This window comes from Amycolatopsis australiensis (genome assembly GCF_900119165.1).
GTDB lineage: Bacteria > Actinomycetota > Actinomycetes > Mycobacteriales > Pseudonocardiaceae > Amycolatopsis > Amycolatopsis australiensis.
In genome coordinates, this window is the sequence record NZ_FPJG01000006.1 from 4,392,237 (window position 1) to 4,506,287 (window position 114,051).

Sequence of the window (114,051 nt, forward strand, 5' to 3'; positions counted from 1 at the left end):
GCCGAAGCCGTCACCTGGCAATGGCGGGCCGAAGCGGAGCTGCGCTCGCAGCACCGGCCGCGGCCGATCGCGCTGCGCTGGTCCGCCGTCCCGCGCCCGGGACAGCCGCCGCTGCGGGGCGACCTCGGCGACGTCGCCGGGACGTTCGCCGCCTTGCCCGTGCCGCAGCTGGTCGTGCTCGGTGATCCCGGGTCCGGCAAGTCCGTGCTCGCCCTGATGCTGACGCTGCAGCTGCTGCGCACCCGCGCCCCGGACGGCCCGGTGCCGGTCCTGCTGTCCCTGGCCTCCTGGGACCCGCGGCGGGAACACCTCGACCGGTGGCCGGCCGGCCGGCTCGCCGACGACCACCCGGCCCTGCGCAACGCCCGCGAGTACGGCCGCGACGCCCCCACCCGGCTCGTCCTCGGCGGCCACGTCCTCCCGGTCCTCGACGGTCTCGACGAGATGCCCGCCGACCTGCGCGCCGCGGCGCTCGACGCACTGGACCAGACGATGGCGGTGGGCCGGTCGCTGGTGCTGACCTGCCGGTCCGCCGAGTACGAGCAGGTGACGCGCGAATCCGGGCCGGTGCTCGGCGCCGCCACGGTGGTGCGGCTCGAGCCCGTCACGCGGCAGGAAGCGCTCACCTACCTGTCCGCGCGCGAGGGCGCCGGACGCAACCGCTGGCTACCGGTGGCCGAGCGGCTGCGCCGGGAGCCGGACGCGCCGCTGGCCCGGGTGCTGCGGACGCCGCTGATGGTCGACCTCGCGCGAAGCGCTTACCGCCGTCCGGGTACGGACCCCGCGGAGCTGCTGGGGTCCGAAGACGCGGGCGCGATCGAAGGGCGGCTGCTCGACTCGTTCGTGCCCCACGCCTGCGCGCGTGTCCCGGAGCCGCCGGGGCGGAACCCGAAGACCAACCAGCCCGTCGGGGCGGTACACCGCGGCGCAGGCCGTCCGCTGGCTGGGTTTCCTGGCCCGGCACCTGGAGCGGGCGCGCAGCCGCGACCCGGCCTGGTGGCAGCTGTACCGCGCGGTGCCCGTCCGTACCCGGGCCGGGCTGGTGGGCCCTGCTGGTCGCGGCGTTCTTCGTCGCCACCGGCTGGGTCGACGACGGGCCGGCGCCGGCCGCGATCTACGGCTTGTCGTTCGGCGGCGCCGCCTTCCTGACGCACCGCTTCGGGCGCCCGCCCGAGCCGCTGCGCACGGAAGTCCGCTTCGCCGGGGCCGCGCGGAAGTTCGCCGGCCGGTTCGCCGCCGGCGCCGCCGCCGGCGTCCTGCTCGGGCTGGGCTGGTCGCTGGCCGCGGGCCTGGTCGTCCTGCTGGCGCTGGTGTTCGGGCTGGTGTTCGCGGTGCACGTGTGGCTGGCGAAGCCGGTCGCCGCCAGCCGCGTGTCCAGCCCGGGGACGATCCTGCGCAACGAGCGGACCGGCGCGGTCGCGCTGGCCGTGTCGTTCATGGTGTTGCTGGGCCTGTTCGACGGGATGGCGTTCGCGTTCACCGCCCAGACGCGGTTCCTGCCGGTGCTGGGCGGCCGCTACGACCTGGCGCTGGCCGTCGCGGCCGGGCCGGCGGGCGCGCTGTTCGGGTTCTTCATGGCCCGCGGCGTCGCCGCGGTGTGCTACGGGCTGGCGGGCGCGATCGCCGGCGGCCAGGTGTTCCCGCCGGCGACGGACCCGGTGCTGCCGTTCGTGGTGGGCGTGTGCTTCGGCGGCGGCATCGGGCTGGCGGTGCTGGTGACGCGCGCCCGGGGCAGCTACTTCGTCCACCACGCGTGGCTCGCCGTGACGGGCCGCCTGCCGTGGCGTCTGATGCACTTCCTGGACGACGCCCACCGCCGCGGCGTCCTGCGGCAGGCCGGTGGCGTGTACCAGTTCCGCCACGCCAGCGTGCAGGAGCGGCTGGCGGAGGTCACGTCCGGGTCGTGACGGCGTGCACCGCTGCCGCGACCACGCGGAGCGTGGCCATCGGGTCGTCGCCGAGCGGGTAGACGCCGACGTGGTCCGCGCCGGCGTCCCGGTGGGCCAGCAGCCGCGCCGCGACGGTTTCCGGGTCGCCGTGGGCCACCAGTGCGTCGATGAGCCGGTCGCTGCCCGTGCCGGCGAGGTCGGCTTCGGTGAAGCCGAGCCGGCGGAGATTGCCCGCGTAGTTGGCCACGCCCAGCGCCGTCCCGGGCGGGGCGGACCGGGCCACCGCGCGGGCCCGCCCGGCGTCCGGCTCGACGAGCGCGAAGTGGCCGGGCAGCACGAGCTTGCCCGCGCCGAGGATCGCGCGCGCCCGGCGGGTGTGCTCCGGGGTCACCAGGCACGGGACGGTGCCGGCGGTCCGGTCGCGGGCCAGCCGCAGCATCCGCGGCCCGAGCGCGGCCACCACCACCCGCTCGGCCGGCACGCCCGCGCGGGTCAACTGGTCCACATAGGACAGCAGCGTGTCGTGGGGCGAGGCGTATTCGGCGTGGACCTCGCGGTGCCCGATGCCGACGCCCAGCAGGAACCGGCCGGGATGCCGGGCCTCGATGCGGTGGTAGGACGCGGCGACGGTGTCCGCGGCGGCGGTCCACACGTTCACCACGCTCGTCCCGACGGCCGGCCGGGTGGTGGCGTCGAGCACCCGCTCCGCGAGGCCGAGGTCGGCCGGCGGCGAGGCGTCCAGCCAGAGGGTGCCGTAGCCGGCCCGTTCCAGTTCCGCCGCGCGGCCGGGGGTGACTTCGTGCTCGCGCAGGTGGGCGCCGAGCAGGCCGAGATCGATCGTCATGCCCCGACTCCAGCACCGCGCCCGCCCGCGAACCAGCGTCAACGCCGACGCGCAGCGATACCCTGACGGCATCGTCACAGGGGAGGGCCGGTGGAACTACGGACGTTGCGGTACTTCGTCATGGTCGCCGACGAGCTGCACTTCGGCCGCGCCGCCGAGCGGCTGCACATCGCACAGCCCGCGGTGAGCAGGCAGATCGCGCGGCTCGAGCGCGAGCTGGGGGTCCGGCTGTTCGACCGCACGCCCCGACGGGTCGGGCTGACCGCGGCCGGGCACCGGGTGCTCGACGCCGCGCGGGAGGCGCTCGCGGCCGCCGACCGGGTCCGGGTCGTGGCGCGCGAACAGGCGGGCGTGCTGCGCATCGGCACGGGAACCGGGCAGTTCACCGCCCGCCTGGAACGCGGGATCGACGCGTTGCGCGAGCAGGCACCGGCGTTCGACGTCGTGCTCGTCGACCTGCCGCCGGCCGCGCGCCTGAACGCCCTGCGGCAGGGCGAACTCGATCTGGCGCTGGTGCGGGGCGTGCGGGCGGCACCGGGGGTGCGGGTGCTGCCGAGCTGGACCGAGCCGCTGTTCGCCGTCGTGTCCGCGCGGCACGCCGCCGCCGGGCGGGCCGCGGTCGGGGTCGCCGAGCTGGCCGGCGGGCCCCTGCGGGCCGCTCCGGACCCCGCGGTGGTCACGGCGCTGCAGGAGGCCGGCGTCGCGGTGGTGCCGGCACGCGGGGCCGCGACGGTCCAGGACACGATCGTCGAGGTCGGCTCCGACCCGCGCAGCTGGACGGTGCTGGCCGCCGACCAGGTGGCCGAGATCCGGTCCACCCGGGTGCGCGCGATCCCGCTGGACCCGCGGACGACGGTCACCGGCAGCGTGGCCGTCCCGGACGACCTGCCGCGTCCCTGCGCGGCGGCCCACCGGGCGGCGTTCGGCGACTGAGGTCACGGTCCGCGGTGGTTAGCCCGTGCGGGTTACCTCATCCGGCGGTCTGCCCGTCTTCCGGCGTCACGGCCGGCGACGAGCGAGGTCGCACCCCCGAGACGAGGACCGCGACGAGGAGCCGGGGAGGCGCAGTGGGCGATCGGAACCACGTCGACCGCGCCGTGAAGCGGCTTCGCAGCCGTTGGCGGATCGCGAGCATCACCAGCGGCTGGCGGTTCCCGAGTGACTGGGCGGTGCCCGAAGTGGACACCGTGTGCGGCTGCGCGCTCTTCGACGGCGACCTGACCGGCGCGCTGACCATCCTCGGCCGTTCGCGGGCCCGGACCGGCGCCGGGCTGGACGAGACCCTGTACGACGTCGCCGCGCTGCACGCGGTCCTGGAAAGTGGCTCGGACGCCGACGGGCTCGTGTCGGCCGATCCCCAGGCGACCCCGTCCGCGATGCTCCGCGCCACCGCGGTGGGCTGGGCGGACGTCGCGACCGCGGTTTCGGACGTCGCTACGACCGAGGCGCTCACCGGCCTGGCCACGGAGGCGTACCTGCGGACCCGGCTCGGTGAGGTGTACCGGCGCGCGGCACGCGGCGAGCGCGCCGGGGCGCCGGCACCGGTGCTGCTCGCGATCGGGGTCGACCTGTCCGGGGTGACGTGCTGGTACCGGCCGATGGCGATGGTCCTGGTCGCCGACGTCCTGCGCCGGGTCTTCGACGGCGGCGAGACCGCCGCGGCGCTCAGCCGGTCGACCGCGGTGATCCTCGCCGACCGCGACCCGGGCGTGGGGCACCGCATCCGGCACGCCCGCCGCCGGATCGCCGACCGGCTCGCCGCGGATCCGCAGCTGACCGCGGCGGCCCGGCCGCGGGTCCGGGTGCACCGGCTGCCGGACACGCTCGCCGCGGCGTACGACCTCCTGCACCACCTCGCCGGGCGAGAGGGCCGGGCGGACCACCGCTGAGTCCACCGTGGACAGTCCGAGGACGCCACGGAAAGTTAGCGCTAACATTCGACGGTCCGCGCTCTTTGGGCAGTACGGACGGGCGGCCCGGGAAAGAACCGCCGCCGGGAATGTGCGAGTGTTCAACGAGGAACATTCCGGCAGAGCAGTTTTGCGTGCCACGCCTGGTTTCCGTTGGCGCGGGAGTGCGTCCCGGCAAATCGGTCCGCGACCATTGCGCTCGCCGGAACGGCGAGCTATGTTAGCGCTCACATTTTCCCGGTTCGTCGTCCGGTGCGCGGTGGCCGAAGGAGGAGGTGGCATCGCCGTCCGTCGCACCCCTTGATCGAAGGCTTCGCGAGACACGCCGTGGTGCTCGCACCGGCCGCCCGCGGGCGCCGGGGCCGGACGGCGCGTCGGTGAGGCCTGCCAGGCGAAAGTTCGGCAGTGGCCCCAACGCAACGGGAGATCACCATGGCACGACAGTCGAGATATCCACGGTTACGCACCCCCGTCCTGAAGTTCGCGGCGGCCGGCGCCCTCGTCGCCGGGCTGCTGGCCACCGGCGGCACGTCGGAAGCGGCCACGCAGGGACCGTGCGACATCTACGCCGCCGGCGGCACGCCGTGCGTGGCCGCGCACAGCACCACGCGGGCGTTGTACGGCTCCTACACCGGCCCGCTGTACCAGGTCAGGCGGGCGTCGGACAACACGACCCGTGATATCGCGCCGCTGAGCGCGGGCGGGGTGGCGAACGCGGCGGCGCAGGACTCGTTCTGCGCCGGGACAACCTGCGTGATCACGGTCATCTACGATCAGTCCGGCCGGAACAACCGCCTCACGCAGGCCCCGCCCGGCGGCTTCAACGGTCCGGCGGCCGGCGGCTACGACAACCTCGCCAACGCCACCGCGGCGCCGATCACGGTCGGCGGCCACAAGGCCTACGGCGTCTACGTCGCTCCCGGAACCGGTTACCGCAACAACAACACCAACGGCATCGCCACCGGTGACCAGCCGGAGGGCATGTACGCGATCTTCGACGGCACGCACTACAACGGCGGCTGCTGCTTCGACTACGGCAACGCCGAGCGCAACAGCCACGACAACGGCAACGGCACGATGGAAGCCATCTACTTCGGCAACATCAAGGTCTGGGGCTACGGCACCGGCAACGGCCCGTGGATCATGGCCGACCTGGAGAACGGCCTGTTCTCCGGCGTCAACCCGGGCTACAACGCCAACGACCCGAGCATCAGCCACCGGTTCCTGACCGCCATCGTCAAGGGTGGTCCCAACCACTGGGCCATCCGTGGTGGCAACGCGCAGTCCGGTGGCGTGTCGACCTTCTACGACGGTGTGCGCCCCAACGCGTCGGGCTACAACCCGATGAAGAAGGAGGGCGCGATCATCCTGGGCATCGGCGGGGACAACAGCGTCGGCGCCCGCGGTACCTTCTACGAAGGCGTGATGACCTCCGGCTACCCGTCGGACGCCACCGAGAACGCGGTGCAGGCGAACATCACGGCGGCCGGGTACGCCACCAGTTCCGCCGGCACCGGCTTGACGCCCGGCTCGGCCGTCTCGCTGCGGGCCACCACGGCGTGCTGCACCGACCGCTACATCCACCACAGCGGGTCCACTGTGGACACGGCGGTGATCACCAGCAGCAGCTCCGCCACCGAAAAGGGCAACGCGTCCTGGACCGTCCGGACCGGGCTGGGCAACAGCTCCTGCGTGTCGTTCGAGTCCCGCAACACCGCCGGGCAGTACCTCCGGCACCAGAACTACCAGCTGCACCTGCAGGCCGACGACGGGTCCGCGTTGTTCGCCCAGGACGCGACGTTCTGCCCGGAGGCCGGGCGAAACGGGCAGGGCGCCTCGCTGAGATCGCTCAACTACTCCGACCGGTACGTGCGCCACTACAACAACATCGTCTACATCGCCGCCGACGGCGGTCCGAACACCTTCGACAGCACCAACGCCTACAACGACGACGTGAGCTGGCTCGTCAGCTCGCCGTGGGGCTGATCCCGGAACGAAGCGCACCCGCCACGCCCGCCGGGCGTGGCGGGTGCTGCCGTACGGCCCGTGACCGCGAACAACGCCATAACCTGAGAATTGTTCATGTTGCGCGAGCGTGCGAAAAGGGCCCGATGCGCAAGGGGCTGACCGGGTTCGTGGCCGTCGCCGTCGCCGGATTTCCGGCCCCGGCCGCGGGGGCCGAGCCGGATTCCGGAACGTTGTCCGTGCTGACCTACAACGTCGCCGGGCTGCCGGACGGCATCTCGGGCGCGCCTTCGCCGCGTGCCCCGAGCACGACGGCGATCGGCGCGCGGGCCGGCGCCTGCGCCCTGGTCCACGTGCAGGAAGACTTCGATTACCACGCGAACCTCTACGCGGCCGACCGGCATCCGTACCGCACGCCCACCAGCGGCGGCGCGGGGATCGGCAGCGGCCTCAACGCGATGGCCTCGCTGCCGTACGACGCCGACGACTTCGAACGCGTCAGCTGGACGTCGTGCCAGCTCGACTCGGAGGACTGCCTGACCCCGAAGGGCTTCACGTCCATGCGGCTGCGGCTCGCCGGAGGCGTCTTCCTGGACGTCTACAACCTTCACACGAACGCGGGAACGAACCCGGGCGACCTCGCCTCGCGCGCGGCCGACCTCGACCGGCTGTCGGCGTTCATCGGGAGCCATTCGGCGGGCAACGCCGTGCTCGTCATGGGCGACACCAACACCCGCTACACGCGCGCCGGCGACACGATCGGGCCATTCGCCGCGGCGAACGGCCTGACCGACGCGTGGGTGCGGCTCGAACGCGGCGGCGTGGCGCCGGCACCGGGCAGCCCCGTCCTGCCGTGCGACGAAAACGCGATCACCGACACCTGCGAAGTCGTGGACAAGGTCCTCTACCGCGGCAGCAAGCTCGTCGGGCTGGCCGCGACGTCGTACCACGACGAGCACGCGGCCTTCCTCGACGAGCAGGGCCGGACGCTGTCCGACCACGACCCGATCGCGGTCGGCCTCGCCTGGACCCGCGCCGCGGACTTCCGGGCGAGCGACCGGTCCGGCGGTCCGCACCGGGACTACTTCACCGACCTCGACCGCGTCCCGGCGGGCGCGGTCCCGGCCGCGATCACCGTCCGCGGCGGCGCGCGCGTCGACCGGATCGGCCTGACCCTGGCCGACGGCACCACCCTGGCCCACGGTGGCGGTGGTGGCACCGAGACCCGGCTGCCGCTCGCGGCGGGGGAGTACCCGGAGTGGGTGTTCCTCTGCCGCGGCAGCCACGCGCGGGGCACACGAGGATCTTTTTCGTCCGGTTCACGACGAGCCGCGGGGCGACGGTCGCGGCGGGGACCGCGACCGACGACTGCACGACCTACACCGCGCCGCCCGGCTGGCAGATCGCGGGGTTCCACGGCCGTTCCGGCGACGAGGTCGACAAGCTGGGTGTCCTCTACACGCGTCGCTGACGCCGGTTTGGCCCCCGGCACTTGCGGCGGGGCCCGGATGGGTGCTAAATCGGAATTGGCACTCTCCGCCTTCGAGTGCCAATCGCCGGGGCGGGGACATCGCCGCCGGAGACAGTCCACAGTGGAGCACGACGCCGCTGCGAACGGAGGACGACCATGGGACTGGAGAAGGTCTGGATCAAGACGTTGAGCGACGGACTGCTGCGCGCGGACCAGATCGTGGGGCTGACCGCGCACGCCACCCCGTCCCTGCCGGGCAAGTCGCCGAGGTGGCTGCTGGACGCGACGGTCGCGGTGCCGGCGGGCAGCGGGACGGGCGGCAACGGCTGGGACATCGGAATCCTGCACCGCACGCTGATCCAGACCCGCGCGGAGCCGGCCGGGGCACCGGAGGCACTGGCGCGCTTGCTGGCCCGCCTGGACCGCCCGGACACGGCGGGCATCATCACCCCGCTGGTGGCGGACCCACCGCACGCGACGCCGGTGACGAGCACGGTCCGCTTCGCATTCGCGAGCTTCACGGACGACACGAGCGCGGCGACAACGAGCACGGACGCGGCGACGAGCCCGGATTCGGTCCAGGAGGGCGCGGGAGTCGGCTGACGGTGGTGGCGTGTTCGGGTTCCCGGCGCTGCCTCCGGGAATGCCGATGTCCTCCCGAGGATGCCGGGAGGGGTCAACCGGCCATCCCCGATGGCTTGCGGCCCGCCGGGGATGGCCGGCGCCACTCGGATGCCGCCGCGCGGTGCCGGTCGCTGCTCGACTGCCGCGCGGGTCAGGCCGCGCTGATCGCGATGCGCCGCTTCCTCGCCCACACGCTCTTCGGCACCCGGACCGTCAGCATCCCCTTGACCAGCGAGGCCGTCACGCGGTCGGCGTCCACCTCGTCCGGCAGCGTGACCCGGTACGTGAACTCCCCGGTGCGGCGCCGGAACAACCCACGCCGCCGCGTGCAGCCGCCCCTGACCGTCAGCTCCCGCCCGGCCAGCTCGGCCGTGACCTCTCGCCGCTTCACCCCGGGCGTCTCGATCTCCACCACATAGGCCTCATCGGTTTCCCGCACCACGGGCAGGGTCATCACTTCCACCTCCCGAAATCCGATGCACACGGTGCTCTCATCCGTCAAGACGAACCAAGGCGCACGTGTGTTCCCATGACTTGAGTCCTGTCCACTCAATCCGTGAACTGCGCTTTCGTCTTCCAATACTCCATTCGTGTGACTTGAGCAGGCGTCGGGAACCGTGACGCGGCAAAGCCGGTTTCCCGGATGTCAACACAAGTCACGAAGGGAAGGAGAAGACCCGATGCTCGTTCGCACGGATCCGTTCCAGGCGTTCGACCGGCTGGCCCAGCAGTTCTTCGGTGGCCTCACCGCGTCCGCGGCGATGCCGCTCGACGCCTACCGCGCGGGGGACCAGTTCCTGGTGCACCTCGACCTCCCCGGCGTGCGCCCGGAGTCCATCGAGGTCGACGTGGAGCACAACGTCCTGAGCGTGCGGGCGCAGCGGACGACGGTCCCCGGCGACGGAGCGCAGGTCGTCGTCCACGAGCGGCCCGCGGGCACGTTCACCCGGCGGCTGCACCTCGGTGACAACCTCGACACCGACCACGTCGAGGCGAGCTACGACGCCGGTGTGCTGACCCTCCGCATCCCGGTCGCCGAGCAGGCCAAGCCGCGCAAGATCGCCATCACCGCCGGGACATCCGAACGGCCGGCGCTCACCGCGTGACCCGAGCCGACTGCTTGACATAATCTGCAGTGCGCGCTATAGGAATGACGAGGTGATCGGGCCGCGCCCGGTTCGCCGGCCGGGCGCGGATCAGCGTGAAAGGAGATTGGAGGCGCGAGGCCATGTTGATGCGGACCGACCCGTTCCGTGAACTGGACCGGCTCGCCGGTCAGCTGTTCGGCGCCGACGGCACCGCCACCCGCCCGGCGGTGATGCCGATGGACGCCTACCGGTCCGGTGACGAGTACGTCGTGCAGTTCGACCTGCCCGGGGTGAGCCCGGACTCGATCGACCTCGACGTGGAGCGCAACGTGCTCACCGTCCGGGCCGAACGCGGCGCGGACTACGCCGAAGGCGCCGAAGTGCAGGTGTCCGAACGTCCCCGCGGCGTGTTCTCCCGGCAGCTGTTCCTGGGCGACACGCTGGACGCGGAGAACATCAAGGCCCACTACGACGCCGGCGTGCTGACGCTCCGGGTGCCGATCGTCGAGCACGCGAAGCCCCGCAAGATCGCCATCGCCGGTGGTGGCGGCGCCCAGCAGATCAAGGGCTGACCTTCCGGACCCCGGTCGCCCGGGGTCCGGCCATCACGCATCCCGGTGAGCCGATGAGTACTTCCCGACACCGTGCGCCCGCGGCGATCGACGCGACGCTGGCCGCCGCGGCCCGTGACATCCACGCCGCCGTCCGCCGCGCCGGTCCCGACGACCCGCCCGGCCTGGCGCGGCTGCGGGAGACCGGCTGGCAGCTGATCCAGCTGACCGGCGGGCTGAGCGACCTGACGGCGCTGGTCGCCGAGCACACGTCCCGCCACGCCGAACACCCCGGGCGGCTGCGGCAGGTCGAAGCCGGGCCGGCGGGCCCGCAGCTGGCACGTGCCGTCCGGGAGCTGGCCAGGCTGCGCCAGGCACTGGACGCGGCCAACGCGGCCGCCCGCGACTTCTACACGGCAACCAGCCACCTGGCCCCGGCCGGACCGACGCCATGACGCCCGACCCCCACGCGGTGCTGGGCATCGACCGCGACGCGACGCCCGCCGAGATCACGGCGGCCTACCGCCGAGCGGTCCGGGCCTGCCACCCGGACACGGCCCACCCGGACCGCGACCGCCTGGCCGCGGTCATCGCCGCGTACCGCAGGCTCCGCGAGAGCGCGCCGCCTCCACCGGCGGACGCCGGCGAGAGCCACCGGGTTCCGGTGCGGTTCCACACTTCCCCGCGGCCGCCGGATGTGCGGGTGGGCCCGGTGCGCCGGGAACCGCCCCGGCGATGAGGCCGCGAGCCGGGACCCATACCGGCGCGCCTGCCTCGAGCCGCGGGTGGCTTCTGGCGCCGGGCATTGCCGTGGGGGTGAGGCCGCCGAGCCACGGGTCCACTCGCGGCGGCCCGCTGTCCGAGCCGCGGGTGGGCTCGGGTGCCGCGCTTGGCCGCGGGGTGAGGCGCCGAGCCAGGAGTCCGCGCGGAAGCCAGGCCGTCGCGAAGCCGCGGCAGCCCGTCACGGGCAGCGGGCCTGCCCAGGACACGCGCGCATGAACCGCACCACCGGCGCCGCCGTCAGCGTTTCGCCCCTTCCGCCCGGCCACTGGATCGACACCGACACCGACGAGGAATTGTTGCGGTAGTCCTTCTCCACCAGCGTCCGGTCGTCGTTCACCGTGTTCACCAGCGTGTACGTGCCCGATGGCACTCCCGTGATGTCGAGCCACTGGAAGTCGACGTCGTACTTGTAGTCGTCGCCCGAGCCCACCGAAATGCCCTCCAGCACGTCCAGCGCGTCCGGTTCGTGGTGGCGGCACCGGTTGGCCGCCAGGCGTTCCGCGAGTTCCGCGTCCGCGCCCGACTCTCCGGGCACGTGGGACAGCCGGTCGACGTCCGACACCGGGTAGCGGTCGCCGAGGCAGAAGCCGTTCTTGCGGTCGGTCACCACCGTCTTGCCCTGTGCCGAAACCAGGCTGAAGTGCTCGAAGTTCATCAGGTGCCAATGCTGGTGCGCCATCGCCGGCTCGTAGTACGTGAACGCCCGCGTGGCCCGCTGCGCCGACGCGTAGTCCTGCGGGATCGAGCCGTTTGCGCCGTCGCTCAGCGCCTGGCGGACCGTCATCGTGTTCTGCCGGGTGCTGTCCCGGCGGCCGTACAGCAGCAGGGGCCCGTCGCCGACGTTTTCCTCCGAACTGGTGAACCGCAGCCGGACGGCTTTCGCCGTCGCGGCCGGCACGCAGCGGCCGTTGGGGGCGCCCGGGTCCACCACCGGGCACACGTCCCAGTCGTGGCAGGCGGTCACGTCGTCCGAAGCCCCGTCCGTGCACCCCGGCGGGACCTGGCGCAGATCCGGGAGCAGCAGCCCGGGTGCCGCGTCGGAGCGCAGGGCCGGTGCCGACCCGGTCGCGAAAACCGCCGCCGCCAAGAGTGCCACGTATTTCCTGAGCAAGAGCCACCGTCCTGTCCGATGTTCCGAGTGAGCCATTCACACAATCGACTGAGTCGCGCCGGGAACCGGGCGCGCGGTGAGTACCGTGCGGGGCCAACCGTCACCGTCGAAAAGGATCCCATGCCGATCACCGCCGATTTCCGGCCCGCCGTCGTCAGTTCTCCCGAGGTCGCGGTGGCCCCGGGGGCGACGCTGGTGTGCGGGACCCGCCCGGAGCTCATCAAGCTGGCCCCGCTGATGCGGCTGCTGGGCGAACGCTGCACCGTCGTCTACACAGGACAGCACTACGACGATTCCCTCTACACCCGCATCCGCGCGGACCTGGTGCCCGGCGGCCGGTTCCACGAGCTCGGCGTGGGCGGCGGACGGCGCGGCGGCCAGCTCGGCCGGGCGATCAGCGCCGTCGACGAAGTCCTCGCCTGCCACCCCGGCCGGGTGGTGCTCGTGCAGGGCGACACGACGTCCGCGCTCGCCGGCGCGCTCGCCGCCAACGCCCACGGCCTGCCGCTGGTGCACGTGGAAGCCGGGCTCCGCAGCCACGACCGGGCGATGCCGGAAGAGCACAACCGGGTGCTGATCGACCACCTCGCCGACCTCTGCTGCGCGCCCACCGAGCTGAACCGCCGGAACCTGCTGGCCGAAAACGTGCCGTCCGGACGCATCGCCGTCACCGGCAACACCGTCGTGGAAGCACTGGAAAGCGCGTTGCCGCCCGCAGACGAACGGCAGGCCCTCCTCACCACGCGGGGCCTGACGCGGGACGGCTACGTCCTGGCCACCCTCCACCGCCCGGAGAACGCCGACGACCCGGGCCGGCTGGCGCTCGCCCTCCGCGAGCTGGGCGCGCTGCCGGTGCCGGTCGTGTTCCCGCTGCACCCGCGCACCGCCCAGCGCGTCGAAGCCTTCGGCCTGAGCCGGCTGCTCGCCCCGCTCGTCGTGCTGGAACCGCTCGCCTACCCGGAATTCCTCGCGCTGGCCGCCGAAGCCGCGGTGCTCGTGTCGGACTCCGGTGGCATCCAAGAGGAAGCGAGTGTCCTCAAGCGACCGGTGGTCGTGGTGCGGCGCAGCACCGAACGGCCCGAGATCGCGGGGACGTTCGGCGTGCGGGTGCCGCCGGGGCCGCGGATCGGCGAGGAAACCGCGCGCTGGCTCGACGACGTCACCGGGCACCGCGAGCGCCTCCGGCACCTGCCCTCGCCGTACGGCGACGGGTCCGCCTCCGCCCGGATCGTCGCCGCGCTCGGTTCCGTGGCCGGTCACCTCGCGGGCTCCGCGGCGACCGGGTGAGCCGGCCCGGTCGCGATCCGGCTCGTCACTTCCTCCGCCAGCGCGACACTCGAATTCCAGCTCGTGACCTCCGGGTAGACGTGCGCGGTCGTGGCGAGCATCAGGTTCGTGCCGTCCACCGTGACGGCGGGCCGGCGCGCCAGGTACCCCAGCGGGTACACCGGCTCGACGAACGGCGCCTTGAACACCCGCACCTCGGCGACGTCGGCGGGGCTCAGCTCCGGGAACAGGCCCCGGAGCTGAGCCGTCCAGCGCGCGGCGATCGCGGCGTCGTCGTCGAGGTACAGCTGTGAGTCGCGGTCGGTGTAGCGCATGACGTAGACGAGGTCGTGGCCGCCGTAGGCCTCGGTGCCGGCCAGCGCCGACATCTCGACGACGCCGTCGAACTCGGTGCCCGAGTGCAGCACCGGCGTCCAGTAGTGCCCGGTCAGCGGACGGCGCAGGAAGAACGCGGCCGTGACGACGCCCTGGTAGGGCAGGTCGGTGCGGGGGAGGTGGTGGGCGAGCGCGTCGTCGGCGATGCGGCGCAGCAACGGCAGCGGAAGCGTGGAGATCACGTGGTCCGCGCCGACGACCTCGCCGCCGGTGAGGGTCAGGATCGCGCTGCCGTCCGCGCTGTGCAGCCGGCGGACCGGCGCCGAGGTGCGCACGGTCCCGCCCGCCTCTTCGATGGACGCCCGCAGCGCGTCGACGATCGTCTTGTACCCACCCTCCGGGTAGCCGCGGGTGGCGACGTTGCGCTCCCGGCCCAGCCGCTGCCACAGGTACAGCGCGGGGACGTCCCCGAAGGCGGGGCCGAACTTCGACCCGAACATCGGCGCGAACAGCCGGTGCCAGACGACGTCGCCGTAGAGCCCGCGCAGCCAGTCCTCGGTGCGGAGCGTGTCGAGGTCCCGGCCGCGGCCCAGCCGCCGCAGCAGCAGGGAAACGACGCCGAAGCGCACCCGGTCGGGCAGCCGCAGCGGCGAGAACCGCAGCAGGTCGGCCGCGGAGTTGAACGGGTACCGGCGGCCGTCCACGATCATGCCCATCGTGGTGTCCCGCCAGCGGACCGAATCCCGCAGGCCGAGCTCGCCGAGCAGGGCCAGCAGGCTCGCGTCGGTGGGCATGATGCAGTGGTAGAACCGCTCGACCCACCGATCGCCGTGCGGGAAGAACGTGCCGAGGCCGCCGAGCCGGTCGCTCGCCTCGAGGAGGGTGACCCGGGTGCCGCGGCGGGCGAGCCGGTGCGCGGCGCTGAGGCCGCAGATGCCGCCGCCGATCACCACGACGTGCGGGGGAGTGGTCGAACCGGGCACGGCGTCACAGCTTCCGGAACGGCGCCGGGCTGAGCCGGTCGCGGACGAGCAGTTTCAGGTACTGCGCGACGGTCCGCCGCAGCTTCAGCTTGCTCGGCCCGCGCTTGCGGTCGTAGCGCAGGGCCAGCGGGACCTCGGTGATCACCGGGCCGCAGTGGCGCAGCTTGAGCAGCAGCTCCACCATGCAGGCGAAACCCTGTTCCTCGATGAGCCGTTCACCCCAGTGCGCGGACGCGCGGGCGAGCAGGGAAGCCCGGTAGGCGCGGTAGCCGCTGGTGAAGTCGCGGACGCCGTCGACGTCGAGGGCGTGGTGGAACAGCTTCGCCGCGCCGCGCGAGAGCAGCCGCCGCCCCAGCGGCGCGGTCCGGTCGTCGCCGCCGGGCACGAACCGGGAGCAGATGGCGACGTCCGCCCCCGCGTCGATCTCCGCCTGCAGCGCCCGCAGCAGCGCGGGATCGTGCGTGTCGTCGGCGTCCATGACCACGACGGTGTCGTCGGGTCCCGCCTCCTCCAGTGCCGCTCGCAGCCCGGACAGCACCGCCCGGCCCAGTCCGAGGTTCACCGCGTGCCGGACCACCCGCACGTCCAGGTCGCCGGATCCGGCGCCGGCCACCGCGACGGTGCCGTCGGTGGAGCCGTCGTCGACGACCCAGACGGTGAGCCGTTCGGTGCGCGCGACGTCGGCGAGGCGCCGCAGCAGCGGCGGCAGCGACGCTTCCTCGTTGAACGCGGGCAACACGACGTGCGCCCGTCCGGCGGTCCGGCTCGCGGCGGGATCCGGTTCCGTCAGGGTGGCCAGGGTGGATTCTTCGTGCGCCACGGTACCCCTTGTCTCGGTTGTGCTGTCACCCGAACGGCGTCGGGATTCGTGCGATCGACAGCTCATATTCGGCTATGTTGTGGATTTTCTTTAGTGCCCGTGGAAGTCCCCCGAAAGGATGGACGTCATCAGAACTACAAGGTGTTTCCGGCGATCACCTGAATGGGTATCCGTCGCTGCCCGAACGGGTGGATTCCGCGGCTTCGAGGCCGAGATTCACCCGGGAGAACCGATTTTGCCCCGAATGGCTGAGTCCTGAAGAAAATGGAGAGAAAATTTCTCATGTCAGCGCGTTCCCGGAGAGGCCGAGACCGGTGACCGAACTGAGAGACGCGATCGTCGGCGCGACGCTGCCGCTGCCGCGTCGCGGCCGTCCCGCCGCCCGGCGCCGGAACCCGGCCCGTCCCCGGCCGCTGCTGGCCAGGGTGAACGCCGTGGCCGTGCTGCTCGCCGCCGTCGACGGCGGCGCGTGGCTGACCGCGGTGCTGCGGACCGGTCCCGGGCCGGTGTGCGCGGCGGTGACCGCCGTGGCGCTGGCGGGGGTCCGGGTGGGCGGCCGCGTGCACCGCCGCCGGCTGTGGCTGTCCTGGCTGCAGGACCTCCCGCGGTCGGTCACCACCGCGGCGCTGGCCTTCGCGCTCGTCACCGGCGCCGGTCTGGTGTCCGGAATGGACAGCGCGAGCACGGCCGCGATGCAGGAGGTGATCCTGCTGGCCGCGGTGCTGAGCGAAGGCGTCCGGCCGCTGGTCTTCGCCTTCGGCCGGTGGGCACGGCGGCGCCTGCGGCGCTGCGACCGCGCCGTCGTGGTCGGGTCCGGCCTGCTCGGCGGCGACCTCGTCCGCACGATGCTGGAACACCCCGAGTTCGGCCTGCTGCCGGTCGGGTTCGCGCCGTCCGGCGACGCCGCCGCGCCCGCCGGCCTGCCGGTCGAGCGGATCGACGGCGACCTCACCGAGGCCATCGCCCGGCTGGGCGCGGGCACCGTGGTCCTCGCCCCCGCCGGCGACCGCGACGCCGCGATCGTCGACGCCGCCATCGGCGCCCATCGCCTGGGCTGCGTCACGCTGGTGCTGCCGCACCTGTTCGAGCTCTGCCCGGACGGGCCCGGGGTCGACCGGCTCCGCAGCTACCCGCTGGTGTGGCTGGGCGGCGCGCCGACCCGCCGTCCCGCCTGGTGGGTCAAGCGCGCGGTCGAAACCACGCTCGCCGCGGCCGCGCTCCTGCTCCTGGCCCCGCTGATCGCCTGCTGCGCGGTGGCGGTGGCGCTGGAGAGCGGCTTCCCGGTGGTGTTCCGGCAGGTGCGGGTCGGGATGGACGGGCGCACGTTCCTGCTCTACAAGCTGCGCAGCGTCCGCCCGTCGGCCGTCGACGATTCGCAGACCCGCTGGTCGGTGGCCGGCGACAGCCGGGTCGGCCCGGTCGGCCGGTTCCTGCGGCGGTCTTCTTTGGACGAGCTGCCGCAGCTGTGGAACGTCGTGCGCGGCGACATGTGCCTGGTCGGTCCCCGCCCGGAACGGCCGGTGTTCGTCGAGGAGTTCTCCGCCGTCCACGACCTGTACTGGGCGCGGCACCGGGTGCCGACCGGGCTGACCGGCCTGGCGCAGGTGCACGGCCTGCGCGGCGACACGTCCATCGCGGACCGGGCGCGCTACGACAACTACTACATCGCGAACTGGTCGCTGTGGCTGGACGCGAAGATCATCATCCTCACGGTGGGAGAACTGCTGTGCCGAAGGCAACGCTGATGCGCGAACACCCGGTGGCCGCCCGCCTCCGGGCCGCGGCGGCCGTGCTCGTCGTCGTGGCCGGCTGCCTTTCGGGCTGCGTGACGAGCTCGGCGCAGGAGGTGGCGGCGCCGCCGCCGAAGCCGCTGGCGCCGTGCGCGTGGTGGTACGGGATCGGCCGGGCGCCGACGCCGGCGGAGATCGAGCAGGCGGCCCGGCGGTACCGGGTCGTCGTGCTCAACGCCGACCAGGGCGCGGCCATGCGCCGCCTGCACCAGCTCAACCCGCAGGTCAAGGTCCTGGTGTACAAGGACCTGTCGAGCACCCGCAACTACCCGGGCGCGGTCGACGGCGGCCAGGACGCCGCCTACCTGCCGAGCGGGATCGGGTACGTCGCCGCGCAGCGGGATCACCCGGAGTGGTTCGCCCTCGACGACCGCGGGCGGCGCATCGAGTGGCAGGGGTACCCGAAACACTGGCAGATGACGGTCTGGGACCCGGCCTACCAGCAGGCGTGGACGGACGCGGTCGTCGCGGAGGTGAACCGGGAAGGCTGGGACGGCGTCCTCGCCGACAACGACTTCAACTCGCTGAGCCACTACTCGTCCGCGGTGCTGGCGGGCACGGCGAACGTCGAGGAGACCGACCGCAAGCTGCGCGACGGGCTCGACGCGTTCCTGTCCCGCGCCGGCGACGCATTCACGGCGGCCGGGAAGCTGCTGGTGCCCAACGTGTCCGAGACGCACCTGGTGCCGGGCCGGTGGACCGCGCACTCGCGCTTCGGCGGCGCGATGGAGGAGAACTTCGGGTTCCGTGAAGACGGCGGCACCGGCGGCCTGCTGACCTTCCGCGGCAACGAGTTCCAGGAGCTGCGTGCCCAGGCCGCGCTCGGCGAGTCGCTGCTGCTGCTGGTCACGCGGACGAGGAACGCGCAGCAGGAGCGGGCGGGCTACGCGAGCGCGGCGCTGCTGGCCGGCCCCCGCACGTGCTGGACGCGGGCGACCACCGACGACTACCGCGGCCCGGAGTGGTCGGCGCTGCAGGACAGCGGGCTGGGCGAGGCGGTGGACGCGGCGGGCCGGCTGCCGAACGGCGTCTGGACCCGCACGTTCACTCACGGCTGGGTGGCGGTGAACACGACATCCGCCACCCAGACGGTGACACCGCCGGCGGGGCTCGTCGCACCCGGGTCCCGGCCGCCTGCCACGCAGACGTCTCCGGCGCCGGCGTCACCGGAGCCGGTCAGCCTCGAGGCCGCGGATGGCCTGGTGCTGGTGAAACCGTCGTAGCGAGGCCGGCCACCCGCGCGTACAACGCCAGGTGCCGCCGGGCGCAGGGCTCCGGGCGGTACCGGGCGTGGGCGCGCTCGGCGAGCCGCCGCCCGATCCGGCCGGGGTCGGGTTCGGCGAACAACGCCCGCAGCCGCCCGGCGAGCGCCGGGACGTCTCCGGGCGGCGCGAGCAGCGACGGGCCTCCGGGCAGTTCCACCATGTCGGGCACGCCGCCGGTGGCGGTCGCGACGACGGGCTTGCCCGCCGTCATGGCTTCGGCGACCACCAGCGGCTGTTGCTCCATAGTGGACGGCAGGACGAGCGCGTCCGCCGCCGCGACCAGGGCGGGTACGTCCGGCCGGAAGCCGAGGAACGTGACGCGGCCGGCCAGCGGGGGCGCCTGCGCGGCCCGCTCCGCCGCGGCGCGCTGCGGCCCGTCGCCTGCCACGGTCAGCCGCGCGTCCGGCGGCAGGACACCGGGCATCGCGAGCGCGGCCAGCAGGTCGAGGATTCCCTTGCGTTCCACCAGGAGTCCCGCGAAGAGCAGGTGGCGCACCGGGCCCCGCGGCGGGACGGGCACGGCCGGTCCGACGCAGTTGTCGATGTGCGCCAGCCGGGCCGGCGGCACCTTGAGGCGCCGGCGCAGGAAGCGCTCCATCGCCTCGGCGGGCACGATCGTGCGGTCGAGGACCCGGGCGACGACGGCGTCCGCGGCGAGCACCGTCCGCGTGTAGGCGGACGGCCCCCCGGCGCCCCGCGCCCCGCGGAACCACGGCTCGGCGACGTCGTCCGGCACGCCGTGGTAGGTCTGAACCAGTGCGGGACGGGGCCCGCGGCCGGCCCGCAGCCCCGCGACGACCAGCCCGGCCCGCCGGTCCTGCGCGTGCACCACGTCCGGCCGCCACGCGCGGATCGCGGCCCTGGCCCGCTTCGCCGCCGCGACGTCGTCCTTGCCGTCCACCCGCAGCTCGGTGTGCCTGCCGTCGAGCAGCTCGGCGCCGCGGGCCGGCGGGGGACCGAAGACCCGCACCTCGGCGCCTTCGCCCGCCAGGGTGGCGGCCAGCCGGACGGTGACGTCGACCGGGCCGCCCCGGTCCTGGGTGAGCAGGTACGCGATCCGGATCACGAGGTGGCCTCCGCGGGGGTGAGCTTGTCGACGAGCGCGGCGATCTGGTCGGTCATGCGGCCGCGGTCGAAGGAGAGTTCGGCGCGGCGGCGGCCGCGTTCGCCTTCCCGCGCGGCGAGTGCGGGGTCGGCGAGCCGGGTGGCGACGGCGGCGGCGAGGCGCGTGAGGTCACCCGGCGGCAGCACCGCGCCGGCGTCGGCGATGCTCTGGCGCATGCCGCCGACGTCGAACGCGACGACGGGACGGGCGCACGCCATCGCCTCCAGCGGAACGAGGGCCATGCCCTCGGCGCGGGAGGGCAGGACGACGACGTCCGCGGCGGTGTACCAGGCGGCCGGGTCGGCGGTGTGCCCCGCCCACACGACGGACGCGTGGCCCGCCACCGGGTGGCGCCGCCAGACAGGCCCCATCGGCCCGTCGCCGGCGAAGGCGAGCCGCGCGTCCGGCACGCGGCGCAGGACGTCCGGCCACGCCGACAGCAGCTGGTCCTGGCCCTTGAGCTCGGCGAGCCGGCCGACGCAGACGGCGAGCGGGGCGCCGGCGGGCAGCCCGAGCCGCCGTCGCGCCGCGGCCCGGTCGCCGGGGGTGAACCGGGAGGTGTCGACGCCGTTGCAGACGACGTGCGCCTCGGCGGTCACCCCGGCGGCGCGGCCCGCGGCGAGTTCGTCGTCGCTCACGCAGACGAGCAGGTCGGTCCAGCGGGAGGCGAAGCGTTCCCAGCGGGCGGAGGCGTGGCGCAGCGGGCCGCGGGCGGTGGCGAAGGACCACAGGTGCGGCTGGAAGACGGTGGGCAGGCCGCGGCGGACGGCCAGCCGCCCGGCCAGCCCGGCTTTCGAGCTGTGCAGGTGCACGACATCGGGGTCCACATCGGACAGAAGGCGGCGCAGCCGGAGCGTCTCACCGGCCGAGCGGAGGCCGGGCGAGCGGCGCGCGGCCCAGGCACGGACGTCGATGCGGGCCTCGCGGAGCCGGTCGGCGAGCCAGCCGGAGGGCGGGCAGGCGACGGTGACGTCCCAGCCCCAGTCCCGCTGGGCGAGAGCCAGCTCGAGCACGACGACGGCAACCCCGGCGGTCACGGGCTGGGAGACATGGACGATTTTCACTCGAGCCCGCCTCGGCAACGGGCGGCGAGGATGGCGCTCACCTGAGCCCACCCCGCCGCAGTTCGGCGATCGCGGCTCGCTGCAGCAGCAACGTCGCGCCGGCATATCCCGCGAGCAGAACCGCTGCCTCGGCGACCGCGCCCGGCAACGATTCCGCGGCCCCGAACCACCCGGCGCGCGCCAGCACCACCACCGGCACCCCCGCGGCGGCGCACGCGAGCAGCACCCGGGCGAACACCCCGGCCAGCTCCGCGACCGGCGGTGCGGCACCGGCGCGGGCCACTGCCGCCGCCGCGAGGGGGACCACCAGCCACGCCGCGCCCAGCTGGGCCGCCGCCACCGCCGTGATTCCCGCGCGCGTCAGCGTCGCCAGGCCGGCCGCCAGCAGCGCCAGGTGCGTGACCTCCAGCGCCAGGTACCGCCGGACGTGCCCCGCCGCCTTCACCGCCTGGTACCAGACCTGCAGCAGGCAGATCCCCACGCCGTAGCCCGACAGCAGCACCAGCGGGCCCGCCGCGTCCGCCCACCGGTCGCCCAGCAGCACCACCCGGTCGGCCAGCACCGCCAGCGCCAGGTACAGCCCGCCGGTCACCACGAGCACCGCGCGGGTGAACCGGACCACCGCCCCGGCCGACGGGCGTCCTTCGCGGCGCAGCCGCGTGAACACCGGGAACGCCACCGCGCCGAGCACGACCGCCACCATGATGTACGGCACCCACGCCAGCCGGTACGCCAGCGAGTACACGCCGACCGCGTCCGCGCCCAGCCCGTGTCCCACCGCGAAGTAGTCGAGGTTCACCAGCAGCGCGCCGACGACCGCCGCCGGGCCCACCACCGCCACCCAGCGCACCGCTTCCCGGGCCGCCGCGGTGTCCCAGCACGGCCGCACCCCGCCGCGCACCAGCATGCCCAGCAGCGGCTGCGCCACCGCCGTGACCAGCAGGCCCACCACCAGCGACGCCGGGCCGGCGCCGCACGCGGCCAGCGCGACCGTCAGCGCCGCGCCCAGCACCGCGCTGCCGCCGTCGGGCAGCAGACGGCGCCGGAAGTCCAGCTCCCGGTGCATCAGCCCCATCTGCACGCCGCCCGCCGCCGAGAACGGCAGGCCCAGCGCGGCCAGCCGCAGCAGCCCCGCCGCGCCTGGCGTGCCGAGCAGCGCCGTGAGCGGCCCGGCGGCGGCCACCAGCACGACGGCCAGCACCACGCCGGCACCGACGCTCAACGTCAGCACGGTCCCCGCCATCCGGCGCGGGTCCCGCTCGGTGCGCCCGATCACGTCGTAGACCCCGATCGACTGCACCACCTGGCCGAGGTTGACCAGCGCCACCGCCAGCGCCACGGCCCCCAGCTGCGCCTCGGTCAGCAGCGCCGCCAGCACCAGCGTGACGAGCATCTGGCTGCTCTTGCTGACCAGGTTGACCACGCCCAGCCACAGCGACCCCCGGACCGCGCGGGTCCCCAGCGCGGCCGTCATCCGGCCACCACGGGTTCGGCGGTCCGCGCGCGCGTCAGCCGGACCGCGGCGCACACCGCCAGGCACCACGCGACGACCACCGCGGCACCGTCCACAGTGACCGCCGCCCGCGACCCGAACGCCGAAACCAGCGCTTTGTCCACTGTGTACAGGTGTGCGAAGGGGACGGCCAAGGCGAGGACCGCCGTCCCGGCCGGGCCCCACCCCGGTTCGGCCAGGTGCCGCCACCACAGCGCCGCGACCGCCGCCATCGCCGGCACGGCGATCAGCACGTCCCCGGGCTGGTGCACCACGCACGCGACGACGGCCAGGCACGTGAGCAGGTCGGCGACCGGCGCCACGGCGGCCCGGTCGAGCCGCCGGACCAGCAGTACGCTCGTCGCCAGCACCCCGGCGAGCACCACCAGTTCGATGCCGCCGGGCACCCACCCGGTGGCGCGGAAGAGCACCGCGGCGACGTCGATCCGTTGCGCCGTCACCGAATCCACCGCGCCGTAGTCGGTGGCACGCGCGTGCGTGACGTTGGCGGCGACGACGTCGAGGAACGGCCCGATCCCGCCGGAACGCGCCGCCAGGACCGCCACCACCGGCAGGCTCGCGCAGGCCGCGATGGCGGTGCCCACCAGCGCCACCCGGCGCGAACCGCGGGCGAAGAGCAGCACCGCCAGCGGAAAGCCGTACTGCGGCTTGAGCCACGCCAGCGCGAGCGCCACCGCCGCCCAGCCCGGCCGGTCACGCCGGGCCAGCAGGGCGCCGGCCGCGCCGACCGCGACCAGCGGGTTCACCTGGCCGACGTAGAGCTGCGCCTTGCCGACCTGGCTGGTGACCAGCAGCGCCGCGACCACCGCCGTGGTGACCGCGGGCGGCGCCGGGACGTACCGGCGGACCGCGTGGGCGGTCAGCGCCGCGAGAAACACCAGCAGCAACAGCGAAACCACGGCGAACGCCACCGCGCCCGCCCGGTAGCCCGGCAGCGCGAACGGCGCGTGCAGCAGCAGGTGGTAGGGCTGGTAGAGGTTGAAGTCCTGGCGGACCGGCCAGTGCGCGAACATCGCGGCGGGGTCGTACGGGTTGCCGCCGCCGAGGAATTCGCGGACCGGGAAGTACAGGGCGTCGCGGAAGTCCTGCATCCGTTCCTCGGCCGCGTCGGCCGCGGTCGGCAACGGCACCTGCCACGACGGCTTGAGCGCGTGCCAGGCGCTCACGCCGCCCGCGAGGGCCGCGACGGCGAAAACGGCGCGCTGTCTCGGGGTCACGCCAGCACCACCGCCACGAGCACGGCGTCGGACGGCAGCACCGCGACGGCGGCCGTCAGCTCGCCGTGGTGCCGTCCGGCGGCCGCGACGGCCACGACCGAGGCGCCGTCGCCGCGCTCGTCGGGAAGGCCCGCGGCCAGCTTCGCCGCGGTCTCGGCGAGGTCGGGGCGCACCGGGACCACCCGGACGGGCCGCCCGGCCGCCCGGCACAGCACGGCCAGCCGGTCGGCGGCCGCGGGGTCGTCCTCGCGCAGGAGCGCCACCGGACGGCGGATGCCCGCCGCGGCCAGTGCCCGGCGCACCGGTCCCGTCCCGCCACGCGGGTTCAGCCGCCGCAGCGTCGCCGTCGCCAGCCCGGCCGCGACCGCGCCGACCACCGCGAGCCCGGTGACCAGCGCGGCGTCCGGAGCCACCGCGACGACGTCGGGCCGGGGGTCGAGCAGGCGCAGCTTGGCGGCCGGGGCGAGCAGATCGGTGCTGATCATCGCCTTGCCCAGCGCCGTCGCCGCCGCGCCGGCCCGCTCCGCCGACGGAGCTCGCACCGACAGCCGGGCCAGGCCGGACGCCGGGACCAGGTCGACGGCCACGTGCGCGGCGAGCTCGTCGGGGGTGTAGCCGGACGCCGGGGCCGCCGCCCGCAGCACCGACGGGCTGCGGGCCAGCTCGACCAGCGCGGGCAGCGTCAGCGAAACGACTTCGCCGTACTGCGGCCCGGCGCTGTCCCCGGGGACGGGACCGGCGAGAAGGCTGACCCGGCCCTGGTACTCGGTGCCGCGGCTGAGGCCGATGACGAGCACGAGCGCGCCGGCCAGCAGCGCCACCACGACGCTCAGCGCGGCCGTGCGCGGGATCTTCGCGACCAGGTCGTTCACCGGGCACCTCCGAGCGCGGTCCGCAGCAGCTCGTCGTAGGACTTCATCACCGTGTGCGGGTCGTACTCGCGCTCGACGGTGCGGAGGGCGTCGGCGGCCGCGGCCGCCCGCGCGGCCGGGTCGAACAGCAGCGTGTTCAGCGCGCCGGCCGTCGCCGCCGGATCACCCGGCGGCACCACGAGCCCGCCGCCGCCGGCCAGGACTTCACCGACCCCGCCGACGTCGGTGGCGACCACCGGCCGTCCCGCCGCCATCGACTCCAGCACCGCCAGCGGCAGGCCCTCCCAGTCGCTGGTGAGGACCGTGACGTCGGCGGCCGCGAGCAGGTCGGGCACGTCCGTGCGGGTGCCGAGGAACTCGATCCGCCGTCCCAGCTCCGCCGCGCGGCGCTCGAGGTCCGCGCGCAGGCTGCCGTCGCCGGCCAGCCACAGCACGGCGTCCCCGCCGACGGCGGCCCAGGCGTCCAGCAGCACGTCGTGGCGCTTCTGCGGTTCCAGCCGGGCGAGGCAGAGCGCGACCGGCGTCCGCTCCGGCACGCCGAGGGAGGCCCGCACCTCGGCCCGGCCGAACACCGGCGGCCGCGCGAACACGGCGTTGCGGACGACGACCAGCCGGTCCAGGCCCGCCGCGGCCAGCCGGTCGGCGGTGGCCGGGGAGACGGCGACGACCCGGTCGGAGACGCGGCGGAGGATCCGGGCGGCGGCCGGGACGTCGGCCGCCGCGACGCCGTGGAAGACGGTCAGCAGCGGCCGCCGCCTGCCGGCGAGGGCGAGCCGGGCGACCAGGCTCGCGCCGACGTTGTGGGCGAGGACGACGTCGGGCCGGAACCGCTTGATCGCGTGACGCACCGCCCATGCCGCTTTGAGCACGCCCGTCTTGCTGCGGCGGGCGAGCGGGACGGGGAACACGGGCGTGCCCGCGGCGGCCAGCGCGTCGGCGCGGAACCCGCCGGCGCTGGCGACCGCGGACACCCAGCCGTACTCCTCGCCGCGACCGGCCATGCCGGCGACGAGCGTTTCGGCCCCGCCCGCCCCCATTTCACTGATGACGTGCAGCACCCGCATGGGCGCTCCCCTCTCCCGGACCTTCTCGGCGAACTCGGATCTCGCCCGCGACGGCGAGTGCGGCCAGCGACCACAGCGGCAGGTAGTACTGCTCGGACAGGAAAGTGGAGGTCACGAGCACCGACAGCAGCGACGCCTGGATCGCGACGGCCTCGGTGCGCTGGGAGCCCCGCCCGAGCCGGACGGTCCGTTCACTGGCGACCGCGGCGACGGCGATCACGCCGGCGAAGAGCGCGAAGCCGGGCAGGCCCAGCTCGGCGGCGACCTCGAGGTACATGTCGTGCGCGACCGGGGTCTGCTCGTCGACCTCGGCGTTGTGCGACTCGGCGGCGTAGTGCTCCCGGAACCCACCGGGGCCGACACCGAGCACGGGATGGGCGGCGAGCATCCGCGCGGCGGCCTGCCAGCGCAGCTCCCGGGTGTCCACATTGGAAGCGGCGATGTAGCTCTTTTCCCCGAGAGCGCGTTCGAACTGCGGGCGGGCCACGAGAAAGGCCAGTGCCCCGAGCGCGACGACGGCGAGCCCGGCGGCGGCGAGAACCCGCCACGACAGCACCCGGCGGAGAAGCAGCCAGCCACCCGCGGCGGCCAGGCCGAGGGCACCACCACGGGAGAAGGTCGCGGCGGCCCCGGCGACCAGGACGATCCCGGCGGCGACGGCGGCGATGCCGGCGGCTTTCCGGCTGGGGAAGGGGTGAATTGCGGTGAGTGGGGGTGCCGGTGCGGTGCGGGTTGCGGGGCTGGCGTTCGGCTGCGGAGGTGTCGCGTCGCGCAGTGGTGCCGGGGCGGTGAGGGTTGCGGGATTTGGGCTCGGCTGGGAATCGTTGGCGCTGCGCAGCGGTGCCGGTGCGGGGCTCGCGTTCGGCTGCGGAGGTGTCGCGCCGCGCAGTGGTGCCGGGGCGGTGAGGGTTGCGGGATTTGGGCTCGGCTGGGAATCGTTGGCGCTGCGCAGCGGTGCCGGTGCGGGGCTCGCGTTCGGCTGCGGAGGTGTCGCGCCGCGCAGCGGCGCCGCCGCGGCCAGGGCGGTGGGGTTCGGGCTTGGCCGGTGATGTTCCGCGGCGCGCAGTGGTCCCGCTGCGACGAGAACCGTGGATTTCCGAGGCGAGTCCGCATTCCGCCGCGGCCGGAGCGCGGCGAGCAACGGCACCGCCGCCACCAGGAAGTACGCCAGGTCGTTCGGATCGCTCTGGGGCCCGCTGGCCCGCGCCGCCCCCTCGGCTATCAAGCTGTACAGCGCGCCGCCCGCTGCCGTCGTCGCTCCGGCTGCCGCCGCCAGCATCAGCCGGCGGATCGGGACCTCGCGGCTCGCCACGTCCGCGAGCACCGCCGTCACCACCAGGAACGGCAGCCAGCGAGCCGTGTACTCCGTCGTGAACGGGCCGCTCGAGTGCGCCGCCGCCGTCGCCGTCAGCACCACCGCCAGTCCCGCCAGCACCGCGTGCAGCGGGACCGGCCGGGGGAGACGGCGCTGCCGGAGCCGCGTCACCAGCCACGTCAGCGTCAGCAGCGCCGGCGCCACCTTGCCGAGCTGGCCGTGCACCGCCGTCAGGTAGCCCTCCACCGGCGCGAGCGCCACCGTCGCGCACGCGGAGATCCGCAGCACCGCGCTCATCGCCCGGATTCCAGCCGCGTCACCGCGCGGGTCCGCCGAACGCTCGACCGGCGGACGAACTCGCCCGTGCCCACGACGTCGAAGTGCTCGCGCAGCGCCGCGAGCACCCAGCCCAGCCACGCCACCTTCCGGGCGCCCGGTGCCGCCATGCCGGGGAAGAACTCCATCCCGGGCGCCTCCGCGCCGCCGAGGACATCCGTGGGGTGCAGCAGCAGGGACGGCGAGACGCCGCGGACCAGGCACAGCCGCAGCGCCGTCCGGAAGTACGCGCGGGCCAGCCGCGGCGACACCGCGTGCAGCTGCAGCAGGTACGAACCGTGGATCGGCGTGCGCAGCAACGGCATCGTCGTCACCGGCAGCTCGACGAGCCCGTCGCCTTCGTACGTCTGCCAGCGGTAGGCGTGCACCGGCGCCAGCACTCGCGAAAAGCCGCCGAACAGCTCGTCGCGGCCTTCGCCGTCCGTCGCCGGGGCCGTCCGGTTGTGGTAGGCGCGGGCGAGCGGGCCGACCCACGTCGGCAGCGTGCTGGCGTCGTAGGCGTACCCGCGTTCGGCGAGCAGCTCGACGAGATCACGCGTGACGCTGTAGCCGGGCCCGCGGAACCCGGACGGCCGCGGCGCTCCGGCGGCGGTGATCGCCTCTTCGGTCCGGCGCAGCTCGTCCGCCAGCCGGTCGCGGCAGTACCGGTGCAGCCAGGGTTCGTGGCCGAACGAGTGGTTGGCGACCTCGTGCCCCGCCGCGGTGATCCCGGCGACCGCCGCGGCGCCGTCTTCGCGCACGACGTCGGCGCCCACGACGAACACCGTGGTCGTGAGCCCGTGCTCGCCGAGGATCTCCAGCAGCCGCGGCACGGCGGACGGGAGGAAGCTGGGGAAGTCGCGCCAGGCCGGGTCGCCATGGGTTTTCAGGTAGGCCCACAGGTTGTCGAGGTCGACCGAGACGCTCGCGAGCGGCCGTGGCGTCATGCCGCCGCCGTCGCGCGGGACTGCGCGCCCAGCACCAGGACGCCGGACACGACGATCGCCAGGCCGAGCGCGACCCACTCGACGTGGCCGCCGAGGACCCGGTCGCCGAGCAGCGTGATGCCGGTGACCGAGGCCAGCACGATGGTCGTGGCGTCGGCCGAGGCGACGACCGCCGCCGCCGGGCCGCGCTGCAGGGCCACCGCCATCGCCGCCTGCCCGAGGACGGCGGCGGCGAGCATCAGCCACGTCAGCGGCTGTCCCGGCAGGGTGAGCAGGTCCAGGTGCGCCAGCGTCCGGCCGGCGACCGCCACGACGGCGAACGCCACCCCGGACAGGATCGCGGCGGGCAGGTACGAGCCGGCCCGGCCGGCGGGGATCATCGCCAGCCCGGTCCCGAGCACCACGACCGCCAGTGCCGCGACGCCGGCCGGGGGCAGCGCGGTGGCGACCGAGGTCGCCGACGACCCGGCCAGCACGACGAGCCCGGCGGCCAGCAGCACGAGCGTCACCGCCTCGGCGGCCCGGACGCGCCAGCCGAGAACCAGCACCCCGAACACCGTCGCCAGGCCGATCGCCGAGGACGACGCCGTCTGGACCAGGTACAGCGGCAGCGACGCGCGCGCGAAGAACGCGAACGCGAACCCGCCCGCCTGGCCGGCGAAACCGGCGAGGTAGAGGGGGTCGCCGGCCAGCCGCGCCAGCAGGCCCAGCCCGGCACCCGGCCGGGTCCGGGCGCGCCGGGCGGCGACGCTCTGCGCGACGATTCCCACCGCGTACAGCACCGCGGACGCGACGAGCGCCCCGTAATCCACCACGAACGACTCCTCTTGCCGTGCCCCGCGTACCGGTCAGTGGCCCAGGACGCAGCGTAGGAACAAGGAATCCGTGTCACTTTCGAAGGATGGAATCCACGGTTTTGTCACGCATCGGAACGGATCACGGCTCGAAGAACAACTCGAAAGCGTGATGTGTCGCAGTCGGGCTCCGTGGTGGCAACGATCCGTGATCACGAGGGGCCGCCGGGCCGGCGAAAACGGCGCCGAATGCCGCCGCGCCCTCGCCGGGAGGCGGAACGAGGCCCCGGAATCCACCCGGTCGGGTTAGGGGATCCCCGGTCAGAGCGTCGTGGATGCCACACGATCGGTGATTCGGGTGGAGCGGTTTCGCTGATATCAGTAGTTTTTGCGCATCGCGGCGGAACACACCTTTCTCCGCTGCCGCGGTAAACGATCGAAGGAGACTTGCATGCTGAAGAGGATCGGCCTCGTCGCCGCCGCCATGGCGGCCGGCGCGTTCGTCACCGGCGGGGTTGCCGCCGCCGGGACGCCGGGTGACGAGCACGGCCACCACCACCACGGCTACCACGGCTACGACTTCACCGGTCAGGTCGGCCTGGTCAACCTGAACAACACCGACGTGCTGCACAACGTCAACGGCACGCTCGGCGTGTGCGGCAACGACGTCAACGTGCTCGGCGTCCAGGTGCCGATCCACGACTCGGCCAACGGTATCGGCGTGCCGATCCTGTCGCCGGGCGAGCACGAGGCCAGCGGCGAGAACCCGTACAACTGCGCTTCGGGTGGCGTCTCCGACGGCGGAACGACCCAGGACAACTGATTTCCGCTTTCACGCCGCCACGCGAATTGCTCGCGTGGCGGCGTTTTTTTGTCTGCCTGCCGGTAGTTCGGATTGACTCGATCGGGCCACCGGCGGCGTGGTCAGCGGCATTCGGTGCGCACCCGATGGTGGCACACGAGGTGAACAAAGCCCGTTTTGTCGGTACGTTTGCCGCACACGGGAGAACACACCTCGCCGCCGTTTTACATCGCGATGTCGATTCAAGGAGTTTTTATGCTGAAGAAAGTCGGATTCGTCGTGGCGGCCACCGCCGCGGGCGCGTTCCTGGCGGGCGGCGTCGCCTCCGCCGGCACCCCCGGCGGTTACGAGCACCACCACGGTGGTCACCACTCGACGAGCCAGTTCGGTCTGCTCAACCTGAACAACACCGACGTGCTGCACAACGTCAACGGCACGCTCGGCGTGTGCGGCAACGACGTCAACGTGCTCGGCGTCCAGGTGCCGATCCACGACTCGCTCAACGGTATCGGCGTGCCGATCCTGTCGCCGGGCGGGCACGAGGCCAGCGGTGAGAACCCGTACAACTGCGCTTCGGGTGGCATCGCCGACGGCGGAACGAGCCAGGGCAACTGAATCTCCGCGCCGCGGCCGCCCGTTGTGTGTGCGGATGCCGGCACCGGCGCGGAAATCCGGCGCGACGCGTGACGTCGTAATGCGTGCCCGGAACAGGGAGCGAGCTGCACACTCCGGTTCCCTGTCCCGGGCACGCCGCGACGCCGTGGGATGCCGGCACGGGTGGGACCGGTCACGCGAGTGCCGGTCCCACCTTCGCGTCACGGACCGGGGCGTCGCGGAAGATCGGCGGCCCGGTCGCCCGGCGGGCGGCGGCGGAGAGCCGGAACCCGCAGCCCGGGCGGGACATAGGCCACGTCGACGGGTCCGACGTCGGTACCCGGCGGAACGATCTCGTCGACGCGGTCGAGCAGGTCGTCGTCGAGAACCGTGCCCGCGCCGGTGAGCAGGTCGGCCAGCTGCCGCTCGGTGCGCGGGCCGATGATCGCCGACGTCACCGCCGGATGCGCGGTGACGAACGCCAGCGCGAGGTGGGCCAGCGGCACCCCCGCCTCCGCGGCCAGCGGGACGAGCGCCTCCACGACGTCGAGCTTGCGTTCGTCGGTCATGTGCCGCCGGGCCCAGTGCAGGCGCCCGGCCGACGCCTGTTCACCGCCGCCCTTGCGCAGACGGCCCGCAAGCAGCCCCATCGCCAGCGGGCTCCACACCAGCACGCCCAGCCCGTAGCGTTCACAGACCGGCAGGACCTCCCGTTCCACGCCCCGGTTGAGGATCGAGTAGTGCGGCTGCTCGGTCCGGAACCGGGCCAGCCCACGGCGTTCCGCCACCCATTGGGCCTCGGCGATCTCCGACGGCGGCAAGTTGGAGTGGCCGATGGCCCGGACCTTGCCCGAGCGCAGCAGGTCGGTCAGCGCGCCGAGGGTTTCCTCGATGTCCGTGCCCGGTTCGGGGTGGTGGACCTGGTAGAGGTCGATGTGGTCGACGCCGAGGCGGCGCAGCGAGTCTTCGACGGCCCGCACGAGCCAGCGGCGGGAGTTGCCGCACCGGTTGGGGTCGGCGCCCATCGGGCCGTTGCCCTTGGTGGCCAGCACGACGTCGTCGCGGCGGCCGCGCAGGGCCTTGCCGACGATCCGCTCGGATTCGCCGTCGCCGCCGTAGACGTCGGCGGTGTCGACGAAGTTGATGCCGCCGTCGAGCGCCTGGTGGACGATGCGTACGCACTCGTCGTGGTCGGGGTTGCCGTGCGGCCCGAACATCATGGTGCCCAGCGCGTAGGCGCTGACCCGGATGCCGGTGCGGCCGAGGGGGCGGGTGTGCACGGGATGGCTCCAGCGGGGTGGGACGGGGGCGCGGCCGGGCCGCGCCCCCACGGCGGACGGGTTCAGGCCTGCGCGTACTCGGCCGCGACGTCGAGGATCCAGGTGACGCCGAAGCGGTCGGTGAGCATCCCGAACGCCGGTGCCCACTGGGCCGGGCCGAACGCCTCGATGACGGTCGCGCCGTCGGCGAGGCGGTCCCACACCGCGGCGACCTCGTCGACGGTTTCCCCGCGCACGGAAAGGAAGAACGGCTCCCGGGTGATGGTGGTGCCGTTCTCGCGGCGGGTGGTGGGCGTGTCCTGGGCGACGGGACGTTCTTCGCCCGGCACGTCGTAGGCCATGACCCGGAAGCCGTTGTCGGCGGCGACCTGGCCGAAGACGACCTTGGCGGCGTCGGGCGCTTCGGCGGGCATCCCGAAGTCACCGTAGGTGACGACGGTGGCCTGCCCGCCGAACACCGAGCGGTAGAAGTCCAGTGCCGCGCGGGCCTGGCCGTGGAAGTTCAGGTGGGCGACTGCGTTGAGCGACATGTGTGGCGGTTCCTTCACGATTGGTCCGCGCCGGGGACTTCCGGCGCCGGGGCCGACTTTCGCAGCGGTACCGGTCAGGGAGTGTCCGCTTCTCGCACCGAGGCCGGATTTCGCTGCCCACCGAGGGCGATCGCCGTCGGCCGCTCGCGCCAGTCGGCCCAGCCCTGCTCCGCGAGCTCCAGGAACAGTTCTTCGCATGACTCGAAGTACCGGCGCAGAGCTGGGCGTCGATGACGGTGCCGCCGATCAGCGAGCCGGGCCACCGATCACGGCGAAGCACGGCGCGACCAGCGCGGCAAGACCGCCCGGCGTGCGGGGCCTGACCGACTCCAACGGGTGGTCGGAGGTTCCGGGCGGGCCCGGAGTGGGTAGCCCACCGGTGTGAGGCTGAGCAGGCCCTGCCTGCGGACTAGTGAGAGGTGATCAGATGAGCCAGGGCGATGCTCCGGTCGGACGATCGGTGAAGACGGCGGCGGCCGGGGTCCGGGACCTCGCCGCGGAGGCGGCGCGGGTGGGAGCGGCCGCGGCCGCGCGGGCGGTCGAGATCACCGATCGGAAGCTGTCGGAAGGCGCGGAGGAACTCGCGAAGGTCGGCCGTTCGGCGACCAAGGACTTCGACAAGAGCACCCGGTCCTCCCGCCGGGACGTGCTGAAGCACTCGGTGGCCGCCCGCGACGAGGTGCTGGCCCGTGCGGTGAAGATGCGCGACCCGGGCCGCAAGGCGGCACAGGCGATCGCGACGGTGGCGGGTTCGGCGGGCGAGTCGAACCGCAAGCGCCGCAAGGCGGTCGCGGCGGCGAAGCGCGACCTGGCGGTGGCGCTGGAGGAAGCGAAGAACGTGGCCCGCGGGGAGCGCACGCGCCGGTCCCGCTGGCCATGGCTGCTGGCGTTCGCGGCAGCGGCCGCGGCGATCGCGGCCGTGGTGCAGGTCAAGCGGTCGAACCCCCTGGCGGAGGAGAAGCCGGCCGACAAGCCGGGCCCGGTCCCGGCACCGGAACCGCCGGTGGCCCCGGCCGAGCCGGTGGCGGGAACGGCCGAGCAGCCTGCGGCGCCCAAACCGGTCAACGGCACCAACGGGCACGTCGCGAACAAGGACAAGGCCGAGAACAAGTCGCGGTAGATCACGCGGACTGAGCCGGGGCGCCGCCCGAGCGGGCGGGCCCCGGTTTTGCGCGCGTTGCGGCTGGTGGTGGGCGTGGGCGGGGCGCCGCCCGAGCGGGCGGGCCCCGGTTTAGCGTGCGCCGCTGGTGGTGGTGGGCATGGGCGCCGAGCCCGGGCGTCGTCCAGACGGGCGGCCCCGCGGCTTTGTGCTCGACGCGGCCACGCCCAGGCTCATGGTGGCGGCCGAGCTGCCTGCACCGGGCCGGGGCAGCACCCGGCTCTGCCGTCTCCGTGAACCGGTGTGACGTGGGTCGGCTTGAGAGGATCGGCTCATCGCGCATAATGAGCACCTGACCGACCGCTTAGCATGTGCCCGGTACCGCATCGCGAAGGAGACACACTGCCGTGAACTCGTTCAAGGATCGCGTCGCGATCGTCACCGGGGCCAGCCGGGGCATCGGCCTCGGCATCGCCAAGACGCTCGTCGAGCGCGGGGCCAAGGTCTGCATCACCGCACGCAAGCCCGAGGCCCTCGAGGCGGCCGTCAACGAGCTCGGCGGGCCCGACGTCGCCCTGTTCGTCCCCGGCAAGGCCGACGACACCGACCACCAGGACGAGGCCGTCGCCAAGACGATCGAGACCTTCGGGCGGCTCGACTACCTCGTCAACAACACCGGCATCAACCCCGTCTACGGCCCCACCCTCGACATCGACCCCGCCGCCGCGGCCAAGATCCTCGGCGTGAACGTGCTCGCGCCGCTCGGCTGGACCAAGCGCGCCCGCGACGCGTGGATGGGGGAGCACGGTGGTGCCGTCGTCAACGTCGCTTCCGTCGCCGGCCTCGGCGCGTCGCCCGGCATCGGCATGTACGGCGTCAGCAAGGCCGCGCTCATCCGGCTGACCGTCGAACTCGGGGCCGAGCTGGGCCCGAAGATCCGGGTGAACGCCGTCGCCCCGGCCGTCGTGAAGACGAAGTTCGCCACCGCGCTCTACGAGGGCCGCGAGGAGGAGGTCGCTTCCGCCTACCCGATGAAACGCCTGGGCCTGCCGTCCGACATCGCCGGCGCCGTCGCCTTCCTGCTTTCCGACGACGCCGGCTGGATCACCGGCCAGACCGTGGTCCTCGACGGCGGCGTCACCCTCGGCGGTGGCCTGTGACCGGCGTTGTCGTCACCGGCGGTGGCGGCGGGATCGGCGCCGCGCTCGCCCGCCGCTTCGCCGCCGAGGGCGCCCAGGTCCTCGTCGCCGACCTCGACCGCGACAAGGCCGCCGAAGTCGCGAAGGAAGTGGGTGGCACGGCGTTCGCGGGTGACGTCGCCAGCCCCGAAGGCGTCGCGAAGCTGATCGAGAGCGCGCGAAGCACCCTCGGCGAGATAGACGTCTTCTGTGCCAACGCGGGTATCGCGCCCTTCGGTGGCGCGGAAAGCCCCGAAGACGTCTGGGCGCGTACCTGGGACGTGAACGTCATGGCGCACGTCCGCGCGGCCAACCTCCTGCTGCCGGCCTGGCTGGAGCGCGGGAAGGGCCACTTCATCGCGACGGTCTCGGCCGCCGGCCTGCTGACCAGCCTCGGCTCGGCGCCGTACTCGGTGACCAAGCACGCCGCGCTCGCGTTCGCCGAATGGCTCTCGGCGACCTACCGCCACCGCGGCATCACCGTGCAGGCGATCTGCCCGCAGGGCGTGCGCACCGCGATGCTGGAAAGCACCGGCACCGCCGGTCAGCTGCTGATGGGCGCATCGGCGATCGAGCCCGAGCAGGTGGCCGACGCGCTCTTCGCGGCCATCGAGGCGAAGCAGTTCCTCGTGCTGCCGCACCCCGAGGTCGCGGACTACTACGCGGCCCGCGCCACCCAGACCGACCGGTGGCTCGGCGGGATGAACAAGCTGCAGCGCAAGGTCGAAGCAGCCCTCGAGGCGGAATGACCTGGCAGCCGGAGATCGACGAGCTCGCCCGGCGGCGCGAGCTGGCCGAGCGCATGGGCGGACCGGAGAAGGTGGCCCGCCAGCACGCCGCCGGCCGCTCGACCATCCGCGAGCGGATCGCCGCCCTCGCCGATCCCGGCAGCTTCGACGAGATCGGCGCGCTCGCCGGCACCGCGTCCTATGTGGACGGCGAGCTGACCGAGTTCACCCCGGCCAACTTCGTCATCGGCACCGCGCGGCTCGACGGCCGGCGCGTGGCGCTCGGCGGAGACGACTTCACCGTCCGCGGTGGCGCCGCCGACGCCGCGATCATGGAGAAGCAGGTCTACGCCGAGCGGCTCGCCAACGAGCTGCGGCTGCCGCTGGTGCGCCTGATCGAGGGCACCGGCGGTGGTGGCAGCGTGAAGATGCTGGAGCAGCACGGCTTCACCTACGTCCCGGTCAACCCGGGCTGGGACCTCGTGGTGGACAACCTCTCGACGGTGCCGGTGGTCGCCCTCTGCCTCGGCCCGGTCGCCGGGCTCGGCGCCGCGCGGGCGGTCATGTCGCACCTGAACGTCCTCGTCGAAGGGGCCGGGCAGCTGTTCGTCGCCGGCCCGCCCGTGGTCAGGCACGCGACCGGAGAAGACCTGTCCAAAGAGGAGCTGGGCGGCGCGGCCGTCCACCGGCGCAGCGGTGCCGTGGACCGGATCGTGGCCTCCGAGGCCGAAGCCTTCGCCGTCACCAAGCAGTTCCTGTCCTACCTGCCGTCCTCGGTGGATTCACTGCCGCCGGTGACGTCCAGTGCAGACCCGGTGGACCGGGCCGACGAAGCGCTGCTGTCGCTGGTGCCGCGCAACCGCCGGCACCCGTACCGGCTGCGGCCGCTGCTCGACGGCGTCTTCGACGCGGGCTCGGTTTTCGACTACGCCGTGTCGGGCGGCTCGGCCTACGCCGGGCTGGCCCGCCTGAACGGCCACCCGGTCGGCGTCCTGGCCACCGACCCGTACCGCGGCGCGACGCTGACCCCCGAAGGCGCCGACGTGCTGACGCGGTTCGTCGACCTCTGCGAGACGTTCCACCTGCCGCTGGTGTCGCTGACCGACCAGGCCGGCATGGTGATCGGCGCGGCCGCCGAGCGTGCGGGCGCGATCCGGCACGGCGCCCGCGCGGTGACCGCGGTCTACCAGGCGCGGGTGCCGATGGCCGAGGTGATCGTCCGGCGCGTGTTCGGTGTCGGCGGCGCGGGCCAGGTGAACCGGCACCGGCTGGTCCGGCGCTGGGCATGGCCGTCGGGGGACTGGGGTTCCCTGCCGGTCGAGGGCGGCATCGAGGCGGCCTACCGAGCCGAGCTGGACGCCGCCGACGACCGGGCGGCCCGGATCGAGGAGATCCGCGCGCGCCTGGACGCGGTGCGCTCGCCGTTCCGGACGGCGGAGCGGTTTTCGGTCGAGGACGTCATCGATCCGCGCGAGACGCGGGCGCGGCTGTGCGATTGGGTGCCGGACGCCTACGCCGTGCTTCCGCGGCTGCTCGGCCGCCCGTCCTTCGGCATGCGGCCTTAGCGGAGGACGCGGTACCAGTTCGGCTGCACGCGTTCCAGCCCGACGGTCCGGCCGCCCGGGTGGTCGAACATCCGCACGCCGTCGCCGAGCAGCACCGGGACGGGCAGGGCCAGGATCTCGTCGAGCACGCCGGCTTCGAGGCACTGCCGGGCGACGTCCGCGCCGAGGACGTTGACGTACTTGCCGCCCGCGGCCGCCTTCGCCGCGTCGACCGCGCCGACAAGGTTGTCGACGAACGTGACACCGGGAACCGGCGCGGCCGGGCGGTGGGTGAGCACGAACTGCGGGCCCTCCCAGCCACCGCCGAACGCTTTCCCTTCGCCTTCGGTGCCGCGGTGCGGGTCGTCGCCGCCGAACGTCCGGCGCCCGACCAGCAGCGCGCCGATCTCCGGGACCAGCGCGTCGACCAGCGGGTCCGGACCGAGGTAGGGCGTCAGCCACGACATGTCCCCGCCGGGCCCGGCGATGAAGCCGTCGACCGAGCAGCTGAACGCGTAGAGCAGTTTCGCCATGATGTCTCCTTTGCGCCGGTTGGCGGACTTCCGTACTGACGGCGGCGGCCGGGAAAAGTCATCGGGTTCACCCGGCCGTGTCCGGAACGCGACAGGATCAGCACAGACCGTTGACAACGGTGTCAGCTCGCGAGGACCGTTCCGGAACGCATCGCATCGGCTGAACTTGTGCTCAATGGCGAAGGACAAGTGCAATGGTCTTGCGTATTCTCACGCGGCTGTCGGCCGCCACGGTCCTGGCCTCGGCCGGACTGATCCCCGTCCCCGCATCGGCGGCGTCCCTGGTCACCGACCCGGCGTCGCTGGTCAACCCGTTCATCGGCACCTCCAACGCCGCGGACGACTTCCCCGGCGCCGACGTCCCGTTCGGCATGCTCCAGTGGAGCCCGGACACGCCCAGCCGTCCCGACGGCGGCGGCTACGAGTACAAGGACTCCTCGATCACCGGCTTCAGCCTCACGCACCTGTCGGGACCGGGCTGCGGCGCCGACGGCGACGTCCCGATCCTCCCGACGGTCGGTGCCGTCGACACCGGCGCGAGCATTTCCTTCAGCCACAGCAACGAAAGCGCGAGCCCCGGCGCCTACTCGGTGGGCCTCGGCAACGGCGTCACGACGGAGCTGACCACCGCGCTGCGGTCCGGCATCGGCCGGTTCACCTTCCCGGCGACGTCGCAGGCGAACCTGCAGTTCAAGCTCAACGGCAGCCAGAACGGCACGACCGGCCAGACGTGGACGGTGGTCAGCCCGACCGAAGTGTCCGGTTCGGTCACCTCCGGGCACTTCTGCGGCGCCGGGTTCACCTACACGCTCTACTTCGACGTCGTCTTCGACCGGCCGTTCAGCACCAGCGGCACCGCCGCCGCGCCCGCGGTGACGCCGAAGGCGTCGCCCGGCAAGCTGCACGGCACCGCGACCACCGAAGCCGCCCCGGCCGCCGGGCCCGGCAGCGCGTACGTCCGGTTCGACACGACCACCGACCGCACGGTCCAGGCCAAGGTCGGCATCTCCTACGTCTCGGTGGCCAACGCGGTCGCGAACCGCGCGGCCGACATCCCGGCGTTCGACTTCGCCGCGACCAAGCAGGCCGCGCACGACAGCTGGAACGCGCTGCTCGGCCGCATCCAGGTCGCCGGCGGCACGGCCGCGCAGCAGCGCGTCTTCTACACCGCGCTGTACCACTCCCTGTTGCACCCCAACGTGTTCTCCGACCGCAACGGCCAGTACATCGGCTTCGACAACCAGGTGCACACCGTCGCGAGTGGACACTCGGCGCACTACGCCAACTTCTCCGGCTGGGACATCTACCGCACGCAGGCGCAGCTGTCCGCGCTGGTCGCGCCCGCGCAGACGAGCGACATCGCGCAGTCGATGATCGCCGACTACGCGCAGGGCGGCACGCTGCCGAAGTGGGCGCAGAACAACGGCGAGACGTACGTGATGGTCGGTGACCCCGGCACGGCGATCCTCGCGAGCTACTACGCCTTCGGAGCCCGCAACTTCGACACGGCGGCGGCGTTGCAGGCGATGCTGCGCGAAGCGAGCGCGCCCAACAACGTCCGGCCGGGACTCAACGCGACGAACGCGCCGGGCTACCTGCCCGCGAACGGCACCTACCAGTGCTGCAACTTCTACGGCCCGGTCTCGACGCAGCTGGAGTACGACACGGCGGACTTCGCGCTCTCGGCGTTCGCCGGCGCGCTGGGCGACACCGCGGACCAGGCGTTCTACGCCGGCCGCGCGCAGAACTGGAAGAACACGTTCAACGCGGCGAGCGGGTTCATGCAGCCGCGGCAGGCCGACGGGTCGTGGACCGGCGGCTTCGACCCGGCGAGCGGGTCGAACTTCGTCGAGGGCACGTCGTGGCAGTACACCGGCATGGTGCCGTTCAACGTCGCGGGCCTCGCCGCGGCGCGCGGCGGCAACGCGTCGCTGGCCGGCTACCTCGACAGCGTGCTGTCCGGGTTCCACGGCAGCGGCGGCACGCAGGCCGACCTCGGCAACGAGCCGAGCCTCGAGCTTCCGTGGGAGTACGACTACGCCGGGCAGCCGTACAAAACGCAAAAGGTCGTGCGGCAGGTGCAGGACCAGATCTGGACGGACGCGCCGGGCGGGCTGGCCGGCAACGACGACCTCGGCGCGATGAGCGCGTGGTATGTGTTCTCCGCGCTGGGCTTCTACCCGATGACGCCGGGGACGGCGGACCTGGCCCTGGGCAGCCCGCTGTTCACGCAGGCGGTGGTGACGCTGCCGAGTGGCAACACACTGACGGTCAACGCGCCGGCGGCGGCGGACAACGCCCCGTACGTCCAGAGCGCGACGTGGAACGGCTCTTCGTGGAACAACGCGTACGCGCCGGCGCCGGCGCTGACCGCGGGCGGGACGCTGGCGTTCGCGCTGGGCACGTCGGCGAACACGGCGTGGGCCGCGTCGAACCCGCCGCCGTCCTACGACGGGACGCTGCCGCACCTGGGCCCGCTGACCTCGGGGATCGCGGGCAAGTGCGCGGACGTGGCCCAGAGCGGCACGGCCAACGGGACGCACGTGCAGCTGTACACGTGCAACAACACCGGGGCCCAGAAGTGGTTCTCCGGGGCCGACGGTTCGCTGCAGGCCCAAGGCGGCTGCCTGGACGTGAGCAACAGCGGGACGGCGAACGGCACGAAGGTCCAGCTGTGGCAGTGCAACGGCTCCGGCGCCCAGAAGTGGCAGGCGGGCACGGCAGGCTCACTGGTCAACCCGCAGTCGGGCAAGTGCCTGGACGACCCGGGCAGCACGACGGCGGACGGCACCCAGCTGCAGATCTACGACTGCAACCAGAGCGCGGCCCAGCGCTGGACCCGCGGCTGACCGGGTCGTGAGTGAGAAACCGGGTCAGAACCGGTTTCTCACTCACGACCGGTGTGGGGCGGGAACTGTGGCGCACGGCGTTCGTTCCAGCTGGCCAAGCCCTCGGCCAGCTCGGGACGGCCGAACGACTCGATCATCAGCGCCGTCGCCTCGCGGGCCGCTTCCTCCAGCGGCAGCGAGGCTTCGCGCGTGAACTGCGCTTTCATCACCGCCATCGAACGCGGCGCGCTGTAGGTCGCCAGCTCCGTCGCGTATGCGCGGGCGCGCAGCAGCAGCTCCTCCGCGGGGACGACCTCCTGCACCAGCCCGTACTCGTGCGCCTGCTCCGCGGTGAACGTCCGGCCCGAAAGCAGCAGGTCACGGGCCCGGCCCTGGCCGACCAGCGCGGGCAGCAGCTGCGCGATCCCGTACTCCGCGATCAGCCCGCGCCGGGCGAACGCCGTCGTGAACTTCGCGCCCGCCGCGGCGAAGCGGACGTCCGCCGAGCACGCGATCACGAACCCCAGGCCCGCGCAGCCGCCGTTGACCGCCGCGACGACCGGGACGCCCACCGAGACCGCCGCCAGCACGTCGCGGAAGTTCTCGTGCCCGCCTCCCGGCGCCGGGGGCGCGGCCGCGATGGTTCCGCCCGTGCCCCCGCCGCCCTCGACGGAGGCGCGGAGCGCCGCTGTGTTTTCCAGCAAGCCGAGGTCGGCGCCCGGGCAGAACGCCTTGCCCGCGCCGGTGACGACGACCGCCCGGACGGCCGGATCGGCGTCGGCCTGGCGCAGCAGGGTGCCGTAGCGCGCCTGCATCGGCACGTCCATCGCGTTGCTGCGGTCCGGCTTGTCGAACGTCAGCGTCGCGACCGGGCCGTCCGCCGCGTACCGCACTCCGTCCACAGTGGACATGACTGCCTCCTCGGGTCAGTGACCATACTAAGCGGTCGCTTGGCGTTCGGCCAGTTCGAAATTGTCGAACCCATTGGAGACCCGGAAACCCTTGTGCCATAGTGCTTTTCGCCCGCGTCGCCGCCGGAAGGGACTCCTCCGATGCCGCACACTCCCAGCCGACGTCAGGTCCTCGGCGGACTCGGCGCCGCCGTCGCCACGTCCGCCCTCGCGCCGGTCGCCCGTGCCGCCGGGACGCTCGCCCGGCCGGACCTGGCCGTCACCGGCCGCGCCACCGACCTGGCCGCGGGCTGGCGGTTCGCTCTCGTGAACCCCGACGGCGTCACCGACCCGGACGGCCGTTTCGCCCGCGCCGCCGATCCGGCCTTCGACGACTCGGCGTGGCAGGTCGTCGACGTCCCGCACGACTGGAGCATCGAGCTGCCGCCGGTCGCCGACGGGCGCACGGCCGGTGCGTCCGGCTTCTTCCGCGGCGGCCTCGGCTGGTACCGCAAGTCCGTCACGCTGCCGCCTTCGCTCGCCGGAAAGCGCGTGTCGGTCGAGTTCGACGGCGTCTACTCCGACGCGCACGTGCACCTCAACGGCGAGCTGCTCGGCAACCACCCGTGCGCCTACACCGGGTTCGCGTTCGACCTCACCGGCCGCCTGCACACCGACGGCCGGACACCGAACGTCCTGGCGGTGCGCGCGGTGAACCCGATGCCCAGCAGCCGCTGGTACGCCGGCAGCGGCATCTACCGGCGCGTCCGGCTGGTCGTGACCGAGCCGGTGCACGTCGCCCGGCACGGCACCTTCGTCACCACCCCCGGCATCGCCGCGGGCCGCGGCACCGTCCGGGTGGCGACCGACGTCGTGAACGACTCCGCCGCGCCGGTGACGGCCGAGGTGCGCACCACGGTCACCGGCCCGGAGGGCCGCGTCGTCGCGGCGGGCTCGGCCACCGTGGCGGTGCCCGCCGGCGGGACGGCGACGGCGGTCACCACGCCGGACGTCGCCGGCCCGCGGCTGTGGTCGGTGGGCTCTCCGGTGCTCTACGGCCTCCGCACGGACGTCGCCGTGGCCGGGCGCGTGCTCGACACGACGTCCACCGCCTTCGGCTTCCGGTACCCCGAATTCCACCCGGACCACGGGTTCTCGCTCAACGGCGAGCCGATGAAGCTGCGCGGGGTCAACCTGCACTCGACGCAGGGCCCGCTGGGCGCGGTGGTCGACGCCGCCGCGCTGGAACGCCAGATGCGGCTGATGCTCGCGATGGGTGCCAACGCGCTGCGGACCGCGCACAACCCGCCGGACCCGCAGCTGGTGACGATCTGCGAGCAGCTCGGGATCCTCATGATGGTGGAGGCGTTCGACTGCTGGCGGACCGGGAAGGTCGAGTACGACTACCACCGCGACTTCGACGCGTGGAGCGCGCGCGACATCGGCGAAATGGTCCACGCGGCGAAGAACTCCCCGGCGGTGGTGCTGTGGTCGATCGGCAACGAGGTGCCCGACGCGTCGATGGCGGGCGGCCCCGGGATCGCGGCCGGCCTGATCGCCGCCGTCCGCGCGATCGACCCGACCCGGCCGGTCGTGATGGGCTCGGACCGCTACCGGAGCGTGCCGGCGCCGGGCTCGCCGCAGGACCTGATCCTGCGGCAGCTCGACGGCCTCGGCGTCAACTACAACACCGCGCAGTCGATCGACGGGCTGCACGCGAAGTACCCGGACAAGTTCTTCTTCGAGTCGGAGTCGTCGTCGGCGACCTCCACGCGCGGCGTCTACCAGGACCCGGACCTGCTCAACACGGGCGAGAACCACACGCCGGGCAAGCGGGCGACCTCCTCCTACGACAACAACCTGGCGTCGTGGACGTTCAGTGGCGAGTACTCGCTGAAGAAGGACCGCGACCGGAAGTTCTGCCAGGGCCAGTTCCTCTGGGCCGGGCAGGACTACCTGGGCGAGCCGACGCCCTACGACGTCTTCCCGGTCAAGACGTCGTTCTTCGGCGCGATCGACAGCGCCGGCCTGCCCAAGGACGCCTTCCACCTGTTCCGCAGCCAGTGGACCACCGCGCCGATGGTGCACCTGACGCCGATGGACTGGACCCGGCACCGGCCCGGCGAACCCGTCGCGGTGTGGGTGTATTCCACAGTGGACACAGTCGAGCTGGTCCTCAACGGACGGTCGCTCGGGGTGCAGCGGTTCGACCGCAAGACCACAGTGGACGGACGGCCGTACCTGGAGACCACCGAGGCCACCGGCGACGACAAGAACGATCCGTCGGGCAGCTACACGAGCCCGAACGGCAGCCGCGGCAAGCTGCACCTGACGTGGACCGTGCCGTTCGAGCCGGGCACGCTGACTGCGATCGCCACCTCCGGAGGTCGCGAGGTGGCGCGTGACCGGCTCGTCACGGCGGGGCCACCCCGGGCGCTGACGCTGACGGCGGAGCCGCGCGGGCAGGGCGCGATGACGTTCGTGACGGCGTCCGTCGTCGACGAGCACGGTGTCGTGGTGCCGGGCGCCGAGCCGGTGCTGCGGTTCACCGTCCGGGGGCCGGGACGCGTGGCGGGCGTCGACAACGGGCGGCAGGAGAACGCGCAGAGCTACCAGCAGCCGGCGATCCCGGCGTTCGGCGGGCAGGCGGTCGCGGTGATCGCGGCGACCGGCGGCCGCGGCCCGATCACGGTGACGGTGAGTTCGCCGGGCCTGGCACCGGGGAACGTCACCGTGCCGGGCACGAGCCTCGGGCAGCGCAACGGCCCGGGCGCGCGAGCGGTGGAGCGACCGGCGAGCCCGGGATTGGCGGCGGCCGACGCGAGCTACTCGGGCGCCCCGGACACCGTCCCGGCGGCCATGCTGGACGGCGACCCGGCGACAGGCTGGTCGAACTTCTACGTCAAACAGGCGACGGCGACGCTGAACGCGGTGAGCCGCCCGCGCGAGCAGGACCACGGCGTTCACCGGCGGCAGGGCGCGAGTGCGTCGAGCCCCTGCGGTTTGGCGGCGTTGCGCCCGACGGCCGTCGCGATGCGGTTGATCGCCGCGACGCGCTTGTCCTTCAACGGGCCCAGGATCGCGTTCGGCACGAAGTTCGGGCCGCCTTGGCCGGCGCTTGTCGCCAGGCGGTCGTTCGCCTCCGCGATCTGCGTGTCCAGCAGTTGCAGGTTGCGCCGCACCTCCGCCTGGGCCTGGGCCGGGATCGCGGGCAGCCGGCTCGCCACGTCCGGGCAGCTGATCTGCCCGCCCGCGTTGGTCCCGCCCGTCTGCACCGGTGCGGAGGCGGCCGGCGCCGGGGCGGCCTGGCCGCCCAGGGCGCATGTGGCCAGCCGGCCGAGACCCTGCGGTTTCACTCCCTGGCGGCCGATCGCGATGGCGATCCGGTCGATCGTCGACGTGCGCTTGTCCGCCAGCGGACCGAGGATCGCGTTCGGCACGAAGTTCGAGCCGCCCTGGCCGGCGCTTGTCGCCAGGCGGTCGTTCGCCTCCGCGATCTGCGTGTCCAGCAGTTGCAGGTTGCGCCGCACCTCCGCCTGGGCCGGGATCGCGGGCAGCCGGCTCGCGACGTCCGGGCACGTGATCCGGCTGCCGGACGCGGCGCTCGCCTGGCCGGGGTCGCCGACGGTCGTGGCGATCACCAGCGCGCCGCCCGCCATCGCCAGGCCCAGGGCCGCCGTCGCGAGCTTCGTCCGGCGGGAGAGGCGATGCCGTCCACCTTGAGCAGGCATGAATGACTCCATAGTTAGCGTGAACATATGGGTGCTCCGCCGCGTTCGGGGGATACGGCGGGGTTTTCCGGATGGGCGGCCGGAGGCGGCCGCGGACGCCCATGGTGGCCTCTCTACCTGCGGCTTGTCCAGCCTCCGTGTCACGGAAAACAAAATCCGAACCATTTCGAACCGGGGCACGTACTTCTCGGTGAAAGCCATTGTTCCGCGCCGGGGAAAGCCGTTCCGGCGCGCCGGGGTCTTGACGCGGCACCCCTCGGCCTCCTAGCGTCGGCATACCGACCGGTCGGTGTCCAAGGGAGGTCACTGGAGTGAGCTGGTACGACGAGAAGCCCTGGCTCGCGAGCTACGACGAACGAGTGCGGGCCGCGGGACCGGCGAAGCCGGCCACGCTGCCCGAGACGTTCCGCCGCGCCGCGGACCACGTGCCCGACCGGACGGCGATCGCGTACTTCGACGCGCGGCTGAGCTACCGCGAGGTCGACGAGCTTTCCGACGGCTTCGCGCGCTACCTCGCCCAGCACGGCTTCGCCCGCGGCGACCGGCTCGCCCTGGTGCTGCAGAACATCCCGCAGTTCGTCATCGCCCTGCTGGGCGCTTGGAAGGCCGGGGGGATCGTGGTGCCGGTCAACCCGATGTACCGCGAGCGCGAGCTCACCCACGTCCTCACCGACGCCGGCGTCAAGGCGATCGTCTGCTCGCAACGCGGCTGGAACGCCTACATCGCGCGAACCGTGAAAGACAGCCCGGTCGAGATCGCGCTCACCACCAGCGAACTAGAGTTCCAGACCCGCGACGACGAACGCGTCCTCGGCAAGGTCACCCGGGAAGAAACCCCGGGCGCGGTGGAGCTTCTCGAAGCCGCGGCCACCCCGGGTCCCAAGCCGCCGGAACCCGCTTTCGCGCTCGGCGACACCGCGCTGATCAGCTACACCTCCGGCACCAGCGGCACCCCGAAGGGCGCCACCAACACCCACGGCAACCTCGGCACCAACGCCGCCGGGCTCGGCGCCTTCAGCGGCCTGCCCGCGGGTTCGACGCTGTTCGGGCTCGCGCCGCTGTTCCACATCACCGGGATGGTCTGCGAAGTCGGCTCCGCGATCGACATCGAGGGCACGCTCGCCCTGGCCTACCGCTTCGAGCCCGGTGTCGTGCTCGACGCCTTCCTCGAGCACAAGCCGTCGTACACGGTCGGGCCGTCGACGGCCTACATGGCGCTGATGGCCCACCCGTCCTTCAGCCGCGAGCACTTCGCGTCGTTCCACCTGCTCTACTCCGGTGGCGCCGCGCTGCCGCCCGCGGTCGTCGAAGCCTTCCGCGCGAAGACCGGGCACTACATCCACAACGGCTACGGCCTCACCGAGACCACGGCCGGCTGCGTCGTCGTCCCCGGTCACCTCGAAGCGCCGATCGACCCGGAGTCCGGCACCATCTCGATCGGCCTGCCGGTACCGGACACGATCGTGCGGATCCTCGGCGAGAACGGCGAAGAGCTGCCGTTCGGGCAGGCGGGCGAGATCGCCGTCGAAGGCCCGATGGTCGTCTCCGGCTACTGGAACCGCCCCGACGCGACGGCCGAGGCGCTGCCCGGCGGGCGGCTGCTCACCGGCGACATCGGCTTCATGGACGAACGCGGCTGGGTCTACGTCGTCGACCGCAAGAAGGACATGATCAACGCCTCCGGGTTCAAGGTCTGGCCGCGCGAGGTCGAGGACGTCCTCTACACCCATCCGGCGGTCCGCGAGGCCGCCGTCGTCGGGATCCCCGACGAATACCGCGGCGAGACGGTCAAGGCCTACGTCAGCCCGGCGCCGGGTACCTCCGCGGACCCGCAGGAGCTGGTGGCCTGGTGCAAGGAACGGCTCGCCGCCTACAAGTACCCGCGCACCATCGAGATCCTCGACGAGCTGCCGAAGACCACCAGCGGCAAGATCCTGCGCCGCGAGCTGCGGGCGAGGGGGTAGCGCGGTGGTCGAGACCGTCCGCGGCGCGATCGCGCCGGAAGCGCTGGGCCGGGTGCTCATGCACGAGCACCTCTTCGTGCTCAGCCCCGAATTCGCCGAGAACTACCCGGAGCACGAGGGATTCCGGGAGGACGAGCACGTGCCCGAAGCGATCCGGCGGCTCAAGGAGCTCAAGGACGCCGGCATCGACACGATCGTCGACCCGACGGTGATCGGGCTCGGCCGCTACATCCCGCGCGTGCAGCGGGTGGCCGCCGAGGTCGACGTCAACATCGTCGTCGCCACCGGGCTCTACACCTACAACGACGTGCCGCACTACCTGCACTTCCGCGGGCCGGGCACGCTGCTGCAGGGCGAGGACCCGCTCGTCGCGATGTTCGTCGGCGACCTGCGCGAGGGCATCGCCGGCACCGGCGTCAAGGCCGGCCTGCTCAAGTGCGCCACCGACGAACCCGGTGTGACCCCCGGCGTCGAGCGCGTGCTGCGCGCGGTGGCCAAGGCCCACGTGGAGACCGGCGCGCCGATCATGACCCACACGCACGCCGGCACTCGCCGGGGGCTGGAGCAGCAGAACGTCTTCGAGTCCGAAGGCGTCGACCTCGGCAAGGTGCTGATCGGGCACTCCGGCGACTCCACCGACCTGGGCTACCTCATCGAGCTGGCCGACCGCGGGTCGCTGCTCGGCATGGACCGGTTCGGCCTGGACCTGCTGCTGCCGTTCGAGGAGCGGGTGAACACCGTCGCGGCGATGTGCGAGCGCGGCTACGCGGGCAGCATGGTGCTCTCGCACGACGCGTCCTGCTACATCGACTGGCTGCCCGCCGAGCAGCTGCCGGTGCTGACGCCCAACTGGCACTACCTGCACATCACCCGGGACGTGCTGCCGGCGCTGCGCGAGCGCGGGGTGTCCGAAACGGACATCACGACGATGCTGGTCGACAATCCCCGGCGGTTCCTGTCCTGGCGGGACTGAGCCGTTATCCTGTGCGTTCGCGGATTCGAACCAGTGGCGCGCAGCGTCTCCGCTGAGGGCGGTGGCGGGGGCATGGATGGAGAGAGAGGGGGTACTTGCGGTGACCCGAGCAAGCACCCGCAAGCCGGGCGAAGCCACCGGCGACGACCAGGCCGCCGTGCCCCGGCGGCTGCTGGAGCACGCCACGAAGCTGTTCGCCAAGAAGGGCTTCGACCGCACGTCGGTCCAGGAGATCGTCGAGGCGGCGGGCGTCACCAAGGGCGCGATGTACCACTACTTCGGCTCGAAGGACGACCTGCTCTACGAGATCTACGCCCGCGTCCTGCGCGAGCAGACCCGGCAGCTGGAAAGCGTGGCCTCCTCGGCCGCGCCGCTGCGCGAACGGCTCGCCGCGGCCGCGTCCGACGTCGTGGTGTCCAGCATCGACAACCTGGACGACAACACGATCTTCCTGCAGTCGATGCACCAGCTGTCCCCGGACAAGCAGAAGGCGGTGCGCGCCGAGCGCCGCAAGTACCACGAGCGCTTCCGCGGCCTGATCGAGGAAGGCCAGGCGAGCGGCGAGTTCCGCACGGACAAGCCGGCGGACGTGGTCGTCGACTTCTTCTTCGGCTCGGTCCACCACCTCGGCTCGTGGTACCGCCGCGGCGGCTCGCTGTCGGCCCGCCAGGTCGGCGACCACTACGCGGACCTGCTGCTCGACGCCCTGCGGCCGCCGGGCCGCTAGACGAGTAATGCCCGAGTCGAGGTGCTGCCCGGGGTGCGGTGAAGGGTGTCCAAGATCAGGTCGTGCCGACCGACCCGCCCACCCTTCTCGCCGCACTCTAGGTCAAGATCGACGATCATCTGGCGCGCAGGCACCGGGGCAGACCCGCCGAAGCTGACCGACGCCGAGCTGGTCACCCCGGCCGTGGCCCGGGCACTGCTGGGGGATTCACCTCCGAGGCCCGCCGGCTGCGGTTCCTGCCGCGGCGGATGCCCCGCGCGTTCCGGTACCCGCCCGGCCAGTCCGGCTGCAACCGCCGCCTACGCACCGCATCGCCACTGGTCAAGCAGGTGATCCGGGTACGCCGCGATGGGCACCGGCCTTTGGACCGACACCACTTGGATCGTCGACTCCACCCCGGTCGGATGCGGCCGATCACGGCCCGCGGTGAAACGCCCGGAGCCGGCCGCTGGGCCAAGTACGGCTACTGCCGCTCACACTCCCGCTTGTTCTGGGGACTGCGGCTGCACTTGACCTGCGCCCCAGCCGGGTCCCGATCGCCTGTGCCCTGGCCGATCTCAAGATCGACGAGCGGCGGCAGGCGCTCCTGGCCAGCTGCGACCACGAACCCCACCTGCTCACCGAACGCGGCGTCCGGCTGATCCGCCCCTCCTGCCGCAACCGCCAGCCCACCCCGGCGAACACCCGATCACTGACCGCCTACGAACCACCAACCGGGTGACGCATTACTCGTCTAAGGCGGGCCTGACTCGCGCGTCCGCCTGCTTCAGTGGCGGCGGAGGTGGTCGAGCAGAAGGGCGATCACCTCGTCCGGGGCTTCCATCGCCATCCACTGGCTCGCGCCCTCGACGATCTGGAAGCGGTAGTCCGCGTCGATGTGGTGGACCGTCAGCTCCGCCGCGCTCTGGCCGAGGTACGGGTCCTCGCTGCCCCACAGGTAGAGCGTCGGCACCGTGATGCGGCCCGCCGGAACGTCGAACGCGTCGTTCGTCGCGCCGCGGTACCAATTCAGCGTCGCCGTCAGCGCGCCCGGTTCGGAAAGGCGCTCGACGGTGCGCTCGACGATCTCGGCCGGAATCCGGCGATTGTAGACAGCGCGTAATTGCGCGGCTTCGTCGCGTAAGAGGAATTTCTCGGCCTTGCCGACGCCGCGGCGGAAGAAGCGGATGTACCCGAGGTCGTGGAACTGGCCGTCGTCGGTGGCGGCCGCGCGCTGCAGGGCCGACGGGTGCGGGGTCGAGAGCACCGTCAGCGACCGCAGCCGGTCCGGCCGCGCCGTCGCCAGGACCCAGGCCACCATGCCGCCCCAGTCGCGGGCGACCAGGTGGAACCGGTCGGCGCCCTGGCTGTCGGCGAAGGCCAGCGCGTCGCCGACCAGGTGCTCGATCCCGTAGTGCTCGACGCCGGCCGGGCGCGCGCCGCGGGCGTATCCGCGCTGGTCGACCGCGAGCGCGCGGTAGCCGGCCTCGCCGAGGGCGTGCAGCTGCTCGGTCCAGGCGTCGGCGAACTCGGGCCAGCCGTGCAGCAGCAGCACGAGCTCGCCGGACTCGGGCCCGGCCGCGAGCGCGCTGTGCCGGTGGCCGCCGACCGTGAGGGTCAATTCCTCCAGCGCGGCGGCTTCCGTCGGCGCGACGGCGAATTCCATGGCGCCAAGGCTAGAGCGGCCCGGTGGGGGAGAACCATGGGAACGGGGGCATTTTTCCCGGCCTTTTGCCCACCGGGTGGCGGCGCGCACAGAATTTTCGCTCAGACGAGCGAAAATTCCCAGGAAACCGAAAGGGATTCATGAAAAGCGGGCTTCCCGGCCGGCGCCGGCCGGGAAGCCCGCGGCTCAGTCGCCCGCCGGGGCGGCGGCCCGGTAGGCGACGGAGAAGGTGTAGTAGGCCGCCTCGGTGAGGCTGCCGTCGTCCTTACGGCCCTGCACCGTGACGGTGTAGCTGCCGCCCTGCTGCGGGGTCCAGCTCATCGACGCCTTTCCGCCCGCGTCCACCGGCACCGTCTGTTCGGGCTCGTCCGTGCCCCGGTAGTCGTCGTGCACGTGGTAGACGTACGCGGTGGTGCCGGGGGCGCCGGGAGCGAAGGTGAACGTCCCGGCGACGCCCGGTCCGCCCGCCTGTCCGCCCGGGTAGTCCGCCGACGACACGAGCGGCCGGTCGGTGACGGTGAACGAGTAGTAGTTCCATCCGGACGTCTTCCCGTCCGCGGCGCGGGCGCGCACGTACACCGTGTGGTAACCGGACGTGGACGGCGTGTACCCGACGTCCGCGGTGCCGTCCGGCCGGGCCGGCACGTCCGTGGTGGTGTAGCTGTCCACCGCGAACTCGAACGCCACCGTGCCCGCCAGCCGCGTGGTCAGCCGGAACGAGCCCGGCAGCATCGGCCCGTACGGCCAGCTGCGGAAGTCCGCCGACGTCACGACCGGGCTGTCGTAGACGACGAAGGACGTCGACCCTTCGGCCGACGGCACGCCCGAGGTGTTGCGGGCCTGCGCGGTGAACCACACGTTGCCCGCTTCCGTGGGGGTCCACGTGACCTCCGCGGTGCCGTCCGGCCGGGCCGGCGCGGTGAGCTTGTGCGTGGGGTCCGTCGACGGCCAGTAGACGAACTCGGCGGTGTTCTTCAGCGTCGACCGGAACGTGAACGTGCCGGGTTCGCCCGGGGCGTCCGCGCCGCCGGTCCGGGTGACCGACGGTGCGGCGCCGTCGACGTACAGGCTCGTGTAGCGCACCTCGGACTGCGTGCCCGCCGCGTCGGTGCTGCGCACGCGCAGGGCCACCGAGTCGGCCTTCGGTGGCGTCCAGCCGAAGGCGGCGGTGCCGTCGGCCCGGGCGGGCACGGTGATCGGATCGCCGATCGGTGCGTCCTGGTAGCCGGTGAACCACGCGGTGTACGACGTGGTCCCGGCCAGCCGCGGGGTCAGCCGGAAGGTGGTGGCCGAGCCGATCTGGAGGGACCCGTCCCAGGTGACGTTCGGCGCGGTGTCGACGTCGAACTTGTACTCCCGGTACAGCGACACCGTGCCGTCCGCGCCGGTGTTGCGCACGTACAGCACGTTCTGGCCGCCGTGCGCGGGGGCGAGCGTCACGTGGGCCTTGCCCTCCGCGTCGGCCGCGACGGTCTGCTCGGGCCCGTGCTCCAGGTGGTAGCCGTAGCTCACCGTGTCCGGCAGGCCCGGGCTGAGGTCGAACACGCCCGGCACGCCGACGTTGCCGTCCGGGTCGGCCGAGTACGGCGGGTACAGCGTCGACCAGACGTACGGCCGGATGTCCCGGACGGTGAAGCTCCGGTACCGCTCGTAGGAGTAGTTGTTCGCGCGGTCCACGCTGCGGACCGCGACGGAGAAGGACCCGGAGTCCCGCGGCGTGAACGTCACCGTCGCGGGGCCGCCGAGCGGCTCCGCGGGCACCGAGGTCCAGCCGCTCTGGTCACCGAAGCGGTACTCGTAGCGCACGACGTCCGCGGACCCGTGCGCGGTGAAGGTGAACTGCCCCGGCACGCCGATGCCGCCGCGCGGGTCCCACGGGCTGTCGGTGAGGTAGACCTCGGAGGTGACGTCGGGGACTTCGGGCGCGACGCTGTCGGGCGTCAGGTAGCACGTCGGCGACCAGGCCGAGGTGTCGAGGCCGTCGGTGACGCGCAGCCGCCACGCGTAGGTGCGGTCCGGCGGCAGACCCGGGTTGTCGAACTGGGCGTACGCCTTTCCGTCCGTCACCGGCCAGTCGAGGTCACGGCGCACCGACGGGTCGTCGACCGACCACATCTCCCAGTGCGCGACCAGCTCCTGGCCGGCGTCGGGATCGGCGACCTCGGCGTAGTGGCCGGTGACGGGGAAGTTCGAGACACGGGCGAAGACGCCGGGCGCGGTGGTCGCGCACGCCGCGTCGGGCGCCTCGGTGCGCAGGTTCGCGGGCACGCCCGGCGGCGTGTTGTAGGTGACCCGCAGGCTGACGTCGGCGGCGAACCAGCGGCCGTAGCGCGGATCCAGCTCGTGGGCCGCCGGCACCCGCAGCTCGAGGGTGAGCGTCTTTTCCCCGGCCTGGACGGCCTTGGCGAGCGCGGCGGTCAGGTCGAGGGCGGCGAGGTCGGCGGGGCAGCCGCTCTCGGGGGTCCCGGCGGTGGCCAGCCGGGTCAGCTCGGCGGGCGGTTTCGCCCACGACGACTTCGCGGTGACCGGCGCGGTGGACCACAGCTCCAGCGCGCGGTGCGCGCAGTCGGCGGCGCGTTTCTCCGGAACGGTCAGCGCGGCGGCGACGACGTGCTTGCCCAGCAGCGAAGACAGGTCGAGCGTGTAGTAGGAGCGCGAGACGTGCGGTCCCGTGGCGTCCAGGCGCGCGCCGACGGGCGCGTCCCCGGGCGCGTCGACCTTGACGTGGAAGGGATCGGCGGCGTCGGTGAAGGCCCACGACGACCGCGACAGCGTTTTCACGGGCAGGGGCGGCGGCTCGGCGCCCGACGCGGCTGGCGGCAGCACGGCCGCGGTTCCGGTGAGCAGGAGCGTGGTGGCGAGCAGCGCGACGGCGCGTGGCCGTCTTCGCCCGGGCAGCGTCGGCCGCCGGAAAAAGGCGCGGAACATCGGTGTCTCCCCCTTGCGAACACGGGGGCAACCCCTCGCCGCCCCCAGGCGTGTTCACCTCAGCACCCGGACAGCCGGGCCGTCAAGGGATCACCGGGACGGACGGGATCGCGCGGGACACAACCGGAATACCGGGTGTGTCACGGCGATGGCCCGTGCCGTCGTTCCGGCCCGCGCGGACCGCGGACCGCGGCCCGGCGCGTCAGGCGGGCAGGTTCACCAGGTCCGCCAGGCGGGCCCGGTGCCTGCCCGGCGTGCCGAGTGCCAGCTCGTCGGCCTTGGCGCGCTTGAGGTACAGGTGCGCGGGGTGCTCCCAGGTCATCCCGATGCCGCCGTGCAGCTGGATCGCCTCCTCCGCCGCCTTCACCGCGATCGGCGCCACCCGGGCCTGCGCGACCGCCACCGCGATCGGCACGTCGGTGCCCGTGGCCAGTGCGTCCGCCGCGTTGCGGGCCGCCGCGCGGGCGATCACCAGGTCCGTGTACAGGTTCGCCAGCCGGTGCTTGAGGGCCTGGAACCCGCCCACCGGGCGGCCGAACTGGTAGCGGCCCTTGAGGTAGGCCACCGTCTCGGTGAGCGCCCACTCGGCGACGCCCGTCTGCTCCGACGCCAGGATGCCCGCGCCGGTCAGCAGCGCCTCCTCCAGCGCCGCCGCCGCTTGCGGTCCCGAGGCCACCAGGACCCCCGGCGCGTCCGACAGCTCGACGTCGGCCACGCGCCGGGTCAGGTCGAACGAGACCAGCTCCGACACCGTCGCGGCGGATGCCTCGACCACGTACAGCGCGGGGCCGTCCGGGCCGGCGGCCGGGACGACGAGCAGGTCCGCCGCCGAGGCGTCGGCGACCGTGCCCACCCGGCCGGACAGCGTTCCCGCCGGCGAGGCCGTCACCGACGACGGGAAGCCCGCGCCGGGCGCCGTGGACAGCGTGACGGCCAGCGCGCCGGTCGCCTGGCCCGTCGCGAGGCGGCGGACGAAGTCGGCGGCGCCCGCGTGCACCAGCGCCGTCGTCGCCAGCACCACGCTGCCCAGGAACGGCACCGGCGCCACGCTGCGGCCCAGCTCCTCGGCCACGACGGCCACTTCGCGGGCCGAAGCGCCGTGCCCGCCCAGCTCCTCGGGCACCGCCAGCCCGGCGATGCCGACCTCCTCGGCCAGCGTGCGCCACAGCTTCAGGTCGTACCCCTCGGCCGTCTCGACGCGCGCCAGCAGCGCCTCCGCCGAAGCCTTGTCCTTCAACAGGTCCCGGACCGAGGCGCGCAGGTCTTCCTCGACGTCCGAATACAGCAGGTCGCTCATCGGGGCAGGTCCTTCCAGGCGACGTCCTTGTCGACACGCGGCTCCGAGGGCAGGCCCAGCACGCGCTCGGCGATGATGTTGCGCAGGATCTCCGAGGTGCCGCCCTCGATGGAGTTGCCCTTCGCGCGCAGGTAGCGGTAGCCGGCTTCGCGGCCGGTGAAGTCGACGATCGCCGGGCGCCGGAACGTCCAGTCGTCGTAGGCCAGACCTTCTTCGCCCAGCAGCTCGACCTCCAGGCCGGTGAGCGCCTGGTTCAGCTCGGAGAAGGCGACCTTCATGGCCGAGCCTTCCGGCCCGGGCGCCCCGGCCGCCAGCTGCTGGCGCAGCCGGGTGCCGGCCAGCCGCAGCGTCTCCGCCTCGACCCAGTGCTTCACCAGCCGGTCACGCAGCTCGGGCGTGCGCAGCTCGGGCCGCTCGCGCCAGGTCTTCGCGACGATCCCGATCAGCCCGCCCTCGCGGGGCAGGACGTGCCCGCCGATCGCGACGCGCTCGTTCATCAGCGTCGTCTGCGCGACCTTCCAGCCTTCACCGACCGCGCCGAGGCGCTGGGTGTCCGGAATCCGGACGTCGGTCAGGAACACCTCGTTGAACTCGGCCTCGCCGGTGATCTGGCGCAGCGGCCGGACCTCGACGCCGGGCGCGGTCATGTCGCACAGGAAGTACGTCATGCCCTGGTGCTTCGGCACGTCCGGGTCGGTGCGGGTGACCAGGATCGCCCACTGCGACTCGTGCGCCCCGGACGTCCACACCTTCTGGCCGGTGACGATCCAGTCGTCGCCGTCGCGCACCGCCCGCGTGCCGAGCGCGGCGAGGTCGGAGCCGGCGCCGGGCTCGGAGAACAGCTGGCACCACACCTCCTCGCCGGTCCACAGTGGACGCAGGTAGCGCTCGCGCTGCTCCGGCGTGCCGAAGGCGAGGATGGTCGGCGCGGCCATGCCGAGGCCGATGCCGATCCGGCGCGGGTTGTTGTCCGGCGCACCCGCTTCCGCGAACGCATTGTCCACAACGGACTGCAGGGCGCGCGGGGCGTTCTGGCCGCCGAGGCCGGCGGGGAAGTGGATCCACGCGAGACCGGCGTCGAACCGGGCCCGCAGGAACTCCAGCCGGTCGGTGGTCCCGGGGTCGTGCGCGGCCAGGAACTCGCGCACCTGGCGCGTCAGGTCTTCGGCGGTGACAGTCACTTGGCGCCCTCCGAGAGGTACTTCTTGAGTTCCCGCCGGGCCAGCGAGCGCTTGTGCACCTCGTCGGGCCCGTCGGCCAGGCGCAGCGTCCGGTTCCCGGCCCACATCGCGGCGAGCGGGAAGTCCTGGCTGACGCCGCCCGCGCCGTGCACCTGCACGGCCTTGTCGAGGATCCATTCGACGGCGCTCGGGGTGGAGATCTTGATCGCCTGGATCTCGGTGTGCGCGCCCTGGTTGCCGACGGTGTCCATCAGCCACGCGGTCTTGAGCACCAGCAGCCGCTGCTGCTCGATCCGCACGCGGGACTCGGCGATCCAGTCCTGCACCACGCCCTGCTGGGCGATCGGCTTGCCGAACGCCTCGCGCGAGATCGCCCGGCGGCACATGAGCTCCAGCGCGCGTTCGGCCATGCCGATGGCGCGCATGCAGTGGTGGATGCGGCCCGGCCCGAGCCGCGCCTGGGCGATGGCGAACCCGTCGCCCTCGCCGGCGATGAGGTTCTCGACCGGCACGCGGACGTCCTCGAACAGCACCTCGGCGTGGCCGCCGTGGTCGCTGTCGTCGTAGCCGAACACGTGCATGCCGCGCTTGACCGTGACGCCCGGCGTGTCGCGGGGAACCAGGATCATGCTCTGCTGCTTGTGCGGCGCGGCTTCGGGATCGGTCTTGCCCATCACGATGAAGATCTTGCACGCGGGGTTCATCGCGCCGGAGATGTACCACTTGCGGCCGTTGACGACGTATTCGTCGCCGTCGCGGCGGATCGCGGTCTCGATGTTGCGGGCGTCGGAGGAGGCGACGTCGGGCTCGGTCATCGCGAACGCGGAGCGGATTTCCCCGTTCAGCAACGGTTCCAGCCACTGCTTCTGCTGGTCGTCGTTGCCGAACATGGCCAGCACTTCCATGTTCCCGGTGTCCGGCGCGGCGCAGTTGAGCGCGGTCGGCGCCAGCCGGATGCTGCGGCCGGTGATCTCCGCCAGCGGCGCGTACTGGAGGTTCGTCAGGCCCGCACCGTGGTCGCCGGGGAGGAAGAAGTTCCACAGGCCGCGCTTGCGGGCCTCGGCCTTCAGCTCGTCCATGACCGGCGGGATGGCCCACGGGTCGTCGCGCTCGGCGAGCTGCTGTTCGAACACCGGCTCGGCGGGGTAGATGTGCGAGTCCATGAACTCGAGGAGCCGCCCGCGCAGCTCCTCGGTCTTCTCGTCGAACGCGAAGTCCATTTACTTCTCCTCTTTGAGAATCTCGTTGCCGTGCGCGATGAGCGGCGCGACCCCGGCGCCGACGCCTTCGAAGCCCGCCCCGACCGTCTGGCCCTTGCTGAAGCGGTAGTGGATGCCTTCCAGGATCACCGCCAGCTTGAAGAAGGCGAAGCTGACATACCAGTTCAGCTGCGAGACGTCCCGGCCCGAGAGTTCGGCGTAGCGCCGCACGACTTCGTCGGTCGTCGGGTAGCCCGGCGCCGAGCTGGCGTTGGAGACGAACTGCAGGGACACCTTGTCGCGCTCGGCGTAGGCCACCAGCAGCGCGAGGTCGGTGAGCGGGTCGCCGAGCGTCGACATCTCCCAGTCGAGCACGGCCGAGATCCGGTCGGTCCGGTCGACCAGGACGTTGTCCAGCCGGTAGTCGCCGTGGACGATCGACGGCTTCCCGGAGACGGGCACCGCGGCCGCGAGCCGGTCGTGCAGCTCTTCGATGCCGGGCAGATCCCGGCTGCGCGAGGCGTCCAGCTGCTTCTTCCACCGCCGCAGCTGCCGCTCGAGGAAGCCTTCCGGGCGGCCGAAGCCCGCCAGGCCAGCGGCGGCCGGGTCGACCGAGTGCAGGTCGACGAGCGTGTCGACCAGCGCTTCGGCGATCGCCCGGGTCCGCTGCTCGCCGAGTGCCGCCAGCTCGTCGGCGGTCCGGTACGGCGTGCCCTCCACGAAGCTCATGACGTAGAACTGCGCGCCGAGGACGCCGGGTTCCTCGCAGAGCAGGATCGCCTCGGGCACCGGCACGGCGGTGTCGCGCAGGCCGGAGATCACCCGGAACTCGCGGGTCATGTCGTGCGCCGTGGGCAGCACGTGCCCGAGCGGCGGGCGGCGTACGACCCAGCGCGAGCGGCCGTCGCCCACCACGTAGGTGAGGTTGGACCGGCCGCCCTCGACGACGTCCGCGGTCAGCTCCCCGGCGACCATCCCGGGCCGCTGCGCGTCCAGGTGGGCGCGCAGCCGGTCCAGGTCGAGCCCCGGCGGGTCGGTGCGGGTCATCCAGCCTCCTCGAAGTCCGTCCGGGCAAGCATACCGACTAGTCGGTATGACGTACAGAGGCGGGGCGAGCGGCACTTTCCGCCGAAAGCACCGCTCGCCGCGGCGTCACGCGAGGAACCGCGTCACCCATTCGGCGACGCAGGCCGGCTTCGCCTCGCCGTCGATCTCGACCGTCCACTTCGACACCGCCTGCTTGCCGCCCGGGATGTCGGTGACCTCCACCAGCTCGGCGCCGGCGCGCACCTTCGAGCCGACCTTCACCGGCTGCGGGAAGCGGACCTTGTTGAGTCCGTAGTTGATGCCCATCTTGATGCCGTTGACCTTGTAGATCTTCGGCCCGAACGCCGAGAGCAGCGACAGCGTCAGGAAGCCGTGCGCGATGGTGCCGCCGAACGGGCCCGCGGTCGCCATCGGCTCGTCGACGTGGATCCACTGGTGGTCGTCGGTGGCGTCGGCGAACTGGTTGACCCGGTCCTGGGTGACCTTCAGCCACTCGCTGTACCCGAGGTGCTCGCCGACGGCGGCGGCGAACGCGTCCAGGTTCTCGAACTCGCGCATCGCCCTCAGTCCTTCGGTCCGCCGGCGGCGTAGACGACCTGGCCCGAGATGAACCCGGCGCCCTCGCTCACCAGGAAGGAGGCGAGGTGCGCGATGTCGTCGGGCGTGCCGACGCGCTGCACCGGGATCTGCGACGCGGCCGCCGCCTTGAAGTCCTCGAAGCTCATGCCGATGCGCTCGGCGGTCGCGGCGGTCATGTCGGTGGCGATGAAGCCCGGCGCGATCGCGTTGGCCGTGACGTTGAACTTGCCCAGCTCGATGGCCAGCGTCTTGGTGAAGCCCTGCATGCCGGCCTTCGCGGCGGAGTAGTTGACCTGGCCGCGGTTGCCCAGCGCCGAGGTGCTGGAGAGGTTGACGATCCGGCCGTACTTCTGCTCGGTCATGTACTTCTGCACCGCGCGGGTCATCAGGAAGGAGCCCTTGAGGTGCACGTCGAGCACCGAGTCCCAGTCCTGCTCGGTCATCTTGAACAGCAGGTTGTCGCGCGTGATGCCGGCGTTGTTGACGAGCACGACCGGCGGGCCCAGCTCTTCGGCGACGCGGGTGACGGCCGCCTCGACCTGCTCGGCGTCCCGCACGTCCAGCGCGACGCCGACGGCCTTGCCGCCCTTCGCGACGATCGCCTCGGCGCCCTGCTTGACACCGGCCTCGTCCAGGTCCAGCAGCCCGACGGCGAAGCCGTCATCGGCGAGCCGGGCGGCGATGGCGGCACCGATGCCGCGGCCGGCACCGGTGACCACGGCGACACGGGAAGGGGAATCGGTCACGGGGACCTCCTCGTCGTTGAGAAGCGGGTTCGTGCCCGCGAGCATACTAAGCAGTTGCTTTCCGTACAGTGCGCGCAGTCACACCCGGAGTGGTGTCGCCTCGCGCAGGATCATAGCCGCGGCCGGGGGCACGCAGCCGGTCGCTCCGCTCGGGGGCACCGTTTCGGGTGGTCCGTGGGACGAGCGCCGCGGGCCGCGCTGTCGGCGCGGCCCGGGGCAGCAGCTCCCGCGCTCGGGTGGCCGTTCCCGTCGCGGCGCCGAAGCCACGCTGCCGCGCACGCCGAGTCCGGCAGGCGGTTTGCGCGCGAGCTGCGTGGTGAGGAGTCGACGCGCTGCTCCGTTTCGGTGATGGGGTGGCAGAAAGCGGCCACGGGAACCACCGGCGGCCGTTACCGTGCTTGCCTTCCGCCGTGACCGAAAAGCTCGCCAGGTGCCGGACGCCGGGCGCGATCGGCTCCGGTGCCCGACGTCCCGGTTCCGGAGCGGCCGGCGAACCTGAACCGGGCGTTCGTGCTGTGGCTGGTGATCGGCGGGCTGACGGAGATTGACATGGTGCGGACCGTGCGCGTGTGGTGGCCCTTCCTCGTCCCCGTCCTGCTGCTCGCGGGCTGCGCCGGTGATCCGCCGCCGTCGCCGCCACCGGCGCCGCCCGCGTTGACCTTGGACCAGCAGGCCGCCTGGGCGTTCGCCTCGGCCGATCCGTGCGCGTTCGTGGCCGGGGAAGCCGAGCCGAAGACCACCCGCTACTGCGTCGTCCGCCTGCCGGGCGGCTCGGCGGCGAAGGTCGCGCTGGGTGGCTTCGGGCACGCCGGCCGCAAGGCGGCCAAGGCGGTGACCATCGGGGAGCTGCTCGCCTACCAACGGGCGGCGGACGGGGCTTGCGAGACCGCCTTTCCGCTGTCCTTCACGAAGGCGGTCATGGTGACGACGCCCGGCGCGTGCGCCCCGGGCGAGCCGAACCTGGTGGCGGCCGCGCGCAAGCTGCGCGGGGACCTCGACGCGCTGGCCCGTCCGGCGCCGGTGAACCCGGTGACCCGCTGGGACCTCTGCGAGCTGCTGACCACCGCGTTGCGGCTCGAGCCCGACCCGTCCGGCCCGCCGTCGCCGGACAGCGAACAGGGGTGCTCGAACCAGTTCGGCGTGGCCGGGCCGAGCCTGCGGGTGACCGTGCGGCCGGGCGCGAGCGTGGCCCCGGCGGGGCCGCCCGGCCCGGACGAGGTCTCCCTGGGCGACGTCAACGCGCGCGTCAGCGAGGAGGTCTCGCCGCCGGGTGTGGACCTCCCGCCCACCTGCGGCCTGCGCTGGGACGAAGGCGCGGTCGGCGGGCCGGCCGCGGGCGTGTACGAACTGAGCCTCGCCACGGAAACGCGCTGCGCGGAAGCGGTGAACCAGGCCAAGGCGGTGCGCTCGACGCTGCGGAACGCCCCCGGACCGCCCCGGCCGAAGACGCTCGGGATCACCCCGGACCAGCCGGACGAGGCCTCGCCGGCGGCATGCCGCATCGTCGACGAGCCGGCGCCGGGCTGCCGCGCCGCCGTGCCGGCCGAAGTACCTCGCGGGGCCGACGCGATCATGACCGCCGGATCGGAGAACGCGGACATCCTGTGCACCATGCTGGCGGCCGGGATCCGGCAGGCGGCCGTCGGCGAACCACGAGTGGCGAACAACGTCACCGGCTGCGTCGGCACCTACGGGGACGCGTCGATGACCGTCGAGCTGAAACTCGCCGGCTATTCGCCGTCGGCCACGCCGGAACCGGTCACCCTCGGCGGCCTGCCGGGCTTCGCCGAGAACTACGGAACCGCGCGCTTCGTGGACCTCTCGCCGTACCGGGACCTCGCGCGACCCGCGAGCGTACGGCTGTCGGTCAACGCCTCGATCCCCGACCCGCCGGCGGAATCCTTGGCGGTGGCCGACCGGATCGCCACCGCGATCGGCGCGGCCTACTTCGGCTGAGCCCGGGGCCGGCTTCAGGCGTCGATGACGTAGCCGACCTTCGGCACGGTCCGCACCGGCTGTGGTTCACCCAGCTTGCGGCGCAGGTTCCCGATCGCCACGTCCAGCGCGTTGGACGACGGCGGATCCGGCCAGGCGTGCGCGACGAGGTCCCGGCGGGTCACCGGACGGCCGGCGTCGGTCATGAGCCGTTCCAGCAGGTCGAACTCGGTGCGGGTCAGGCTCAGCAGCACCCCGGCGCGGCGCACTTCGCGCCGTCCGGTGTCGAGCTCGACGCCGGCGCACCGCAGGACGGCCGCCTGCGGCTGCCCGCTGCGGCGGCACAGGCTGCGCACCCGCGCGACCATTTCCTCGGCCAGGAACGGCTTTTCGAGGTAGTCGTCCCCGCCGCGGCGCAGCCCGGCCAGGCGCTGGGCCGGATCGCCCAGCGCGGTCAGGAAAAGCACGGGCACGGTCCAGCCGGTCCGGCGTTTCCGCTCGACGTAGTCCAGCGCGTCGCCGCCCGGCAGCAGCCGGTCGAACACCGCGCAGTCGTGGTCGTTGACCCACAGCAGCTCGTCGGCGGTCGGGAGGTCGCCCGCGGCGTCGACCGCGAACCCGGCGCCGCGCAGGGAGGTGGTGATCGCCAGGCGGAGATCCGCGTCGTCCTCGGTGACCAAGATCCGCACCACCGCAACCTAGCGTCCTCAGCTCGCCCGCTCCAGCAGCCAGCCGCGGCCGGCGGCCTTCACGCCCGCCTGGAACCGGCTGCGCGCACCCAGCCGGTGCATCAGGTCGGACACCATCCGGCGGACCGTCCGCACCGACAGGTCCAGCCGGGCGGCGGCCGAGTCGTCGGTGCAGCCCGCCGAAAGCAGGGTCAGCAGCTCCCGCTCCCGCGGGGTGAGCCCGGCCTCGCCGCATCCGCCGGCGGACACGAACGGCGTCGCCTCCGCCCAGACACGCTCGAACAGCTCCAGGACGGTGGTGACGACGGCGGGCAGGTGGACGGCCGTGACCGCTGATGGTCGGCCACGGCGCGCGGGCAGCACGGCCACGCCGTGGTCGACCACCAGCGCGCTGGCGGGCACCCGCGGGACGGTCCGCACGACGGCACCCGCCCGCGTCAGCGTGGTCAGCCGGGCGGCCACGGCCGGGTCGAGCCGGGCGCGGTCGGGCACGAGCACGCGGTACCGCACGCCGCGGCCGAGGTTGCGCAGGTCGATCCGGCGCAGCGGCGCGATCGGGTCCGGCTCGCCGCCGCCCGCGGACGTCATCACGACGACGTCCGCGACGGCCGAAGCGAGCAGTCCGTCGGCACCGCCGTTGTGGCGGTCCGCGGACAGGACGACGGGCGTGGTCATGCGGGAACACCTCCCACGGCGACGGGGAGAGCCGGAAGTGCCGGCACGGTGACACCGATCCGGTCGGCGAGCCGCACCGCGGTTTCGATCGCGCGCACCGCACCCACCAGGAGGTCCTCGATCCGGGCGAGGTCGCCCGGGGCGCCGCCGGGCCGATCGCCGCGGAGCACCCGCCGGTGCGCGGCGGCGAGCGCGGGCCCGGGTTCGACGCCGAGTTCGGCCAGCAGCACCGCGCGGGCGCTTTCGAACGCTTCGAGGGCCTCGGCGCGACGGCCGCCGTGGTGCAGCGCCAAGACCAGCCGGGTCCAGGAGTCCTCCCGCAGCGGGTCCTCGGTGACCAGCGCCCGCGCGAGGACGGCGGCTTCGTCGTGCCGCCCGGTGCCGGCGTACAGATCGGCCAGCCGGTTCCGGATCCGCCGGTGCAGCTGCTCGGCGAAGCCGACGGCGGGAGCGGCCCAGCCGGTGCCGCCGTAGGGACGGCCACGCCACAGCCGGAGCGCTTCGGTGAGCAGGCCGGCCGCGGCTTCCGGGTCACCGGTGCGGCCCGCGGCCTCGAAGAGGCGCTGGGCCTCGTCGACGTCGAGTTCTCCGGGGTCGACGCGGATGCGGTACGCCCGGGCCGTGCTTTCGATCCGCGGCCCGGCGGCCGGCGCCGGCAGGGCCCGGCGCAAGCGCCACACGTAGGTCTTCAGGTTCCGCTCCGCCGAGGGCGGCACGTCCTGTTCCTGCCAGATCATGGCGATCAGCTCGTCTACGCTCACCCAGGCATTAGCGTGGACCAGCAACGCCGAAAGGAGGGCAGCGGGCTTGCCGGTGCCCACCCTCACCTCGGCCCCGCCCGGCTCGCGCACCTCGAGTGGCCCGAGCACCCCGAACGACACTGGACACCTCCTTGATCGAGTGCATCCACCCTGCCCGGCCCGGCCTGAGGATTTGATGACATGAGCCGACCGAAGGGCCGGGTGCTGATCGTCGAAGACGAAGAGGACATCCGGATGGCCGTCACCGCCGAGCTGAGCGCCGCCGGATTCGTGGTCGACGCGGTGGGCACGCTCGCCGACGCGGCCGGGACGATCGAGGCCGCCGGGCACGCCTGCGCGGTCTTCGACCGGATGCTGCCCGACGGCGACGCGCTCGGGTTCGTGGACGCCCTCCGCCGCCGGGGCTGGACGGTGCCCGTGCTGTTCCTGACCGCCCGCGACTCCGGCGCGGACCGGGTCGCGGGGTTCACCCACGGCGGCGACGACTACGTGACCAAGCCGTTCCTGATGGCCGAGCTGCTCGCCCGGGTGCTCAACCTGTGCCGGCGGGCCGGCAGGCGGCCGCCCGTGCTGCGGCACGCCGACCTGGAGGTCGACTGCGCGCGCGGGGAAGTGCGGCGCGGCGGCGTGCTGCTGTCGCTGAGCGCACGGGAGTTCGCGATCCTCGAATACCTGGCGACCCGGCGGGGGAACGCCGTGACCCGCGCCGAGCTCATCGAGCACTGCTGGGACGCCGAGCCGATGGCCAACGTCGTGGACGCGGTGGTCAAGCGGCTGCGGCGCAAACTCGGGCACCCGGACCCGGTCGACACGGTCCGCGGGGTCGGGTACCGGCTGTCATGACCGAGTCGTCCACCGGCCGCCTCCGCCGGCTGCGCCGCCTGCTCACCCTGCTCTTCACGGTCATGAACGCGGCCGGGCTCGTCGTGCTGGCGCTGCTGGTGATCAAGGTCGACGCCGACCGTGGCCGTCAGCAGCTCGACAGTGAGGTGCGGCTGGTCGTCGCCGGCGTCAACCGGCTGCTCGCCGACTCCGGCGGTGCGCTCGTGACCGCGTACATCACCGGCGATCCGCTCAACGAGCAGTGCCCGCAGTTCGCCGTGCTGCCGGGCGGCACGCCGCGGTTCGCCGGTTACCACAGCAGGCGGCGGTGCGTGCCGGTCGACGACGCGTACCTGGACGGCCTCGCCGCCCAGGCGGTCCAGGCCGCGCACCCGCTGTCCGGCTACTCCCGCACCGCCGACGGGCACCTGCTCTACTTCGCCGCGGAGCCGATCCAGAACAGCGGGCGGCAGTACATCGGTGCCGTCGTCGCGGTGGCCGACACCGCGGGCGAGGAAGCCCGGCACGACCAGTGGGTGCTGCTCGTCCTCGGCGGGTGCGCGCTGCTGGTGGCCGCGGTGGGCGGCCTCGGCTACGTGCTCGCCGGGCGGGCGACGAAACCGGCGGAGGCCGCGCTGGACCAGCAGCGGTCATTGCTCAACGGCGTTTCGCAGCTGCTCGACGGAGTCGTCCACGACCTGAAGACACCCGTGGCCCGGCTGCGCGCGCTCGCCGACGCGGCCCAGCGGAACCCCGAGGCGCAGGCGGAGCTGCTGCCGCGCACCATCCGGCTCGCCGGGATGATGGGCGACATCATCGACCTGTGGCCCAGCCGGGCGCGGATCACCGCCGGCGTCGAAGAGCTGACGCTCGCGCCGCTGATGCTCGACCAGCTCGTGGAGACGCTGGCCGAAGACATCCCGGCCGACGGCGCGCGCGTGACCGTCACGTCCGTCCCGACGCGCGTCGACGGCGACGCCACGCTGCTGCGGCGGGCGATCGGGAACCTGATCGGCAACGCGCTCGACCACGGACGGCTCGGCGGCGAGGACGCCGAGGTCCAGGTGACGGTCCTCGACGGGCGCGTGATCGTCGCCGACCGCGGCCCCGGCATCGATCCCGGAGAAGCGGCCAAGCTGTTCGAACCGCACTACAGCGGCGGCGGGTCGACCGGGATCGGGCTGGCCGTCGTCAAGTGGGTGGCCGAGGTGCACGGCGGCACCGTGCGGGTCTACAACCGCGACGAGGGCGGGGCGATCTTCGAGCTCAGCCTGCCCACGGGCCGGTGACTTCCCGGAGTTTCGCGGGGAATGGATCGATCGTGTACTCCCTGTGTATTCGTCGAAGTACCCTGGGTGCGTGATCCGAGGAGGGAAGGGGGCCGCCCGCGGGGGATGGCGGGCGAGGGCTCCGATCGCGCTGGCGGTGGCGGCATGTCTCGCCGTCGTGGGACTCGCTGTCGGCGGCGCGGCCGATCCGCCCGGCGGTTTCGCGCTCAGCCCGTCCGGGCACTGGGTCTACAGCCCGGAGTACGGCATGGCGTTCCACGTCAGCGGGGGCGGCGACCGTGCCGACGCGCAGGTGAGCCTGCCCGGTGCCGGGCCCGGCCCGGTCGTGCAGGGCGACACCAGCGGCTTTGTGGTCGGCCCCGCCAGGATCGTGGAATTCGGGAAGTCGTCGCTGACGGTCGAGGGCAGCACGCCGGCGCCCGCCGACGAACGCCCGGTGACCTTGGAGGTCCGCGGCGGGCCGTACGCGGTCTACCGCCAGGCAGGCACCGTGATCCGGCTCGGCGAGCACCCCGCGACGATCCCGGCGGGCGGCCCGGTCGCCACCCCGGTGGCGACCGGCGACGGCCGGGTGTGGCTGCCCCGCACCGATGCCGGGCTGCTGTGCGCCCTGCCCGAGCAGGCCGACCGGGTGTCCTGCCCGGTCGCGCTGCCCCAGGGGCACCACGGCCTGCTGGCCGTCGTCGCCGACCGCCCGGTGTTCGTCGACACCACCGACGACACCGTGCGGCCGGTCGAATCCACGCAGCTCGGCGCGCCGGCGCCACTGCGGGTCGACGTGCCGGACAACGCGCAGATCGCGTCGACCGACGTGGCCGGGCGGCTGGCGATCCTCGATCCCGGGAGCCGGAAGCTGCACCTCGTGGACCCCACCGGGGCCGCGGTGGGTCCGGTGACCGTCGGCCTCCCGCCGGGGGACTACGCGGGCATCGAATCGTCCGGCGGGGTCGTCGCGGTCGTCAACCGCACCGACCACACGCTGAACACCTTCGACAGCGCCGGCGTCCCGCGTGACCGCCGGCCGATCCCGGGCGGCGACGGGCAGCCCCCGCTGGTCAAGGGCGGCGACGCCCGCGTCTACGTCGACGGCGCGGACGGCGCCCACGTCATGGTGGTCGACCACGACGGCGGCGTCAGCGAAGTGCCGGTCGCCGGCGACCGCACGCCGGACCGCGACCAGCAGACCCAGCAGCAGCCGCCGCCCGTTCAGCCGCCGCCGGGCACGCACCCGGCGGGGCCGCCGGCACCGGCCGTCCCCGGCGGCGACCGGAAACCCGTTGTGCCGCCGAAGAAAACGCCGCCTCCGACGTCGAACGCGCCGCTGCCCGCCGCTCCGCCCGGCGCGCCGCGGGCGGTCTCCGCGACCGCGGGCGACGGCTCGGCCACCGTGTCCTGGGGCGCGGCCGCGCCGAACGGCGCGCCGGTCACGAGCTACCTGGTGAGCTGGGCCGGCGGCGAGACGACGGTCGGCGGCGGCGCGCGCTCGGCCGCGATCAGCGGCCTGAGCAACGGCACCGCGTACGTCTTCACCGTCGTGGCGGTGAACCGCGCGGGTGCGGGCCCCGGCGTCGGCTCGAAGGCGGTGACACCGCGCGCCGCGGTGCGGCCGCCGGGCCGCCCGGGGAGCCTCGCGATCGAGGCGACGACCAAGCACACCTGGGCGAAGGTGACCTGGACGGCCGCCGAGCCCAACGGCGCCCCGGTGATCGCCTACCACGTGCACTGGACTCGCGACGACGGCACGCGCGAAGGCTCGGTCACGCTCGCCGGCTCGGCGCGGACGTACACGATCGAAGACATCTGGGACGGCAAGGACATCCCGTTCACCGTCACCGTGACCGCGGAGAACAGTGCGGGCACCGGACCGGCCGCGTCGGCGCACAAGGCGCCGCCGTCGTGACAGGAGGATCGATGCAGCAGCCGCGGGCGACCGAGGTCTACGCCCGGATCGCCGAGAACGTGCAGGGGGTGCTGCGCGGCAAACCGGAGGTCGTCCGGCTGGCCGTGGCCGCCCTGCTCGCCGAAGGCCATCTCCTGATCGAGGACGTGCCCGGGCTCGGCAAGACGACCCTCGCCCGCTGCCTGGCGCGCAGCATCGGCGGCAGCTGGAACCGGATCCAGTTCACCCCGGACCTGCTGCCCGGCGACATCACCGGCGTCATGGTCTACCACCAGAACAACGAGCGGTTCGAGTTCCACCCGGGCGGGATCTTCGCCAACGTCGTGCTGGCCGACGAGATCAACCGTGGCACCCCGAAAACGCAGTCCGCGCTGCTGGAGGTGATGTCCGAACGGCGGGCCACCGTCGACTCGGTCCCGCACGACGTGCCGCGCCCCTTCCTGGTGATCGCCACGCAGAACCCGATCGAGATGGAAGGCACCTACCGGCTCCCGGAGGCTCAGCTCGACCGGTTCCTCATGCGCGTCGCCGTCGGCTATCCCGACCACAACGCCGAGGTGGAGGTGATCATGCGGGCGTGCGCCGGGTACGGGCCCGACGAGCTGTCGCAGGTGGTGGACCTGGCGGCGCTGCGCGCGGCGATCGACGAGGTCCGCACGGCCCGGCTGGACCCGGCGATCCTGTCGTACGCCGTGCGGCTGGCCGAGCACACCCGCCACCACGCGGACGTCCGGTACGGCGCCAGCCCGCGGGGCAGCATCGCCCTCGTCCGCGCGGCCCAGGCGATCGCCGCCACCGACGGCCGCGCGTACGTGACCCCGGACGACGTCAAGACGGTCGCGAAACCCGTGCTGGCGCACCGGCTCGTGCTCACCGCGGACGCGGAGCTCAACCAGCGCGAGCCGGACGACATCGTGCAGGACGCCCTCGACAAGACGCCGGTGCCGGCCGTCAACGCGGTGTGAACCCATGCGGCTGACCCGGCGCGGGCTGAGTGTCCTCGGTGCCGCTGTTGTGCTGTACGCCCTCGGCGAGATCGCCGGCTACGTCCTGCTGCGGGCGCTCGCCGGCGCCGCCGCGGGCGCCCTGCTCGCGGGTGCCGCCGTCACGCTGCGGCGGCCGCGGGTTTCCGTGCGGCGGGAAATGCCGTCCAACCGGATCCAGCGGGGCGGGGCGACGACCGCGCTGCTCGTGGTGGCCAACCCGGGCGGGCGGCGGCAGCCCGGGTTCACCGCCCGGGAACAGAGCGGCCAGGGCGAAGTCGTCGACGTTCACCCGCTCCCGCCGGGCGCGTCCCAGTCCTACGCCTACAAGCTGACCGGACGGCACCGCGGCCGGATCACGGTGGGTCCGCTCTCGATCGAGCGCGCCGATCCGCTGGGGCTCGTCCGCCGGCGGATCACCGCGGGCGACACGGCCACGCTGTGGGTCTACCCGCCGCTGCGGCCGGCGCGGGCACCGGGCGCGGGCCACCCGCGGCACCACCACGAGGGGCCGACCACGGACGACTCCCTGCACGGCTCGGCCGACCTGCGTGACGTCCGCGAGTACGTCGTCGGCGACGAAGTCCGGCACCTGCACTGGAAGGCGACCGCGCGGACCGGCACGCTCATGGTCCGGGACTACGTCGACCCCGACCACCCGCGGTTCACGCTGCTGCTCGACACCCGCCCGCGCGTGCTGTCCGCCGCCGAGTTCGAAGAGGCGGTCGAGCTGGCGGCCTCGCTGGTGAACGCGGCCGCCACCGCCGGGCACCGCTGCCGCCTCCTGACCTCCTCGGGAGCGGACGTGGCCACGAACGGCGGGACCGTCGCGGTGCGGCCGCTGCTCGACGTGCTCTGCGAGGTCGCGCAGGACGCGGACGGCGCGATGATCCCCGCGGCGCTCGCGGGCCCCGGCGGCCGCGGCGGGTGCCTGGTCGTGGTCACCGGGCGGGCGAGCAGGGACCTGCCGGGGCTGGCGGCGGTCCGGTCCCGCTTCTCCGCGTTGTACGTGCTGGGGGTGGGCACCCACGGGCTCGGCATGGACGGCCTCGGCGTCCACGGCATCGAAGGGGTCCGCGGGGCCCGCCGGATCAGCGCGCCGGACGCCGGAGAGGCGGTGAGCCGGTGGAACGAAATGGTGTCCTGACGGTGCCACGCGGAGCCGAGGTGGCGATGGTGGCCGCGGCCGCGCTCGCGGGCCTGTTGTTCGGCCCGGTGTTCGGCGTGCTGCCGCTGTTGCCCGGGCTCGTCGTCGTGGTGACGACGTTCGCGGTGGCCGAGCTGTGCCGTCGGTGGCCGGGTCTGGTGCCGTGGCGGCCGCTCCTCGTGCCGGCGGCCGGGGTCCTGGCCATCGTCGAGGCCGTTCTGCCGGGCACGACGCTGGGCGGCCTGCCCACCGCGGATTCTTTTTCGGTGCTCGCCGACGGGGCGCTGCACGGCTGGCGGCGCACGCTCCAGTCGACGTGGCCGGCCTCGCCGGACCCGCGGCTGCTGGTGTTCGTCCCGCTGCTGGTGCTGGTGGCCGCGTGGCTGGGACTGGAGCTGCTGCACCGCGTGCGGCGCCCGTTGCCCGCACTCGTGCCCGGGCTTCTGGTGGCCGTGCTGAGCCAGGCGTACGCGGCGGTGAGCGGCTTCACGGCGGTGTTCGCCGGGCTGGGCTACGCGTTGCTCGCCGGGGCGGTCGTCGTGCTGGCCGGCCGTCCCGCATCCCGGGCGGCCGTCCTCGTCGTCCCGGTGGTGCTGCTGAGCGTGGCCGGAGCGATCACGGCCGGGCGCGTGCCGCCGGAGCGGCCGGCGTTTTCCTTGCGTGACATCGAAGCCGCGCCGCTGCCCACCGGTTCGGTGGCCAGCCCGCTGGACGATCTCGCGGCGCGGTGGCGGAATCCCGGCGTCCCGGTGTTCCGGTACACCGCGTCCGGACCGGTGTCCCGCTGGCCGCTCGTGGTGTTCGACGGCTTCGACGGCGTGAACTGGCGGCCCGGGACCGGCTACCGCCGGGTGGGCCGCGAGGTCGCGCCGGGGCGGGTGGTCGGCGTGCCGGTCGAGCGGAACACCGCGCGCGTCGAGCTCACCGGGCTGGGCGGGCCGTGGCTGCCGAGCCAGACGTGGCCCGCCACCGTCGAAGGCGTGCCCACGCTGGTGGACGAACAGCGGGGCACGCTCCTCGCGGAGCGGCCGAACCCGGGTGCGCGGTACACGATCGGGTGGTGGGAACCGGAGACGGACGCCGCGCGGCTCGCCGACGCGGCCGTGGACCCCGCGGCGGGGCTGGGCAGCCTGAGCGAAGTTCCGCCGGAGATCGACGCACTCGCCGAGCGTGCCCTGCCCGGCCTGCGGCCGTCGTTCCGGTCCGCGCTCGCCCTCGAGCGGTTCCTCCGTGACAACTACCGGCTGGCCGTCGGCACCGATGTCCCGACCGGGCACGGCTGGCCGCAGCTGCGGAAGTTCCTCGTCGAGGACAAGCGGGGCACGAGCGAGCAGTTCGCGGCGGCCTACGTCGCGCTGGCGCGGCTGCGCGGCATCCCGGCCCGCCTGGCGACGGGTTTCCGCGCACCCGAGCGGCCGGAGCCCGACGGGTCGTACCTGGTGCGCAACCGGGACGCCGCCGCGTGGCCCGAAGTCGCCGTCGCCGGGGTCGGCTGGGTCGCGCTGGACCCGGCCGCGGGCGCGGCTCCCAGCGGGGCCGGAAGCACCGGGGTGGCGGCCGCCGTCGCCCGGGCCCGGGCGGAGCTGCCCCCGGAACCCCAGCTGGCGGACACGGGAACCGCGGACGTAGCGTCCACAATGGACTCTCGATCGGGTGGTGGCGGCTGGACCGGACCGGCGCTGGCCGCGGCCGTGCTGGTGGCGGCGGCGGGCTTGGCGTGGGGCGGCGGAGTCCCGGCGGCGGTGGGCATCCGGGCCCGGCTCCGCCGGCGCCGGCCCGGCCGGGCGGCGGTGCTCGGGGCGTGGGCGGAGGCCCGCGACCGGTTGCGCGCCCACGGGGTCGCGGTCACCGCGGGCATGACCGTCCGCGACCTCGGCACGGCCGCGTCCGGAGTCGCGGACCGGACGACGGTGGAAGCACTCGGTTCGCTGGCGGCGGTCGTGGACGTCGCACTGTGGTCGGGTACGGCACCTCCCGACGCCGGAGCACGCGCGTGGGCGGCGGTCCGGGCGGTCCGCGACGGCCTGCGCCGGCGGCCACTGCGGGAGCGGCTGCGTGCGGCGCTCAATCCGATGGTGCTGCGCTCGCCTCGTTGAGCCGGGTGCCGGCGGAATGCCTGGGGCGGGAGCGGCTGCGTGCGGCGTCGCTCAGCACACCGCGCCGCGGATCGGGCGCGCCTGGCTCTGCCAGGTGCCGCGCGGGCTCGCCGCCTGGATCCGGAAGCAGTAGCCGCGGCCGCGCTCCACCGGGATCTCTCGGCTCGTCGCGCGCTGGGCGATGATCACCCGCGGGCTCGGCTGTCCCGCTTCGGTCACCAGCACGGCGAAATCGAGGTTCGGCGGGGCGTGCCACGTCAGCGTCACGAAGTCCTCGTGGTCGGCGGGCTCGTCCAGGTCGATCCGGACGGCGTCGGCCGCGCCCGTCGTCGAGGGCGGGGGCGGGGGGAGCGGAGCCGGGGTGGGCGTCCCGGTCCCGGACGGCCACAGGGCGGCTGCCGCCGCCACGACCGCGGCCGCTGCGGCGCATGCGGTGACCGCCGCGAGGATGCGCCGCCGGTTCCCCGGCGGTGCAGGCGGTTCCCGCCGCGGTTCGAGCACCAGCAGCGGCTCGCCCGTGGCCTGGCGCAACGCCGTCAGCTCGGCGACGACCGTTTCGGCGTCCGGCCGTTCGTGCGGATCCTTGGCCAGCAACCGCTTCACCAGGCCGGCCAGGCCGGGCGGAACGTCCGCGAGATCGGGCGGTGGTGCGTCGAACACCCGCAGGACCAGCGTCTCCGCGCGCTCGCCCGCCGCCGCCCGGAAGGGCGCCTGACCGGTGCGGCAGAAGTACAGCACCGCACCCAGCCCGTAGCGGTCCGACGCTTCGTCCAGCACCGCGCGGCTCAACGTTTCCGGCGCCAGGAACCCCGTCTCGGCCAAGGCTTCGCGGCCGAACCGGCGCCGGAGGACCACCCCGAAGTCGGCGACCACCGGCTGGTCACCGGCGAACAGGACGTTCCCCGGGTGCACGCCGCCGTGTGCCAGCCCGGCGCCGTGCGCGGCGGCGAGGGCCTCCGCGACCGCTGCGCCGACCGCCACCGTCGCCGGCACGTCCAGGGGGCCGCTGCGGGCCACGCGGTCGGCCAGCGACTCCGCGCACCTCGGCGTCACCAGGGCCGGCCGTCCGCCGGGCAGCTCCCGGACCTGCTCGACGTGCCGGATCGGCGCGCCGCGCAGCTTGGCGAGCGCCGCCCGCTCCCGTTCGAAGGCCGCGCGCGTCCGCCGGTCCAGCGGCTCGGGCAGCACCTTGACGACCACCTCGCCGCGCCGCCCCAGGTACGACGACGCCAGGGGACCGTCCCGGAACGGGACCAGGTCGCCGGCGGGGAGATTCTCCATGACGCCGATCATGGTAGCGCCGGGCGATCGGCGGTTCACTCCCTGCAGGTGGCGCCCCGGAAGGGTCTCGGCTCGCTGACCTGGACACGGACCCCGTCGGTCGCCTGCACCTGGAAGCAGTACTTCACCCGCGGGTCGACGGTGACCCGCGCGGTGCGGTTCCGCCGCACCAGGGTGGTCTCGGTCGGGCCGGCTTCGGCGGCGGCGACCACCGCGAACTCCCACCCGGCGGGGCCGGTCCAGGACAGGGTGGCCGCGGTCCCGAGATCGGCGGGCTCGGCCAGGTCCAGCGACACGGGTTCGACGGTGCCGGGCGGGGTGCTCGCCGTCCCGGACGCGGCGGACGGTGTGACCCCGAACGGTCCCTTGACCAGCATCCACGCCACGGCGACGAGGATCGCGGCGCACGCCGGGAGCGCGACGAGCAGCCACGCCCGGTCCTTGCGCGGCGCCGGCTCAGGCTCCCCGGCTCCGGGCGGCGGCCACGCGAACACCTCGGCGCCCAGGCGGGACCCGGCTGCCGGGCCGGGGCCCGGTTCCGGTTCCGGTTCCTGGGCCTCCCACAACCGGATCAGCTGCTTCGTCACCTCCTCGGCGGAGGCCGGCCGCTTCACCGGATCCTTTTCGAGCAGCCGGTCCACGAGCACGAGCAGGTCGATCGGCGCCTCCGGCCGGTCCACGGGCGGAGCCGGATCGTGGCGGACGGAGTCCCGCAGGGCCGCGACATCGGGCGCGGCGGCGGGAAACGGCGGCCGGCCCGCCAACGCCGTGTGGAGCACGACACCGAGCCCGTAGAGGTCGGAACGTTCGCCGGCGTCGCCGTCCAGCGTCTCCGGGGCCAGGTAGGCGATCCCGTGATCGCCGTCGCGGGTGAAGACGTCCCGGAGGGTGTGCCCGAAGTCGCTCAGCACCGGCTCGCCGGAGGCCCGGAACAGCACGTTGGCCGGCGTCACCCGGCCGTGGACGATCCCCGCCCGATGCGCGGCGACGAGCGTCGAGGCGAGGGTGAGGCCGAGGACGAGGACGTCGGAGACGGTCAGCGGACCGGACGCGGCGACGACCCGGGCGAGCGACTGGGTGCACAGTTCCATGCGGAGCGCGACCCGCCCGTCCGGCATCGTCTCGACCGCTTGCGGCACCACGACCCCGGCCTGCTCGGCGAGCCCCGCCAGAGCGGCCAGTTCGCGGTCGAGGCGGGCGCGCGTGCGCCGGTAGAGGCGGCCGGGAAACACTTTCAGGGCAATCACTTCGCTGCCGCGCCGGCAGGCGCACACGGTGCCGGACGCGCCGCCGCCGAGCGGCACGAGGCTGTAGTGGCCCTCTTCCGCTGTCGCCATTTCCGCTCCTGTGCTCGCGCCTGTCGGCTTCGCCGCCGATCGTCCCGCGGCGAGCCGTGTTCCGGGGGACGGTGGCCGCTTGCTGCCATCCCGGCCCTCGGCGCGCACGCTCGTGGAAACCTCAGGGCATGGCACCGAGTGAAGTGGAACGACCCGTGCTCTCGTTCGGGGCGGCGCTGCGCAACGCGGCGTTCAGGCGCAGCTGCGGCGCCCGTTACATCGCGATTCCGCGCGTGGCCTGGCTGGGCCACCGTGCGCCGGCGCCCGAACCCGCGGACGACCTGGAAGCCGGCATCGAGCCGCCGGCCGTCGACGAGGACCTCCCGGAGCCGAGCCGGAAGGCGTTCACCCGGTGCGCGGGCGCCGCGTCGGCGCTGGTGTACGCGGTGCCGACCGGCGCGCTCATCGGCACGCCGGCCGGCACCGCGATCGCCGGTGCCGCCGGGGTGTTCGGCTGGTTGACCGGTCGTTCACTGGCGGACGAGTACTACACCCGCCACCACGGTGACGGCCCGGCGGGAACGGCCGCCTGAAGAGGCCGTCGTCAGCTCGCGCCGGACGGGATCGGCGACCGGAGGTAGTCGTCGTCCAGTTCGGCGCCCAGGCGCCAGCTGCCGCCGACCGGTGCGGACGGGCCGCTCTTGCCGCTGAACCCGGTCTTGCCGCCGGGCTCCGCCTCGACGAGAGCGTCAGCGGCGGGCCTGAGCATCCGCCGCAGCTGGTTGCAGGCCACGGTCGCGCCCGTCGTCGTCCAGGGGGCTGTACCGGAAGGTGGGCACGGACGTCGCGGGCTGCGGCCGGATCGCGGCTGCGTCGCGGTCGTGCCTCGGCCGGTGTCCGGTGAGGACCGTCGTGCGTCCCGTGCCGCCGTGGTGTTCCTTGGTGTCGCGGCGGTCGTCGTACCGACCTGTCCGAGCACCCGCGTGATGTTCAGTTCCTCGACACCACGGCCGCGGCACGGGATCAGCCCGTGCCGCGGCCGCGCCTCCCCCTCCGGCCGGTCAGTTCCGCGTCACCGTGACGCTCGACCAGGCCGAGCCGTCCGCGGTCGACTTGGTCACCGTCCGGGTCTGGCCCGGCTTCACCTGCGACGAATCCAGCGACACCGACACGGTGCCGGAGCCCTTCGGGGTCGTCACCGGCTTGACCTTGTGCACCGGAGCCGGCTTGCCCTTCGGCTTCTTCGCGGGTGCCTTGTGCTTGCCGTGCTCCGCCTTCGCGTGCTTGAACTGCTCCAGGTCCGACTTCGCCCGCTTGACTTCGGCCGAGGCGTCGTCGACGAGCCGGCGGGCGTTCTTCACCGCCTGCGCGGCGTCGTCGAGGGCCTGCCGCGCGATCGTGGCGGGGTCGGGCCGCGGTGGCACGACGATCGCGATCGGCCGCACCGCCGTCGCGGCCTGCCGAGGCCCCAGGTGCTCGACCGCGGCGGCGCGGACCACCGCGGGCCGCGGCCGGTCCGCCTTCTTGTGGTGCGTCCGCTGCACCGGCTTGGCCTTCCGGGCCGGCGCGTGCTCCGCGGACTTGGCCACCGGCACGGCCTGGGCCGCCGGCTCGGCCACCGGCGCGGGTACCACGCGAACGGCGGGTGGCGGTGCCTCCTGCCGGACCGGCGCCGGCTTCGGGGTGGCGCCGGTGGTGGCGGCGAGCGCCTGCGATTCGCCGGCGCTGCTTTCGGCGCCGTCGAACAGCCCCGAAGCCGCGGTGACGCCGACCGCGGCGGTCACCAGTCCCGCCATGCCGTACACGTAGGCCTTCTTCATGCATCCCTCCTCTGTCGGCGTGGCCGGACGGCCACGAGCTTTGTCACGGCGCCGTCGCCCGGTGGCCGGCGAACCAGTCCCGCACCTCCGGCTGCAGCAGCGGCCGGAGCACGAGCATCGACAGGACGATCGGCAGCACCACGGCCGGGCTCGGCGCACCGCCGGTGACGAGAGAGGCGAACAGGCCCCACAGGGCGGCCAAGACGTTCACGCTCTCGATGGCGATGGTGGCGATCCGCACCCAAGCCAGGCGGCGCGGCAACAGCAGGGCGCACAGGAACAGCGCCAGCGCGAGCACGGTGCTCACGGCCAGGAGCGCGACCAGTTCGCCGTCGTCCACATCGGACGTGCCGAGCAGGACGAGCAACGCCACGCCGGTGACGATGCCGAGACCGGACTGCACGAACATCCCGATCCTGGCGGACCGCAGTGCTTTCCGCGGCTGAGCGCTCATGCTCTTCTCCTTCTCGACGAGATCCGTCACCGGTCGCGGTCGGCCGGGACCGCGGCGATCCCGAGCGAAAGCGGCGGCGGGCCATAGCGATTGACGTGGGGCTCGCTTCGCCCGGCCAGGAACACCCCGGCGACCGGCAAGCCCCAGACGAACAGCGCGAGCCACAGCCAGCCACCGGCGCGGCCGGTGTCGTGCAGCCGGCGCACCCCGACCGAAACCAGCGGAACGACCAGCAGCAGGCACATGTCGAGCAGCAGCGCGTCGTCCAGCGCCACGGCAAGCCCGTTGGCGCCGAGACAGCCGAGGAAGAGCAGCCAGAATTCCCGGCGCGTCGCGCGTCCCCGGAAGCGCACGCACCACCGGACGCAGCTGGCGAATGCCGATCGAAGGTCCATCGTGACTCCCCGGTTCCGTGTGCCGACCAGTGTCGGGTGCGGCGGACCGCCGTGGGACCTTCTGGCCTATTGCTGCCAGGCGGAGTGCGGCAGCCTGCGCAGGGTCGCCGCGGAGGCGGGGTTGTCGCTGGGGTCGGTCCAGCACTGCTTCGCCGGGACGGCCGCTTCCCGACTACGCCGCCGGCGGCGTGCTCGAAGTCCTCGACGAGCCGCTCGTCGAGGGTCGCGCCCGTCTTCACCCACTGACGCCTCGGCGAGTGGCGGTGCGCGTGGCGAACGCCGAGCCGGTGCCACAACAAGGCGTCCGGCCCGATCGCCGTGCGGTACTGCCTGCGGGACCCGGGTGGGCGTCAGCCGAAGACTCGCCGCTGGATTTCGCGGCGGTAATCCTCCAACGTGTTGTCGAGGTGGATAGCGACCGCCCGGGCGGCCGCTTCGGGATCGCCGTCGCGGATGGCCTCGTAGATCGCCGCGTGTTCTTCGATCGCTTCCGCCGCGTGGCCGCCCACCGTGCCGTGGAGCCCGATCGTGCTCGACTGGTGCTGCAGCCGCCGGACTTCGCGGACCGCGGCCAGGAGGAACTGGTTGTGGGACGCGGCCGCGATGCCGAGGTGGAAGTCGTCGTCTCCGCGGTCGAACAGCGCCGCTTCGCCGGTCAAGTGCCCCTGCCGGCAGGTTTCCGCGGCCACCTCGATCGACCGCAGCTCGACCGGCGTGGCGCGGGTGGCGGCCAGCCTGCCGGCGGTCATCTCCTGGACGCGGCGGAACTCGAACAGCATGTAGACGTGGTCGAGATCGGTCGGCATGAAGAACCCCGACCACCGGCCCGACCCCAGCATGCCCTCGTCGTCGGCCACGTAGAGGCCACGCCCCTTCTGGGCACGCACCCGCCCGATGGCGGAGAGGATCTTGATCGCCTCGCGCACGACGGTGCGCGAGGTGCCCAGGCGCGCGGCGAGTTCGTTCTCCGTCGGCAAGCGGTCGCCGGCCTGCAACCGCAGCTCGGCGATGAGCTGGAGGATCTGTTCGGCGACGAGTTCGTATCCCGGCCGGTACGGCGCCGCACCGGTCGCCGGCGGGGTGCCTGCCGGCCCGGCCGTCTCGTCCACTCGCTGGCCTCCTTCGTCCGCGGCAACCGTAAGAACCATACATCCGGACATCGCCACCGAAATAGGTAGGACTCATTTGGGCAAGCGTCCTGCTGCTCCGGGAACGAACTCCAGGCCAGCTTCTTGACGGCGGAAGCGTGGGCGACTGTGATGGTGCTCACGACCGATTTGCTTGTCCAGAATGTGTATTACTCATCGCGGCCACGACGAAGCGGGGTACCTCATGACAGTTCCCGCGCGCACCACGGGAGCCGGCGGCTCGGCCGTGCGCCGCCGGCGGTACGCGGGGTTGGCCCTCGCCGCCGTCACGGCCTGCGGAAACGGCGGGAACGGCAACGGCGCGCAAGGCGGGTTCCAGCCGGTGCCGCAGACGGGCGGGAAGATCACCGTCTGGGTCGATGCGACGCGGCTGCCCGCCGCCCAGCTCTACCAGAAGCAGCACCCGGCAGTGCAGCTGGACATCGTCACCTACGACGGCGACGCCAACGGCTCGAAGTACCTGCAGATGAAGGTGGGCCTGTTCAACCGGACCCGCAGCGGCTGGCCGGACGTGGTGTTCAGCTCGCAGAAAAACGAGATCTCCTGGGCGGTGCAGGCCGGGTTCACCGCACCGCTGGACAAGGGCCGGATCCCGCCTTCTGGACCGGGGCGGGCGGCTGGATCGTGGTGATGTACGGCGCCCTCGACAACATCTCGCCCGATCTGCTGGAGGCGGCCCGGATCGACGGCGCGGGCGGGTGGCAGACGGCCTGGCGGATCCAGATCCCGTTGCTGTCACAGGCGAGTGTCGGCGTGGCCGGACACGACTACTCGCTCAACCAGCTCTCCTACGACTTCGCCTTCCAGAACGACAACGTGAACACGGCGGCGGCGATCTCGGTGGAGCTGCTGGTGGCCGGGCTCGTCGTCGCCGGCGTGTTCGTCACCCGCTCGGGGTTCTTCGATGCCGACTGACGTCCGCCTTCCCGCGCAAGTGGACGAGCCGGTACGCCGCGCGGCCGGTCCACGGCGGCGCCGCGCCAGGCGGCTGCCGAACCCGCCGGCGGCACTGGTGCTCGTGCTGTTCCTCGTGTTCTTCGTGCTCCCGGTGGTGTGGCTCCTGCTGGCGGCCACGAAGACCGACGACCAGCTCGTGCACGGCAACCCGCTGTCGTTCGGTTCGTGGCGGGCACTGGCGGACAACTGGACCGCGCTGACCTCGTTCCAGGACAACGCGATCTTCCGCTGGCTCGGCAACTCCGCGGTCTATTCGTTCGTGGCCCTCGCGATCACCCTGTGCGTCGCGATCCCGGCCGGGTACGCGCTCGCGATGACCGAGTTCCGCGGCCGCCACACGCTCCTCGTCGCGACGCTCGTGGTCATGCTGATGCCGAACGCCACCCTCGTGGTGCCGTTGTTCCTCGAGGTGAACGCGGTGCACCTGATCGGCTCGATGTGGTCGGTCGTCCTGCCGTACTCGTTCTACCCCTTCGGCGTGTACCTGACCTACATCTACTTCGGCACCGCGGTGCCCCGTGACCTGATCGCGGCGGCCAAGCTCGACGGCTGCACGGCGTTCGGGGTGTTCCGCCACGTCGCCCTGCCGCTGGCCGCGCCGATCGTCGCCCTCGTCGGCTTCTTCGGCTTCGTGGCCAACTGGACCAACTACTTCCTGCCCTACGTCCTGCTGCCGCAGAGCGACCAGTTCCCGGTCCAGGTCGGCCTGGGCACGCTGCTGAACTCGGTTCCCCAGTTCAACCCGACCGTCGGCACCGCGGCGGTGCAGCGCCCGGAACCGGCCTTGGCCACCCTGCTGGCGATCACCCCGGTCCTCGCGGTCTTCCTGTTCTCCCAGCGTTTCCTGGTCGCCGGGATGCTGGCCGGCGCGACCAAGGAGCAGCCATGCATGCCGCTGTCACGGCCTCGGTGCCCCTGCTGGAACCACCGGGCTGGGCGATCGCGCAGCGCGAGCTGTTCGACCTGCTCGACCGCGCGTGGCGGCAGTTCGCCCGCGACTTCACCGGCCCGGACGGGCGGTCGGTCTACGACGACGGGCTCACCAGCCGCGACGGCGTCGACGACTTCTACGAGACCTTCTTCAACTGGCCGCAGCTCTACCTGCTCGGCGGCGCCGACGACCTGCTCGCCGAAGCGGAGCGGCACTGGGAAGGCGTCACCCGGCAGCTGACCGAGCTGGGCATGCTGCAGGACGAGTACGAACGCGGTTACGACTGGTTCCACCAGGGCGAAAGCCTGCTGCTGCTGTACTTCCTGTGCATGGCCGCGCCCGGGCGGTGGCGGGAGTGCGCACTGCGGTTCGCGGAGCTCTACGTCGACCCCGCGCAGGGCAACTACGACCCCGCGCACCGCATCCTCCGCCGTCCCCACAACGGCAGCGATCCGGCGCGCGACGGGCTCTTCGACGGTGGCTGGTACCCGTGGCTGCCCCGGGAGGCCGCGACGTACGGCTTTCCGCTGGCGTGGCTGCTGCCCGCGGACGCCGACGAGCCCCCGCGGGACCACGACCCGCGGCTGGGCGAGCAGATGCGGCGGAGGATGGGGGACGGGGACACCGCCGTCAACCTGGCCGCCTCCGGGCTCGTCTTCAACGCGTTGCTGCTGTCGGGCGACCGGCGCTACCGCGACTGGCTCGCCGAGTACGTGGGCGCCTGGCGGGAACGCGCGGCGGCCAACAACGGCGTCCTGCCCGACAACGTCGCTCCCGACGGGACGGTGGGCGGGCTGCTGGAGGGGCGCTGGTACGGCGGGCACTACGGCTGGTCCTGGCCGCACGGCTGGTACAGCGTCGGCCACGCCGCCGTCGTCGGCGCGCTGACGGCCACGCTCGCCACGGGCGACGAGACGTTCACCGACCTGGTGCGCCCGGCGCTGGACGAGATCATCGGCCACGGCAAAGTCATGGCGTTCACCGAGGCGGATTCCAGCCTCGCCGCCAAGTGGTCGGTGCAGCTGCGTGACGACGTGGACACCCCGACGCTGCACGTCCCGTTCCGCTACGACGACCGGGGCTGGTTCGACTACAACCCGATGCTGATGGGCGTCCCGGCCGCGCTGTGGCACCACACGGCCGCGCCGGAAGACCGCGAACGCCTCGAGCGGCTGCGCGCGGCGGCCGGCCACGACTGGCGGATCGTGCGGCCGTTCCGCAGCAAGGAGGAAGCCGGGCACGAGGAGCCGTGGCTGGCCTACCTCGCGGGCGACAACCCGGACTACCCGGAGCGCATCCTGGCCGCTGCCCAGGCCCAGGTACGGCACCGGCTGACCCGCATGGAGCGCTACCGCGGCCGGGCCGTGCCGGAAGCCGACATCCACCTGTGGCAGCAGTCCAACCCGGTGGTCACCGAAGCACTGGTCCAGCTCACCTGGGGCGCTCCGCAGGTCGTCTACAACGGCGGGCTGCAGCAGGCCCGCGTCCGCTACTACGACGCGCGGGCGCGCCGGCCGGGGCTGCCGCCGTCCGTGGCGGCGCTGGTTTCCCGCATCGATCCCGAAGCGACCGTGGTCGAGCTGGTGAACCTCGACCCGCAGGAGCCGCGGTCGGTCCTCGTCCAGGCCGGCGCGTTCGCCGAGCACCACATCCGCGGCGCGGAGTACAGCGCGTGCGAGGACCCGTCGTGGATCGGCGGCCTCTACGACTACGGCCACCGGGAACCGGTGGTGACAACCGCGTCGATCGACCTCGACGGCCCGTGGCTGCGGGTGGACCTGCCCCGGTCGACCCGGATCCGCCTGTCCCTGCGGCTGGCGCTGCGGGCCGGCACGGCGTCCTACGCCACGCCGTTCGACGAGCGCGGCGCATGAGGCCCGCCGCCGGGAGCACCGGCTCGTTCTCGGCCGGGAACGTCCTCGCGCACTGTCACGTGCAGGCGGGCCGACAGGAACACTTCATGCGCGCGCCGGCCGACGTGTGTCAAGCCGGCTGCTGCACGGCGTGGATTCCGTGCCACGCCTCCGCGCCGCATTCTTGCGTCCACTGAGGACAGTGTCAGTGACGGCGACCGCAGAAATATGAATGTTCAATAATTGCCGGACGTTGTTTGTCTGAAGTGTCCAGTTGTACCGATTCCCGGCGTCGGCCGTGACTCGCCGGATCCCTTGCTTTTTGAGGCGAACACAACGGTTTTCCGTGGGAAATTCACGGCTCGCCACGTGTTGGCGTGGGGTTCCCCGCGCTGGTAGTCTCCGGCCGTGGATGCCGGGAAAGCGCTGGGGCGATTCTCGGCATCGGAGTACTGGGGCCTGTTTCGTTGACGTTGCAAGTTTCGGGATCAAACCGCTGGGGGAGCGGTCTGTCTTACGGGCATCGATCCCGGATGCCGGTTTGTAAACGTTGTGTTTCAGGGCGGATCACCAGCCCGGCCGGTCATGGTTGACCAATTCGACGGTCGATCGCCGGCCGGCCGAGTCGTGTTCCGACGGGCGTCCGCCTGGGAGGCCGACATCTCTCCAGGCAAGAGGATGCTACCCGAAAGCTTTGTCGGAGGGGTGATTGAAGTGTCCATCGATTCTTGCTCGGCGCCCGATTGTGGTGATGTCCGGAGCGCGGCTCCGGGGCGGGACGGGCCCCGGCGCGGCCACTGCTCCGGATGCCGGAACCGGATCGCCGCGGACCTGGCCGAACTGCCGAGGCTCTACGACGACTGCGAATCCCTGCTCATCGCCGCGCCCAGGGCGCTCACGGAGAAGGTGAGCGGCCGTTTCGTGAAGGACGCGCAGCTGAACGACACCGCGGTGTCCGTGCGTTCGGACATGGTCGCGATCCTCGCTTCCTGGGCCGGCCTGGTCACGGCCGAACGGGCGGTCACGAGGCCGGCCCGGCGTGACGTCGCCACGCTGGCCTCGTTCGTCGCCGCGCACCTGGACTGGCTGCTGGCGCACCCGGCGGCCGCCGATTTCGTCGACGAGGTGACGACTCTCGCGAGGGCTGCCCGGCAGGCGGCCCAGCCGGGCGCCCGGATTCACCTGGAACTGGGGCAATGCGTACGGCCCGGGTGCGAGAGCGCCTTGTTCGCCACCACGCACGGAGACGGCGGCACCTCACTGACCGGCCACGTGCGCTGTGAGTCCGGACATGTGTGGAAGGCCCATCAATGGCTGCCGCTGGCCGATCGGCTCGCCAAGACGAGACGCCCGGCGGCCGGGAGTGCGCATGAGTCCTGAAGCCGCGCGGCGTCGTCAGACCGTGCCCACGCAGCTCGCGGCCATGGCGGCCGGCGTGCAGGAGTCGACGATCAGGAAATGGGCCAGCCGTGGCAAGCTGGTGCGCTACGGCAGCCCGGGACGGGCCGAGTACGACCTGGCCGAGCTGCTGGCGATCGTCGCCGGCAGTGCGGCCGAGGACGCGCTGGCCGGTGACGAAAGCCGCGACCCCGCCTAGGAAATGCCGTACTCGGAAGGGGGCTCTCGCCGCGCAGGCGAGAGCCCCTTCCTTGTTCAGTCCTTTGTGCACAGTCCCGGCCGACCGCCTCGGACGCCCGTTTCGCGGCTCGGGCTTGACACCCGGCCGACGCGGTGTCACGCTCTTGGTGGCGGTAGAAGTGTGTCCAAATTCCCGCTACACCGTGTCTTCCGAAATTTCGCCGGCGCCACTCGGCGCCGATGCCACCGGCAGCGCGCAACCACCCGTCTCCCGGCCCAGCCGCCGGGATCACCCTTTGCCGGCGCCGAAATCCATCCATGGGGGAGCCGAACGCCGTGAGCATCACCGAAGAGACCACCTCCGGCCCGCGCGCCGGAACCGCAGGCCGGAAGCTCGCGCTGGTCGCCGACGGGCAGCCGCCGCGCACCCTGCACGACACCGTCGGCGAACTCGAAGCGATCAAGGCCACCGCCCGCCAGGGCCCGGACCCCCACGCCACCCGCCGTCAGCACGACAAGGGCAAGCTGACCGCGCATGAACGGATCGAGCTGCTGCTCGACCCGGGTTCGTTCACCGAGGTCGAGGCGTTGCGGCGGCACAGCGCGACCGCGTTTGGGCTGGACCGGCGCCGTCCGCACTCCGACGGCGTGGTGACCGGCTGGGGCACCGTGCACGACCGGACCGTCTTCGTCTACGCACACGACTTCCGGATCTTCGGCGGGGCACTCGGCGAGGCCCACGCGGCGAAGATCCACAAGCTGCTGGACATGGCCGAAGCCGCGGGAGCGCCGGTGGTCAGCCTGAACGACGGAGCGGGCGCCCGGATCCAGGAGGGCGTCACCGCGCTGGCCGCCTACGGCGGCATCTTCCGGCGCAACGTCCGCTGTTCCGGCGTGATCCCGCAGATCAGCGTGATGCTGGGCCCGTGCGCGGGCGGCGCGGCTTACTCGCCGGCGCTGACCGACTTCGTCTTCATGGTCCGGGGGATTTCACAGATGTTCGTCACCGGCCCGGACGTGGTGCAGGCCGTCACCGGCGAGCGCGTCTCGATGGACGGCCTCGGCGGCGCGGACGTGCACGCGGGCCGTTCCGGAGTGGCCCACTTCGCCTACGACGACGAGGTTTCCTGCTTGGCGGACGTGCGTCACCTGCTCGCGCTGCTGCCCTCGAACAACCGGGAGCTGCCGCCCGTCCGGCGCTCCGGCGACCCCGCCGACCGGCGCCTGGACGCCGTGATGGACCTGGTGCCGGTCGACCCGAGCCGCTCGTACGACATCCGTGCGGTGCTCGGGGAGGTGCTGGACGACGGCGACTTCCTCGAGGTGCAGGAGAGCTGGGCGGCCAACGTCGTCTGCGCGCTCGGCCGGCTCGACGGGCACCCGGTCGGTGTCGTGGCGAACCAGCCGTGCCTGCTGGCCGGCGTGCTGGACATCCACGCCAGCGAAAAGGCGGCCCGGTTCGTCCAGCTCTGCGACGCCTTCAACATCCCGCTCGTGACCTTCGTCGACGTCCCGGGGTTCTTGCCCGGGGTGGAGCAGGAGCACAACGGGATCATCCGGCACGGCGCGAAACTGCTGTACGCCTACAGCAACGCCACCGTGCCGCGGATCCAGGTGATCCTGCGCAAGTCCTACGGCGGCGCCTACATCGTCATGGACTCGCGGTCGATCGGCGCCGACGTCTCGCTCGCCTGGCCGACCAACGAGATCGCCGTGATGGGCGCGGAGGGCGCGGCCAACGTCATCTTCCGGCGGGAGATCGCCGCCGCCGAAGACCCCGAGCGGACGCGCCGGCAGAAAATCGACGAGTACCGCAGCGAGCTGATGCACCCGTTCTACGCCGCCGAGCGCGGGCTGGTCGACGACGTGATCGACCCGCGTGACACCCGGTCGGCGCTGGTGCGCTGCCTGGCGATGCTGCGGGCCAAGCACGCCGCGTTGCCCGCCCGCAAGCACGGGAACCCGCCGCAGTGACGGAAAACGCACGGCACGGTCTCGACCCCGAAGAGCTGGCGGCACTCGTGGTCGCCCTGCTCTGCCGGGCGGCGCAGCCCCCGGCCGCGGCCGCGCCCCCGCCCGGCGGAGCGCCGAAATCCGGGTGGAGGACTCCGGGAATGACGTCCGGATTCGTCGTCGCGCACAGCTGGCAGACGACGACGCACCCGTAGGTCGCCCTTTCCCGCTTCATTTTCTGCCGGCGGTCGATTTCGTTTCGCGGATTGCGGAACGCGCCGCCGGCCCAGCGCTAGGAGACTCGGATGGACGCTGCCGTGATCGTGGTGGGTGCGGGTCCCGTCGGGCTGATGCTCGCCGGCGAACTGCGCCTCGCCGGGGTCGAGGTCCTCGTCGTGGAACGCCTTTCCCGGCCGTCCGGTGAATCACGCGGTCTCGGTTTCACCGCGCGGACCCTCGAGGTGTTCGACCAGCGCGGGCTGCTGCCGCGGTTCGGGGACGTCGAAATCAGCCCCCGCGGCCACTTCGGAGGCGTGCCGCTCGACTACACGGTGCTGGAGGGCGCCCACTTCGGGGCCCGGGGCATTCCGCAGTCGCGCACGGAGGCCGTTCTCGCGGACTGGGCGGACGAACTCGGTGCGCCGGTGCTCCGGAACCGGGAGCTCGTCGGCCTGCACGACACCGGCGACGGCGTCGACATCGAGGTCCGCGGCCCGCGCGGGGCCGTCCGGCTCCGCGGCGAGTACGTGGTCGGCTGCGACGGCGGCCGCAGCGCGGTCCGCAAGCTGGCGGGTTTCGCCTTTCCCGGGACCGACGCGACGCGGGAGATGTTCCTGGCCGACGTGGCCGGGTGCGCCCTGCGCCCGCGTCCGATCGGGGAGAAGCTGCCCGGCGGCATGGTGATGTCGGCGCCGACCGGCGACGGCGTCGACCGGATCATCGTCTGCGAGCGCGGCGCGCCACCCCGGCGGCGCACCGGGCCGCCGGACTTCGCCGAGGTCGCCGCGGCCTGGCAGCGCATCACCGGTGAGGACATCCGGCACGGCAGGCCGGTGTGGGTGAGTGCCTTCGGTGACGCCACCCGGCAGGCCGCCGAGTACCGGCGCGGCCGGGTCCTGCTGGCCGGCGACGCCGCGCACACCCACCTGCCGGCCGGCGGCCAGGGGCTCAGCTTCGGCGTCCAGGACGCGGTGAACCTCGGCTGGAAGCTCGCCGCGCAGGTACTGGGCCGGGCGCCCGCCGGGCTGCTGGACACCTACCACGCCGAGCGGCATCCGGCCGGCGTGCGGCTGCTGCGCAACACGCTCGCGCAGGGACTGCTGTACCTGAGCGGCAGCGACGTCGAGCCGCTGCGCGAGGTGATGGCCGACCTGATGCGGCTGGACGTCGTCGGCCGTCACCTGGCGGGCATGGTGAGCGGCCTGGACGTCCGCTACGACGTAGGGGCCGGGGAGCACCCGCTGCTCGGCCGGCGGCTTCCGGACCACGACCTCGTACGCGGCGACGGCAAGATCCGCGCCTGCGAACTGCTGCACCCGGCCCGTGGCGTGCTTCTGGACTTCGGCGCCGACGCGGGACTCCGGACCGCCGCGGCGGGCTGGTCGGACCGTGTCGACGTCGTCACCGCGACGCCGTACGCCATCGAAGACGGCAGCGGGCTCGCCGGCACCGACGCGCTCTTGGTGCGTCCCGACGGCTATGTGGCCTGGGCGGCGCCGGGAGCGGCCGTGGGGCTGACCGCCGCTCTGGAGCGCTGGTTCGGCGCTCCGCTCCCGATCCGGAATCCTCCCGACGAGAAAGGCCCGCAGTGACGACGGTGATCCCCAGTACCGACATCGATCTCTACACCGAAGAGGCGATCCTTTCGCCGTACGAGGCGTACCGGACGCTCCGGGACACCGGTCCCGCGGTCTGGCTGGAGCAGTACCAGGTCTACGCGGTGGCCAGGTACCAGGACGTCTACGACGCCCTGCACGACCACGAAGGCTTTTCGTCCGGCTCCGGGGTGGCGCTGAACGAGCCGCTCAACCGGAAGATGAAGGGCAGCGCGCTGGTCAGCGACCCGCCGTACCACGACCACCTGCGCGGCATCATGGGCGTTCCGCTGACTCCCAAAGCCCTGCGCCGGCACAAGGAGCTGTTCGAGCGGCTGGCCGGGGAGCTGGTCGACCGGCTGCTCGAGCGTGCCACCTTCGACGTGGTCGTGGACTTCGCCCAGCTGTTCCCGCTGTCGGTCGTCCCCGATCTGCTCGGCTGGCCCGCCGAGGGCCGCGACGACTTCCTCGCGTGGGCCTCGGCCGGGTTCAACGCCCTCGGCCCGATGAACGAGCGGGCCGTGGCGGATCTCGGGACCCTGCAGGGGATGTGGGCGTTCATGGCCGAGATGGCCGTCCCCGGCAGGCTGCGTCCCGGAAGCTGGGGCGCGGACCTCGTCGCGGCCGCCGAGGCGGGCACCCTCAGCCGGGAGCTGCTGCCCGCGATGATCGGCGACTACCTCGTCCCGTCCCTGGACACGACGGTCTCGGCCCTCTCGAGCGCCATGCTGCTGCTCGGCAGGCACCCGGACCAGTGGCGGGCGATCAGGGCGGACCGGTCGCTGATCCCCAACGCCCTCAACGAGGTCATCCGCTACGACGCGCCCATCCGCGGGCTGTCCCGGTTGCTGACGCGGGACCGCGAGCTGAGCGGGACGACGCTCCCGGCGGGGTCGCGGGCGCTGATGCTCTACGGCTCGGCCAACCGGGACGAGCGGTACTGGGACACGCCCGACACCTTCGACGTGACGCGGGCGAACGCCGCCAGCCACGTCGGGTTCGGCCACGGCATCCACGGCTGCGTCGGCCAGGGCCTCGCCCGGCTGGAGGGCCACGCCCTGCTGAACGCGCTGGCCGACAAGGTTTCGGTGATCGAAGTGGGCGAGCCCACCTACCGCGTGCACAACACCATCCGCGCGATCGCCACGCTGCCCGCGACTCTCGGACGATGAGGAGGAAACCGATGAAGATCCTGGTCGATCGCAAGCGGTGCGAAGGCCACGGCCTGTGCGAGGACGCCGCGCCGGACCTCTTCGAAATCGACGACGGGGGCGAGCTGGTGCTGCTCTTCGACGGCACCGTGCCGGACGGCCGCGACCGGCAGGCGGCCGACGCCGTGCGGATCTGCCCGGTCAGTGCGCTCAAGGCCGAGTGACCGGGCCGCCGGATGAGGTTCGACGACGTGTTCGTGGCAGGCTGCGGCACCTGGCTGCCACCGGCGATGAGCGTCGGCGACGCGATCGCCGAAGGGTTGTGCGAGCCGGCGCTCGCCGCCGCGCTGGACATGGCCTCCGTGACCATCGCGGAGGAGGTGCCGGCGCCGGAGATGGCGGCCAGGGCGGCCCGGGTCGCGCTCGCGCGGGCCGCGGTTGATCCGTCCGAAGTGGACTTGCTGCTGCACGCCAGCTTCTACTACCAGGGCCACGACCTGTGGGCGCCGGCCTCGTACGTGCACCGGGTCGCCGTGGGCAACGCCTGCCCGGCGATCCAGATCGGCCAGGTGTCCAACGGCGGCATGGTGTCGCTGGAGCTGGCCGCCTCCTACCTGCTGGCCCGGCCCGGCCGGGGGACGGCGCTGCTCACCACCGGCGACCGGTTCTGCCCGCCGGGGTTCGACCGGTGGCACAGCGACACCGGGACGCTCTACGCCGACGGCGGGACCGCCCTCGTGCTGTCCCGGACCCGCGGTTTCGCCAGGCTCCGCAGCGTGGCGACGGTCGGCCGGTCGGAGCTCGAGGGCATGCACCGGGGCGCCGAGCCCTTCGGCCCGGCGCCGTTCAGCTACCGGAAGGTCGTCGAAATGGACGCCTACAAGGACGCCTTCGTCGCCGAGGCCGGACGGTCGTTCGCGGTGGCGCAGGCGAGTTCCGGCCAGCGTGAAGCGATCGAGCGGGCGCTCGCCGACGCGGGCACCGAACTGGCCGCCATCGACTGGTTCGTGCTGCCGCACCTCGGGCGCAAACGGCTGTCGGCGGGCTACTTCGGCAAGCTCGGCGTCCACCCGGGGCAGACGACCTGGCCGTGGAGCCGCACGGTCGGCCACCTCGGCGCGGGCGATCAGTTCGCCGGGCTGGAGCAGCTGGTCCGGACCGGGGCCGCGGGCCCGGGAAGCCGCTGTCTCCTGGTCGGTGTCGGTGCCGGCTTCAGCTGGTCGGGCGCGGTCGTCGAAGTCCTGGAGCGGCCGGAATGGGCGGAGCGGCCATGACCGGACGCGGACTCGTCCTGCTGCTGCCCGGCCAGGGCTCCCAGTACCAGGGGATGGCCGTGGCGCTTTACGAGCGTGAGCCGGTCTTCGCCGCGGCGGCCGACGAGTTCTTCGCCGCCATGGGACCCGAAGGAAAGCTCGTGCGCGACGACTGGCTCAGTGACGCGCCGGGTGTGTCGATCGACGACGGGCTGCGGGCGCAGCCGCTGCTGTTCGCCATCGGCTACGGCATCGGCCGGGTGCTGCTCGGCCGCGGGCTCCGGCCGGTGCGGCTGATCGGGCACAGCGTCGGGGAGCTCGCGGCCGCGGCGCTGGCCGGGGTGTTCGACCTGGCCGCGGCCGGCCGCATCCTGGCCGCCCGGTCACGGGTGCTGGCCGGCGCGCCGCCCGGCGGGATGCTCGCGGTCGCCGCCACGGCCGCCACGGCCGAGTCCTTTGTGGACCGTGAGGCGGCGGCGGGTGGAGTCGTGGTCGGCGCGGTCAACGCCCCGGCGCAGACCATCCTCGCCGGCCCCGAGCCGGAGCTCTCGCGGACCGAGACGGCGTTGCGGGCGGCCGGGCTGACCGTCCGCCGCGTGCGCTCCGCGCAGCCGTTCCACTCGCCGGTCCTGGACGCGGCGGCGGCGGAGTTCGAGCAGGCCGTCGCCGCGGAACGGCTGCGGCCGCCGCGGATCCCGGTCACCTCCGCCTGGACCGGCCGGCCGGTCGAAGCGGCCGAGGCGGTGCGCCCGTCGTTCTGGGCCCGGCAACTGGCCGGGCCCGTGCGGTTCTGGGCGGCCGTTTCGAGCCTGCCCGGCGACGGCGAGTTCACGTTCGCCGAGGCGGGCCCCGGCAACCTGCTGTCCATGGTCGCCCGGCGGCACCCGTCCGTGCGGGCGCGCCGCAGCGTGGTGGTCGGCCTGCTCCCGACCGAAGGAAAAGATGCCTGGCCGGTCTGGCGGGCGGCGCTGGAAAAGCTCGACTCCGAGAATTCACCGCACTGAGAGTGCACCGCACTGAGGGGAAGCAAAAGTTGTACAGCACACTGATCGTGGCCCGGCTGAAGCCGGATTCGGGCGAGGAAGTCGCCAAGCTGTTCGGCGAGTTCGACCGGACCGACATGCCGCACCTGATGGGCACCCGGCGCCGCCAGCTCTTCACCTACCAGGGCCTCTACTTCCACCTGCAGGACTTCGACGCCGACAACGGCACCGAGGCGATCGACGGAGCCCGGACGGACCCCCGGTTCGTCGGGATCAGCCAGGACCTGCGTGCCTTCATCGACCCGTACGACCCGGCGACCTGGCGCTCGCCCGCCGACGCGATGGCCACCCGCTTCTACCACTGGACGGCCCCCGATGCCTGATCCACGACGCCGGGTCGTCATCACCGGGATCGGAGTACTGGCGCCGGGCGGGGCCGGCACCAAGGACTTCTGGAGCATGCTCACCGAGGGACGCACCGCGACCAGGGCGCTGACCTTCTTCGACGCCTCGCCGTTTCGCTCGCGCGTGGCGGCGGAGGTCGACTTCGACCCGGAGGCGCACGGGCTGAGCCCGCAGCAGATCCGGCGGATGGACCGGGCCGCGCAGTTCGCGGTGGTCGCGACCGGTGAGGCGGTCGCCGACAGCGGCCTGGAGCCCGGGCAGCTGGACCCGGCCCGGATCGGGGTGGCGATCGGCAGCGCGGTCGGCGCCACGACCGGCCTGGAGAACGAGTACCGGGTGGTCAGCGACGGCGGACGGCTCGAACTGGTGGACCACGCCTACACCGTGCCCCACCTCTACGACTACTTCGTGCCGAGCTCGTTCGCGGCCGAGGTGGCCTGGTCGGTGGGCGCCGAAGGGCCGGCGACGGTGATGTCGACCGGCTGCACCTCGGGCCTGGACTCGGTCGGCTACGCCTGCGAGCTGATCCGGGAGGGCGCCGCCGACGTGATGATCACCGGCGGCACCGACGCCCCGATCTCGCCGATCACGGTGGCCTGCTTCGACGCGATCAAGGCGACCACCCCGCGCAACGACGACGCGGAGCACGCGTCCCGGCCGTTCGACCGCACGCGCAACGGGTTCGTGCTCGGCGAGGGCGCGGCGGTCCTGGTCCTGGAGGAGCGGGAAAGCGCGCTGCGGCGCGGGGCGCACGTCTACGCCGAGATCGGCGGGTACGCGACGCGGTCCAACGCTTATCACATGACCGGGCTGCGCGCCGACGGCAAGGAGATGACCGAGGCGATCCGGGCCGCCATGGCCGAGGCCAGGGTCAACCCCGAGGACATCGACTACGTCAACGCGCACGGTTCCGGCACCAAGCAGAACGACCGGCACGAGACGGCGGCGTTCAAGAACAGCCTGGGGGAGCACGCCTACCGCGTCCCGGTGAGCTCCATCAAGTCGATGGTCGGCCACTCGCTGGGCGCGATCGGCTCGATCGAGATCGCCGCCTGCGCGCTGGCGATCGAGCACGACGTCGTGCCGCCGACGGCGAACCTGCACGTGCCGGATCCCGAGTGCGATCTGGACTACGTGCCGCTGACCGCGCGGGAGTGGCGGACCGGCGGCGTGCTGACCGTGGGCAGCGGGTTCGGCGGCTTCCAGAGCGCGATGGTGCTGCGCCGCGGCGATCAGGGCGCCGCATGAGCGCCGCGACGGTGGTGACCGGGCTCGGCGTCGCGGCGCCGAACGGCCTCGGCACCGCCGACTTCTGGGCGGCGACGCGCGCGGGCCGCACCGGCATCGGGCCCCTGACCCGTTTCGATCCGGCGGGCTACCCGTCGGTGCTGGCGGGCGAGGTACCGGGATTCGTGGCCGCGGACCACCTGTCCGGGCGGATGCTGCCGCAGACCGACCACATGACCCGGCTCGCCCTCGTGGTCGGCGACTGGGCCCTCGCGGACGCCGGTGTGGTGCCGGCCGAGCTGCCGTCGTTCGACATGGGCGTGATCACCGCGAGCTCGGCGGGCGGCTACGAGTTCGGTGAGCGGGAGCTGCGCAACATGTGGCGCAAGGGCGGCCAGTACGTCTCGGCCTACCAGTCCTTCGCCTGGTTCTATGCGGTGAACAGCGGCCAGCTCTCGATCCGCAACGGGATGCGCGGGCCGAGCGGCGTGCTGGTCTCCGACCAGGCGGGCTCGCTGGACGCGCTCGCGCAGGCCCGGCGGCAGATCCGCCGGGGCACGCGGCTGGTCCTCTCCGGCGCGGTCGACTCCTCGCTCTGTTCGTGGGGCTGGGTGGCGCACCTGTCGAGCGGCCGGCTGAGCACGAGCGACGACCCGGACGGGGCGTACCTGCCCTTCGACCGCCGGGCCGCCGGGCACGTCACCGGCGAAGGCGGGGCGCTGCTGACGCTGGAAGACGCGGACAGCGCGCGGGAGCGCGGCGCGCGCGTCTACGGCGAGATCGCCGGGTACGGCGCGAGTTTCGACCCGCGGCCCGGCAGCGGACGGCCGCCGGCGCTGGCCCGGGCCATCGTCCTCGCGCTCGAGGACGCGGGGATGACCGCCGCTGACGTCGACGTCGTCTTCGCCGACGCGGCCGCCGTCCCCGAGCTCGACCGCGTCGAGGCCGACGCGATCACCGCGGTCTTCGGCCCGCGCGGGGTCGCGGTCACCGCGCCCAAGACGATGACCGGACGGCTCTGTTCCGGGGCCGCGGCGCTGGACGTGGTCACGGCACTGCTGTCGATGCGGGATTCGGTGATCCCGCCGACCACGAACGTCTCGCTCGCGCCGGAGTACGAGCTCGACCTGGTGACCGCCGGCCCGCGGTCCGCCCCGGTCCGCGCGGCCGTCGTGCTCGCCAGGGGCCACGGCGGCTTCAACTCCGCCGTCGTCCTCCGCGCGCCGTCCGCCGCGGGCGCAGACCCGTCAAGTCCACATCAGACACTCCAGAAAGGAACTGGTCATGGCTGACCACACCCTGACCCTGGCCGACCTCCGGCGCATCCTCGGCGAGGCGGCCGGCGCCGACGAGGCCACCGCCGGCGTCGACGCCGACGCCGTGGACACCTCGTTCGAAGACCTCGGCTACGACTCGCTCGCCCTGATGGAGACGGCGAGCCGGATCGAACGGGAGTACGCCATCAAGCTCGACGAGTCGGTCCTCGCCGACGCGGACACCCCCCGCGCGCTGCTCGATCTGGTCAACGAGCAGCTGTCGGCGGGCGTCGCCTGACTCGTCCCGCCGGGTGCCGCCGCCGTGCCCGATGTCCCCGGCCGGCACGGCGGCGGCCCACCACCGCACCCACACCGAAGCATTGGAGCAGCCATGCCGAACCAGCAGAAGCGAGTGGCCCTGGTCACCGGGGGCACCCGCGGGATCGGGCTCGCCGTGACCAGGACACTCGGGGCGCAGGGACACCAGGTGTTCCTGTGCGCACGGGACGCCGACGCGGTCGAGCTGACCGTCAAGCAGTTGCGGAACGAGGACCTGGAGGTCGACGGCACGGCCTGCGACGTCGCCTCCGCCGAGGACATCACCGCCTGCGTGCGCGCCGCCGTCGAGTCCTTCGGCCCGGTCGACGTGCTGGTGAACAACGCCGGGCGCAGCGGCGGCGGCGTGACCGCGGACCTCGACGACGAGCTCTGGCTCGACGTCGTGAACACCAATCTCACCAGCGTCTTCCGGATGACCCGGGCGGTGCTGACCATCGGCGGCATGCGGCACAAGGACCGCGGGCGGATCATCAACATCGCCTCGACGGCGGGCAAGCAGGGCGTGGTGCTCGGTGCCCCGTACTCGGCGTCCAAGCACGGCGTGGTCGGGTTCACCAAGGCGCTGGGCAACGAGCTGGCGCCGACCGGGATCACCGTGAACGCGGTGTGCCCCGGCTACGTCGAAACGTCGATGGCGCACCGGGTCCGGCAGGGATACGCCGAGGCCTTCGGGACTTCCGAAGAGGAGATCCTGGAGAAGTTCCGGGCGAAGATCCCGCTCGGCCGGTACTCCACCCCGGAAGAGGTGGCCGGGATGGTCGGCTACCTGGCGTCCGACACCGCCGCGTCCGTCACCGCACAGGCGATCAACGTCTGCGGCGGCCTCGGCAACTTCTGATTTCTCGCGAGGGAGCGAACCCATGTCGAAGGCGGAACAGCGCGAGGTGGCGCACGAGATCACCATCGGCGCACCGGCGTCCGAGGTGTACCGGCTGGTCGCCGAAGTGCGGAACTGGCCGCGGATCTTCCCCCCGACCATCCACGTCGACCGGCTGGAGCACGACGGAACCGAGGAGCGGATCCGGATCTGGGCCACCGCCAACGGCCGTCCGAAGAACTGGACCTCGCGCCGGTTCCTGGATCCCGGCGCGCTGCGCGTCGAGTTCCGGCAGGAGGTCTCCGCGCCACCGGTGGCCGAGATGGGCGGCACGTGGATCATCGAACCGCTCGCGCGGGAAACCGCGAAAGTCACGCTGCTGCACCACTACCGCGCGGTGGACGACGATCCCGGGAGCCTGGCGTGGATCGACGAAGCCGTCGACCGCAACAGCCGGTCGGAGCTCGCGGCGCTGAAGACGGGCGCCGAACAGGACAGCGGTGCCGGACTGGCCGTGTCGTTCGAGGACTCCGTGCGGATCGACGGCTCGGCCGAGGACGTCTACGACTTCCTCGACGAGGCGGACCGCTGGCGGGAGCGCCTGCCGCACGTCGCCCGCGTGGAGCTGACCGAGGAGAGCCCGGGCGTGCAGACGCTGGAGATGGACACGCGCACCAAGGACGGCGCCACGCACACGACCAAGTCGGTCCGGGTGTGCTTCCCGCACCGCGAAATCGTCTACAAGCAGATCACGCTGCCGGCGCTGATGAGCGTGCACACCGGGTACTGGCGGCTCTGGGAGACCGACCAGGGCGTCACCGCGGTCTCGCAGCACACCGTGGTGATCGACCCCGGCAGCATCCCGGCGGTCCTCGGGCCGGAGGCGGGTGTCGAGGAGGCCAAGAAGTTCGTGCGGAACGCGCTCGGCGGCAACAGCCTGGCCACCCTCGGGCACGCGAAGGCCTACGCCGAGAGCAGGCGCTGAGTGGCCGCCCCGATCGTGGTCGCCGGGGCCGGGCCCGTCGGGCTGCTGCTGGCCGGCGAGCTGCGCCTCGGCGGCGCCGACGTCGTCGTCGTGGACCGGCTCACCGAGCCCACCGGCGAATCCCGCGCCTCCACCCTGCACGCCCGCACCATGGAACTGTTCGACCAGCGCGGCCTGCTGGCGCCGCTGGGTGTCCCGCCGAACGACCCGGCGGGACACTTCGGCGGGATCCGGATGAGCCTCGCCGGACTGCCCAGCCCGTACCCCGGCCAGTGGAAGGTGCCGCAGACCCGCACCGAGGCGCTGCTGGCGGAGTGGGCTCGTGGTCTCGGCGCGGACCTGCGCCGTGGCCACGAGCTGACCGGGCTGACCGACCACGGAGACCACGTCGAGGTGGAGCTGGCCACCCCCGACGGCCCGGCCCGGCTGCGCGCGGCGTACCTGGCCGGCTGCGACGGCGAACGGAGCACGGTGGCCCGCCTGGCCGGGTTCGCCTTCTCCGGCGAACGGGCGGACAAGGAGATGCTCCGCGCCGACGTGGCCGGGATCGACATCCCCGACCGGCGGTTCGAGCGGTTCCCGGCCGGTCTCGCGGTGGCCGGCCGCCGTCCCGGCGGCGTCACCCGGGTCATGGTCCACGAATTCGGCCGGCCGGTCGGAAACCGGGCAGGCGAGCCGGAGTTCGCCGAGGTCGCGCAGGTCTGGCGGCGGGTCACCGGCGAAGACATCGGCGGCGGCACCCCGTTGTGGGTCAACGCCTTCGACAACACCAGCCGGCAGGCCGCCCGCTACCGGCTCGGCCGGGTCTTCCTGGCCGGGGACGCCGCGCACGCGCAGATGCCGGTGGGCGGCCAGGCACTCAACCTGGGGCTGCAGGACGCCGTCAACCTCGGCTGGAAGCTGGCCGCGGCGGTGGCCGGGTGGGCGCCGGCGGGCCTGCTCGACTCCTACCACGCCGAACGCCACGAAGTGGGCGCCCGCGTCCTGGCGAACATCCGGGCGCAGGCGCTGGTCCTGCTCGGCGGCGGCGAGGTGGAGCCGGTCCGCGGCGTGTTCGCCGAGCTCCTGCAGTACGAAGCCGTCCGCGCGCGGCTCGGTGCCGCCGTCAGCGGCCTGGACGTCCGCTACGACGTCGGGCCGGGCGTGCATCCGCTGCTGGGCGCCCGGATCCCGCCCGAGGCCACCCGGCCCGGCTCCGCGAGCCTGCTCCGCCCGGCCCGCGGCGTGCTGCTCGACCTCACCGCCGGGCGCTGGGCGGATGCGGCCGGTCCGTGGGCGGACCGGGTGGACACCGTCTCCGCCGAGCCGGTGCCGGAGGGACCGCTGGCCGGAACGGAGGCCGTGCTCGTGCGGCCGGACGGCCACGTCGGGTGGGTCGCCGGCGACGGGACCGGCGTCGAGAGCGCGCTGCGTCGCTGGTTCGGCGCCGAGGGGAGTGGATGACCGTGCAGCTGGCGAACAAGACCGCGCTGGTCACCGGGTCGAGCCGGGGGATCGGCCGGGCCATCGCGACGCGGCTCGCGCGGGCCGGGGCGGTGACGGCGGTGCATTCCGGGACCGACGCCGGCGGCGTGGCCGAGACCGTGCGCGTCATCGAGGAAGCAGGCGGACGGGCTTTCCCCGTGCTGGCCGAGCTGGGGGTGCCCGGCGACGTCGACGTCCTCTTCGACGGGCTGGAGGCGGGGCTGAAGGAGCACGCCGACCGCGTCGGGCTGGACATCCTGGTCAACAACGCGGCCGTGCTCGGCACCGTGGCGCCCGAGGAGGTCACGCCCGGGCAATTCGACCGGCTCATGGCGGTCAACGCGAAGGCCCCGCTCTTCATCGTGCAGCGGGCGCTGCCGCTGATGCCCGACGGCGGGCGGATCGTCAACATCTCCACCGGGCTCACCAGGTTCGCGAACCCGCCCGAGGTGGCGCACGCGATGAGCAAGGCCGCCCTCGAAATGATCACACTGCACTTCGCGCGGCACCTGGGTGCCCGGGGCATCACGGTCAACACGGTGGCGCCCGGCGTCGTCGACACCGGCGACCTGGCGCGGGCCGAGCCGTGGCTGCGGGCGGCGCTGTCCGGCCTGTCGGCGTTCGGCAGGCTCGGCGAACCCGAAGACATCTCCGAGGTGGTGGCCTTCCTCGCCGCCCCGGAAGCGCGGTGGATCACCGGCGCGTGGATCGACGCCACCGGCGGCACGATGCTCGGCCAGGACCTGTGACGCCGCCGCGGCGCCTGGTCGTGGTGGGTGCCTCGCTGGCCGGGGTCCGCGCGGTGCAGGCCGCCCGGGAGGCCGGGTTCACCGGGCACGTCGTCCTGGTCGGCGCGGAGGAGCACCTGCCCTACGACCGGCCACCGCTGTCCAAGTCGTTCCTCGAAGCCACGGCGGAGCCAGCGGCCCCGGCGTTCCGGTCCGGCGGCTTCCTCCGGCACCAGCTCGGAGTGGACCTGCGGCTCGGTGCCCCCGCGACCGGGCTGGACACCGTGGCCAGGACCGTCACCGTGGCCGGCGTCCCGCTGGGCTACGACCGGCTCGTCATCGCGACCGGCGCGCAGGCCCGCCGCCTGCCCGGCGCCGGGCGGCTCGCCGGGGTGCACACGCTGCGGACGCTCGACGACGCCCGCGCCGTCCGCCGGGCCCTGCACGCCGGTGCGCGGACCGTCGTCGTCGGTGCCGGGTTCATCGGCTCCGAGGTCGCTTCGAGCGCCCGGAAACGCGGCTTGCCGGTCACGGTGGTCGAAGCGGCGCCCACCCCGCTGGCCCGGGCGATCGGCGAGGTGACGGGCACGGCTCTCGCCGCGTTGCACGCGGCCAACGGCACCGTCCTGCGCTGCGGGGTCACGGTGACCGGGCTGGAGGGCGACGGCCGGGTCGAGCGGGTGCTGCTCTCCGACGGCACCGTCCTGCCCGCCGACCTGGTGGTGGTCGGCGTCGGCGCGGTGCCGGTCACCGGCTGGCTGGCGGGATCCGGCCTGGTGGTGCGGGACGGCGTGGTCTGCGACCGGACGCTCGCGACCAGCGCCGCGGGCGTCTACGCGGCCGGAGACGTCGCCCGCTGGTGGAACCCGCTCTTCGGGCGGTACCTGCGGCTGGAGCACTGGACGAGCGCGGCGGAACAGGGCGTCGTCGCGGCGCGCAACGCCGTGTCCGAAAAGGACGCCGAACCGTACGAGACCGTCCCGTACTTCTGGTCGGACTGGTACGGCACCCGGATCCAGTTCGTCGGCGTGCCCGAAGGGGACCACGTCGAGTCCTTCGGCGGCGACGACCGGTTCGTGGCGCTCTACCGCGACGGTGACCGGCTGGCCGGGGCACTGGCCGTCAACCGGCCGTCGCTCACCATGAAGTACCGCGCACTGATCAGAAGGCGGGCCGGCTGGGCCGAGGCCCTGGAGCTCGCGGCGCGGGGACGCGCCGCCGCCCGCTGACCCGCCACCGGAGGAGAGAGGAGAGACGCGTGCGCAAGGTCCTCATCGCCAACCGCGGCGAGATCGCGGTCCGGATCGCGCGAGCCTGCGCGGACAGCGGCCTGGCCAGTGTCGCCGTCTACGCCGAGCCGGACCTGGACGCCCTGCACGTGCGGATGGCCGACGAGGCGCACGCACTGGGCGGCCGGACGGCGGCCGAGAGCTACCTGGACATCGGCAAGCTGCTGAAGGCCGCGAAGGATTCCGGCGCGGACGCGGTGCACCCGGGATACGGGTTCCTGTCGGAACAAGCCGGATTCGCGCAGGCGGTGCTCGACGCGGGACTGCTGTGGATCGGGCCGCCGCCCGCCGCCATCGCCGCGCTGGGCGACAAGGTCCGGGCGCGGCAGGTCGCCGAGCGGGCCGGCGTTCCGCTCGCCGCCGGGACCGCCGGGCCCGTCACCGACGCCGCGCAGGTGGCGGCCTTCGCCCGTGAACACGGCCTGCCGGTCGTGATCAAGTCCGCGTCCGGCGGCGGCGGCCGCGGGATCGAGATCGTCCGGACCGTCGAGGAGATCCCGGAGCGGTTCGAGTCGGCGGTCCGCGGCGCGGCCGGTGCGTTCGGCCGGGGAGAGTGTTTCGCCGAGCGGTACCTGGAAGGCCGGCGGCACGTCGAAACCCAGTGCCTGGCCGACACGCACGGCACCGTGGTGGTCGTGTCCACTCGCGACTGTTCGGTCCAGCGCCGGCACCAGAAGCTGGTCGAGGAGGCGCCGGCGCCGTTCCTCTCCGGTGCCCAGGAGGACCTGCTGCGGTCCGCTTCCCGGGCGATCCTGCGCGCGGCCGGGTACGTCGGCGCGGGCACGTGCGAGTTCCTGCTCGGCCCGGACGGGGAGATCTCGTTCCTGGAAGTCAACACGCGGCTGCAGGTCGAGCACCCGGTGACGGAGGAGATCACGGGCATCGACCTGGTCCGGGAGACGTTCCGGATCGCCGGCGGCGAGCCGCTCGGCTACGACGACCCGCAACCCCGCGGCCACGCCGTCGAATTCCGGATCACCGCCGAGGACGCGGGCCGGGACTTCCTGCCCGCGGCGGGCGTGCTGACCGGCTGGCGCCCGCCGTCGGGACCCGGCGTGCGGCTCGACACCGGCTTCGGCCTGGGCGACACCGTTCCCCGGGAGTTCGATTCGCTGCTCGCCAAGCTCGTCGTCACCGGGGCGACCCGGCGGCAGGCCCTCGAGCGCGCCCGCCGCGCGCTGGCGGAGTTCCAGGTGGCGGGCCTGCCCACCGTACTGCCCTTCCACCGGGCGCTCGTCGACGATCCCGCGTTCGCCGGCGCACCGCTCGCGGTGCACACCCGCTGGGTCGAGACCGGCTTCGAACACGGTATCCCGCCGTACGACGGGGAAATCGCGGCGCCGCCTGCCAGCGCGCGGGAGACGATCACCGTCGAGGTCGGCGGCACGCGCGTGGAGGTGGGGCTGCCCGGCGGGTTCGGCCTGGCCGCCGCACCGGCCGCCGGGCTCGCGCCGGTGCGGAGCGCGGGCACGAGGCGGCCCGCCCGGCGCACGGGCGCGCCGGGCGGCGACGCGGTGGTCGCGCCGATGCAGGGCACCATCGTCGAGGTCGCGGCCCGCGACGGCGACACCACCGCCCGCGGCGACCTCATCGTCGTCCTCGAGGCGATGAAGATGGAACAGCCGCTGACGGCGCACAAGGCGGGCACCGTCACCGGGCTGTCCGGTGTGGTCGGTGAGACCGTCGCCGCCGGCGCGACGATCTGCGAGATCAGAGACTGACGCGGCACTCCAGAACCACGGCACCGGCGACCGGCCGGGCCGAAGTCATGACCGGGAAAGAGAAACGGGGCGCAATGGCCGACCACGCCGGATATCCGAAGGCGCAGATCACCCGCCGCACGCTGACCACCGGAGCGCTCTTCGGCGCGTTGTCCATCGGCACGAACATGTTCCGGGCCGCCGCCGCGAGCCCCGCCGGCCCCGCGCCGGCGGTGCCCGCCGGCGCGGGCGCGCCTGCCGGCCCGGACTGGGGGCTGACGAAGTTCCTCGACCCGCTCCGGATCCCGCCGGTGATCCGGCCGCGGGAACGGGACCTCGAAGTCCACATGAGACGCACCGAGGTCCGGCTCCACTCGCAGCTCCCGCCGACGACCGTGTGGGCGTTCGACGGCGAGTTCCCCGGTCCGACCATCGACGTCCGCAGCGGGAAGGAGCTGCGGGTCGAGTGGTTCAACGACATCGACGGGCAGCTGCCGCTGGTGGCCGTGCAGGCGCCGGCTCCGGCCAACCCGACGAACACCCCGGGCTACCGGGACGCGGCCGGCGCGCCGCTGCCCGGCCACACCGTCATCGACGGCGTCGCCGAGCTTCCCGCGTGGACGATCACGCACCTGCACGGCGCGCCGAACGACGGTGCGAGCGACGGCTGGCCGCACAACGGCGTGCTCAAGGGCTCGAGCCAGCTGACCCGGTACCGGAACCGCCAGCCGTCGACCGCGCTCTTCTACCACGACCATTCGATGGCGATCACCCGGTACACCTTCCACACCGGGCTGACCGGCATGTACCTCGTCCGTGACGACGAGGAGAAGGCGCTCGGCCTGCCCTGCGGCGGCCGGGAGATCCCGCTGCTGCTCTGCGACCGCAACCTCGACACCGTTCCCGCCACCGGCGAGCTGACCGGTCAGCTGCTGTTCAAGATCCCGGCCGTGCCGTACGGCGGCGCGCTGGTGCCCGCCGGGTTCACCGGGCCGTTCAACACGGTGAACGGGACCATCTGGCCCCACCTGGACGTGCAGGCCCAGTGGTACCGCTTCCGGCTGCTCAACGCGAGCAACGGCCGCATCTACACGCTCAACCTCACCGACGACGCCGGCCGGGTGCACAACGACGCGATCAGCGTGATCGGGACCGACGGCGGCCTGCTCCCGGCGCCGGCGCCGGTACCCGCCGGCGGCCTGACCATCGCCCCCGCCGAGCGGCTCGACGTGCTCGTCGACTTCGGCAAGCTGAAAGGGACGAACGTCCGGCTGACCGACGCCCGCACGGCCGCCGGCCCGACCGAACCCGACCTCATGCAGTTCCGGGTGGCGGACCGGCCGGTGCACGACCCGTTCCGGCTGCCGGCCCGGCTTTCGCCGTCCTACGTGCGCCTGGAGCACGGCACCACCGTGCCGGAGGACCACGACCACGTGTGGGTCGGGCTGGTGATGAGCAAGAAGGGCCACCCGGAGATGTGGGAGCTCGAAGAGGTCGACGCGGACCCGGGCGGCCCTGGCGTCATCCAGCTCGTCGATCCGGGCACCGGCGCCACCCGGACCTTCCGCCGGCGGGACAGCCTGTTCGACGACACGGTCGGCATCTACATCGACCACGGCCGCTGGGCCGTGTGGAACTTCATCCACGTCGGCCCGCTGGGGCCGGTGCACCCGATGCACGTCCACCTGGCGCGGTTCCAGGCGTTGTTCCGGCGGAACTTCACCACGACCTGGGACCTGCCGACCGAGCGGACGACGAAACCGATCTCGGGGATCACCGACGACCCGCTGGCCAAGCATGAGGAGGGCTGGAAGGACACCTTCCTCGTCAACCGCGGCCAGTGGGTCGCGGTCGCCGGCAAGTTCGAGGGCGGCACCGGCGAGTTCGTCTACCACTGCCACGTCGGGGACCACGAGGACGACGGCATGATGCGGCCGTTCGTCGTCCATCCGCCCGAAGTCGCGAAGTTCCACGAGCACCACGGCCACGGAATGGGGATGTGACGCGTGAGCGAGCCCGAAGCTGTGAACGACGTTTCCGTCGTCGGCCCGGACGGCGGCGAGCTGATCGTGCTGGGCGCGGCCCGCATGCGGATCCTGGAGGACGGCGGCACGACCGCGCACCGGCTCGGGGTCGGGGAGATCACGCTCCCGCCGCACGCCTCCGGCCCGCCGCAGCACCGCCACGCCGAGCACGACGAAGGCTTCTACGTCGTGTCGGGCACCGCCCGGTTCGTCGTGGGGGACACCAGCCACGACGCGCCGGCGGGCAGCTTCGTGATGGTGCCGCCCGGTGCCCCGCACACCTTCGCCAACCCCGGCGACGAACCGCTGGTGCTGCTCAACACCTTCACCCCGGACCTCTACGTGCAGTACTTCCGGGACCTGCGTGCCGTGATCGAGGCCGGTCGCGAGCTGACGCCGGAGGCCACCGCCGAGGTCATGAGCCGCTACGCCACCGTTCCCGCCACCGACTTCAGCTGAGCCGGACACCGTTTCGAGAGGACGGAATCGCATGACGAAAGTGGGTTACTCGGACGCGGTCAACGACGCGCTCGAGCGTCTCGACGATCTGGGCTACGAACGGGGGATCCAGGGCGACCTGGCCAACCACGGCCCGATGGGGGCCGAGGCGCTGGCCGCCCTCGGCCACGGGGACAAGGTCGCGTCCTGGGTCGAGGTCTACCGGACGGCCATGCCGCACCACGACCCGCCGTCGCCCCGCTTCGCGCTCGACGCCGCCGACGAGTCGTCGTGGCGGTCCGCGCTGGGTTCCTTCGACCGGGCCGGGGACTGGGAACAGCTGATGGCCAGGGAACTGGCGGAAGCCCCGTGGCAGACGGTGCTGGCCCGGTGGTGGCCGCGGCTGCTCCCCGGGATGCTCGCGGGGTTCACGCACGGGACCATCCGGACCGCGCACGCCGTCCGCAGCCTCGCGGCCGTGCCGGAGCCGAGCCCGCTCCAGCTGACCGAGCTGGCGCGGGCACTGGGGTACTGGGCCGCGCGGTTCACCCGGTTACCCGGCAAGCCGCGCCTGGGCGGGCAGCAGGGTGTCACCTCCGCGGTCGCCGCCCTGCCCCGGCTGCGCGGGGAGGTGCCGGTGACCCCGCCGGTCGCGGCGAAGCGGTTGCAGACGCTCGACACGATGCCGGGCTACCTCGAGGGCCTGGAGGAGCTGGCGCCGGGCGACGCCCAGTGGCTGCTCAGCGAAATGACTTCGGAGTTCGCCGGGGTGTACGTGGCCCACGACGAGATCTTCGCGGTTCCCATGGTCCACACCGTGACGCTGCCGGCGGCCGTCCGGCTGGTCCTGCCGTACCTGCCTGCCGAACAGCACACGGCGTCCGTCGAGGCGGTGTGGCAGGTGCACCTGGCGTTCCTGCTGGCGTTCACCCGCGACCGCCGCGGCGAGGCGGACATGATCCGGGCGGCGACCGACGCCGATCTGCCGTCGTTCGACGAGCTCAGCGCCCGTTCCGTCGAGCACGGCGACGAACACGTCATCAAGTTCACCGAGGCGTGCCTGCGGGAAAACCTGCTCCGTCCCGACCGCCGGTTCGCGGCGGCGGCGTTCGCGGCCCTGCAGCGGATCGAGTCGAGCCGCGAGGCTCACGCGCAGACGACTCTTTCCACCATGGCGACCAGCAGGTCGGCGACCGCTTCCACCGGCAGCGCCCGGCCCGTGTAGAGCTGGTCGAACGTCTCGAAGCCGCAGAGTGTCCACAGGAGATCGGCGGCTTCGTCGACCGTGACGTCCGGGCGCAGCTGGTTCTGCTCGGCCAGGCGCTGCGCGTGCCAGGCCATGCCCGCCGAGCGGGACTCGGCCATCCGGTGCACGGCTCCGCCGACGGCGTCCGGGTCGAGCTGGGCCATCGAGTAGAGGACCCGGAGCACTTCGCGGTGTTCGGCGAAGATCGGCACGGACGCGCGGATGGAGGCGAAAAGGCCGTTGCGGGCGTCGGTTTCGGTCGTGGCGTCCACCGCGCGGTCGAACCCGCCGCGGCCGCGCAAGTCGTCGCCCAGTGCGTCGAAGAGCCCCGCCCGCGAGCCGAACACCAGGTACACCGTGGATCGCGACACCCCGGCCATCTTCGCGACCTGCTCGATGCTCACCGGTTCGGTCGGTGCCTGGCACAGCCGTTCGTACACCGCGGCGAGGATGCGCCGCCGGGTTTCCTCGGCGGCGTCGGCACGCAGACGCTGCTCGTACTTCCGGGTGCTCATGGCCCCGATCCTAGCTTCGGCTTGACACCGGGACCGGCGGAAGACACACTGTCCAGTGAAAGACACGCTGTCCGATGAAATTACGCTGACCGCGGCTGGAGGGCCGCCGGGCGTCGACTCCGCCACGAAACCACCCGTTCTCGGCTCCAAGGACGCGTGGCTCGTGGGTTTCCGGGCCCCAGGTCCGTCGCCCGGGCCGGCCACCGCCGGCCCGCCCTCCACCCGCGGCCGTTCCCCGGCGCCCGCCTTCGCGCACGACGCCGGTTCACCACTCACCAGGTTGGAGCTTCGGTATGCCACCACCCAATTTCACGCCGGTCGACCGCACGCGCTGGCTCGCGGTGATCGCCATCGGCCTCTCGATCTACATGGCCACGCTGGACATGACGATCGTCGCGACCGCGCTGCCGACGATCGGGCACAGCCTCGACAGCAGCGCTACCGGCACGCAATGGCTCCTGGTCGCCTACAACCTGCCGATGATCGGGCTGATGATCCCGCTGGGCCGGTGGGTCGACGTCGTCGGCAAGCGCTCCTCGCTGCTGCTGGCCATCGTCGGGTTCGCCGTCGCCAGCACCGCCTGCGGGTTCGCGCCGAACCTGGGCGTGCTCATCGCGCTGCGGGTCGTGCAGGGCACGTTCGCGGCGTTGATCGCGGTGCTCGTGCTCGCCGCCGCCGCGCTGGTGATCGCGCCGAAAGACCGCGGCAAGGCGATGGGCCTGATCGGCGTGATCGGCCCGCTGGGCTCGGTCAGCGGGCCGGTGTTCGGCAGCCTGATCGTCAGCCAGCTGTCCTGGCCGTGGCTGTTCTTCGTCAACGTGCCGATCAGCGCGATCGCGTTCGGGCTCGTCGCGGCGACGGTCAGGGACACGGGCAAGCTGCGCGCTCCCGCGCCGGCGTGGCTGGGCGCCGCCGCGATCGTCGCCGGGGCGTTCACCCTGCTGCTGCTGGGAATCGACAGCCTGACGTCCGGCTCGGCCGTGGCCGGCGTGGTCATGCTCGCCGGCGCCGTGGTGCTCGGCGTGGTCTGGTCCCGCACGTCGGACGCCGCCAACGTCACCGGGGTGCTGCGCCTGCCGCCGCTGCTGTCCCTGGACACGTCCCTGCTGCTGGTGACGATGACCGGCGGCTCGATGTTCTTCCTGATGCCCTACATCCTCGAGCAGCACATGGGGCGCACGGCGGGCGAGGTCGGCTCGATCATGTTCGCGATGCCGCTGACGATGGGGGTCGTGTCCTTCATCGGCGGCCAGCTGGCGGACAAGTTCGGCGACTGGCGTGCCGGGCTGCTCGGCGCGTGCCTCGCCGTCGTCGGCGTCGCCCTGCTCTTCACCCAAGGCGAGCAGTGGAACACAGCAGGCACGATGTGGCGGCTGGCGATCGTGGGTGCCGGGATGGGCCTGTTCGTGGCGCCGAACCAGAGCGCCACCATGAAGTTCGCGCCGCGGGAACGGATGGGCACCGCCAGCTCGCTGGCCGGCCTGGCGCGCAACCTCGGCTTCACGTTCGGGCCGGCGTGCGGGGCCGTGGTCGTCGGCGCGGGCCGGAGCGTGAACGCGCTGCTGGTCGTCCCGCTGGTGGCTTCGGCGGGCGCGGCGCTCGTCACGGTCGTCACGGCGGTCCAGATCCGCCGGCTGAACCGGGCACCGGCCGCCCCCGCGGGCGCCGTGGCTCCGCAGCCCGAGCCCGTCGGCAACCCCGAGTGACCGCGCCGACCCCGGAGGAGGACCCCTCGATGACGTCCAGCGCCACGACCGGCGGACGGCCGGTCCGGGCCGAGCCGAGCCCGAAGCGGGTGCGGGTCTACCTCGGCGGCGAAGTGGTGGCCGACACCATGCGGCCACTGCTGGTCTGGGAGTCCCGCGGCTACCCGGTGTACTACATCCCCACGGCCGACGTGGACGGCGACCTGCTGATCCCCGACCAGGGCACGGCTCGCTCCGAGCTGCTCGGCGACGCCGAGCTGTTCTCGGTGAAAGCCGGCGCGGCACTGGCGCCGGGCGCGGCCCGGCACTACGGGCAGAGCCCGCTCGGCGCCTTGCGCGACCACATCCGCTTCGAGTGGAACGCCATGGACGCGTGGTTCGAGGAGGACGAGGAGATCTTCGTCCACCCGCGCGACCCGCACGCCCGGATCGACGTGCTGCCCAGCTCGCGGCACGTGCGCATCGAACTCGGCGGGATCACGGTCGCCGAATCGCGCAGTCCCCGGCTCCTGTTCGAAACCGGCCTGCCGACGCGCTACTACGTGTCCAAACTGGACGTCCGGACGGACCTGCTGGTGCCGAGCGGCAAGGTGACCCAGTGCCCGTACAAGGGCATCGCGCAGTACTGGTCGGTCCGGACCGGCGACCGGCTCCACGAGGACGTCGTGTGGAGCTACCGCACGACACCGCCGGAGAGCCAGAAGATCGCCGGCCTCCTGGCGTTCTGGAACGCCGACACCTACGTCGACGGCGTGCTGCAGGACTCGTTCTGATGCCATCGGCACTCCGCTGAACCCCCCGCCCGGCTTGCGCTTTTCGCGCAAGCCGGGCTTTTTCCGGTTTCCGGCCGTCCGCGGGCTACCGGCGCGCGACTCCGACCCGCTGGGCGAGCTGGTCCGGGTCGATGTCGAGCCACTGGTAGCTCATGCCGTTCCACAGGTCGCAGTGGTGGGCGGCGGCGAACGCGGCGGAGGTCACCGTCGAGCTGCCGCCGGGCTGCAGGATCATCACCCGGCCGCTCGAGACGCCCGGCCATTCCGCCTGCCCGGCCGCGTCCGGCGTGCCCTGGCGGGCGAACGCGCCCCAGTACCGGACCATTTCGGTGGACAGCCGGAGCCCGTCGCGGTCGTACACGCTCGCCGGCGTGGGCCAGAGGTAGGCCTGGTCCGCCGCGTGGGTGGCGCCGACGTCGAAAGCGCCCGGGCTCACCGGTCCGGACGGGCTCCGCGCGTCGAACCGGTACAGGAACGTCTTCGGCTGGTACCTCGCGATCTGCTGTGTCAGCTGGGCGTACTGGCAGCCGCCGAGCCCGTAGAAGACACTCGAGTCCGTCCACACGGCACCGAGTGCGTACGCCACCGTGTCCTGCGCGGGGAAGTTGCTCAGCGGGTACGCCATCTCGACGTCCGCCGCGCGGTCGCCGAAGAGGTACTCGAGGCTTTTCTCGTACTGGGCGGCGGTCGCGCCGCGGAAGGGCTGGGCCCAGGCCCGTACCTCGTCGTGGGTGCTGCCGATCAGGAGCGGGACTTTCGCGAAGCGGCCGGTCCGCACGGCGGTCAGGGGCGCGACCGGCAGCTCGGGTACACCCGCCGTCGGCAGCGGGCCGCTGAGGATCCCGCCGCGGAAGGCGGCGCTCGAGCCGAGGATCTGGGCAGCGGGCTTGGCGCGCAGGCACGCCACCGGGTCGGCCGTGGTGGCGCAGCCGGCGTCGGCGGCGAAACGCGCGCCCGCCGCCTGGGATTCGGCGACGGTGTGGCTCGGGCAGCCGCCGCTCTGGATGATGGCGCCGTCGATCAGGCCGTGGGTGAGGGGCGAGGAAAGCAACGCGCACACCGAGTGGCCGCCCGCGGAGAGCCCGGCGACGGTCACGGCGTCGCGGTCGCCGCCGAACCGGTCGATGTTCCGGTTGGCCCAGGTGAGGGCGGCGACCTGGTCGAGCAGCCCGTAGTTGCCGGCGCCGGCCTGGCTCAGGCCCGGGAGGTCGAGGAAGCCGAACACGCCGAGCCGGTAGTTGATGGTCACGACGACGATGTTGTTCGTCTCGGCCAGGAGCGAGCCGTCGAACGCGTCACCGGATCCGGACGAGAAGCCGCCGCCGTGGATCCACAGCAGCACGGGGAGCCGCTCGTTCGTCGGCCGCGCGGGACGGTAGACGTTCAGGTAGAGGCAGTCCTCGGTCACCACCGGGCCGGAACCCTGCGGGCACGCCGGACCGTAGGCCGTCGCGGGCCGGACGCCGGGCCACGCCGCGGCCGGCTGCGGTGGCTGCCACCGCAGGCCGCCGACCGGTGGTGCCGCGAACGGGATGCCGAGGAACGAATCCACCGCCCCCGTGGTCTTCCCTTCGACCGTGCCCGCTTCCGTCCGGACGACGAGCGAGTGTGCTGCCGGACGTCCGGCGTTCGCCGCCGCCGGGGCGCCGGCGGCGACGGACGCGACGGTCACCGCCAGCGCGACCGTGACGCCGAGCCACTTGAGTCTTTTCCGCACCGATCCTCCCGAAGCCGAATGGTTTCGGTACAGCTTGGGACGCCGGAGCTCACCGGGTGACGGGCGTGGTCCGGTCACCGGACTGCGAGGGCGCTGACCGTCTTGGTGATCCGGCGACCCACCATCGCGAGCAGCCCGGCGTACTTCGCGACGTCGGCGCGGAACAGCGGCGCGGTGATGGACAGCGCGCCGGTCGTCAGGCCGGTCGCGCCGGTCAGCGGAATGGCCACGCTCACGAAGCCGACGCGGGTTTGCTCGTATTCGACCGCGTAGCCGTTCGCCCTGGCCCGGGCCAGCTCGTTCAGCAGGAGGCCGGGGGCGTTGACGGTGTGGGGCGTGAGCCGTTCGAGGGGCGAGGCGATCACCTCGTCGACCAGCGCGCGGGGCCCGAAGGCCAGCAGCACCTTGCCGGTCGCGGTGCAGTGCATCGGCATCCGGCCCGCCACGCGTGACGGCTTGGTCACCTGGCTGTGGCCGGACACCTTCTCCAGGTAGAGGACCTCCCGGCCGTCGGGGACGGCGAGGTGGATCGTCTCGTTCGTGGCCTGGTAGAGATCCTCCATGTACGGGCGTGCGGCCTCGCGCAGGATGCGCTGGCGGGGGACCCGCTGGCCGATCTCGAACAGGCGGATGCCGAGCCAGTAGTCGCTGCCGCGGCGTTCCAGCACGCCCCAGCTCAGCAGCTCCTGCGCCAGCCGGTGGACCGACGCCTTCGCCACCCCGGACCGCCGGGCCAGCTCGGTCAGGCTCAGGTGCTCGTCGTCGGGCCCGAAGGCCTCGAGGATGAGCTGGACCTTGCCGAGGACGCTGTTCGCCGTCATGGAGTCATCGCCGGGCATGGGGCCAGGTTCGGTCAGCGGAACCGGTCCGGACAACGGACCGGTCCGCTGACCGGACCGGCTACGGAACGAGCACCGCGCGCCCGCGGACCCGGCCGGCCCGCAGGTCTTCCAGCGCCAGCGCGGCGTCGGCGAACGCGTACTGCTGCACGGCCACCGAAAGCTCGCCCGCCGACAGCCGCTTGACGAGCTCGCCGGCGACCTCGCGAGCCCGGCGCTCCTGCCGGATCATGTTGACCGGCAGCAGCGCGACGTCGTCGAGGAGCCAGGACGGCAGGTCGAGCCGGACCTCGGTGCCGGTCACGTAGCCGATCACCGCCGCGCGCCCGCCCGGGCGGACCCAGCGGGTGCGGGCCACCAGCCCGTCACCGCCGAGCGTGTCGACCAGCAGGGACGCGGGGCGGTCGGCGGCGAGCCGCTCGATGTCCCCGGTGGATTCGAGGCAGACGCCGGTGACGCCGTCGGGCACGTCGGCGAGCTGGTCTTCGCGGCCGACGACGCCGGTGACCTTCGCGCCGGCGAGCCGGGCCTGCTGCGCGACCATCGACCCGACCGCGCCGGCGGCGCCGACGACGATCACCTCCTCGTCCTCGCCCAGCCGGGCCACGTCGTGCAGGACCACGAACGCGGTGGTCGCCGGCACGAAGAACGTCGCGGCGACCTCGGGGGCCAGCGGGGAGTCCAGCCGGGTCACGGCCTTGGCCGGCACGCTCACCCGCTCGGCCCACGTCCCGTCGCGCAGCAGGCCCAGGCCGCCGCCGCGCAGCATCACCTGGGTGCCCGGTTCGAAGCCGTCGCCGGCGACGACGATTCCGGCGCCCTCCACGCCACCGGCATAGGGCAGCGGCGGCTTCAGGTCGAAGGTGCCGCTCGCGACGGTGGCGTCCAGGTGGGCCACGGCCGCCGCCTGGACGTCGACGAGCACCTCGCCCGCGGCCCGCGCCGGTTCCGGGACGTCGTCCACGACCGGCGCCGATCCCCAGGTGTGGAACCGCGCGGCCCTCATGCGGCGGCGGCCTTGCGGAGGAACTCCAGGCTCAGCGGGTTGTAGCGGGCGGCCTGCTCGTGCTGCGGCCAGTGGCCGCACTCTTCGAACAGCTCGAGCCGCGAGCCGGGGATGTTCTCGTGCATCCTGGTGGCCTCCGGGACCTCGCCGAACGGGTTCTGGCGGCCCCACACGATCAACGTCGGCTGCGTGATGCGGGCCAGCTGCTCCGGGCGCAGCAGGTTGCGCTGCCGCCGTTCCATGTCCTGCAGCGAAAGCAGGTTGTCCACATTGGCCACGAACTCCGGCGTGTGGTAGATCGCGTGCCGGACCTCGACCAGCTCCTCGGTCGCGTTCTCCTCGCTCGCCATGAGCAGCCGCAAGCGCTTGCGGGTCAGCTCGACGTCGTCGGTGGCGACGGCGTTCTTCGTGCTGGTGCGGATCCGGTCCATGACCTCGGGGTTGGCGACGGTCCCGCCGGCGCACAGCAGCTGCAGGCTCAGCACCCGCTCCGGGTGGTCGACCGCGGCGCGCGCCCCGACCCAGCCGCCGAGGGACTCGCCGACGATGTGCGCGGCCCGGACGCCGACGGCGTCGAAGTAGTCCAGCAGGTGCTTGACGTAGTCGGCGATCTCGTACGGCCGCGCGGGCTTGCCGGTGTAGCCGTGGCCGAGCATGTCGATCGCGTGGACGTCGAACTCGCTGTGCGCCACGATGTTGCGCGCGAACGCTTCGAGGTGCCCGCTGGTGCCGTGCAGGAACACGACGGCTTCGGCGTCCGGGTTCCCGGCCCGCAGCGTGCGGGTCGGGACGCCGGCGGCGTCGACGTATTCGACCCGGTGGGCGATGGGGCTGAGTTCGGTCCAGATGCTCACGCGGGCTCCTTGGTGTTGATGCGGTGGACTTGGGTGTTGCTGCAGGCGGCGAGCTTGCGCAGGGCGGCCAGCGTCGCGGCCGCGGCGGTCAGGGCGAGCAGGACCTTCACGCGGGGACTCCTTCCGGGACGAGCGAGCGGAAGAACCCGTCGACCACCGCGTGGTAGGCGTGCGGGCGTTCTTCCTGCAGGTGGTGGGAGACGTGGTCCATGACGTGCAGGTTGCCGTTCGGCACCATGCGCGCCAGCATCAGCGGGTAGTCGGGCGTGAGGAACGCGTCCTGCATGCCCCAGATGAACAGCACGGGCGCCTGGATCCGGCCCAGTTCGTCCGTCAGGTCCTGCCACTCGCCGCGCGGGGAGTCCGACATCGCGGCCAGCTCGCGCTCGCCGGGGTCGAGGCTCTGCTCGTAGCGCAGGTCGAGCGTCTCCTCGGGGAGCCGGTCGCCGTCGTACCACTCCAGGCTGGTGATCAGGCGGCGCATCTTCTCGCGCGTCGGGCCTTCGCCGCCGTAGTAGGCGTCGCGGGCGTTGCGGCCGCGACGACCACCCTCGGGCAGCGGCGCCAGGGGGCCGTAGAAGACGGGCATGCTGCCGGTGACGACCAGCGAGCGCACCCGGTCCGGGTACTTCGCGGCGAGGTTGAGCGCGATCGTGCCGCCCCAGGAATTGCAGACGAAGTCGGCACGCTCGACGCCGAGCGTGTCGAGCAGGGCGACGGTCTTGGCCGCGTGGTGGTCCCACATCGGCCCGGTGATCGGCGTCTTCGCCGAGCGGCCGTACTGGTGGATGTCGACGAGCAGGCACCGCCGGTCCTCGGCGAACAGCGGCGCGACCGGGCCGAAGTCGCTCCACCCGGTGCAGCCGGGGCCGCCGCCGTGCAGGAACACGGTGTCCGGGCCGGAGCCGAGGTCGTGGTAGTGGTAGGTGACGCCACCGCCGTCGGCGTAGTGGCTCTCGGGTGGTGGGGTCATGCTGCTTCCTTCCCGGTGGTGGACAGGGTGATGCGGGCGAGCACCTCGCACAGGCGGCGCATCGCGCGGACGTCGACGGTGTTCATCCCGCGGCTGAAGTCGTCGGTGGCCGCTTTCGGCATGCCGGTCCGGACGGTCGGGATGCCGCGGGCGCGCAGGATGTTCGCGTCCGTGGCCCCGCTGTTGTCCGGCACCGGCTCATGGGGACGGCCGGAAGTCGCTTCCCACGCCTGGATCGCGGTCCGCACGATCGGTGAGCCGGGCGGAGTGCTGGTGCCGGGGACGGCGAGCACCATTTCCGGCTCCACATCGAACTGGGCCAGGAAGCCGGCCAGTTCCCGTTTGACGGACAACGGTGTCGTGCCCGGGGCGATCCGCACGTCCAGGCGGATCCGGCAGGCCGCCGGAGTCACCGCGAGCATCCGTTCCCAACCACCGGCGATCGACCCGATGATCCCCTGCGGGGCGGCGGTGGCCGTGCGGTGGCGCGCCGGGTAGTCGGCGAGCCAGCGTTCCAGGCGCGTCACCACGTCGGCGGCGGTGACGATCGGGTTGCGGTAGGGCAGCCGGTGGCGGCTGCCGGCATAGGTGTGGACGCCGGGCACGGTGATCTCGAACCAGCACAGCCCGACTTCGTCGTGGGCGACGAAATCCCCGGGCTTCGCGATCACCGCGTAGTCGGTGTGCCACCCGCGTTCGAGCAGGAACGAGCAGCCGGTGCCGTGCCCGGTGTTGGCCCGCGCGGGGTAGCCGGGCGCCTCCACGGCGTTGGTGGGCATCCCGCCCGCGCCGAACGCCACGACGACGTCACCGGCCAGCTCGGGCCGGGCGGCACCCAGTGCCTCGGCGAGGACGAGGATGCAGGCCGCGTGACCTTTCGGGTTGCTCGCGCCGAGGCCGGAGACGAACGGGCCTTCGTCGCGGGGTTCCGCCAGCATGTCCGGCCGCAGCTCCGGCCCGATCCACGGGACGTCCAATTCGGGCTGTCCGGTGGTGAGTGTGTCGATCGGGGCGTAGAGCATCAGGTCCGCGCCGGCGCCGGACCCGCGCAGGCGCCCGACGGCGTTGGCCTGGAATTCGTCGAGGTGCTGGGCCTGCGCGGCGAACCCGGCCGCGGACAAGCGCGCGGCGAGCAGGTGGGCCAGGGGTGCTTCACGGCCGGTCGGGCTGGGGATCGCCGTCACCGCGTGGGCCGCCTCGCGCAGCCGGTCTTCGGTGATCCGGGCCAGCACCGCGTCGAGGGCGGTCACGGCCGGATCACCGCGACCCCCATCCCGGTCAGCCACTCGGGCATGGGCGAGTAGGCCAGCGCCCGGCCCGGGGCGAAGCCCAGCGCGGCGGCCATGACGAGCCACGTCCGCAGCTCCTGGCCGCCGTTGCCGGCCGCCTTGCCGATCTCCTCGGTCGTCCACGAGGTGTACTTCCGCAGTTGCCCGCGTTCCAGGTCGGCCAGGAAGGTTTCGTCGAACTCGGGGAACAGCACCGGCCGGGCCGCGGTGATGATTTCGCGGCGGCGTCCGTCGTAGCTTTCCCAGTCGCCGCGGCCGTTGAGCCACGCTTCCACGAGGAACTCTTCGTCTTCGCCTTCGGGCGCCCGCCAGTCGTCGGGCCAGGGCAGCTGGTGCGAGAGGCCACCGGACGCGATGACGACCACCCGCAGATCCTCGGGCAGCGCCGCGA

104 protein-coding genes and 3 pseudogenes (2 of these 107 running past the window's edge) are annotated in these 114,051 nt (G+C 73.1%); 63 read left to right on the plus strand and 44 right to left on the minus strand.

The genetic code is table 11. The annotated features are described in order from the left end of the window. On the plus strand, positions 1–1,149 hold the 3' portion of the coding sequence (locus tag BT341_RS21865) for a BTAD domain-containing putative transcriptional regulator (RefSeq protein ID WP_245805050.1). 813 nt of this gene lie to the left of the window's left edge; the window shows 1,149 of its 1,962 coding nt (coding positions 814–1,962); the start codon falls outside the window, past its left edge; the stop codon is at positions 1,147–1,149. Continuing rightward, positions 1,122–1,907: a hypothetical protein gene (locus BT341_RS46580; protein WP_245805051.1), complete on the plus strand. Its 786-nt coding sequence runs from the start codon at positions 1,122–1,124 to the stop codon at positions 1,905–1,907. Before BT341_RS21865 ends, BT341_RS46580 begins: the two co-directional genes overlap by 28 nt. On the opposite strand, the gene BT341_RS21870 is transcribed toward BT341_RS46580, so the two are convergent. Further along, the gene (locus BT341_RS21870) at positions 1,891–2,733 is read right to left on the minus strand and encodes a TIGR03620 family F420-dependent LLM class oxidoreductase (RefSeq protein WP_072478062.1); all 843 of its coding nucleotides are present in this window, start codon (positions 2,731–2,733) and stop codon (positions 1,891–1,893) included. The genes BT341_RS46580 and BT341_RS21870 overlap by 17 nt on opposite strands. 90 nt (positions 2,734–2,823) lie before the next feature. Here BT341_RS21870 and BT341_RS21875 point away from each other — a divergent pair, with 90 nt between their 5' ends. The 6 genes and pseudogenes from BT341_RS21875 (at position 2,824) to BT341_RS21895 (ending at position 8,682) form a co-directional block, all read left to right on the plus strand. Then, positions 2,824–3,666: a LysR family transcriptional regulator gene (locus BT341_RS21875; protein WP_072478063.1), complete on the plus strand. Its 843-nt coding sequence runs from the start codon at positions 2,824–2,826 to the stop codon at positions 3,664–3,666. 134 nt (positions 3,667–3,800) lie between these two features. After that, on the plus strand, positions 3,801–4,622 hold the full coding sequence (locus tag BT341_RS21880; RefSeq protein ID WP_072478064.1) for a hypothetical protein: 822 nt from the start codon (positions 3,801–3,803) through the stop codon (positions 4,620–4,622). 453 nt (positions 4,623–5,075) lie between these two features. Then, the gene (locus BT341_RS21885) at positions 5,076–6,629 is read left to right on the plus strand and encodes an alpha-L-arabinofuranosidase B (RefSeq protein WP_072478065.1); all 1,554 of its coding nucleotides are present in this window, start codon (positions 5,076–5,078) and stop codon (positions 6,627–6,629) included. A 125-nt stretch (positions 6,630–6,754) separates the two neighbouring features. Next, positions 6,755–7,330 (plus strand): annotated as a pseudogene (locus tag BT341_RS47910) (jacalin-like lectin); the annotation flags it as partial. A gap of 536 nt (positions 7,331–7,866) precedes the next feature. After that, the gene (locus BT341_RS47665) at positions 7,867–8,079 is read left to right on the plus strand and encodes a jacalin-like lectin (protein ID WP_342750224.1); all 213 of its coding nucleotides are present in this window, start codon (positions 7,867–7,869) and stop codon (positions 8,077–8,079) included. A gap of 156 nt (positions 8,080–8,235) precedes the next feature. Further along, positions 8,236–8,682: a hypothetical protein gene (locus tag BT341_RS21895; RefSeq protein ID WP_072478066.1), complete on the plus strand. Its 447-nt coding sequence runs from the start codon at positions 8,236–8,238 to the stop codon at positions 8,680–8,682. A gap of 172 nt (positions 8,683–8,854) precedes the next feature. On the opposite strand, the gene BT341_RS21900 is transcribed toward BT341_RS21895, so the two are convergent. Further along, positions 8,855–9,157 (minus strand): Hsp20/alpha crystallin family protein, encoded by a 303-nt coding sequence (locus tag BT341_RS21900; protein WP_143168616.1) that lies wholly within the window; start codon positions 9,155–9,157, stop codon positions 8,855–8,857. Between the two features lie 226 nt (positions 9,158–9,383). Between BT341_RS21900 and BT341_RS21905 the strand changes: the two genes are divergently transcribed. From BT341_RS21905 to BT341_RS21920, 4 genes are all read left to right on the plus strand, one after another. Further along, a complete protein-coding gene (locus BT341_RS21905; RefSeq protein ID WP_072478068.1) occupies positions 9,384–9,809 on the plus strand; it encodes an Hsp20/alpha crystallin family protein in 426 nt (141 codons plus the stop codon). Between the two features lie 122 nt (positions 9,810–9,931). After that, positions 9,932–10,363, plus strand: a complete 432-nt coding sequence (locus BT341_RS21910; protein WP_072478069.1) for an Hsp20/alpha crystallin family protein — start codon at positions 9,932–9,934, stop codon at positions 10,361–10,363. Positions 10,364–10,416: 53 nt separating this feature from the next. Next, positions 10,417–10,797, plus strand: a complete 381-nt coding sequence (locus BT341_RS21915) for a hypothetical protein (RefSeq protein ID WP_072478070.1) — start codon at positions 10,417–10,419, stop codon at positions 10,795–10,797. Beyond that, entirely contained in the window at positions 10,794–11,081 is a 288-nt protein-coding gene (locus tag BT341_RS21920; protein WP_072478071.1) for a J domain-containing protein, read from the plus strand. Before BT341_RS21915 ends, BT341_RS21920 begins: the two co-directional genes overlap by 4 nt. Before the next feature lie 222 nt (positions 11,082–11,303). Here BT341_RS21920 and BT341_RS21925 read toward each other — a convergent pair whose 3' ends face one another. Then, positions 11,304–12,221, minus strand: a complete 918-nt coding sequence (locus BT341_RS21925) for a lysyl oxidase family protein (RefSeq protein WP_245805053.1) — start codon at positions 12,219–12,221, stop codon at positions 11,304–11,306. 135 nt (positions 12,222–12,356) lie between these two features. Between BT341_RS21925 and wecB the strand changes: the two genes are divergently transcribed. After that, complete coding sequence (gene wecB, locus BT341_RS21930; RefSeq protein ID WP_084742960.1) at positions 12,357–13,523, plus strand: non-hydrolyzing UDP-N-acetylglucosamine 2-epimerase; 1,167 nt, start codon at positions 12,357–12,359, stop codon at positions 13,521–13,523. Here the strand turns inward: wecB and BT341_RS21935 are convergent. Then, on the minus strand, positions 13,493–14,821 hold the full coding sequence (locus BT341_RS21935; RefSeq protein ID WP_072478073.1) for an NAD(P)/FAD-dependent oxidoreductase: 1,329 nt from the start codon (positions 14,819–14,821) through the stop codon (positions 13,493–13,495). The genes wecB and BT341_RS21935 overlap by 31 nt on opposite strands. Positions 14,822–14,825: 4 nt before the next feature. Continuing rightward, positions 14,826–15,641: a glycosyltransferase gene (locus BT341_RS21940; RefSeq protein ID WP_072478074.1), complete on the minus strand. Its 816-nt coding sequence runs from the start codon at positions 15,639–15,641 to the stop codon at positions 14,826–14,828. 314 nt (positions 15,642–15,955) lie between these two features. Between BT341_RS21940 and BT341_RS21945 the strand changes: the two genes are divergently transcribed. Then, a complete protein-coding gene (locus tag BT341_RS21945) occupies positions 15,956–17,386 on the plus strand; it encodes an exopolysaccharide biosynthesis polyprenyl glycosylphosphotransferase (protein ID WP_072478075.1) in 1,431 nt (476 codons plus the stop codon). Next, positions 17,368–18,654, plus strand: coding sequence for a putative glycoside hydrolase family 15 protein (locus tag BT341_RS21950; RefSeq protein WP_072478076.1), 1,287 nt, complete (start codon positions 17,368–17,370; stop codon positions 18,652–18,654). Before BT341_RS21945 ends, BT341_RS21950 begins: the two co-directional genes overlap by 19 nt. On the opposite strand, the gene BT341_RS21955 is transcribed toward BT341_RS21950, so the two are convergent. From BT341_RS21955 to BT341_RS22000, 9 genes are read right to left on the minus strand one after another with little or no spacing between them, the layout of a single operon-like run. After that, a complete protein-coding gene (locus tag BT341_RS21955) occupies positions 18,608–19,762 on the minus strand; it encodes a glycosyltransferase family 4 protein (protein WP_072478077.1) in 1,155 nt (384 codons plus the stop codon). The two genes, BT341_RS21950 and BT341_RS21955, sit on opposite strands and share 47 nt — an antisense overlap. After that, positions 19,759–20,865, minus strand: coding sequence for a glycosyltransferase (locus tag BT341_RS21960; protein WP_072478078.1), 1,107 nt, complete (start codon positions 20,863–20,865; stop codon positions 19,759–19,761). The genes BT341_RS21955 and BT341_RS21960 overlap by 4 nt, the downstream gene beginning before the upstream one ends. A gap of 37 nt (positions 20,866–20,902) precedes the next feature. Then, positions 20,903–22,339 carry an oligosaccharide flippase family protein gene (locus BT341_RS21965; RefSeq protein ID WP_072482110.1) on the minus strand — a complete coding sequence of 479 codons (1,437 nt, stop codon included), beginning with the start codon at positions 22,337–22,339 and terminating at the stop codon, positions 20,903–20,905. Then, on the minus strand, positions 22,336–23,595 hold the full coding sequence (locus BT341_RS21970) for a glycosyltransferase 87 family protein (protein ID WP_177328876.1): 1,260 nt from the start codon (positions 23,593–23,595) through the stop codon (positions 22,336–22,338). The genes BT341_RS21965 and BT341_RS21970 overlap by 4 nt, the downstream gene beginning before the upstream one ends. Further along, entirely contained in the window at positions 23,592–24,467 is an 876-nt protein-coding gene (locus BT341_RS21975) for a YveK family protein (protein ID WP_245805054.1), read from the minus strand. The genes BT341_RS21970 and BT341_RS21975 overlap by 4 nt, the downstream gene beginning before the upstream one ends. Continuing rightward, entirely contained in the window at positions 24,464–25,531 is a 1,068-nt protein-coding gene (locus tag BT341_RS21980; protein ID WP_072478079.1) for a glycosyltransferase, read from the minus strand. Before BT341_RS21980 ends, BT341_RS21975 begins: the two co-directional genes overlap by 4 nt. Beyond that, the gene (locus BT341_RS47345) at positions 25,506–27,143 is read right to left on the minus strand and encodes an O-antigen ligase family protein (protein WP_281255999.1); all 1,638 of its coding nucleotides are present in this window, start codon (positions 27,141–27,143) and stop codon (positions 25,506–25,508) included. Before BT341_RS47345 ends, BT341_RS21980 begins: the two co-directional genes overlap by 26 nt. Next, on the minus strand, positions 27,140–28,108 hold the full coding sequence (locus BT341_RS21995; RefSeq protein ID WP_072478080.1) for a polysaccharide deacetylase family protein: 969 nt from the start codon (positions 28,106–28,108) through the stop codon (positions 27,140–27,142). The genes BT341_RS47345 and BT341_RS21995 overlap by 4 nt, the downstream gene beginning before the upstream one ends. Next, positions 28,105–28,923 carry a hypothetical protein gene (locus BT341_RS22000; RefSeq protein WP_072478081.1) on the minus strand — a complete coding sequence of 273 codons (819 nt, stop codon included), beginning with the start codon at positions 28,921–28,923 and terminating at the stop codon, positions 28,105–28,107. Before BT341_RS22000 ends, BT341_RS21995 begins: the two co-directional genes overlap by 4 nt. Positions 28,924–29,353: 430 nt before the next feature. Here BT341_RS22000 and BT341_RS22005 point away from each other — a divergent pair, with 430 nt between their 5' ends. Further along, on the plus strand, positions 29,354–29,725 hold the full coding sequence (locus BT341_RS22005; protein ID WP_072478082.1) for a hypothetical protein: 372 nt from the start codon (positions 29,354–29,356) through the stop codon (positions 29,723–29,725). A 234-nt stretch (positions 29,726–29,959) separates the two neighbouring features. Continuing rightward, positions 29,960–30,319 (plus strand): hypothetical protein, encoded by a 360-nt coding sequence (locus BT341_RS22010; protein WP_072478083.1) that lies wholly within the window; start codon positions 29,960–29,962, stop codon positions 30,317–30,319. A gap of 200 nt (positions 30,320–30,519) precedes the next feature. Here BT341_RS22010 and BT341_RS22015 read toward each other — a convergent pair whose 3' ends face one another. After that, positions 30,520–31,578 carry an aldo/keto reductase gene (locus BT341_RS22015; protein ID WP_072478084.1) on the minus strand — a complete coding sequence of 353 codons (1,059 nt, stop codon included), beginning with the start codon at positions 31,576–31,578 and terminating at the stop codon, positions 30,520–30,522. Positions 31,579–31,640: 62 nt separating this feature from the next. Then, positions 31,641–32,108, minus strand: a complete 468-nt coding sequence (locus tag BT341_RS22020) for a VOC family protein (protein WP_072478085.1) — start codon at positions 32,106–32,108, stop codon at positions 31,641–31,643. Between the two features lie 427 nt (positions 32,109–32,535). Here BT341_RS22020 and BT341_RS22025 point away from each other — a divergent pair, with 427 nt between their 5' ends. The 4 genes from BT341_RS22025 to BT341_RS22040 all read left to right on the plus strand — a co-directional run bounded on the left by BT341_RS22025 (position 32,536) and on the right by BT341_RS22040 (position 36,678). Beyond that, positions 32,536–33,228 (plus strand): hypothetical protein, encoded by a 693-nt coding sequence (locus tag BT341_RS22025; protein WP_072478086.1) that lies wholly within the window; start codon positions 32,536–32,538, stop codon positions 33,226–33,228. 386 nt (positions 33,229–33,614) lie between these two features. Continuing rightward, on the plus strand, positions 33,615–34,367 hold the full coding sequence (locus BT341_RS22030; protein ID WP_072478087.1) for an SDR family oxidoreductase: 753 nt from the start codon (positions 33,615–33,617) through the stop codon (positions 34,365–34,367). Then, a complete protein-coding gene (locus BT341_RS22035; RefSeq protein ID WP_072478088.1) occupies positions 34,364–35,134 on the plus strand; it encodes an SDR family oxidoreductase in 771 nt (256 codons plus the stop codon). Before BT341_RS22030 ends, BT341_RS22035 begins: the two co-directional genes overlap by 4 nt. Next, positions 35,131–36,678, plus strand: a complete 1,548-nt coding sequence (locus BT341_RS22040) for an acyl-CoA carboxylase subunit beta (protein WP_072478089.1) — start codon at positions 35,131–35,133, stop codon at positions 36,676–36,678. Before BT341_RS22035 ends, BT341_RS22040 begins: the two co-directional genes overlap by 4 nt. On the opposite strand, the gene BT341_RS22045 is transcribed toward BT341_RS22040, so the two are convergent. Beyond that, positions 36,675–37,190: a dihydrofolate reductase family protein gene (locus tag BT341_RS22045; protein WP_072478090.1), complete on the minus strand. Its 516-nt coding sequence runs from the start codon at positions 37,188–37,190 to the stop codon at positions 36,675–36,677. The two genes, BT341_RS22040 and BT341_RS22045, sit on opposite strands and share 4 nt — an antisense overlap. A 194-nt stretch (positions 37,191–37,384) precedes the next feature. Here BT341_RS22045 and BT341_RS22050 point away from each other — a divergent pair, with 194 nt between their 5' ends. Next, positions 37,385–40,039, plus strand: coding sequence for a lectin (locus tag BT341_RS22050; protein WP_072478091.1), 2,655 nt, complete (start codon positions 37,385–37,387; stop codon positions 40,037–40,039). Positions 40,040–40,077: 38 nt separating this feature from the next. Here the strand turns inward: BT341_RS22050 and BT341_RS22055 are convergent, their stop codons facing one another. After that, positions 40,078–40,929 carry an enoyl-CoA hydratase-related protein gene (locus BT341_RS22055; protein ID WP_072478092.1) on the minus strand — a complete coding sequence of 284 codons (852 nt, stop codon included), beginning with the start codon at positions 40,927–40,929 and terminating at the stop codon, positions 40,078–40,080. Positions 40,930–41,070: 141 nt separating this feature from the next. On the opposite strand from BT341_RS22055, the gene BT341_RS22060 reads away from it, so the two are divergent. From BT341_RS22060 to BT341_RS47915, 5 genes and pseudogenes are all read left to right on the plus strand, one after another. Next, on the plus strand, positions 41,071–44,631 hold the full coding sequence (locus tag BT341_RS22060) for a glycoside hydrolase family 2 TIM barrel-domain containing protein (RefSeq protein ID WP_245805055.1): 3,561 nt from the start codon (positions 41,071–41,073) through the stop codon (positions 44,629–44,631). A gap of 319 nt (positions 44,632–44,950) precedes the next feature. Further along, a complete protein-coding gene (locus BT341_RS22070; RefSeq protein WP_072478093.1) occupies positions 44,951–46,603 on the plus strand; it encodes a long-chain-fatty-acid--CoA ligase in 1,653 nt (550 codons plus the stop codon). A 4-nt stretch (positions 46,604–46,607) separates the two neighbouring features. Beyond that, entirely contained in the window at positions 46,608–47,576 is a 969-nt protein-coding gene (locus BT341_RS22075; protein ID WP_072478094.1) for a phosphotriesterase family protein, read from the plus strand. Between the two features lie 100 nt (positions 47,577–47,676). Continuing rightward, a complete protein-coding gene (locus BT341_RS22080) occupies positions 47,677–48,303 on the plus strand; it encodes a TetR/AcrR family transcriptional regulator (protein WP_072478095.1) in 627 nt (208 codons plus the stop codon). Between the two features lie 107 nt (positions 48,304–48,410). Next, positions 48,411–48,979, plus strand: a pseudogene (locus BT341_RS47915) (transposase family protein); the annotation flags it as partial. Between the two features lie 90 nt (positions 48,980–49,069). Here the strand turns inward: BT341_RS47915 and BT341_RS22090 are convergent. The 8 genes from BT341_RS22090 to fabG (BT341_RS22125) all read right to left on the minus strand — a co-directional run bounded on the left by BT341_RS22090 (position 49,070) and on the right by fabG (BT341_RS22125) (position 58,925). Further along, positions 49,070–49,948 (minus strand): alpha/beta fold hydrolase, encoded by an 879-nt coding sequence (locus tag BT341_RS22090; protein ID WP_072478097.1) that lies wholly within the window; start codon positions 49,946–49,948, stop codon positions 49,070–49,072. A gap of 186 nt (positions 49,949–50,134) precedes the next feature. Beyond that, complete coding sequence (locus BT341_RS22095) at positions 50,135–52,876, minus strand: hypothetical protein (protein ID WP_072478098.1); 2,742 nt, start codon at positions 52,874–52,876, stop codon at positions 50,135–50,137. 202 nt (positions 52,877–53,078) lie between these two features. Further along, positions 53,079–54,173, minus strand: a complete 1,095-nt coding sequence (locus BT341_RS22100; protein ID WP_072478099.1) for an acyl-CoA dehydrogenase family protein — start codon at positions 54,171–54,173, stop codon at positions 53,079–53,081. After that, positions 54,170–55,354 carry an acyl-CoA dehydrogenase family protein gene (locus BT341_RS22105; protein WP_072478100.1) on the minus strand — a complete coding sequence of 395 codons (1,185 nt, stop codon included), beginning with the start codon at positions 55,352–55,354 and terminating at the stop codon, positions 54,170–54,172. The genes BT341_RS22100 and BT341_RS22105 overlap by 4 nt, the downstream gene beginning before the upstream one ends. Continuing rightward, positions 55,351–56,574, minus strand: coding sequence for an acyl-CoA dehydrogenase family protein (locus tag BT341_RS22110; RefSeq protein WP_072478101.1), 1,224 nt, complete (start codon positions 56,572–56,574; stop codon positions 55,351–55,353). The genes BT341_RS22105 and BT341_RS22110 overlap by 4 nt, the downstream gene beginning before the upstream one ends. Continuing rightward, the gene (locus tag BT341_RS22115; protein WP_072478102.1) at positions 56,575–57,600 is read right to left on the minus strand and encodes a phosphotransferase family protein; all 1,026 of its coding nucleotides are present in this window, start codon (positions 57,598–57,600) and stop codon (positions 56,575–56,577) included. Positions 57,601–57,705: 105 nt separating this feature from the next. Continuing rightward, positions 57,706–58,158, minus strand: a complete 453-nt coding sequence (locus BT341_RS22120) for a MaoC family dehydratase (RefSeq protein WP_072478103.1) — start codon at positions 58,156–58,158, stop codon at positions 57,706–57,708. Between the two features lie 5 nt (positions 58,159–58,163). Beyond that, entirely contained in the window at positions 58,164–58,925 is a 762-nt protein-coding gene (fabG, locus tag BT341_RS22125) for a 3-oxoacyl-ACP reductase FabG (protein ID WP_072482114.1), read from the minus strand. Positions 58,926–59,384: 459 nt separating this feature from the next. On the opposite strand from fabG (BT341_RS22125), the gene BT341_RS22130 reads away from it, so the two are divergent. After that, positions 59,385–60,881: a hypothetical protein gene (locus BT341_RS22130; RefSeq protein WP_072478104.1), complete on the plus strand. Its 1,497-nt coding sequence runs from the start codon at positions 59,385–59,387 to the stop codon at positions 60,879–60,881. A gap of 14 nt (positions 60,882–60,895) precedes the next feature. Here the strand turns inward: BT341_RS22130 and BT341_RS22135 are convergent, their stop codons facing one another. The 3 genes from BT341_RS22135 to BT341_RS22145 are packed head-to-tail and all read right to left on the minus strand — an operon-like array spanning position 60,896 to position 63,105. Further along, positions 60,896–61,549 (minus strand): response regulator transcription factor, encoded by a 654-nt coding sequence (locus tag BT341_RS22135; protein WP_072482115.1) that lies wholly within the window; start codon positions 61,547–61,549, stop codon positions 60,896–60,898. Between the two features lie 18 nt (positions 61,550–61,567). After that, on the minus strand, positions 61,568–62,224 hold the full coding sequence (locus tag BT341_RS22140; protein WP_072478105.1) for a helix-turn-helix transcriptional regulator: 657 nt from the start codon (positions 62,222–62,224) through the stop codon (positions 61,568–61,570). Continuing rightward, entirely contained in the window at positions 62,221–63,105 is an 885-nt protein-coding gene (locus BT341_RS22145) for an AfsR/SARP family transcriptional regulator (protein ID WP_072478106.1), read from the minus strand. The genes BT341_RS22140 and BT341_RS22145 overlap by 4 nt, the downstream gene beginning before the upstream one ends. 60 nt (positions 63,106–63,165) lie before the next feature. On the opposite strand from BT341_RS22145, the gene BT341_RS22150 reads away from it, so the two are divergent. The 6 genes from BT341_RS22150 (at position 63,166) to BT341_RS22175 (ending at position 71,222) form a co-directional block, all read left to right on the plus strand. Further along, positions 63,166–63,828, plus strand: a complete 663-nt coding sequence (locus tag BT341_RS22150) for a response regulator transcription factor (protein WP_177328877.1) — start codon at positions 63,166–63,168, stop codon at positions 63,826–63,828. Beyond that, positions 63,825–65,096 (plus strand): sensor histidine kinase, encoded by a 1,272-nt coding sequence (locus BT341_RS22155; protein ID WP_072478107.1) that lies wholly within the window; start codon positions 63,825–63,827, stop codon positions 65,094–65,096. The genes BT341_RS22150 and BT341_RS22155 overlap by 4 nt, the downstream gene beginning before the upstream one ends. 157 nt (positions 65,097–65,253) lie before the next feature. Beyond that, positions 65,254–66,996, plus strand: a complete 1,743-nt coding sequence (locus BT341_RS22160; RefSeq protein ID WP_072478108.1) for a fibronectin type III domain-containing protein — start codon at positions 65,254–65,256, stop codon at positions 66,994–66,996. A gap of 11 nt (positions 66,997–67,007) precedes the next feature. After that, positions 67,008–67,961: an AAA family ATPase gene (locus BT341_RS22165; protein WP_072478109.1), complete on the plus strand. Its 954-nt coding sequence runs from the start codon at positions 67,008–67,010 to the stop codon at positions 67,959–67,961. Positions 67,962–67,965: 4 nt separating this feature from the next. Beyond that, positions 67,966–69,126, plus strand: coding sequence for a DUF58 domain-containing protein (locus BT341_RS22170; protein WP_072478110.1), 1,161 nt, complete (start codon positions 67,966–67,968; stop codon positions 69,124–69,126). Positions 69,127–69,128: 2 nt separating this feature from the next. Further along, a complete protein-coding gene (locus BT341_RS22175) occupies positions 69,129–71,222 on the plus strand; it encodes a transglutaminase TgpA family protein (RefSeq protein ID WP_245805056.1) in 2,094 nt (697 codons plus the stop codon). Positions 71,223–71,273: 51 nt separating this feature from the next. Here the strand turns inward: BT341_RS22175 and BT341_RS22180 are convergent, their stop codons facing one another. Continuing rightward, positions 71,274–72,503, minus strand: a complete 1,230-nt coding sequence (locus tag BT341_RS22180) for a protein kinase domain-containing protein (protein WP_072482118.1) — start codon at positions 72,501–72,503, stop codon at positions 71,274–71,276. Positions 72,504–72,538: 35 nt separating this feature from the next. Continuing rightward, positions 72,539–73,840: a serine/threonine-protein kinase gene (locus BT341_RS22185; RefSeq protein ID WP_072478111.1), complete on the minus strand. Its 1,302-nt coding sequence runs from the start codon at positions 73,838–73,840 to the stop codon at positions 72,539–72,541. Positions 73,841–73,968: 128 nt separating this feature from the next. Here BT341_RS22185 and BT341_RS22190 point away from each other — a divergent pair, with 128 nt between their 5' ends. Beyond that, positions 73,969–74,373: a hypothetical protein gene (locus BT341_RS22190; RefSeq protein ID WP_143168619.1), complete on the plus strand. Its 405-nt coding sequence runs from the start codon at positions 73,969–73,971 to the stop codon at positions 74,371–74,373. Between the two features lie 11 nt (positions 74,374–74,384). Here the strand turns inward: BT341_RS22190 and BT341_RS45450 are convergent, their stop codons facing one another. The 5 genes from BT341_RS45450 to BT341_RS22215 form a co-directional block, all read right to left on the minus strand. Further along, entirely contained in the window at positions 74,385–74,549 is a 165-nt protein-coding gene (locus tag BT341_RS45450) for a hypothetical protein (protein ID WP_177328878.1), read from the minus strand. A gap of 292 nt (positions 74,550–74,841) precedes the next feature. Then, positions 74,842–75,600 carry a hypothetical protein gene (locus BT341_RS22200; protein ID WP_072478114.1) on the minus strand — a complete coding sequence of 253 codons (759 nt, stop codon included), beginning with the start codon at positions 75,598–75,600 and terminating at the stop codon, positions 74,842–74,844. A gap of 43 nt (positions 75,601–75,643) precedes the next feature. Further along, complete coding sequence (locus BT341_RS22205) at positions 75,644–76,054, minus strand: hypothetical protein (protein WP_143168620.1); 411 nt, start codon at positions 76,052–76,054, stop codon at positions 75,644–75,646. Between the two features lie 26 nt (positions 76,055–76,080). Continuing rightward, positions 76,081–76,449, minus strand: a complete 369-nt coding sequence (locus BT341_RS22210) for a DUF805 domain-containing protein (RefSeq protein WP_072478116.1) — start codon at positions 76,447–76,449, stop codon at positions 76,081–76,083. Between the two features lie 350 nt (positions 76,450–76,799). Further along, positions 76,800–77,558, minus strand: coding sequence for a FadR/GntR family transcriptional regulator (locus BT341_RS22215; protein WP_072478117.1), 759 nt, complete (start codon positions 77,556–77,558; stop codon positions 76,800–76,802). A gap of 223 nt (positions 77,559–77,781) precedes the next feature. Here BT341_RS22215 and BT341_RS22220 point away from each other — a divergent pair, with 223 nt between their 5' ends. From BT341_RS22220 to BT341_RS22345, 26 genes and pseudogenes are all read left to right on the plus strand, one after another. After that, complete coding sequence (locus BT341_RS22220) at positions 77,782–78,228, plus strand: hypothetical protein (RefSeq protein ID WP_245805057.1); 447 nt, start codon at positions 77,782–77,784, stop codon at positions 78,226–78,228. Further along, positions 78,228–78,512 carry an ABC transporter permease subunit gene (locus BT341_RS22225; protein WP_245805058.1) on the plus strand — a complete coding sequence of 95 codons (285 nt, stop codon included), beginning with the start codon at positions 78,228–78,230 and terminating at the stop codon, positions 78,510–78,512. Before BT341_RS22220 ends, BT341_RS22225 begins: the two co-directional genes overlap by 1 nt. Further along, positions 78,502–79,398: pseudogene (locus BT341_RS47350) on the plus strand (carbohydrate ABC transporter permease); the annotation flags it as partial. The gene BT341_RS22225 and the pseudogene BT341_RS47350, both read left to right, overlap by 11 nt. Positions 79,399–79,439: 41 nt before the next feature. Beyond that, positions 79,440–81,359: a DUF8034 domain-containing protein gene (locus BT341_RS22235; protein WP_072478118.1), complete on the plus strand. Its 1,920-nt coding sequence runs from the start codon at positions 79,440–79,442 to the stop codon at positions 81,357–81,359. Positions 81,360–82,052: 693 nt separating this feature from the next. Further along, entirely contained in the window at positions 82,053–82,718 is a 666-nt protein-coding gene (locus BT341_RS22240) for a hypothetical protein (RefSeq protein WP_177328879.1), read from the plus strand. Continuing rightward, positions 82,708–82,935, plus strand: a complete 228-nt coding sequence (locus BT341_RS22245) for a MerR family transcriptional regulator (RefSeq protein ID WP_072478120.1) — start codon at positions 82,708–82,710, stop codon at positions 82,933–82,935. The genes BT341_RS22240 and BT341_RS22245 overlap by 11 nt, the downstream gene beginning before the upstream one ends. A gap of 299 nt (positions 82,936–83,234) precedes the next feature. After that, entirely contained in the window at positions 83,235–84,890 is a 1,656-nt protein-coding gene (locus tag BT341_RS22250) for an acyl-CoA carboxylase subunit beta (RefSeq protein WP_084742963.1), read from the plus strand. Further along, the gene (locus BT341_RS22255; protein WP_072478121.1) at positions 84,887–85,084 is read left to right on the plus strand and encodes an acyl-CoA carboxylase epsilon subunit; all 198 of its coding nucleotides are present in this window, start codon (positions 84,887–84,889) and stop codon (positions 85,082–85,084) included. The genes BT341_RS22250 and BT341_RS22255 overlap by 4 nt, the downstream gene beginning before the upstream one ends. A gap of 90 nt (positions 85,085–85,174) precedes the next feature. Beyond that, on the plus strand, positions 85,175–86,680 hold the full coding sequence (locus BT341_RS22260) for an FAD-dependent monooxygenase (protein WP_072478122.1): 1,506 nt from the start codon (positions 85,175–85,177) through the stop codon (positions 86,678–86,680). A gap of 5 nt (positions 86,681–86,685) precedes the next feature. Next, entirely contained in the window at positions 86,686–87,855 is a 1,170-nt protein-coding gene (locus BT341_RS22265) for a cytochrome P450 (RefSeq protein ID WP_245805059.1), read from the plus strand. A gap of 11 nt (positions 87,856–87,866) precedes the next feature. Continuing rightward, a complete protein-coding gene (locus BT341_RS22270; protein WP_072478124.1) occupies positions 87,867–88,058 on the plus strand; it encodes a ferredoxin in 192 nt (63 codons plus the stop codon). Between the two features lie 12 nt (positions 88,059–88,070). Continuing rightward, the gene (locus BT341_RS22275) at positions 88,071–89,108 is read left to right on the plus strand and encodes a ketoacyl-ACP synthase III family protein (RefSeq protein ID WP_072478125.1); all 1,038 of its coding nucleotides are present in this window, start codon (positions 88,071–88,073) and stop codon (positions 89,106–89,108) included. Beyond that, positions 89,105–90,091 carry an acyltransferase domain-containing protein gene (locus BT341_RS22280; protein ID WP_072482120.1) on the plus strand — a complete coding sequence of 329 codons (987 nt, stop codon included), beginning with the start codon at positions 89,105–89,107 and terminating at the stop codon, positions 90,089–90,091. The genes BT341_RS22275 and BT341_RS22280 overlap by 4 nt, the downstream gene beginning before the upstream one ends. Before the next feature lie 29 nt (positions 90,092–90,120). Continuing rightward, on the plus strand, positions 90,121–90,453 hold the full coding sequence (locus BT341_RS22285; RefSeq protein ID WP_072478126.1) for a TcmI family type II polyketide cyclase: 333 nt from the start codon (positions 90,121–90,123) through the stop codon (positions 90,451–90,453). Further along, on the plus strand, positions 90,446–91,723 hold the full coding sequence (locus tag BT341_RS22290) for a beta-ketoacyl-[acyl-carrier-protein] synthase family protein (protein WP_072478127.1): 1,278 nt from the start codon (positions 90,446–90,448) through the stop codon (positions 91,721–91,723). Before BT341_RS22285 ends, BT341_RS22290 begins: the two co-directional genes overlap by 8 nt. Further along, positions 91,720–92,994: a ketosynthase chain-length factor gene (locus BT341_RS22295; protein ID WP_072478128.1), complete on the plus strand. Its 1,275-nt coding sequence runs from the start codon at positions 91,720–91,722 to the stop codon at positions 92,992–92,994. The genes BT341_RS22290 and BT341_RS22295 overlap by 4 nt, the downstream gene beginning before the upstream one ends. Further along, positions 92,987–93,256, plus strand: a complete 270-nt coding sequence (locus BT341_RS22300) for an acyl carrier protein (protein ID WP_072478129.1) — start codon at positions 92,987–92,989, stop codon at positions 93,254–93,256. The genes BT341_RS22295 and BT341_RS22300 overlap by 8 nt, the downstream gene beginning before the upstream one ends. A gap of 93 nt (positions 93,257–93,349) precedes the next feature. Next, entirely contained in the window at positions 93,350–94,135 is a 786-nt protein-coding gene (gene fabG / locus BT341_RS22305; RefSeq protein ID WP_072478130.1) for a 3-oxoacyl-ACP reductase FabG, read from the plus strand. A gap of 22 nt (positions 94,136–94,157) precedes the next feature. Further along, positions 94,158–95,099, plus strand: a complete 942-nt coding sequence (locus BT341_RS22310; protein ID WP_072478131.1) for an aromatase/cyclase — start codon at positions 94,158–94,160, stop codon at positions 95,097–95,099. Continuing rightward, a complete protein-coding gene (locus BT341_RS22315) occupies positions 95,100–96,542 on the plus strand; it encodes an FAD-dependent monooxygenase (protein ID WP_072478132.1) in 1,443 nt (480 codons plus the stop codon). Further along, positions 96,539–97,312 (plus strand): SDR family oxidoreductase, encoded by a 774-nt coding sequence (locus BT341_RS45455; protein ID WP_072478133.1) that lies wholly within the window; start codon positions 96,539–96,541, stop codon positions 97,310–97,312. Before BT341_RS22315 ends, BT341_RS45455 begins: the two co-directional genes overlap by 4 nt. Next, positions 97,309–98,520 carry an NAD(P)/FAD-dependent oxidoreductase gene (locus BT341_RS22325; protein ID WP_072478134.1) on the plus strand — a complete coding sequence of 404 codons (1,212 nt, stop codon included), beginning with the start codon at positions 97,309–97,311 and terminating at the stop codon, positions 98,518–98,520. Before BT341_RS45455 ends, BT341_RS22325 begins: the two co-directional genes overlap by 4 nt. Positions 98,521–98,549: 29 nt before the next feature. After that, positions 98,550–100,301 (plus strand): acetyl/propionyl/methylcrotonyl-CoA carboxylase subunit alpha, encoded by a 1,752-nt coding sequence (locus BT341_RS22330; protein WP_072478135.1) that lies wholly within the window; start codon positions 98,550–98,552, stop codon positions 100,299–100,301. 74 nt (positions 100,302–100,375) lie between these two features. Next, positions 100,376–102,283: a multicopper oxidase family protein gene (locus tag BT341_RS22335; RefSeq protein ID WP_072478136.1), complete on the plus strand. Its 1,908-nt coding sequence runs from the start codon at positions 100,376–100,378 to the stop codon at positions 102,281–102,283. A gap of 3 nt (positions 102,284–102,286) precedes the next feature. After that, positions 102,287–102,763 (plus strand): cupin domain-containing protein, encoded by a 477-nt coding sequence (locus BT341_RS22340; protein WP_245805060.1) that lies wholly within the window; start codon positions 102,287–102,289, stop codon positions 102,761–102,763. A 31-nt stretch (positions 102,764–102,794) separates the two neighbouring features. Then, complete coding sequence (locus BT341_RS22345) at positions 102,795–103,967, plus strand: questin oxidase family protein (protein WP_072478138.1); 1,173 nt, start codon at positions 102,795–102,797, stop codon at positions 103,965–103,967. On the opposite strand, the gene BT341_RS22350 is transcribed toward BT341_RS22345, so the two are convergent. Then, entirely contained in the window at positions 103,889–104,503 is a 615-nt protein-coding gene (locus BT341_RS22350; RefSeq protein ID WP_072478139.1) for a TetR/AcrR family transcriptional regulator, read from the minus strand. The genes BT341_RS22345 and BT341_RS22350 overlap by 79 nt on opposite strands. Before the next feature lie 293 nt (positions 104,504–104,796). Between BT341_RS22350 and BT341_RS22355 the strand changes: the two genes are divergently transcribed. Both BT341_RS22355 and BT341_RS22360 read left to right on the plus strand, forming a co-directional pair. Next, positions 104,797–106,209 carry an MFS transporter gene (locus BT341_RS22355; protein ID WP_072478140.1) on the plus strand — a complete coding sequence of 471 codons (1,413 nt, stop codon included), beginning with the start codon at positions 104,797–104,799 and terminating at the stop codon, positions 106,207–106,209. A 29-nt stretch (positions 106,210–106,238) separates the two neighbouring features. Beyond that, positions 106,239–106,982, plus strand: a complete 744-nt coding sequence (locus BT341_RS22360; protein WP_072482121.1) for a DUF427 domain-containing protein — start codon at positions 106,239–106,241, stop codon at positions 106,980–106,982. A gap of 85 nt (positions 106,983–107,067) precedes the next feature. Here the strand turns inward: BT341_RS22360 and BT341_RS22365 are convergent, their stop codons facing one another. From BT341_RS22365 to BT341_RS22395, 7 genes are all read right to left on the minus strand, one after another. Then, positions 107,068–108,699, minus strand: a complete 1,632-nt coding sequence (locus BT341_RS22365) for a carboxylesterase/lipase family protein (RefSeq protein ID WP_072478141.1) — start codon at positions 108,697–108,699, stop codon at positions 107,068–107,070. 74 nt (positions 108,700–108,773) lie between these two features. Next, positions 108,774–109,538, minus strand: coding sequence for an IclR family transcriptional regulator (locus tag BT341_RS22370; protein WP_072478142.1), 765 nt, complete (start codon positions 109,536–109,538; stop codon positions 108,774–108,776). A gap of 61 nt (positions 109,539–109,599) precedes the next feature. Further along, the gene (locus tag BT341_RS22375) at positions 109,600–110,544 is read right to left on the minus strand and encodes a quinone oxidoreductase family protein (RefSeq protein ID WP_072478143.1); all 945 of its coding nucleotides are present in this window, start codon (positions 110,542–110,544) and stop codon (positions 109,600–109,602) included. Continuing rightward, entirely contained in the window at positions 110,541–111,398 is an 858-nt protein-coding gene (locus tag BT341_RS22380; RefSeq protein WP_072478144.1) for an alpha/beta fold hydrolase, read from the minus strand. The genes BT341_RS22375 and BT341_RS22380 overlap by 4 nt, the downstream gene beginning before the upstream one ends. A 106-nt stretch (positions 111,399–111,504) precedes the next feature. Further along, complete coding sequence (locus tag BT341_RS22385; RefSeq protein WP_072478145.1) at positions 111,505–112,371, minus strand: alpha/beta fold hydrolase; 867 nt, start codon at positions 112,369–112,371, stop codon at positions 111,505–111,507. After that, positions 112,368–113,621 carry a M20 family metallopeptidase gene (locus BT341_RS22390; protein ID WP_072478146.1) on the minus strand — a complete coding sequence of 418 codons (1,254 nt, stop codon included), beginning with the start codon at positions 113,619–113,621 and terminating at the stop codon, positions 112,368–112,370. Before BT341_RS22390 ends, BT341_RS22385 begins: the two co-directional genes overlap by 4 nt. Next, positions 113,618–114,051: the 3' portion of a DODA-type extradiol aromatic ring-opening family dioxygenase gene (locus BT341_RS22395; protein ID WP_072478147.1), read on the minus strand. 499 nt of this gene lie beyond the right edge of the window; the window shows 434 of its 933 coding nt (coding positions 500–933); the start codon falls outside the window, past its right edge; its stop codon occupies positions 113,618–113,620. Before BT341_RS22395 ends, BT341_RS22390 begins: the two co-directional genes overlap by 4 nt.

Excerpts from the sequence above, each read along its gene's own strand:
- BT341_RS21870 (WP_072478062.1), bottom strand. The coding sequence starts at position 2,733 with ATGACGATCGATCTCGGCCTGCTCGGCGCCCACCTGCGCGAGCACGAA.
- BT341_RS21885 (WP_072478065.1), top strand. The coding sequence starts at position 5,076 with ATGGCACGACAGTCGAGATATCCACGGTTACGCACCCCCGTCCTGAAG.
- BT341_RS21895 (WP_072478066.1), top strand. The coding sequence starts at position 8,236 with ATGGGACTGGAGAAGGTCTGGATCAAGACGTTGAGCGACGGACTGCTG.
- BT341_RS21900 (WP_143168616.1), bottom strand. The coding sequence starts at position 9,157 with ATGACCCTGCCCGTGGTGCGGGAAACCGATGAGGCCTATGTGGTGGAG.
- BT341_RS21905 (WP_072478068.1), top strand. The coding sequence starts at position 9,384 with ATGCTCGTTCGCACGGATCCGTTCCAGGCGTTCGACCGGCTGGCCCAG.
- BT341_RS21910 (WP_072478069.1), top strand. The coding sequence starts at position 9,932 with ATGTTGATGCGGACCGACCCGTTCCGTGAACTGGACCGGCTCGCCGGT.
- BT341_RS21915 (WP_072478070.1), top strand. The coding sequence starts at position 10,417 with ATGAGTACTTCCCGACACCGTGCGCCCGCGGCGATCGACGCGACGCTG.
- BT341_RS21920 (WP_072478071.1), top strand. The coding sequence starts at position 10,794 with ATGACGCCCGACCCCCACGCGGTGCTGGGCATCGACCGCGACGCGACG.
- wecB (WP_084742960.1), top strand. The coding sequence starts at position 12,357 with ATGCCGATCACCGCCGATTTCCGGCCCGCCGTCGTCAGTTCTCCCGAG.
- BT341_RS21965 (WP_072482110.1), bottom strand. The coding sequence starts at position 22,339 with ATGACGGCCGCGCTGGGGACCCGCGCGGTCCGGGGGTCGCTGTGGCTG.
- BT341_RS21980 (WP_072478079.1), bottom strand. The coding sequence starts at position 25,531 with ATGCGGGTGCTGCACGTCATCAGTGAAATGGGGGCGGGCGGGGCCGAA.
- BT341_RS47345 (WP_281255999.1), bottom strand. The coding sequence starts at position 27,143 with ATGAGCGCGGTGCTGCGGATCTCCGCGTGCGCGACGGTGGCGCTCGCG.
- BT341_RS21995 (WP_072478080.1), bottom strand. The coding sequence starts at position 28,108 with ATGACGCCACGGCCGCTCGCGAGCGTCTCGGTCGACCTCGACAACCTG.
- BT341_RS22005 (WP_072478082.1), top strand. The coding sequence starts at position 29,354 with ATGCTGAAGAGGATCGGCCTCGTCGCCGCCGCCATGGCGGCCGGCGCG.
- BT341_RS22010 (WP_072478083.1), top strand. The coding sequence starts at position 29,960 with ATGCTGAAGAAAGTCGGATTCGTCGTGGCGGCCACCGCCGCGGGCGCG.
- BT341_RS22020 (WP_072478085.1), bottom strand. The coding sequence starts at position 32,108 with ATGTCGCTCAACGCAGTCGCCCACCTGAACTTCCACGGCCAGGCCCGC.
- BT341_RS22025 (WP_072478086.1), top strand. The coding sequence starts at position 32,536 with ATGAGCCAGGGCGATGCTCCGGTCGGACGATCGGTGAAGACGGCGGCG.
- BT341_RS22040 (WP_072478089.1), top strand. The coding sequence starts at position 35,131 with ATGACCTGGCAGCCGGAGATCGACGAGCTCGCCCGGCGGCGCGAGCTG.
- BT341_RS22045 (WP_072478090.1), bottom strand. The coding sequence starts at position 37,190 with ATGGCGAAACTGCTCTACGCGTTCAGCTGCTCGGTCGACGGCTTCATC.
- BT341_RS22050 (WP_072478091.1), top strand. The coding sequence starts at position 37,385 with ATGGTCTTGCGTATTCTCACGCGGCTGTCGGCCGCCACGGTCCTGGCC.
- BT341_RS22055 (WP_072478092.1), bottom strand. The coding sequence starts at position 40,929 with ATGTCCACTGTGGACGGAGTGCGGTACGCGGCGGACGGCCCGGTCGCG.
- BT341_RS22060 (WP_245805055.1), top strand. The coding sequence starts at position 41,071 with ATGCCGCACACTCCCAGCCGACGTCAGGTCCTCGGCGGACTCGGCGCC.
- BT341_RS22090 (WP_072478097.1), bottom strand. The coding sequence starts at position 49,948 with ATGGAATTCGCCGTCGCGCCGACGGAAGCCGCCGCGCTGGAGGAATTG.
- BT341_RS22095 (WP_072478098.1), bottom strand. The coding sequence starts at position 52,876 with ATGTTCCGCGCCTTTTTCCGGCGGCCGACGCTGCCCGGGCGAAGACGG.
- BT341_RS22100 (WP_072478099.1), bottom strand. The coding sequence starts at position 54,173 with ATGAGCGACCTGCTGTATTCGGACGTCGAGGAAGACCTGCGCGCCTCG.
- BT341_RS22110 (WP_072478101.1), bottom strand. The coding sequence starts at position 56,574 with ATGGACTTCGCGTTCGACGAGAAGACCGAGGAGCTGCGCGGGCGGCTC.
- BT341_RS22115 (WP_072478102.1), bottom strand. The coding sequence starts at position 57,600 with ATGACCCGCACCGACCCGCCGGGGCTCGACCTGGACCGGCTGCGCGCC.
- BT341_RS22120 (WP_072478103.1), bottom strand. The coding sequence starts at position 58,158 with ATGCGCGAGTTCGAGAACCTGGACGCGTTCGCCGCCGCCGTCGGCGAG.
- BT341_RS22140 (WP_072478105.1), bottom strand. The coding sequence starts at position 62,224 with ATGACCACGCCCGTCGTCCTGTCCGCGGACCGCCACAACGGCGGTGCC.
- BT341_RS22150 (WP_177328877.1), top strand. The coding sequence starts at position 63,166 with ATGAGCCGACCGAAGGGCCGGGTGCTGATCGTCGAAGACGAAGAGGAC.
- BT341_RS22155 (WP_072478107.1), top strand. The coding sequence starts at position 63,825 with ATGACCGAGTCGTCCACCGGCCGCCTCCGCCGGCTGCGCCGCCTGCTC.
- BT341_RS22165 (WP_072478109.1), top strand. The coding sequence starts at position 67,008 with ATGCAGCAGCCGCGGGCGACCGAGGTCTACGCCCGGATCGCCGAGAAC.
- BT341_RS22170 (WP_072478110.1), top strand. The coding sequence starts at position 67,966 with ATGCGGCTGACCCGGCGCGGGCTGAGTGTCCTCGGTGCCGCTGTTGTG.
- BT341_RS22180 (WP_072482118.1), bottom strand. The coding sequence starts at position 72,503 with ATGGAGAATCTCCCCGCCGGCGACCTGGTCCCGTTCCGGGACGGTCCC.
- BT341_RS22185 (WP_072478111.1), bottom strand. The coding sequence starts at position 73,840 with ATGGCGACAGCGGAAGAGGGCCACTACAGCCTCGTGCCGCTCGGCGGC.
- BT341_RS22190 (WP_143168619.1), top strand. The coding sequence starts at position 73,969 with ATGGCACCGAGTGAAGTGGAACGACCCGTGCTCTCGTTCGGGGCGGCG.
- BT341_RS45450 (WP_177328878.1), bottom strand. The coding sequence starts at position 74,549 with ATGCTCAGGCCCGCCGCTGACGCTCTCGTCGAGGCGGAGCCCGGCGGC.
- BT341_RS22200 (WP_072478114.1), bottom strand. The coding sequence starts at position 75,600 with ATGAAGAAGGCCTACGTGTACGGCATGGCGGGACTGGTGACCGCCGCG.
- BT341_RS22205 (WP_143168620.1), bottom strand. The coding sequence starts at position 76,054 with ATGAGCGCTCAGCCGCGGAAAGCACTGCGGTCCGCCAGGATCGGGATG.
- BT341_RS22210 (WP_072478116.1), bottom strand. The coding sequence starts at position 76,449 with ATGGACCTTCGATCGGCATTCGCCAGCTGCGTCCGGTGGTGCGTGCGC.
- BT341_RS22220 (WP_245805057.1), top strand. The coding sequence starts at position 77,782 with ATGACAGTTCCCGCGCGCACCACGGGAGCCGGCGGCTCGGCCGTGCGC.
- BT341_RS22225 (WP_245805058.1), top strand. The coding sequence starts at position 78,228 with ATGTACGGCGCCCTCGACAACATCTCGCCCGATCTGCTGGAGGCGGCC.
- BT341_RS22235 (WP_072478118.1), top strand. The coding sequence starts at position 79,440 with ATGCATGCCGCTGTCACGGCCTCGGTGCCCCTGCTGGAACCACCGGGC.
- BT341_RS22245 (WP_072478120.1), top strand. The coding sequence starts at position 82,708 with ATGAGTCCTGAAGCCGCGCGGCGTCGTCAGACCGTGCCCACGCAGCTC.
- BT341_RS22250 (WP_084742963.1), top strand. The coding sequence starts at position 83,235 with ATGGGGGAGCCGAACGCCGTGAGCATCACCGAAGAGACCACCTCCGGC.
- BT341_RS22260 (WP_072478122.1), top strand. The coding sequence starts at position 85,175 with ATGGACGCTGCCGTGATCGTGGTGGGTGCGGGTCCCGTCGGGCTGATG.
- BT341_RS22270 (WP_072478124.1), top strand. The coding sequence starts at position 87,867 with ATGAAGATCCTGGTCGATCGCAAGCGGTGCGAAGGCCACGGCCTGTGC.
- BT341_RS22275 (WP_072478125.1), top strand. The coding sequence starts at position 88,071 with ATGAGGTTCGACGACGTGTTCGTGGCAGGCTGCGGCACCTGGCTGCCA.
- BT341_RS22280 (WP_072482120.1), top strand. The coding sequence starts at position 89,105 with ATGACCGGACGCGGACTCGTCCTGCTGCTGCCCGGCCAGGGCTCCCAG.
- BT341_RS22290 (WP_072478127.1), top strand. The coding sequence starts at position 90,446 with ATGCCTGATCCACGACGCCGGGTCGTCATCACCGGGATCGGAGTACTG.
- BT341_RS22295 (WP_072478128.1), top strand. The coding sequence starts at position 91,720 with ATGAGCGCCGCGACGGTGGTGACCGGGCTCGGCGTCGCGGCGCCGAAC.
- BT341_RS22300 (WP_072478129.1), top strand. The coding sequence starts at position 92,987 with ATGGCTGACCACACCCTGACCCTGGCCGACCTCCGGCGCATCCTCGGC.
- fabG (WP_072478130.1), top strand. The coding sequence starts at position 93,350 with ATGCCGAACCAGCAGAAGCGAGTGGCCCTGGTCACCGGGGGCACCCGC.
- BT341_RS22310 (WP_072478131.1), top strand. The coding sequence starts at position 94,158 with ATGTCGAAGGCGGAACAGCGCGAGGTGGCGCACGAGATCACCATCGGC.
- BT341_RS45455 (WP_072478133.1), top strand. The coding sequence starts at position 96,539 with ATGACCGTGCAGCTGGCGAACAAGACCGCGCTGGTCACCGGGTCGAGC.
- BT341_RS22335 (WP_072478136.1), top strand. The coding sequence starts at position 100,376 with ATGGCCGACCACGCCGGATATCCGAAGGCGCAGATCACCCGCCGCACG.
- BT341_RS22345 (WP_072478138.1), top strand. The coding sequence starts at position 102,795 with ATGACGAAAGTGGGTTACTCGGACGCGGTCAACGACGCGCTCGAGCGT.
- BT341_RS22350 (WP_072478139.1), bottom strand. The coding sequence starts at position 104,503 with ATGAGCACCCGGAAGTACGAGCAGCGTCTGCGTGCCGACGCCGCCGAG.
- BT341_RS22355 (WP_072478140.1), top strand. The coding sequence starts at position 104,797 with ATGCCACCACCCAATTTCACGCCGGTCGACCGCACGCGCTGGCTCGCG.
- BT341_RS22360 (WP_072482121.1), top strand. The coding sequence starts at position 106,239 with ATGACGTCCAGCGCCACGACCGGCGGACGGCCGGTCCGGGCCGAGCCG.
- BT341_RS22370 (WP_072478142.1), bottom strand. The coding sequence starts at position 109,538 with ATGCCCGGCGATGACTCCATGACGGCGAACAGCGTCCTCGGCAAGGTC.
- BT341_RS22375 (WP_072478143.1), bottom strand. The coding sequence starts at position 110,544 with ATGAGGGCCGCGCGGTTCCACACCTGGGGATCGGCGCCGGTCGTGGAC.
- BT341_RS22385 (WP_072478145.1), bottom strand. The coding sequence starts at position 112,371 with ATGACCCCACCACCCGAGAGCCACTACGCCGACGGCGGTGGCGTCACC.